At 59.5% G+C, this 113,545-nt stretch carries 104 protein-coding genes and 1 pseudogene; 68 read left to right on the top strand and 37 right to left on the bottom strand.

Annotated elements, in window-relative coordinates; genetic code table 11:
* Positions 1 to 27: 27 nt before the first annotated feature.
* The 3 genes from ydcS to J1D76_RS16645 form a co-directional block, all read right to left on the bottom strand.
* Entirely contained in the window at positions 28 to 1,179 is a 1,152-nt protein-coding gene (gene ydcS, locus J1D76_RS16655) for a putative ABC transporter substrate-binding protein YdcS (RefSeq protein ID WP_421139328.1), read from the bottom strand.
* Between the two features lie 84 nt (positions 1,180 to 1,263).
* Positions 1,264 to 2,751 carry a gamma-aminobutyraldehyde dehydrogenase gene (locus J1D76_RS16650; RefSeq protein WP_421139327.1) on the bottom strand — a complete coding sequence of 496 codons (1,488 nt, stop codon included), beginning with the start codon at positions 2,749 to 2,751 and terminating at the stop codon, positions 1,264 to 1,266.
* Between the two features lie 103 nt (positions 2,752 to 2,854).
* Positions 2,855 to 3,769 carry a LysR family transcriptional regulator gene (locus J1D76_RS16645; RefSeq protein ID WP_421139326.1) on the bottom strand — a complete coding sequence of 305 codons (915 nt, stop codon included), beginning with the start codon at positions 3,767 to 3,769 and terminating at the stop codon, positions 2,855 to 2,857.
* A gap of 811 nt (positions 3,770 to 4,580) precedes the next feature.
* Here J1D76_RS16645 and J1D76_RS16640 point away from each other — a divergent pair.
* The 7 genes from J1D76_RS16640 to J1D76_RS16610 are packed head-to-tail and all read left to right on the top strand — an operon-like array spanning position 4,581 to position 13,014.
* A complete protein-coding gene (locus J1D76_RS16640) occupies positions 4,581 to 6,203 on the top strand; it encodes a methyl-accepting chemotaxis protein (RefSeq protein ID WP_421139325.1) in 1,623 nt (540 codons plus the stop codon).
* The gene (locus tag J1D76_RS16635; RefSeq protein WP_421139324.1) at positions 6,203 to 6,739 is read left to right on the top strand and encodes a chemotaxis protein CheW; all 537 of its coding nucleotides are present in this window, start codon (positions 6,203 to 6,205) and stop codon (positions 6,737 to 6,739) included. The genes J1D76_RS16640 and J1D76_RS16635 overlap by 1 nt, the downstream gene beginning before the upstream one ends.
* Positions 6,736 to 8,007 (top strand): CheR family methyltransferase, encoded by a 1,272-nt coding sequence (locus tag J1D76_RS16630; protein ID WP_421139322.1) that lies wholly within the window; start codon positions 6,736 to 6,738, stop codon positions 8,005 to 8,007. The genes J1D76_RS16635 and J1D76_RS16630 overlap by 4 nt, the downstream gene beginning before the upstream one ends.
* Complete coding sequence (locus J1D76_RS16625; protein ID WP_421139321.1) at positions 8,004 to 8,681, top strand: chemotaxis protein CheW; 678 nt, start codon at positions 8,004 to 8,006, stop codon at positions 8,679 to 8,681. The genes J1D76_RS16630 and J1D76_RS16625 overlap by 4 nt, the downstream gene beginning before the upstream one ends.
* Entirely contained in the window at positions 8,678 to 10,957 is a 2,280-nt protein-coding gene (locus J1D76_RS16620; protein ID WP_421139320.1) for a hybrid sensor histidine kinase/response regulator, read from the top strand. The genes J1D76_RS16625 and J1D76_RS16620 overlap by 4 nt, the downstream gene beginning before the upstream one ends.
* Positions 10,954 to 11,964 carry a chemotaxis response regulator protein-glutamate methylesterase gene (locus J1D76_RS16615; RefSeq protein ID WP_421139319.1) on the top strand — a complete coding sequence of 337 codons (1,011 nt, stop codon included), beginning with the start codon at positions 10,954 to 10,956 and terminating at the stop codon, positions 11,962 to 11,964. Before J1D76_RS16620 ends, J1D76_RS16615 begins: the two co-directional genes overlap by 4 nt.
* A gap of 48 nt (positions 11,965 to 12,012) precedes the next feature.
* Entirely contained in the window at positions 12,013 to 13,014 is a 1,002-nt protein-coding gene (locus J1D76_RS16610; RefSeq protein WP_421139318.1) for a diguanylate cyclase domain-containing protein, read from the top strand.
* A 286-nt stretch (positions 13,015 to 13,300) separates the two neighbouring features.
* Here the strand turns inward: J1D76_RS16610 and J1D76_RS16605 are convergent, their stop codons facing one another.
* The 5 genes from J1D76_RS16605 to J1D76_RS16585 are packed head-to-tail and all read right to left on the bottom strand — an operon-like array spanning position 13,301 to position 16,671.
* The gene (locus tag J1D76_RS16605; RefSeq protein ID WP_421139317.1) at positions 13,301 to 13,465 is read right to left on the bottom strand and encodes a rubredoxin; all 165 of its coding nucleotides are present in this window, start codon (positions 13,463 to 13,465) and stop codon (positions 13,301 to 13,303) included.
* Between the two features lie 19 nt (positions 13,466 to 13,484).
* The gene (locus J1D76_RS16600; RefSeq protein ID WP_421139316.1) at positions 13,485 to 13,841 is read right to left on the bottom strand and encodes a hypothetical protein; all 357 of its coding nucleotides are present in this window, start codon (positions 13,839 to 13,841) and stop codon (positions 13,485 to 13,487) included.
* A gap of 2 nt (positions 13,842 to 13,843) precedes the next feature.
* Entirely contained in the window at positions 13,844 to 14,551 is a 708-nt protein-coding gene (locus tag J1D76_RS16595) for a hypothetical protein (RefSeq protein WP_421139315.1), read from the bottom strand.
* 21 nt (positions 14,552 to 14,572) lie between these two features.
* Complete coding sequence (locus tag J1D76_RS16590; protein ID WP_421139313.1) at positions 14,573 to 15,307, bottom strand: ferritin-like domain-containing protein; 735 nt, start codon at positions 15,305 to 15,307, stop codon at positions 14,573 to 14,575.
* Between the two features lie 23 nt (positions 15,308 to 15,330).
* Complete coding sequence (locus J1D76_RS16585) at positions 15,331 to 16,671, bottom strand: saccharopine dehydrogenase C-terminal domain-containing protein (RefSeq protein ID WP_421139312.1); 1,341 nt, start codon at positions 16,669 to 16,671, stop codon at positions 15,331 to 15,333.
* Positions 16,672 to 17,501: 830 nt separating this feature from the next.
* Between J1D76_RS16585 and prfB the strand changes: the two genes are divergently transcribed.
* From prfB to J1D76_RS16550, 7 genes are all read left to right on the top strand, one after another.
* A protein-coding gene (prfB, locus tag J1D76_RS16580; protein ID WP_109790603.1) for a peptide chain release factor 2 occupies positions 17,502 to 18,597 on the top strand; the annotation gives its coding sequence in 2 pieces (ribosomal slippage) (positions 17,502 to 17,573 and positions 17,575 to 18,597; 1,095 coding nt in all).
* 95 nt (positions 18,598 to 18,692) lie between these two features.
* Positions 18,693 to 20,195, top strand: coding sequence for a lysine--tRNA ligase (gene lysS / locus J1D76_RS16575; RefSeq protein ID WP_421139311.1), 1,503 nt, complete (start codon positions 18,693 to 18,695; stop codon positions 20,193 to 20,195).
* 98 nt (positions 20,196 to 20,293) lie between these two features.
* Positions 20,294 to 21,010 (top strand): TetR/AcrR family transcriptional regulator, encoded by a 717-nt coding sequence (locus J1D76_RS16570; protein ID WP_421139310.1) that lies wholly within the window; start codon positions 20,294 to 20,296, stop codon positions 21,008 to 21,010.
* Positions 21,011 to 21,151: 141 nt separating this feature from the next.
* Positions 21,152 to 21,706 (top strand): hypothetical protein, encoded by a 555-nt coding sequence (locus J1D76_RS16565; protein ID WP_421139309.1) that lies wholly within the window; start codon positions 21,152 to 21,154, stop codon positions 21,704 to 21,706.
* Positions 21,707 to 21,734: 28 nt separating this feature from the next.
* Positions 21,735 to 23,012 (top strand): flavohemoglobin expression-modulating QEGLA motif protein, encoded by a 1,278-nt coding sequence (locus tag J1D76_RS16560; protein WP_421139308.1) that lies wholly within the window; start codon positions 21,735 to 21,737, stop codon positions 23,010 to 23,012.
* Positions 23,013 to 23,158: 146 nt separating this feature from the next.
* Positions 23,159 to 24,073, top strand: coding sequence for an alpha/beta hydrolase (locus J1D76_RS16555; protein ID WP_421139307.1), 915 nt, complete (start codon positions 23,159 to 23,161; stop codon positions 24,071 to 24,073).
* Positions 24,070 to 24,399 carry a hypothetical protein gene (locus tag J1D76_RS16550; RefSeq protein WP_421139306.1) on the top strand — a complete coding sequence of 110 codons (330 nt, stop codon included), beginning with the start codon at positions 24,070 to 24,072 and terminating at the stop codon, positions 24,397 to 24,399. The genes J1D76_RS16555 and J1D76_RS16550 overlap by 4 nt, the downstream gene beginning before the upstream one ends.
* Positions 24,400 to 24,531: 132 nt before the next feature.
* Here the strand turns inward: J1D76_RS16550 and J1D76_RS16545 are convergent, their stop codons facing one another.
* From J1D76_RS16545 to J1D76_RS16535, 3 genes are all read right to left on the bottom strand, one after another.
* Positions 24,532 to 25,329 carry an OmpA family protein gene (locus J1D76_RS16545; RefSeq protein ID WP_421139305.1) on the bottom strand — a complete coding sequence of 266 codons (798 nt, stop codon included), beginning with the start codon at positions 25,327 to 25,329 and terminating at the stop codon, positions 24,532 to 24,534.
* Between the two features lie 51 nt (positions 25,330 to 25,380).
* Positions 25,381 to 25,794, bottom strand: coding sequence for a DUF4398 domain-containing protein (locus tag J1D76_RS16540; RefSeq protein ID WP_421139304.1), 414 nt, complete (start codon positions 25,792 to 25,794; stop codon positions 25,381 to 25,383).
* 308 nt (positions 25,795 to 26,102) lie between these two features.
* Entirely contained in the window at positions 26,103 to 26,447 is a 345-nt protein-coding gene (locus J1D76_RS16535; RefSeq protein ID WP_421139303.1) for a pilin assembly protein, read from the bottom strand.
* A gap of 202 nt (positions 26,448 to 26,649) precedes the next feature.
* Here J1D76_RS16535 and ppc point away from each other — a divergent pair, with 202 nt between their 5' ends.
* The 6 genes from ppc (at position 26,650) to J1D76_RS16505 (ending at position 33,305) form a co-directional block, all read left to right on the top strand.
* Positions 26,650 to 29,280 carry a phosphoenolpyruvate carboxylase gene (gene ppc / locus J1D76_RS16530; RefSeq protein ID WP_421139302.1) on the top strand — a complete coding sequence of 877 codons (2,631 nt, stop codon included), beginning with the start codon at positions 26,650 to 26,652 and terminating at the stop codon, positions 29,278 to 29,280.
* Positions 29,281 to 29,567: 287 nt separating this feature from the next.
* Positions 29,568 to 30,215 (top strand): adenylate kinase, encoded by a 648-nt coding sequence (adk, locus tag J1D76_RS16525; RefSeq protein WP_421139301.1) that lies wholly within the window; start codon positions 29,568 to 29,570, stop codon positions 30,213 to 30,215.
* Positions 30,216 to 30,308: 93 nt separating this feature from the next.
* Positions 30,309 to 30,983, top strand: a complete 675-nt coding sequence (gene tsaB, locus J1D76_RS16520) for a tRNA (adenosine(37)-N6)-threonylcarbamoyltransferase complex dimerization subunit type 1 TsaB (protein WP_421139300.1) — start codon at positions 30,309 to 30,311, stop codon at positions 30,981 to 30,983.
* A gap of 300 nt (positions 30,984 to 31,283) precedes the next feature.
* Positions 31,284 to 31,589, top strand: coding sequence for a hypothetical protein (locus J1D76_RS16515; protein ID WP_421139299.1), 306 nt, complete (start codon positions 31,284 to 31,286; stop codon positions 31,587 to 31,589).
* On the top strand, positions 31,589 to 32,449 hold the full coding sequence (locus tag J1D76_RS16510; RefSeq protein ID WP_421139298.1) for a DUF72 domain-containing protein: 861 nt from the start codon (positions 31,589 to 31,591) through the stop codon (positions 32,447 to 32,449). The genes J1D76_RS16515 and J1D76_RS16510 overlap by 1 nt, the downstream gene beginning before the upstream one ends.
* A gap of 34 nt (positions 32,450 to 32,483) precedes the next feature.
* Positions 32,484 to 33,305, top strand: coding sequence for an isocitrate lyase/PEP mutase family protein (locus J1D76_RS16505; protein WP_421139297.1), 822 nt, complete (start codon positions 32,484 to 32,486; stop codon positions 33,303 to 33,305).
* 3 nt (positions 33,306 to 33,308) lie between these two features.
* Here J1D76_RS16505 and J1D76_RS16500 read toward each other — a convergent pair whose 3' ends face one another.
* Positions 33,309 to 33,929, bottom strand: a complete 621-nt coding sequence (locus tag J1D76_RS16500; RefSeq protein ID WP_421139296.1) for an energy transducer TonB — start codon at positions 33,927 to 33,929, stop codon at positions 33,309 to 33,311.
* A 92-nt stretch (positions 33,930 to 34,021) separates the two neighbouring features.
* Between J1D76_RS16500 and J1D76_RS16495 the strand changes: the two genes are divergently transcribed.
* On the top strand, positions 34,022 to 34,804 hold the full coding sequence (locus J1D76_RS16495) for a class I SAM-dependent methyltransferase (RefSeq protein WP_421139295.1): 783 nt from the start codon (positions 34,022 to 34,024) through the stop codon (positions 34,802 to 34,804).
* A 120-nt stretch (positions 34,805 to 34,924) separates the two neighbouring features.
* On the opposite strand, the gene J1D76_RS16490 is transcribed toward J1D76_RS16495, so the two are convergent.
* The gene (locus J1D76_RS16490) at positions 34,925 to 35,563 is read right to left on the bottom strand and encodes a TetR/AcrR family transcriptional regulator (RefSeq protein ID WP_421139294.1); all 639 of its coding nucleotides are present in this window, start codon (positions 35,561 to 35,563) and stop codon (positions 34,925 to 34,927) included.
* A gap of 93 nt (positions 35,564 to 35,656) precedes the next feature.
* Here J1D76_RS16490 and J1D76_RS16485 point away from each other — a divergent pair, with 93 nt between their 5' ends.
* The 3 genes and pseudogenes from J1D76_RS16485 to J1D76_RS16475 all read left to right on the top strand — a co-directional run.
* On the top strand, positions 35,657 to 36,757 hold the full coding sequence (locus J1D76_RS16485; protein WP_421139293.1) for an efflux RND transporter periplasmic adaptor subunit: 1,101 nt from the start codon (positions 35,657 to 35,659) through the stop codon (positions 36,755 to 36,757).
* 6 nt (positions 36,758 to 36,763) lie between these two features.
* Positions 36,764 to 39,829 (top strand): efflux RND transporter permease subunit, encoded by a 3,066-nt coding sequence (locus tag J1D76_RS16480; RefSeq protein ID WP_421139292.1) that lies wholly within the window; start codon positions 36,764 to 36,766, stop codon positions 39,827 to 39,829.
* A 666-nt stretch (positions 39,830 to 40,495) separates the two neighbouring features.
* A pseudogene (locus J1D76_RS16475) lies at positions 40,496 to 40,935 on the top strand (Fic family protein); the annotation flags it as partial.
* Positions 40,936 to 41,025: 90 nt separating this feature from the next.
* On the opposite strand, the gene J1D76_RS16470 reads toward J1D76_RS16475, so the two are convergent.
* From J1D76_RS16470 to plsB, 4 genes are all read right to left on the bottom strand, one after another.
* The gene (locus J1D76_RS16470) at positions 41,026 to 41,715 is read right to left on the bottom strand and encodes a DUF4197 domain-containing protein (protein ID WP_421139291.1); all 690 of its coding nucleotides are present in this window, start codon (positions 41,713 to 41,715) and stop codon (positions 41,026 to 41,028) included.
* A gap of 27 nt (positions 41,716 to 41,742) precedes the next feature.
* On the bottom strand, positions 41,743 to 42,141 hold the full coding sequence (locus J1D76_RS16465; protein WP_421139290.1) for a YbaY family lipoprotein: 399 nt from the start codon (positions 42,139 to 42,141) through the stop codon (positions 41,743 to 41,745).
* A gap of 240 nt (positions 42,142 to 42,381) precedes the next feature.
* Positions 42,382 to 42,726 carry a hypothetical protein gene (locus tag J1D76_RS16460; RefSeq protein ID WP_421139288.1) on the bottom strand — a complete coding sequence of 115 codons (345 nt, stop codon included), beginning with the start codon at positions 42,724 to 42,726 and terminating at the stop codon, positions 42,382 to 42,384.
* A 115-nt stretch (positions 42,727 to 42,841) separates the two neighbouring features.
* Positions 42,842 to 45,337, bottom strand: coding sequence for a glycerol-3-phosphate 1-O-acyltransferase PlsB (gene plsB / locus J1D76_RS16455; RefSeq protein ID WP_421139287.1), 2,496 nt, complete (start codon positions 45,335 to 45,337; stop codon positions 42,842 to 42,844).
* Between the two features lie 235 nt (positions 45,338 to 45,572).
* On the opposite strand from plsB, the gene J1D76_RS16450 reads away from it, so the two are divergent.
* Positions 45,573 to 45,782 carry a cold shock domain-containing protein gene (locus J1D76_RS16450; RefSeq protein WP_007940478.1) on the top strand — a complete coding sequence of 70 codons (210 nt, stop codon included), beginning with the start codon at positions 45,573 to 45,575 and terminating at the stop codon, positions 45,780 to 45,782.
* A 106-nt stretch (positions 45,783 to 45,888) separates the two neighbouring features.
* Here the strand turns inward: J1D76_RS16450 and J1D76_RS16445 are convergent, their stop codons facing one another.
* The 4 genes from J1D76_RS16445 to J1D76_RS16430 form a co-directional block, all read right to left on the bottom strand.
* Entirely contained in the window at positions 45,889 to 46,266 is a 378-nt protein-coding gene (locus J1D76_RS16445) for a hypothetical protein (protein ID WP_103394411.1), read from the bottom strand.
* A gap of 76 nt (positions 46,267 to 46,342) precedes the next feature.
* The gene (locus tag J1D76_RS16440) at positions 46,343 to 47,152 is read right to left on the bottom strand and encodes a putative RNA methyltransferase (RefSeq protein WP_421139286.1); all 810 of its coding nucleotides are present in this window, start codon (positions 47,150 to 47,152) and stop codon (positions 46,343 to 46,345) included.
* Positions 47,152 to 48,303, bottom strand: coding sequence for a succinyl-diaminopimelate desuccinylase (gene dapE / locus J1D76_RS16435; protein ID WP_421139285.1), 1,152 nt, complete (start codon positions 48,301 to 48,303; stop codon positions 47,152 to 47,154). The genes J1D76_RS16440 and dapE overlap by 1 nt, the downstream gene beginning before the upstream one ends.
* Positions 48,304 to 48,539: 236 nt before the next feature.
* On the bottom strand, positions 48,540 to 51,131 hold the full coding sequence (locus tag J1D76_RS16430) for a glycosyltransferase (protein ID WP_421139284.1): 2,592 nt from the start codon (positions 51,129 to 51,131) through the stop codon (positions 48,540 to 48,542).
* Between the two features lie 262 nt (positions 51,132 to 51,393).
* On the opposite strand from J1D76_RS16430, the gene tcdA reads away from it, so the two are divergent.
* Positions 51,394 to 52,212 carry a tRNA cyclic N6-threonylcarbamoyladenosine(37) synthase TcdA gene (gene tcdA / locus J1D76_RS16425; protein ID WP_046041104.1) on the top strand — a complete coding sequence of 273 codons (819 nt, stop codon included), beginning with the start codon at positions 51,394 to 51,396 and terminating at the stop codon, positions 52,210 to 52,212.
* Between the two features lie 103 nt (positions 52,213 to 52,315).
* Here the strand turns inward: tcdA and J1D76_RS16420 are convergent, their stop codons facing one another.
* From J1D76_RS16420 to J1D76_RS16405, 4 genes are all read right to left on the bottom strand, one after another.
* Positions 52,316 to 52,720, bottom strand: a complete 405-nt coding sequence (locus J1D76_RS16420) for a SufE family protein (RefSeq protein WP_421139283.1) — start codon at positions 52,718 to 52,720, stop codon at positions 52,316 to 52,318.
* A complete protein-coding gene (locus J1D76_RS16415; RefSeq protein ID WP_421139282.1) occupies positions 52,717 to 53,922 on the bottom strand; it encodes an aminotransferase class V-fold PLP-dependent enzyme in 1,206 nt (401 codons plus the stop codon). The genes J1D76_RS16420 and J1D76_RS16415 overlap by 4 nt, the downstream gene beginning before the upstream one ends.
* An 80-nt stretch (positions 53,923 to 54,002) precedes the next feature.
* On the bottom strand, positions 54,003 to 55,037 hold the full coding sequence (dapD, locus tag J1D76_RS16410; RefSeq protein WP_421139281.1) for a 2,3,4,5-tetrahydropyridine-2,6-dicarboxylate N-succinyltransferase: 1,035 nt from the start codon (positions 55,035 to 55,037) through the stop codon (positions 54,003 to 54,005).
* Between the two features lie 32 nt (positions 55,038 to 55,069).
* Positions 55,070 to 55,432 (bottom strand): ArsC family reductase, encoded by a 363-nt coding sequence (locus J1D76_RS16405; RefSeq protein WP_421139280.1) that lies wholly within the window; start codon positions 55,430 to 55,432, stop codon positions 55,070 to 55,072.
* Positions 55,433 to 55,713: 281 nt separating this feature from the next.
* Between J1D76_RS16405 and J1D76_RS16400 the strand changes: the two genes are divergently transcribed.
* A complete protein-coding gene (locus tag J1D76_RS16400) occupies positions 55,714 to 57,345 on the top strand; it encodes a Na+/H+ antiporter (RefSeq protein ID WP_421139279.1) in 1,632 nt (543 codons plus the stop codon).
* A 1-nt stretch (position 57,346) separates the two neighbouring features.
* On the opposite strand, the gene J1D76_RS16395 is transcribed toward J1D76_RS16400, so the two are convergent.
* From J1D76_RS16395 to map, 4 genes are all read right to left on the bottom strand, one after another.
* Positions 57,347 to 58,102 (bottom strand): M12 family metallopeptidase, encoded by a 756-nt coding sequence (locus J1D76_RS16395; RefSeq protein ID WP_421139278.1) that lies wholly within the window; start codon positions 58,100 to 58,102, stop codon positions 57,347 to 57,349.
* Positions 58,103 to 58,350: 248 nt separating this feature from the next.
* Positions 58,351 to 59,550, bottom strand: a complete 1,200-nt coding sequence (gene dapC, locus J1D76_RS16390) for a succinyldiaminopimelate transaminase (RefSeq protein WP_421139277.1) — start codon at positions 59,548 to 59,550, stop codon at positions 58,351 to 58,353.
* A 179-nt stretch (positions 59,551 to 59,729) separates the two neighbouring features.
* Positions 59,730 to 62,432 (bottom strand): [protein-PII] uridylyltransferase, encoded by a 2,703-nt coding sequence (locus J1D76_RS16385; RefSeq protein ID WP_421139276.1) that lies wholly within the window; start codon positions 62,430 to 62,432, stop codon positions 59,730 to 59,732.
* A 35-nt stretch (positions 62,433 to 62,467) separates the two neighbouring features.
* Positions 62,468 to 63,250: a type I methionyl aminopeptidase gene (gene map / locus J1D76_RS16380; protein ID WP_421139275.1), complete on the bottom strand. Its 783-nt coding sequence runs from the start codon at positions 63,248 to 63,250 to the stop codon at positions 62,468 to 62,470.
* Between the two features lie 371 nt (positions 63,251 to 63,621).
* Between map and rpsB the strand changes: the two genes are divergently transcribed.
* The 23 genes from rpsB to ispD all read left to right on the top strand — a co-directional run bounded on the left by rpsB (position 63,622) and on the right by ispD (position 89,757).
* A complete protein-coding gene (rpsB, locus tag J1D76_RS16375; protein ID WP_007978390.1) occupies positions 63,622 to 64,359 on the top strand; it encodes a 30S ribosomal protein S2 in 738 nt (245 codons plus the stop codon).
* 190 nt (positions 64,360 to 64,549) lie between these two features.
* Positions 64,550 to 65,413, top strand: coding sequence for a translation elongation factor Ts (tsf, locus tag J1D76_RS16370; RefSeq protein WP_150718421.1), 864 nt, complete (start codon positions 64,550 to 64,552; stop codon positions 65,411 to 65,413).
* A gap of 208 nt (positions 65,414 to 65,621) precedes the next feature.
* Complete coding sequence (pyrH, locus tag J1D76_RS16365) at positions 65,622 to 66,365, top strand: UMP kinase (RefSeq protein ID WP_003222124.1); 744 nt, start codon at positions 65,622 to 65,624, stop codon at positions 66,363 to 66,365.
* Positions 66,362 to 66,919: a ribosome recycling factor gene (gene frr, locus J1D76_RS16360; RefSeq protein ID WP_045060130.1), complete on the top strand. Its 558-nt coding sequence runs from the start codon at positions 66,362 to 66,364 to the stop codon at positions 66,917 to 66,919. The genes pyrH and frr overlap by 4 nt, the downstream gene beginning before the upstream one ends.
* 13 nt (positions 66,920 to 66,932) lie before the next feature.
* Positions 66,933 to 67,688, top strand: a complete 756-nt coding sequence (gene uppS / locus J1D76_RS16355; RefSeq protein WP_421139274.1) for a polyprenyl diphosphate synthase — start codon at positions 66,933 to 66,935, stop codon at positions 67,686 to 67,688.
* Positions 67,688 to 68,494: a phosphatidate cytidylyltransferase gene (locus J1D76_RS16350; protein WP_421139273.1), complete on the top strand. Its 807-nt coding sequence runs from the start codon at positions 67,688 to 67,690 to the stop codon at positions 68,492 to 68,494. Before uppS ends, J1D76_RS16350 begins: the two co-directional genes overlap by 1 nt.
* Positions 68,491 to 69,681, top strand: a complete 1,191-nt coding sequence (ispC, locus tag J1D76_RS16345; RefSeq protein WP_421139272.1) for a 1-deoxy-D-xylulose-5-phosphate reductoisomerase — start codon at positions 68,491 to 68,493, stop codon at positions 69,679 to 69,681. The genes J1D76_RS16350 and ispC overlap by 4 nt, the downstream gene beginning before the upstream one ends.
* Before the next feature lie 53 nt (positions 69,682 to 69,734).
* Positions 69,735 to 71,087 (top strand): sigma E protease regulator RseP, encoded by a 1,353-nt coding sequence (gene rseP / locus J1D76_RS16340; RefSeq protein WP_421139270.1) that lies wholly within the window; start codon positions 69,735 to 69,737, stop codon positions 71,085 to 71,087.
* A gap of 74 nt (positions 71,088 to 71,161) precedes the next feature.
* Positions 71,162 to 73,537 carry an outer membrane protein assembly factor BamA gene (gene bamA / locus J1D76_RS16335; RefSeq protein WP_421139269.1) on the top strand — a complete coding sequence of 792 codons (2,376 nt, stop codon included), beginning with the start codon at positions 71,162 to 71,164 and terminating at the stop codon, positions 73,535 to 73,537.
* A gap of 45 nt (positions 73,538 to 73,582) precedes the next feature.
* Complete coding sequence (locus tag J1D76_RS16330; protein WP_060541035.1) at positions 73,583 to 74,086, top strand: OmpH family outer membrane protein; 504 nt, start codon at positions 73,583 to 73,585, stop codon at positions 74,084 to 74,086.
* Positions 74,087 to 74,089: 3 nt separating this feature from the next.
* On the top strand, positions 74,090 to 75,145 hold the full coding sequence (gene lpxD / locus J1D76_RS16325) for a UDP-3-O-(3-hydroxymyristoyl)glucosamine N-acyltransferase (RefSeq protein WP_421139268.1): 1,056 nt from the start codon (positions 74,090 to 74,092) through the stop codon (positions 75,143 to 75,145).
* Between the two features lie 108 nt (positions 75,146 to 75,253).
* A complete protein-coding gene (gene fabZ / locus J1D76_RS16320; RefSeq protein WP_128607522.1) occupies positions 75,254 to 75,694 on the top strand; it encodes a 3-hydroxyacyl-ACP dehydratase FabZ in 441 nt (146 codons plus the stop codon).
* Positions 75,691 to 76,467, top strand: coding sequence for an acyl-ACP--UDP-N-acetylglucosamine O-acyltransferase (gene lpxA / locus J1D76_RS16315; protein WP_421139267.1), 777 nt, complete (start codon positions 75,691 to 75,693; stop codon positions 76,465 to 76,467). The genes fabZ and lpxA overlap by 4 nt, the downstream gene beginning before the upstream one ends.
* A 2-nt stretch (positions 76,468 to 76,469) precedes the next feature.
* A complete protein-coding gene (gene lpxB / locus J1D76_RS16310; RefSeq protein WP_421139266.1) occupies positions 76,470 to 77,600 on the top strand; it encodes a lipid-A-disaccharide synthase in 1,131 nt (376 codons plus the stop codon).
* 11 nt (positions 77,601 to 77,611) lie between these two features.
* The gene (gene rnhB / locus J1D76_RS16305; protein ID WP_421139360.1) at positions 77,612 to 78,238 is read left to right on the top strand and encodes a ribonuclease HII; all 627 of its coding nucleotides are present in this window, start codon (positions 77,612 to 77,614) and stop codon (positions 78,236 to 78,238) included.
* Positions 78,239 to 78,315: 77 nt separating this feature from the next.
* The gene (dnaE, locus tag J1D76_RS16300) at positions 78,316 to 81,837 is read left to right on the top strand and encodes a DNA polymerase III subunit alpha (protein ID WP_421139265.1); all 3,522 of its coding nucleotides are present in this window, start codon (positions 78,316 to 78,318) and stop codon (positions 81,835 to 81,837) included.
* A 139-nt stretch (positions 81,838 to 81,976) separates the two neighbouring features.
* Positions 81,977 to 82,924 carry an acetyl-CoA carboxylase carboxyltransferase subunit alpha gene (locus J1D76_RS16295; protein ID WP_421139264.1) on the top strand — a complete coding sequence of 316 codons (948 nt, stop codon included), beginning with the start codon at positions 81,977 to 81,979 and terminating at the stop codon, positions 82,922 to 82,924.
* 133 nt (positions 82,925 to 83,057) lie between these two features.
* Positions 83,058 to 84,386, top strand: a complete 1,329-nt coding sequence (gene tilS, locus J1D76_RS16290) for a tRNA lysidine(34) synthetase TilS (RefSeq protein ID WP_421139263.1) — start codon at positions 83,058 to 83,060, stop codon at positions 84,384 to 84,386.
* 274 nt (positions 84,387 to 84,660) lie between these two features.
* Positions 84,661 to 86,292, top strand: a complete 1,632-nt coding sequence (locus J1D76_RS16285; protein WP_416128083.1) for a CTP synthase — start codon at positions 84,661 to 84,663, stop codon at positions 86,290 to 86,292.
* 5 nt (positions 86,293 to 86,297) lie between these two features.
* On the top strand, positions 86,298 to 87,143 hold the full coding sequence (gene kdsA, locus J1D76_RS16280) for a 3-deoxy-8-phosphooctulonate synthase (protein WP_421139262.1): 846 nt from the start codon (positions 86,298 to 86,300) through the stop codon (positions 87,141 to 87,143).
* 172 nt (positions 87,144 to 87,315) lie between these two features.
* Positions 87,316 to 88,605 (top strand): phosphopyruvate hydratase, encoded by a 1,290-nt coding sequence (eno, locus tag J1D76_RS16275; protein WP_421139261.1) that lies wholly within the window; start codon positions 87,316 to 87,318, stop codon positions 88,603 to 88,605.
* A gap of 169 nt (positions 88,606 to 88,774) precedes the next feature.
* The gene (gene ftsB, locus J1D76_RS16270) at positions 88,775 to 89,053 is read left to right on the top strand and encodes a cell division protein FtsB (protein ID WP_116582999.1); all 279 of its coding nucleotides are present in this window, start codon (positions 88,775 to 88,777) and stop codon (positions 89,051 to 89,053) included.
* On the top strand, positions 89,050 to 89,757 hold the full coding sequence (gene ispD / locus J1D76_RS16265) for a 2-C-methyl-D-erythritol 4-phosphate cytidylyltransferase (RefSeq protein WP_421139260.1): 708 nt from the start codon (positions 89,050 to 89,052) through the stop codon (positions 89,755 to 89,757). Before ftsB ends, ispD begins: the two co-directional genes overlap by 4 nt.
* A gap of 137 nt (positions 89,758 to 89,894) precedes the next feature.
* Here the strand turns inward: ispD and J1D76_RS16260 are convergent, their stop codons facing one another.
* A complete protein-coding gene (locus J1D76_RS16260; RefSeq protein WP_421139259.1) occupies positions 89,895 to 90,791 on the bottom strand; it encodes a LysR substrate-binding domain-containing protein in 897 nt (298 codons plus the stop codon).
* Positions 90,792 to 90,896: 105 nt separating this feature from the next.
* Between J1D76_RS16260 and J1D76_RS16255 the strand changes: the two genes are divergently transcribed.
* The 8 genes from J1D76_RS16255 (at position 90,897) to rpoS (ending at position 98,031) form a co-directional block, all read left to right on the top strand.
* Positions 90,897 to 92,009, top strand: a complete 1,113-nt coding sequence (locus tag J1D76_RS16255; protein ID WP_421139258.1) for an S-(hydroxymethyl)glutathione dehydrogenase/class III alcohol dehydrogenase — start codon at positions 90,897 to 90,899, stop codon at positions 92,007 to 92,009.
* A gap of 8 nt (positions 92,010 to 92,017) precedes the next feature.
* Complete coding sequence (gene fghA / locus J1D76_RS16250) at positions 92,018 to 92,863, top strand: S-formylglutathione hydrolase (protein ID WP_421139257.1); 846 nt, start codon at positions 92,018 to 92,020, stop codon at positions 92,861 to 92,863.
* Positions 92,864 to 92,906: 43 nt separating this feature from the next.
* A complete protein-coding gene (gene ispF, locus J1D76_RS16245) occupies positions 92,907 to 93,380 on the top strand; it encodes a 2-C-methyl-D-erythritol 2,4-cyclodiphosphate synthase (RefSeq protein WP_421139256.1) in 474 nt (157 codons plus the stop codon).
* Positions 93,377 to 94,435, top strand: coding sequence for a tRNA pseudouridine(13) synthase TruD (truD, locus tag J1D76_RS16240; protein WP_421139255.1), 1,059 nt, complete (start codon positions 93,377 to 93,379; stop codon positions 94,433 to 94,435). The genes ispF and truD overlap by 4 nt, the downstream gene beginning before the upstream one ends.
* On the top strand, positions 94,423 to 95,172 hold the full coding sequence (gene surE, locus J1D76_RS16235) for a 5'/3'-nucleotidase SurE (RefSeq protein ID WP_421139254.1): 750 nt from the start codon (positions 94,423 to 94,425) through the stop codon (positions 95,170 to 95,172). Before truD ends, surE begins: the two co-directional genes overlap by 13 nt.
* A 41-nt stretch (positions 95,173 to 95,213) precedes the next feature.
* The gene (locus J1D76_RS16230) at positions 95,214 to 95,849 is read left to right on the top strand and encodes a protein-L-isoaspartate(D-aspartate) O-methyltransferase (protein WP_177323274.1); all 636 of its coding nucleotides are present in this window, start codon (positions 95,214 to 95,216) and stop codon (positions 95,847 to 95,849) included.
* A gap of 211 nt (positions 95,850 to 96,060) precedes the next feature.
* Positions 96,061 to 96,918, top strand: coding sequence for a peptidoglycan DD-metalloendopeptidase family protein (locus tag J1D76_RS16225; protein ID WP_421139253.1), 858 nt, complete (start codon positions 96,061 to 96,063; stop codon positions 96,916 to 96,918).
* A 105-nt stretch (positions 96,919 to 97,023) separates the two neighbouring features.
* Complete coding sequence (rpoS, locus tag J1D76_RS16220; RefSeq protein WP_421139252.1) at positions 97,024 to 98,031, top strand: RNA polymerase sigma factor RpoS; 1,008 nt, start codon at positions 97,024 to 97,026, stop codon at positions 98,029 to 98,031.
* A 471-nt stretch (positions 98,032 to 98,502) separates the two neighbouring features.
* Here rpoS and fdxA read toward each other — a convergent pair whose 3' ends face one another.
* A complete protein-coding gene (gene fdxA / locus J1D76_RS16215) occupies positions 98,503 to 98,841 on the bottom strand; it encodes a ferredoxin FdxA (RefSeq protein WP_421139251.1) in 339 nt (112 codons plus the stop codon).
* Between the two features lie 142 nt (positions 98,842 to 98,983).
* Positions 98,984 to 101,563, bottom strand: a complete 2,580-nt coding sequence (mutS, locus tag J1D76_RS16210; protein WP_421139250.1) for a DNA mismatch repair protein MutS — start codon at positions 101,561 to 101,563, stop codon at positions 98,984 to 98,986.
* A gap of 193 nt (positions 101,564 to 101,756) precedes the next feature.
* Between mutS and J1D76_RS16205 the strand changes: the two genes are divergently transcribed.
* The 5 genes from J1D76_RS16205 to recX all read left to right on the top strand — a co-directional run bounded on the left by J1D76_RS16205 (position 101,757) and on the right by recX (position 105,241).
* A complete protein-coding gene (locus J1D76_RS16205) occupies positions 101,757 to 102,491 on the top strand; it encodes a LexA family transcriptional regulator (protein WP_421139358.1) in 735 nt (244 codons plus the stop codon).
* A gap of 173 nt (positions 102,492 to 102,664) precedes the next feature.
* A complete protein-coding gene (locus tag J1D76_RS16200) occupies positions 102,665 to 103,006 on the top strand; it encodes a phage holin family protein (RefSeq protein ID WP_421139249.1) in 342 nt (113 codons plus the stop codon).
* Positions 103,007 to 103,122: 116 nt separating this feature from the next.
* The gene (locus J1D76_RS16195; protein ID WP_421139248.1) at positions 103,123 to 103,623 is read left to right on the top strand and encodes a CinA family protein; all 501 of its coding nucleotides are present in this window, start codon (positions 103,123 to 103,125) and stop codon (positions 103,621 to 103,623) included.
* An 83-nt stretch (positions 103,624 to 103,706) separates the two neighbouring features.
* Positions 103,707 to 104,765, top strand: coding sequence for a recombinase RecA (gene recA, locus J1D76_RS16190; protein WP_046041172.1), 1,059 nt, complete (start codon positions 103,707 to 103,709; stop codon positions 104,763 to 104,765).
* An 8-nt stretch (positions 104,766 to 104,773) separates the two neighbouring features.
* Positions 104,774 to 105,241, top strand: coding sequence for a recombination regulator RecX (recX, locus tag J1D76_RS16185; RefSeq protein ID WP_421139247.1), 468 nt, complete (start codon positions 104,774 to 104,776; stop codon positions 105,239 to 105,241).
* A gap of 45 nt (positions 105,242 to 105,286) precedes the next feature.
* Here the strand turns inward: recX and J1D76_RS16180 are convergent, their stop codons facing one another.
* A complete protein-coding gene (locus tag J1D76_RS16180; RefSeq protein WP_421139246.1) occupies positions 105,287 to 106,405 on the bottom strand; it encodes a TIGR00730 family Rossman fold protein in 1,119 nt (372 codons plus the stop codon).
* Positions 106,406 to 106,886: 481 nt separating this feature from the next.
* On the opposite strand from J1D76_RS16180, the gene J1D76_RS16175 reads away from it, so the two are divergent.
* Entirely contained in the window at positions 106,887 to 107,081 is a 195-nt protein-coding gene (locus J1D76_RS16175) for a hypothetical protein (RefSeq protein ID WP_421139245.1), read from the top strand.
* On the opposite strand, the gene J1D76_RS16170 is transcribed toward J1D76_RS16175, so the two are convergent.
* Positions 107,082 to 107,504, bottom strand: a complete 423-nt coding sequence (locus J1D76_RS16170; protein ID WP_421139244.1) for a quorum-sensing-regulated virulence factor family protein — start codon at positions 107,502 to 107,504, stop codon at positions 107,082 to 107,084.
* A 187-nt stretch (positions 107,505 to 107,691) separates the two neighbouring features.
* Between J1D76_RS16170 and J1D76_RS16165 the strand changes: the two genes are divergently transcribed.
* From J1D76_RS16165 to J1D76_RS16155, 3 genes are all read left to right on the top strand, one after another.
* Positions 107,692 to 108,450, top strand: a complete 759-nt coding sequence (locus J1D76_RS16165) for a tRNA-uridine aminocarboxypropyltransferase (RefSeq protein ID WP_421139243.1) — start codon at positions 107,692 to 107,694, stop codon at positions 108,448 to 108,450.
* Positions 108,451 to 108,667: 217 nt separating this feature from the next.
* Complete coding sequence (erdR, locus tag J1D76_RS16160; protein ID WP_421139242.1) at positions 108,668 to 109,318, top strand: response regulator transcription factor ErdR; 651 nt, start codon at positions 108,668 to 108,670, stop codon at positions 109,316 to 109,318.
* 76 nt (positions 109,319 to 109,394) lie between these two features.
* Positions 109,395 to 109,757: a diacylglycerol kinase gene (locus J1D76_RS16155; RefSeq protein WP_008010143.1), complete on the top strand. Its 363-nt coding sequence runs from the start codon at positions 109,395 to 109,397 to the stop codon at positions 109,755 to 109,757.
* Here the strand turns inward: J1D76_RS16155 and J1D76_RS16150 are convergent.
* Positions 109,754 to 110,680, bottom strand: coding sequence for a LysR family transcriptional regulator (locus tag J1D76_RS16150; protein ID WP_421139241.1), 927 nt, complete (start codon positions 110,678 to 110,680; stop codon positions 109,754 to 109,756). The two genes, J1D76_RS16155 and J1D76_RS16150, sit on opposite strands and share 4 nt — an antisense overlap.
* A 145-nt stretch (positions 110,681 to 110,825) precedes the next feature.
* Here J1D76_RS16150 and fpr point away from each other — a divergent pair, with 145 nt between their 5' ends.
* Entirely contained in the window at positions 110,826 to 111,605 is a 780-nt protein-coding gene (fpr, locus tag J1D76_RS16145; RefSeq protein ID WP_003443014.1) for a ferredoxin-NADP reductase, read from the top strand.
* Between the two features lie 172 nt (positions 111,606 to 111,777).
* On the opposite strand, the gene tsaA is transcribed toward fpr, so the two are convergent.
* Both tsaA and J1D76_RS16135 read right to left on the bottom strand, forming a co-directional pair.
* Positions 111,778 to 112,473: a tRNA (N6-threonylcarbamoyladenosine(37)-N6)-methyltransferase TrmO gene (gene tsaA, locus J1D76_RS16140; RefSeq protein ID WP_421139357.1), complete on the bottom strand. Its 696-nt coding sequence runs from the start codon at positions 112,471 to 112,473 to the stop codon at positions 111,778 to 111,780.
* 165 nt (positions 112,474 to 112,638) lie between these two features.
* The gene (locus tag J1D76_RS16135; RefSeq protein WP_421139240.1) at positions 112,639 to 113,409 is read right to left on the bottom strand and encodes an SDR family oxidoreductase; all 771 of its coding nucleotides are present in this window, start codon (positions 113,407 to 113,409) and stop codon (positions 112,639 to 112,641) included.
* Between the last annotated feature and the right edge of the window lie 136 nt (positions 113,410 to 113,545).

Below are 113,545 nucleotides of genomic sequence, written 5' to 3'. Positions count from 1 at the left end.
CGATAAGGTCCGAAGGACCTTCAGGCGTTAACGGCCGCCCATGATCGCGATGTAGTCCTGGGTCCAGCGGCTGTACGGCACGAACTTGCCGCCTTCAGCCTGCGGGGTTTTCCAGAAGGCGATCTTGTCGAACTGGTCGAAACCATTGGTCTTGCAGCCTTCGGCGCCGAGCAGTTCGCTCTCTTTGCACGCCGCTGGAACTGCTGGCAACGAGCCAAACCACGCCGCTACGTCACCCTGGACTTTCGGTTGCAGCGACCAGTCCATCCACTTGTAGGCGCAGTTCGGGTGCTTGGCCTCGGCGTGCATCATGGTGGTGTCGGCCCAGCCGGTGGCGCCTTCTTTCGGAATGGTCGAGGCGATCGGCTGTTTCTCGTTCATCAGGCCGTTGACCTGATACGGCCAGGCACCGGACGCGACCACGCCTTCGTTCTTGAAGTCGCTCATTTGCACGGTGGTGTCATGCCAGTAGCGGTGGATCAGCGGCTGTTGGGCACGCAGCAAATCGAGCACGGCCTTGTACTGGGCTTCGGTCAGTTCATACGGGTTCTGGATGCCCAGTTCCGGCTTGGTCGACTTCAGGTACAGCGCGGCGTCGGCGATGTAGATCGGGCCGTCATAGGCCTGCACGCGACCCTTGTTCGACTTGCCATCGGGCAGGTCCTGCGGATCGAACACCACGTTCCAGCTGGTGGGTGCGGTCTTGAATACGTTGGTGTTGTACATCAACACGTTCGGGCCCCACTGGTACGGGGTGCCGTAGGTCTGCTTGTTGACCACGTACCACGGTGCATCCTTGAGGCGCGGGTCGATGTTTTTCCAGTTCGGGATCAACGCGGTGTTGATCGGTTGCACACGCTTGCCGACGATCAGGCGCAGGGACGCGTCGCCCGATGCGGTGACCAGATCGTAACCACCCTTGGCCATCAGGCTGACCATTTCATCGGAGGTGGCGGCGGTCTTGACGTTGACCTTGCAGCCGGTTTCCTTCTCGAAACCGGTCACCCAGTCGTAGGCCTTGTCGCTCTCGCCACGTTCGATGTAGCCAGGCCAGGCCACAATGTCCAGTTGTCCTTCGCCCGCCCCGACAGTTTTGAGCGGCTCGGCGGCCTGGACGGCGGCGCTGGCCAGCAGCGCGGTGGTGATTGCACTGAGCAGTGCGGTCTTGTGCACGAACATGGGAATTCCCTCTTCTTTAATTATGGTCGGGGCAGTCGTTTGAACGGGGTGAAGCGTGCCGTTGGTGGCTTGTTATTAGCGTAGTCAGAGATGTTCGCCGTGGCGGGCCATGATGTGCCGCACCACGCTGTAGTCCTGAAGCGAATCGCTGGAGAGGTCTTTGCCGTAGCCCGAACGCTTGAGGCCGCCATGGGGCATTTCGCTGACCAGCATGAAATGGCTGTTGATCCAGGTGCAGCCGTACTGCAAGCGCGCCGCGACCTGCATCGCCTTGTCGAGGTTCTGGGTCCAGACCGACGACGCCAGGCCGTATTCCGAATCGTTGGCCCAGTCCACGGCTTGCGCCAGTTCATCGAAACGGGTCACGGTGACCACCGGGCCGAACACTTCGCGCTGGACGATCTCGTCGCTTTGCTTGCAACCGGCGAGCAGGGTCGGCTGGTAATAGAAGCCGGCGCCGGAATGTACGGCTGCACCCGTCACTCGTTCGATGTGCGGTTGGCCGAGGGCACGTTCGACGAAACTGGCTACACGGTCGCGCTGGCGGGTGCTGATCAATGGGCCGATTTCATTGTCGGCGTCACGTTTGCCAGCGAAGCGCAGGCTGCTGACGGCCGCGCCGAGTTCGGCTACCAAACGATCATGAATCCCGGCCTGGGCATAGATGCGGCACGCGGCGGTGCAGTCCTGGCCGGCGTTGTAATAGCCGTAGGTGCGCACGCCTTCGACCACGGCCTGGATGTCGGCATCGTTGCAGACGATCACCGGGGCCTTGCCGCCGAGTTCGAGGTGGGTACGCTTGAGGGTTTTCGAGGCGGCTTGCAGGATCTTCTGGCCGGTGACGATATCGCCGGTCAGCGACACCATGCGGATCTTCGGGTGGCTGACGAGATGGCTGCCGACACCTTCGCCACCCCCGCAAACAATGTTGATCACGCCGCGCGGCAATATCTCGGCCAGCGCTGGCGCCAGGGCCAGGATCGACAGCGGCGTGTGTTCCGACGGTTTGAACACCAGAGTGTTGCCGGCGGCGAGGGCCGGGGCGATTTTCCACGCGGCCATCATGATCGGGTAGTTCCACGGTGCAATCGACGCGACCACGCCAATTGGATCGCGACGGACCATGCTGGTGTAGCCCGGCAGGTATTCACCGCTGAGCTGGCCGGTCTGGCAACGCACGGCGCCGGCGAAGAAACGGAACACGTCGATCGTCGCACTCAGGTCGTCCTGACGGGCCAGGTGCAACGGCTTGCCGCAGTTCATGGATTCGAGGCGGGCGAGCAGGTCGGCGTTTTTTTCGATGGCGTTGGCGATGTCCAGCAACAGGTTCGAGCGTTGCTGTGGCGTGGTGCGTGACCAACCGGCAAAGGCCCGGTGGGCGGCGAGAATGGCGGCTTCGACTTGCTCGGTGCTGGCTTCGGCGATCTGCGTGATCACTTCGCCGGTGGCCGGGTTGAGAATCGGCTCGACGCAGCCTTGACCGGCGACTAATTCACCATCAATCAATAATGCGGTGAACAACGGGGTGTGCGCGCCAGCCATTTTTCGGGTTCTCTTTTCTTGTATGGCCATGGTGTTCCCAATTGATGTGGGCCTGGCCGTCTTATATAGATGGAACAAGACTAGTTCGCAGGCCCGAGGACGACAAATACTAAATACTGAAGGTAGCGTTCGATTAAATAGATGGCTTGCGTCCGCCGTGAGGTTGCTCGCGAGCGACCGTCAGGAATGGGTCTACCAGCGCTGGCCGCGCCGTGCCGCGACGCCAGGCCAGGCCTACGTCGAGGGTCTGGCTGAGGTCGGCAATCGGCCGCGCTTCGATGATGTCGCCTTCCAGCGACCAGGGGCGGTAGGTCATGTCCGGCTGGATCGACACGCCCAAACCCGCCGCCACCAGGCTTCGTACCGCTTCAGTCGAGGCGGTGCGCAGGGTGATGCGCGGTTGCAGCGAGGCGGCGGACCACATGCGTTGGGCGTTGCGGTCCATCTCGTCGACGTTCAGTTGAATCAACGGCTCGCGGGCCACGTCGGCGAGGTTGATGCTGTCGTGTTCCAGCAACGGATGTTGGGCTGGCAGCCATAGCCGGTGCGGCGAGTGGGTCAACACTTCAGTCTGCAAGGCATGACGGTCTTCGAGGTTGGACAGGATCAGCACGCCGACATCGATCTCGCCGCTGACCAGCAAATGCTCGATGTACGGGCGTTCGTCTTCCATCACGCGGATTTCCACGTTGGGGTAGGCGCGCTGGAAGCGGGTGAGCAAATCCGCCAGGTAGTAACCGGCTACCAGGCTGGTCACGCCGACGATCAACTGGCCGGCAACTTGGTCGGTGCTCTGTTGCAGGCTGCGCTTGGCGTTGTCCACCGTCGCCAGGATCAAGTGCGCCTGTCGCAGGAATTGATGGCCCTGGTGGGTCAGGGTCATGCCCTTGGCGTGGCGGCTGAACAGGCTGACACCGATTTCCTCTTCCAGTTGCTGGATCGCCAGGGTCAGTGTCGACTGGGAAATGAACGCGGTTTGCGCGGCGGACGAGATCGAACCGGTCTCGGCCACGGCGATGAAATGGCGGATCTGACGCAGGGTCATCATGGGATAGCACCCGGTGGGCTGTTTTTATCGATTGGCGAGAGTGTATATCTTTTTTTCCGATAGGCAGCGGCCAGACACCACAGGCCCTTGTAGACGCTGGCTTGCCAGCGAAGGCGTCCGTCCAGTCAGCCCTCAGTTGGCTGATCCACCGCTTTCGCCGGCAAGCCGGCTCCTACAGGTCTTTCGCCAGCCCCGGGATCTGCGAACAACGCAGCCCTTGTAGGCGCTGGCTTGCCAGCGAAGGCGTCCGTCCCGTCAGTCCTCGGCTGTCTGACCCGACGCTTTCGCCGGCAAGCCGGCTCCTACAGGTCTTTCGCCAGGCTTGGGATCTGCGAGCAACACAGGCCCTTGTAGGCGCTGGCTTGCCAGCGAAGGCGTCCGTCCCGTCAGCACTCAGTTGGCTGGCCCACCGCTTTCGCCGGCAAGCCGGTTCCTACAGGTTTCTGGCCAGGCTCGGGATCTGCGAGCAACACAGGCCCTTGTAGGCGCTGGCTTGCCAGCGAAGGCGTCCGTCCCGTCACTACTTTGTTGCCTGACCCACCGCTTTCGCCGGCAAGCCGGCTCCTACAGGTCTTTCGCCAGCCCCGGGATCTGCGAACAACGCAGCCCTTGTAGGAGCTGGCTTGCCAGCGAAGGCGACCGTCCCGCCACTACTTTGTTGCCTGACCCGACGCTTTCGCCGGCAAGCCGGTTCCTACAGGTTTCTGGCCAGGCTCGGGATCTGCGAACAACGCGCTGAAAGCGTCTTATAAATGAAACACCGCCCTCGGCTATACTCCCCGCATTTGCCATCAGGCCTCGAGGATCGACTGTGAAGAACTGGACGTTGCGCCAACGCATATTGGCGAGCTTTGCGGTGATTATCGCCATCATGTTGCTGATGGTGGTCCTCTCTTACTCGCGGTTGCTGAAGATCGAAGAAAGCGAGGCCAGCGTTCGCGACGACGCGTTGCCGGGCGTCTACTACAGCTCGATGATTCGCAGCGCCTGGGTCGATGCATTCCTGCAAACCCAGGAAATGCTCGGCTTGAAGCAGGGGCAAGGCATCAGCAGCGAAGACGCGGCGGACTTCAAGACGTTTGAAGCGCGCCTGCTCGAACAGATGAACAACTACCGCAACACCATCACCACCGATGAAGACAAGGTCGAGTTTGCCGCTTTCGAACAAAAGCACGAAGCGTTCAACAAGATTCTGGCGGCTGTGCTCGATCTGCACAGTCGCAACCAGGGAGCGGAGGCCATCAAGTTGTTCAACGAGCAACTGACGCCGGCCTGGACCGCCGGGCGCATGAAGCTCAACGACATCATCCGCGAAAACAAGGCGGTGGCTGACCACGACATCGCCGCCATCGACGACGCGGTGCTCGCCGCGAAAATCAGCATGGGCATTTCCCTGCTGGTGGCCGTGCTGGCCGCGGGCCTCTGCGGCCTGCTGCTGATGCGCGCGATCATGGCGCCGATGAACCGCATCGTGAAGATTCTCGAAATCATGCGCACCGGCGACCTCAGCGGACGCCTGAACCTGGAGCGCAAGGACGAATTTGGCGCAGTGGAAACCGGGTTCAACGACATGATGACCGAGCTCACGTCCCTGGTGTCTCAGGCCCAGCGTTCGTCGGTGCAGGTGACCACCTCGGTGACCGAGATCGCCGCCACTTCCAAGCAACAACAGGCCACCGCCACCGAAACCGCCGCCACCACCACGGAAATCGGCGCGACCTCCCGCGAGATCGCGGCCACGTCCCGGGACCTGGTGCGCACCATGACCGAGGTCTCCACCGCCGCCGACCAGGCTTCCGTGGCCGCCGGCTCCGGGCAACAGGGCCTGGCGCGCATGGAAGAAACCATGCACTCGGTAATGGGCGCGGCCGATCTGGTCAACGCCAAACTGTCGATCCTCAACGAGAAGGCCGGCAATATCAACCAGGTGGTGGTGACCATCGTCAAGGTCGCCGACCAGACCAACCTGTTGTCGCTCAACGCCGCCATCGAGGCCGAGAAGGCCGGGGAATACGGACGCGGTTTTGCCGTGGTCGCCACCGAAGTGCGGCGCCTGGCAGACCAGACGGCGGTGGCCACCTACGACATCGAGCAGATGGTGCGCGAGATCCAGTCGGCGGTATCGGCCGGGGTCATGGGCATGGACAAGTTCTCCGAAGAAGTGCGGCGCGGCATGTCCGAGGTGCAGCAGGTTGGCGAGCAGTTGTCGCAGATCATCCACCAAGTACAGGCGCTGGCGCCGCGGGTGTTGATGGTCAACGAAGGCATGCAGGCCCAGGCCACCGGGGCCGAGCAAATCAATCACGCGCTGGTGCAGTTGGGGGATGCCAGCAGCCAGACGGTCGAGTCCTTGCGCCAGGCCAGTTTCGCCATCGATGAGCTGAGCCAGGTGGCCGTCGGGCTGCGCAGCGGCGTTTCGCGATTCAAAGTCTGATGAGCGAAATCACCGTCAAGCGCGCCGCCGTGAAGCAGTCATTGCACGCGTTGTTTCTGGTGTTCCGCATCGGCAGCGAGCGCTACGCCCTGCAAGCCATCGAGGTGGCGGAAGTGCTGCCGCGCCTGCCGTTGAAGCCCATCGCCCATGCGCCCGCCTGGGTCGCCGGGGTATTGGCCCATCGCGGTGTCGTGGTGCCGGTGATCGACGTGAGTGCGCTGACCTTTGGCACGCCGGCGCAGGCCCGTACCAGCACGCGACTGGTGCTGGTCAGCTATCGCCCGCAGCCTACGGCCGAAACACAACTGCTCGGGCTGATCCTGGAACAGGCGACTGACACCTTGCGTTGCGATCCGGCGGATTTCCAGCCCTATGGCCTGGACAATCGCCAGACGCCGTACCTGGGCCCGGTACGCAAGGACGAGCAGGGCTTGCTGCAATGGTTGCGGGTCAGCGATCTGCTGGACGATCAGGTGCGCGCCTTGCTGTTCCCTTCGCCGCCTCGGGATCCTTCGCTGCTTGAGGTACGACCATGAACAGCGACCAGCGTTTTTTCGACTTTCTAAAAGAGCGTATCGGACTCGACGTGACCTCCGTAGGCCAGGCGCTCATCGAGCGAGCGGTGCGCCAGCGCACCATCCAGTCGCAAGCCGCGACGGTCGATGAGTACTGGCGAACATTGCAAGTCTCGCGGGACGAACAACAGGCCTTGATCGAAGCGGTGATCGTTCCGGAAACCTGGTTTTTCCGCTACCCGGAATCCTTCGCCACCCTGGCGAAACTGGCGAGCAAGCGCCTGGCCGAGATCAACAACCTGCGTGCCCTGCGGATTCTCAGCCTGCCGTGTTCCACCGGCGAGGAACCGTACTCCATCGCCATGGCACTGCTCGATGCCGGGCTCAAGCCGCACCAGTTCAAGGTCGAGGGCATGGACGTCAGCCCGCTGTCGGTGGAAAAGGCCAGGCGTGGTCGTTACGGCAAAAATTCTTTTCGCGGCGATGACATCGGCTACCGCGACCGTCATTTCACTGCCGAAGGCGAGGGCTATCGCCTGAACCCGCGTGTGCAGGAGCAGGTGCGCTTGCAGGTCGGCAATCTGCTGGATCCGGCCTTGTTGGCGGGCGAGCCAGCGTTTGATTTCGTGTTTTGTCGCAACCTGCTGATCTATTTCGACCAGCCGACCCAGAAGCAAGTCTTTGAAGTGCTCAAGCAGCTGACCCACATGGACGGCGTGCTGTTTATCGGCCCGGCGGAGGGCAGTCTGCTGGGGCGTTTGGGAATGCGCTCGATCGGTATTGCGCAGTCCTTTGCCTTCAGCCGCCAGGGCACACCGGACCCCGAACCTTTTCCGGCCTTCATGGCGCCGCCGTTGCCGGTGCCACAACCGCTGCGCGCGCCGACGCCGACACCCGTGCGCGGCCAGCCGTTTAGCCGCGTTGCGCCGGTACAACCGCTGCGCGAAATGCCGGCGTCCGATGCTGCCGGGCTATTGGCGAACATCGCCACGCTGGCGGACGAAGGCAAGAGCGCCGAGGCACGGGTGGTGTGTGAGCGTTATTTGCGCACTCATGAGCCGGTAGCCCAGGTCTTCTATTGGCTGGGATTGCTCAGCGATGTGGCCGGCAATGCCCTGGAAGCCCAGGCGTATTACCGCAAGGCGTTGTACCTCGAACCGCAACATCCCGAGGCGTTGATGCACCTGGCCGCGTTGCTGCAGGCCCAGGGCGACGTGGCGGGAGCCAGACGATTGCAGGAGCGCGCCGCCCGCAGCGGGCGCGCCGCTGACAGTGAGCGTAAACGATGATCGCCGACACCTTTAGCGTCAGCCGGGATGCCCAGGCCATCGACGATTGCTGGAACCGCATCGGTATCCATGGCGACAAGACCTGCCCGTTGCTGGTCGAGCATATTCATTGCCGCAATTGCGCGGTGTACTCGGCGGCCGCCACGCGTTTGCTCGATCGCTATGCCTTGCAGCAGGAAGATCGCGGGCCAGCGTCGGTAGCCGTCGACAGCGATGTGAAAACCCGTTCGCTGTTGATGTTCCGGTTGGGCGAGGAATGGCTGGGGCTGGCGACTCGCAGTCTGGTCGAAGTGGCGCCATTGCAGGCGATTCACTCCTTGCCGCACCAGCGCTCCCGAGCCTTGCTGGGCGTGGCGAATGTGCGCGGTGCGCTGGTCGCCTGCCTGTCGCTGGTGGAGTTGCTGGGGCTCGACGCTACCGGCAACGTGGCCACTGGTGCGCGGGTCATGCCGCGCATGCTGATCATCGCCGCCGACGGTGGTCCGGTGGTGGTGCCGGTCGATGAAGTCGACGGGATCCATGCCATCGACGAACGCATCCTCGATGCCGCGTCTCGCTCGGGCAGCCAGGCCAGCGCCAAGTACACCCGTGGCGTGTTGCAATTCAAAGGTCGCAGCCTGCGTTGGCTGGATGAAGAACAGCTGTTGTCCGCCGTGACCCGGAGCCTCACATGACCCCCGAGCAAATGCGCGACGCTTCTTTGCTGGAGCTGTTCAGCCTGGAAGCCGAGGCCCAGACCCAGGTCTTGAGTACCGGCTTGCTGGCGCTTGAGCGTGACCCGACCCTGGCCGATCAACTGGAATCGTGCATGCGTGCCGCGCACTCGCTCAAAGGGGCAGCGCGGATCGTTGGCGTGGATGCCGGGGTCAGCGTTGCCCATGTGATGGAAGATTGCCTGGTCAGCGCCCAGGAAGGTCGCCTGTCGCTGCGCCGCGAGCACATCGATGCGTTGCTGCAAGGCACCGATTTGCTGATGCGCATTGCCACGCCGAACCATGCGCCGGGGACTGCGGAGATCGACGTCTACGGGGCATTGATGGCGCGCTTGCTGGACCCGACGACTGCGCTGGCGGCGACGGCCGAACCGGTGATGGCCGAGCTTCAGCTAGAGGCCCCCGCACCCAAGGTCGAGCCACCGGCACCTGCCGTCGAACCGTCCCCCACACCAGCCCCGCGCAAGACCAAGCGCACCACTGAGAACGGCGAGCGTGTGCTGCGCGTCACCGCTGAACGCCTGAACAGCCTGCTCGATCTGTCGAGCAAGTCACTGGTGGAAACCCAGCGGCTCAAACCGCACCTGGCGACCATGCAACGGCTCAAGCGTATGCAGAACAACAGCCTGCGCGCCCTGGAGAATCTCAACGTTCACCTCAAGGATCACGCCTTGAGCCTGGAGGCCCAGGAAGCCCTTGAGGATGCGCGGCGGTTGCTGGCGCAGTCCCAGCAACTGCTGGTCGAAAAGAACGCCGAACTCGATGAGTTCGCCTGGCAGGCCAGCCAGCGGGCGCAGGTGTTGTACGACACGGCGCTGGCCTGTCGCATGCGGCCGTTTGCCGACGTGCTGACCGGGCAAGTGCGGATGGTCCGGGATCTGGGGCGCGACCTGGGCAAGCAGGTGCGCCTGGAAATCGAAGGCGAGAAAACCCAGGTCGATCGCGACGTGCTGGAAAAACTCGAAGCGCCGCTGACTCATCTGTTGCGCAATGCGGTCGACCACGGCATCGAAACCCCGGAGCAACGCGTGTTGGTCGGCAAGTCGGCGGAAGGCTTGATTCGCCTGCGCGCGTCCCATCAGGCCGGTTTGCTGGTACTTGAGTTGAGCGATGACGGTAATGGCATAGACCTGGAAAAGGTCCGGCGCAGCATCGTCGAGCGAAATCTGTCACCCGCGCAAACGGCGGCACAGTTGAGTGAAGAGGAGTTGCTGACGTTCCTGTTCCTGCCCGGTTTCAGCCTGCGCGACACCGTCACCGAAGTGTCCGGTCGCGGGGTCGGCCTGGACGCGGTACAGCACATGGTGCGGCAGTTGCGCGGTGCGGTGGTGCTGGAGCAAACGGTGGGCGAGGGCAGTCGTTTCCATCTTGAAGTGCCCTTGACCTTGTCGGTGGTGCGCAGCCTGGTGGTGGAAGTCGGCGACGAAGCCTATGCCTTTCCGCTGGCGCACATCGAGCGCATGTGTGATCTGGAGCCTGAGGACATCGTACAGGTCGAAGGTCGCCAGCATTTCTGGCACGAAGGCCGGCATGTCGGGTTGGTGGCAGCCAGCCAGTTGTTGCAGCGTCCGGCCAGCCAGGGCAGCGAGCAAACCCTGAAGGTGGTGGTGATCCGCGAGCGCGATGCGATCTACGGCGTGGCGGTCGAGCGGTTTATCGGCGAGCGCACGCTGGTGGTGTTGCCACTGGATGAACGTCTGGGCAAGGTGCAGGATATTTCCGCCGGGGCCTTGCTCGATGACGGAAGCGTGGTGCTGATCGTCGATGTCGAAGACATGCTGCGTTCAGTGGAAAAATTGCTCAACACCGGGCGCCTGGAGCGCATTGCCCGCCACAGCAGTCAGGTGGTTGAGGCGGTGCGCAAACGAATTCTGGTGGTGGACGATTCCCTCACTGTGCGAGAGTTGCAGCGCAAGCTATTGCTCAATCGCGGCTACGACGTGGCGGTTGCGGTGGATGGCATGGATGGCTGGAACGCGCTGCGTTCGGAGGATTTCGATCTGCTGATCACCGACATTGATATGCCGCGCATGGACGGCATCGAACTGGTCACGCTGCTGCGTCGGGACAATCGCCTGCAATCGCTGCCGGTGATGGTGGTCTCCTACAAGGACCGTGAAGAGGACCGGCGCCGTGGACTGGACGCCGGGGCCGACTATTATCTAGCCAAGGCGAGTTTTCATGACGATGCCTTGCTCGATGCTGTGGTCGAGCTCATTGGAGGGGCGCGGGCATGAGGATCGCAATCGTCAACGACATGCCTATGGCCGTGGAGGCCTTGCGCCGTGCCCTGTCCTTTGAGCCTGCGCACCAGGTGATCTGGGTCGCGGTCAATGGTGCCGAAGCCGTGCGCCAGTGCGCGCTGGACACCCCGGACCTGATCCTGATGGATCTGATCATGCCGGTGATGGATGGCGTCGAGGCCACGCGGCGGATCATGGCCGAAACCCCGTGCGCCATCGTTATCGTCACCGTGGATCGCCAACAGAACGTGCACCGGGTGTTCGAGGCCATGGGCCACGGCGCGCTGGACGTGGTCGACACCCCGGCGGTCGGTGCCGGCAATGCCCAGGAAGCGGCCGCGCCGCTGTTGCGCAAGATCATGAACATTGGCTGGCTGGTGGGCGAGAAGAGCAATCGGCTGCGCTCGGCGCCCGGCCCGTCGCGCAGCCAGGGTTCACGCCAGAGCCTGATCGCCATCGGCTCGTCTGCCGGTGGCCCGGCGGCACTGGAAACGCTGCTGAAAGGGCTGCCGCAGAATTTTTCGCCGGCCATCGTGCTGGTGCAGCACGTTGACCAGGTGTTTGCCGCCGGCATGGCCGAATGGCTCGCCAGTGCCAGCGGCCTCCACGTGCGCCTGGCCGAGGAAGGCGAGCCACCGCAAAGCGGCACGGTACTGCTGGCCGGCACCAATCACCATATTCGCTTGCTGAAAAACGGCACGCTGGCCTACACCGCCGAGCCGGTCAACGAAATCTACCGGCCCTCCATCGATGTGTTCTTCGAGAGTGTGGCCAGGTACTGGAGCGGTGATGCCGTAGGGGTTTTGCTCACCGGTATGGGGCGTGATGGCGCCCAGGGGCTTAAACTCATGCGCCAACAGGGTTACCTGACCATCGCACAAGACCAGGGCAGCAGCGCGGTGTACGGCATGCCGAAAGCGGCCGCGGCCATCGACGCTGCCGTGGAGATTCGCCCGCTCGACAAGATAGCACCACGATTGCTGGAGATTTTCGCTAAATGAGCACGCTTTCCCGCATTCCTGGCCCAGGCAGTACTCAGGTGACCGCACATGAATGAATTACAGCTCGAAGACTTCAAGACCGACGAAAACGCCGCCATGGTGTTGCTGGTCGATGATCAGGCGATGATCGGCGAAGCCGTGCGTCGCGGCCTGGCGAACGAAGAGAACATCGATTTCCACTTCTGCGCCGACCCGCACCAGGCCATCGCCCATGCGGTGCGCATCAAGCCGACGGTGATCCTTCAAGACCTGGTGATGCCGGGGCTGGACGGCCTGAGCCTGGTGCGCGATTACCGCAATCACCCGGCGACCAAGGACATTCCGATCATCGTCCTGTCGACCAAGGAAGACCCGCTGATCAAGAGCGCGGCGTTCGCGGCCGGGGCCAACGATTACCTGGTCAAGCTGCCGGACAACATCGAGCTGGTGGCCCGTATCCGCTATCACTCGCGCTCCTACATGACCTTGCTGCAACGAGATGCGGCGTACCGCGCGTTGCGGGTCAGCCAGCAACAGTTGCTCGACACCAACCTGGTGCTGCAACGGCTGATGAACTCCGATGGCCTGACCGGGCTGTCGAACCGTCGCCACTTCGACGAATACATGGAGCTGGAATGGCGCCGTTCGTTGCGTGAGCAAAGCCAGTTGTCGCTGCTGATGATCGATGTGGATTATTTCAAGGCCTACAACGACAGCTTCGGTCACCTGGAAGGCGACGAAGCCCTGCGCAAGGTCGCCGCCGCGATCAAGGAAGCCAGCGCCCGCCCTTCGGACCTGCCGGCCCGCTACGGCGGTGAAGAGTTTGCCCTGGTGCTGCCCAACACCTCGCCCGGCGGCGCGCGACTGGTGGCCGAGAAGCTACGCCAGACGGTGGCGGCCTTGAAAATCCCCCACAGCTCGCCAAACGAAGGCTCGAGCCTGACCATCAGCATCGGTCTGTCGACCACCATCCCGAAAGCCGGCAGCCATTGCCGCGAGCTAATCTCGGCGGCGGACAAGGGGCTGTATTCGGCGAAGAACAATGGGCGTAATCAGGTGGGGGTGGCGTGACGGTACAACGCTCCGTAGCGTTGTAGCCGCTGCGGAGCCCGCGAGGCTGCGTCCGAAGACGAAGCCCTCGCAAACCCTGTGCTTGGAGTTGACTAAAGAGGCCTGTTGCATAAGGTTGCGAGAGTTTTTGTACGGGTAGTCGCTCAATACACTTAATTATTGTTATTTAAGAATGCTGGCGGGTTTGCTTTCGACGCTGGAAAAAATCGTGTCAGCTTTTGATAAAGGCTTAGGAGGGCAGCGTCCCGTTCAATAAAAGTGAAAGGGAACGCCGCAATATGTGTTCTTACTCAAAATCTTCTTTTGGCATCTGACAATCTGGGCATAACCAGCCTTCGGGCAGATCGTTCCAAGGGGTGCCAGCTGGTATTCCATTCTCATGATCACCCAGAGCGGGATCATACTCATAGCCGCAAACAGTGCAGCGCATTATTTTTTCTTTGCTTAACATGACACTTCCTGGGGATGGATTAAAGTGTGACAGTGGCGATCAAGCCAGTTGCTCCTAAGATGAAGCCAATTAGAGCACCTCTTTCCGGTAATTCCTTTAGCATTGCGTATATCACAATTGGTTCAAGAATCAGAAGGAGTGTCAGCGATGCGACGGTAACTACCCATATGTTGCCAGTTGCTTGATATCCAAGCCAGTACGCGAAAATTAGACTGATGCCAGCAATGCTGATAAGTATTATAGGTTTTACAAAAACAAACGGGGTTTCCAATGAGCGATCAGGAAGCTTGGAGGCGTACACTTCGCTGTAAATTGTTAGTATTTCGCCGAAGATCATAAGTATTAAGGAGGCTGCCACGTAGTAGTGATTTTTCATTTTTAACCTTTGGATAGTATGGATAAAATGTCAACTACTACGGGAGTTCCCAGTTCGCTTGGGCTGAGCAGGAAGTGAGGGCCGTCGTGATCAAAAAAAAATGTGTTTTGATAGGGCGTGTTTTCGAGTTTGGCGATGCTGTGAAGTATGTCTTCGGCTTTGTGTAGATTTGAAGAATGTTTGTGTTTTAGTATTTTTATTGCATTTCCAAAGTGTATGGCCTCGTCCGCAATCAGATTTTTAATCCAAGTGTTGAAATTTTCGTGCCCGAACTCATTGTAAAATGTGTCTTTTTTATATGTTTTGACTGATGTATATTCATCGTAAGCCAATAGAAGTAAGAGGTTGAATTCGCTTGAAAGCATTTCCTGCAGTTGATCAAAATTCCCGTTTCTTGTTTTTAGTTGATCTATCAGTTCTTCCTCGGTTGAGCCAAATAGAAGGCGAATAAGCTCAAAAAAACCGTCGGAATGATTTTTTTCATCTGCAAACCATAGGTCGAGATACTGGACGAAGTATGGCGAGAATTTTGCTCTCCGTTGGTGTAAGTTATGATAAAGATTGATGGCGTCATACTCCGAAAATAAGTCTGCCATAAAAAATTCTTTGTATCTTAAGTCAATTCCAGGGTTTGTCCATTCGCTAACAGATATTTCATTGAAAAGTGCTCTTGAGCTCCAGTGTCTTTTCGTTAGGAAAGATGGATTCATTTTTTTATCCTGTAGTCCGGTTTATGCATTTATTTTTTTTATGATGGTGGGGATTATGAAGTCTATAATTTCTTGTTTTTGAATAGGGAAGTCTGGCGTGTTGTGGTCCAGAACAAATGTTCCAGAGTAGTTTGGTTTCTCGAAGTCTATAGCGAAAATTTCTTCCAGGATAAAAGCGGTTTCATTAATCCTCTCGGGGAATAATTTTTTGGCTTTTTCGATAAAAGAGAAGAAGTGATTGATTTCATCTTTTTTTGTTTTTCTGATCCAGTTCGAAAGCTGTGGAGATTCGAATTTATCGTACTTCACTATGCTGCGGTGATAAACGTGTGTGGTAATAATTTCGTCGTAGGCCAGCATGATGAGAAGTTTAAATGTGTCATCAGTTATTGGGTTGATTGCACTGAAGTCTGGGTTTCTAACTTCAGCCTCCAGAGTAACTTGGTCAAGGGGGATGCCTGTGAATGATGAATAGATCAGAGCAAAACCATAAGCATGGTCAATTTCGTCCCTGAGCCAAGGGTTTAGTACTCCCACTAGTGACGGAAAGTAAGTCGGGTATTTGGTCTTTAAATGCCAATAAAGTCGCCGTGCATCGTACTCAGTAATTATTGAGTCGAATAATATTTCCTTCCATTCAGTGCGCTCGATATTGCTTAATTTTGTATCAGGGAATCGGAAGTTAGCCAGCACCACGGCAGCATCCGGGGTCGAACGTGGGGTGATTCTGGGTTCTGTTGTTCTTGTTGTGATCATGGTGGTTGACTTCCATTGGTTTATCAGTTTTTTTGGAGAACCCTAAAATTATGAAATTGTAGAGTATCGCTACAGTTTGGGCGCCAGTCAGTTTCTTGGATAATTATTGGCTGCCAGTACGGCTCTACGAAGTCGTAGATGTATTCCCAGTCTAGACTTTCGGATTCTAGAACCCCGGATTCTGAATTTTGCTCGGCCCACTTCATGCCGGCAATGATGCTTGATGTGACCTGTAGGCTCGTCGCATTGTTGTGTTTTGCCATTTTTCTTGCCTTGCCTATTGAAAGATTAGAACCGAGCCAAAGTGATTTGTGTTTTTTGCTGATCAGGAAAATGCCGAGTTCGTCGATGCCGGAAACTATATCGTCTTTCATTACTTCCTTTGATTCGATCTGATCTTCACTCCCGCTGCAAAGTAAATGCATTGAATCTACCGCTTGGTCGCAAGGATGATATGCGTAGTATACGGTTGGTCGATATTTGGGTGCTGATGGGGTATCTGAAGTTAAGTATTCGGAGATTGATAGCGATTCATTATGTGTTAGTAGATATGCGTTAAATTCTAAATAATTGGGAGACCAGCTTTTTACGATGACATTTCGGCCTTGTTCAATCAGTTCGAGTGAGTATCCGTTATTCTTGGCGTTCAGTGGAGCGTCTACTTCGTGAGATCCCCAGCCCAGTTCCGCCGGTTGCAAGCACTCTGTAATCAGTCCGTCCACAGACCACGTGCAGATAAAGCTTTTTGGTGCGCGCTTTTTGGAGGAAATTTGTGTGTCTCGTTCTGATATTTGTATGACCTGTAATTCTAGGCGCTCTGATAGTTTGGCCCACTCAGGTTGTGTTGTTGGTTGCTCATGTATTCCATTTCTGAGTGCCATTTCAAGTATTGCTTTTTTTAGCAGTATAGATATAAAGCCAGGATTTGCTCCGTGCCCAACAATTGCTGTTGTTGTGCTGCTCTGGGTTTGCGCATATTGCTTCAGGTTTTCCCTTAGAGAGTAATTGCTTTTTAAGTTTTTGCTTTGGTTTGCGTAGTCCCAAGGCTCTATGCATGTGTCCAAATACAGTGTGTTGAATCGCTGGGTTAGACCTATCAGAGCTAAGCTGGAAACAGAAACCGCCAGATTTAAGAGGAAGCTGCTGTCACTTAATAGCGGTGACAAAACACTGTGGAAGTTATTTTTGGTTATCAGCTTTTCATTTAATGTTGCGGAATACTCACTCGCGATATTTTTTCGAGTTGCGTCGACTTCTTTGTCGAAAATGATGATTTCTGAATCGTAATTTTCTGAAAGTAGCGGTAGCAAAGCCTGGGCTATACTTCCAAAGCCTACGATTATTATTCTGTCGATTTTTTTCATGGTAGTCCTTTAGTTAGTGGGCTTAAATTGACTTGTCCATGTTTTGCGTTAGTGCTGTAGCTTGCTCAGGTTTCTGAGGGTTAAGGTTTTCGGTGGTGTAAGTGATTTTTAGTAATTTTTTGTGTTGCATAGTTATAGGGAAGGCAGATGCATTGCGCAATTGCCAATTAAGTAGGACTGGTCCGGTATTTTTGAAGTTGTTTTCCTACAGATCGGTCGAGGTCTTAATCTTGTTGTTGATTAGTACTCTGAGAGATGTTTAAGACATCATTCTCAAGAGCGAGTTGGTTTTAGCCATGGCAGTTGCGCGAGCCATACAATCGCGCTGCGGTGCTATCGTGCAAACCGGTTGGTCGCAGGTCCAACAGGCCATCAGAGCCAAACCGTCGGCGGACTACTCGGTCGTGAATGCCGGTGTGCATGGAAAGCCCCGCAACCAAGCCCTTGAACTGGCGTCACCAGGCATCTGCATCAACTCCGTGACCCCGGCCATGGTTGTCCAAGGCACCATCCTGGAGTCGAATCGGTCAAGGACGTTGCTGACCTTTAACCTTTTCCATCAACTGCGGCGTAACGGTCAGCCGGCTAAGTAGCTCAGACCATTGCGTTTCTGGTATCGAATCGGCCTTCGGGGATCACCAGTACTGTGCTGGCAGTCGACAGCGGCGTCACTGAAAGACGTGAGCTGGGTGATGGTAGCGTCCATGGTTAGTGCGAGGCCGAAGTAACAGAAACCATTCGCCGGTAAACCCGCCATGCGGGCTGCCGGGGCCGCTTGATTACGGTATACTCGCCGGCTTTCAAAAGTTCGCCAACGAGTGCTGCCCGTCATGGAAATCAACCCGATCCTGAACACCATCAAGGACCTGTCCGAGCGCTCCGAAACTATTCGGGGGTATCTTTGACTACGATCAAAAGCATGAGCGTCTGACCGAAGTCAATCGCGAGCTTGAAGATCCGAGTGTCTGGAACAAACCTGAATACGCCCAGGAGCTGGGCCGTGAGCGCGCTGCGCTGGCGCAGATCGTCGATACCCTCGACGAACTGAACACCGGTCTGGCCGATTGCCGCGACCTGCTGGACATGGCCGTCGAAGAAAACGACGAAGGCGCAGTGGGCGATGTCGTCGCCGAGCTGGCCCGTCTCGAGGAAAGCCTGGCCAAGCTGGAATTCCGCCGCATGTTCAGCCATGAAATGGACCCGAACAACGCGTACCTGGACATCCAGGCCGGTTCCGGCGGCACCGAAGCCCAGGACTGGGCCAACATCCTGCTGCGCATGTACCTGCGCTGGGCCGACAAACGCGGTTTCGACGCGACCATCATGGAACTGTCCGCCGGTGAAGTCGCCGGGATCAAGGGCGCGACCGTGCACATCAAGGGCGAATACGCCTTTGGCTGGTTGCGCACCGAGATCGGCGTGCACCGCCTGGTGCGCAAGAGCCCTTTCGACTCCGGCAACCGTCGCCACACCTCGTTCTCGGCGGTGTTCGTCTCGCCAGAGATCGATGACAAGGTGGAAATCGAAATCAACCCGGCAGACCTACGGATCGACACCTATCGTTCCTCCGGTGCCGGTGGTCAGCACGTAAACACCACCGACTCGGCCGTACGTATCACCCACGTACCGACCAACACCGTGGTCAGCTGCCAGAACGAACGTTCCCAGCACGCCAACAAGGACACCGCCATGAAAATGTTGCGGGCCAAGTTGTACGAGCAGGAAATGCAGAAACGCAACGCGGCGTCCCAGGCGCTGGAAGACACCAAGTCCGATATCGGCTGGGGTCATCAGATCCGCTCTTATGTACTCGATGCCTCGCGCATCAAGGATCTGCGCACTAACATCGAACGCAGTGACTGCGACAAGGTGCTCGATGGCGACATCGACGAATACCTGGAAGCGAGCCTTAAATCGGGCCTGTAAGACACTGACAACCCGCGATCCCCTGTAGGAGCCGGCTTGCCGGCGATCCCCGGCCGCAGGCCGGGGACAACGAACCAGATGGAATATTTAAAGACATGAGCGACCAAGAACTCGACCCGCAAGCCCTGCAACAGGAAGAAAACTCCCTGATCGCCCTGCGCAAGGAAAAGCTTGCTGCCGAGCGCGCCAAGGGCAATGCCTTTCCGAACGACTTCCGCCGCGACAACTACTGCGATGTTTTGCAGAAACAGTACGCGGACAAGACCAAGGAAGAGCTGGCAGAGGCTGCAATCCCGGTCAAGGTTGCCGGTCGCATCATGCTCAACCGTGGCTCGTTCATGGTGATCCAGGACATGACCGGTCGCATCCAGGTCTACGTCAACCGCAAGACCCTGTCTGAAGAAACCCTGGCCGCGGTGAAAACCTGGGACATGGGCGACATCATTGCCGCCGAAGGCACCCTGGCCCGTTCCGGCAAGGGCGACCTGTACGTCGAAATGACCAACGTGCGCCTGCTGACCAAGTCCTTGCGCCCGCTGCCGGACAAACACCACGGCCTGACCGACACCGAACAGCGCTATCGCCAGCGCTACGTTGACCTGATCGTCAACGAAGACGTGCGCCAGACTTTCCGCGTACGTTCGCAAGTCATCGCCCACATCCGCAGCTTCCTGATGAAGCGTGACTTCCTGGAAGTGGAAACGCCGATGCTGCAGACCATCCCGGGCGGCGCGGCAGCCAAGCCGTTCGAGACTCACCACAACGCCTTGGACATGGGCATGTTCCTGCGTATCGCGCCGGAGCTGTACCTCAAGCGCCTGGTGGTGGGTGGCTTCGAGAAAGTGTTCGAGATCAACCGCAACTTCCGTAACGAAGGCGTCTCGACTCGTCATAACCCAGAATTCACCATGTTGGAGTTCTACCAGGCCTACGCCGACTACGAAGACAACATGGACCTGACCGAAGAGCTGTTCCGCGAACTGGCTCAGCTGGTGCTGGGGACTACCGACGTGCCGTACGGCGACAAGGTGTTCCACTTCGGCGAGCCATTCGTGCGTCTGTCGGTGTTCGACTCGATCCTCAGGTACAACCCTGAGCTGACCGCTGACGACTTGAACGACATCGACAAGGCTCGCGCCATCGCCAAGAAAGCCGGCGCCAAGGTGCTGGGCTTCGAAGGCCTGGGCAAGTTGCAGGTGATGATTTTCGAAGAGCTGGTCGAGCACAAGCTGGAACAGCCGCACTTCATTACCCAGTACCCGTTCGAAGTGTCGCCGCTGGCCCGTCGCAACGATGACAACCCAAACGTCACGGACCGTTTCGAGCTGTTCATCGGTGGTCGTGAAATCGCCAATGCCTACTCCGAGTTGAACGATGCGGAAGACCAGGCCGAGCGTTTCATGGCGCAAGTGGCCGACAAGGACGCCGGCGACGACGAAGCCATGCACTACGACGCCGACTTCGTGCGTGCGCTGGAGTACGGCATGCCGCCAACGGCGGGTGAAGGCATCGGTATCGACCGTCTGGTGATGCTGCTGACCAACTCCCCGTCGATCCGCGACGTGATCCTGTTCCCGCACATGCGGCCGCAAGGTTAAGTGTTTCAAATAAAAAGCCGCCTTCGAGGCGGCTTTTTATTGCCTGTCTGGTACAAACGTATCAACTTGTAACTTTCATCTGAGAGGAAATACCTGTCGTGATTCGTGCAATGGCTCAAGAAGGTGCAGCGGGTGTCGCCACTGCGGTCGCTGAAAGCGTTCAGTACCAGGGTCGCAAGGCCAGCCGACAGGGCAGTGAACAGCGTCGACAGGACATTCTCGATGCCGCGATGCGCATCGTCGTGCGCGATGGCGTGCGCGCCGTACGGCACCGGGCAGTGGCCGCCGAGGCGCAAGTGCCGTTGTCGGCGACCACTTACTATTTCAAGGATATCGATGACCTGCTCACCGATACCTTCGCCCAATACGTGGAACGCAGTGCGGCCTACATGGGCAAACTGTGGGTGAACAACGAAGGCCTGCTGCGCGAGATGATCGCCAGCGGTGATGGCAGCCCGCAGGCGCGCTCGAAACTGGCCGATGATATTGCGCGGCTGATGACCGATTACGTTCACCGGCAACTGGTCAATCGCCGTGAGCACTTGATGGCCGAGCAGGCGTTCCGCCAGGAAGCCTTGCTCAATCCACGCTTGGCGCAGCTGGTGCGCTCGCACCAGCAGATCCTGTTGCAGGGCTCTTGCCAGCTGTTCCAGGTGCTGGGTTCACGCGAGCCGCATCAGGATGCCAAGGTGTTGACGGCGATTATCGGCCGGATGGAATATCAGGGGCTGCTCAACGATGCCGAACCTGCGGCCGAAGAGGAAATGCTCGGCATCCTGACGCGCTATATGCATTTGGTGCTGGCGTCGGTGTAGTTTTTGCCGACGCATACCTTGTAGGAGTGAGCCTGCTCGCGATGGCGGTCTGACAGTCAATTACTCACTTGTCTGACATACCGTCATCGCGAGCAGGCTCGCTCCTACAGGTCAGCAATGTGTGTTCAAAGGGAGTGTTGAATGAAAGCCTGGCGTGTCGTTGTGATCGCCTTGTCGTTCCTGCTGCTCAGTGGCTGCCTGGTGACCTTCAAGGAACCGCTGCCAGAAAGCGAACCCGCGCCCAAGGGATTGCTCGGGAAATGGACCAGCACCAATGCCTGGGGTGAGCCGCTCAACCTTGAGTTGACCCGTATCGGCGACAACCGCTATCAGGCCGTCAGCTATTACCGCGCCCGATCCAAAGAGCGCGAAGCCTATCCGTTTACCCTGTCGCACCATGGCAGCCGCTGGTACCTGTCGGCGAAAGTGCCGGCGCAATTCGGCGGGCATTTCACCATTGGCGGGTTTGAACTGACCGACAAGCATGAGTTGGTGGTCTACAACCTCGACCTCGACCAGATCAACCAGGCCATCAAGCAAAAAGCCCTGAACGGTGAAAGCTTCCAGACCAACGACGGCGAAGGCGTATTGATCGACAACAACATGGATCAAGTCGCTGCCTACCTCGACGACCCGGCCAATTCCGATGTGTTCGTCGAAGCCGTGCGCTACCAACGCCAGGCCAAAGCCAAATAACCCAACACGTTTTCTACAGGAGTTTCGCGTGGACGATTATCAACAGTCGATACGCATTTTGTCCGACCGCATCGTGCTGGCGCAGACACCGATTCGCGTGCTTGATGCGGTCAAATGGGATGACAACATCCGCAAGGGCTTCCTCAAGGCCAAGGGTAAGGAACTGCCGGCGGTGGACCGCGACTATTACCTCAACCGGCCATTGGCGTTCGATTCCAGCAAAGTGAAGCTGGAGTTCCAGAACATCGAGCGTGACATCACTCGCCAGCTCGGCCAGTTCAACCCGGTCGGCCAGATCATGCGCCGCATGTGCAAGGAATACCGCATGGTGGTGCGCATGCTCGAAGCGCGCGGCACCGAGGATTTCGGCCTGATTTCCCAGGAGTTGTACGGCGCCGCGTCCGACGCGTTCCATGCCGGCGACCCGACGTTGTCCGACCTGGGCATGATGTTGTCGGAATACCTGAACAACATCGACGGCCGTGGTGACCTGAAAGATGAACCGAAAACGCTGACCGCCAAGGATGCGGTCGAGATGCTCCAGCATCGCTTGAACAAGGTGTTTGGCGAAGCCGAGGAAACCATCCGGGTGTTCGAGTCCGACGGGATCGTCGCCGACGCGGCGGCCGGTGCCGACTACATCAAGATCCGCTCCGACGCGATGTTCAACCAGCGTGATGTGCGCGCCCTGGAAGTTCACGAAGGGCTGGTGCACGTCGGCACCACGCTCAACGGCCTGAACCAGCCGATCTGCACCTTCCTCGCCAAGGGCCCGCCCTCGTCGACCGTGACCCAGGAAGGCCTGGCGATCCTGATGGAAATCATCACCTTCGCCTCGTACCCGAGCCGCCTGCGCAAACTCACCAACCGCACCCGCGCCATTCACATGGTCGAGGAGGGCGCGGACTTCCTGCAGGTGTTCGAGTTCTTCCGCGAGCAAGGTTTCGAAATGCCCGAGAGCTACAGCAACGCCAGTCGCGTTTTCCGCGGCTCGGTGCCGACAGGTCTGCCATTTACCAAAGACTTGTCCTACCTCAAGGGCTTCATCATGATTTACAACTACATTCAACTGGCCGTGCGCAAGGGCAAGCTGGAGCAGATACCGCTGTTGTTCTGCGGCAAGACCACGCTGGAAGACATGCGCACCTTGCGTCAGTTGGTGGATGAAGGTTTGGTGGTGCCGCCCAAATACCTGCCGGAACAGTTCCGCGACATGAACGCGTTGTCGGCGTGGATGTGCTTCTCCAACTTCCTCAACCACCTGAGCCTGGACCGGATCGAGGCGGATTACTCCAACATCCTGTAAGCCAGGTGGATCCCCGGTAGGAGCTGGCTTGCCAGCGAAGGCGTAGCGTCAGGCAACGCTGTGGTGAGAGTTAGACCGCATTCGCTGGCAAGCCAGCTCCTACAAGGGAATGCATTTCCATGCCATTTTTTGCGAGGTTTCAACGGATGAGAATCCTCGGCATCGTCTGCCTTCTCCTGGCCTTGAACGGTTGCAGCTCGCTGCTGTTTTACCCTGAACCCGGCCAGATGTTCACCCCGGATAAGGCCGGGCTCGAATACCGCACCGTCACCCTGACCACCGCCGATGGCCTCAAGTTGAACGCCTGGTGGTTGCCGGCCAAGCAAGGTGTCGAGGTCAAGGGCACGGTGTTGCACTTGCACGGCAACGGCGGAAACCTGCCGATGCACCTCGGCGGCAGCTACTGGTTGCCGAAAGAGGGTTACCAAGTGTTGCTGGTCGATTACCGCGGTTATGGCCTGTCCGAAGGTGAACCGAGCCTGCCGGCGATCTACCAGGACATCGATGCCGCCTTCGCCTGGCTGGACCAGGCGCCGGAGGCCAAGGGCAAGCCGCTGGTCCTGCTAGGCCAAAGCCTCGGTGGCTCGATGGCCGTGCATTACCTGGGGTTGCACCCGGATCGGCAGAAACAACTCAAGGCATTTGTGCTCGACGGCGTCCCCGCCAGTTACCGCAGCGTGGGCCAGTTTGCCCTGAGTCAATCGTGGATGACCTGGCCGTTGCAGGTGCCGTTATCGTGGCTGGTGCCCGATGGCGACAGCGCGATCAACGCCATCGCGCAAATCAAATATGTACCCAAACTGCTCTATCACAGCATCGACGACCCGATCGTGCCTCTTTCCAACGGCATCCGCTTGTATCAAGCTGCGCCGCCGCCGCGGGTGCTGCAACTGACCCGCGGTGGTCATGTGCAGACGTTCGCCGACCCGGTCTGGCGCAAGGTCATGCTGCGTTATCTCGATGATCCGCAGCATTTCAACGGCCTGCGCCGCCTGGGTGAAATCCCCAACTACCCTGCACCCCCGAATTCAGAAGATGAACCACCAGAGAGTCCGCAATGAGTGAAGAACGTAACGCCATCCCGCTGATCATCACCGGTATCTGCAGCATCCTCGGCACCGTCGGTGCCCTGTGGTGGTACGGCTACCTGCACTTCGCCAAGCCTGAGGATGCGTTGCTGCTCAACGAATTCACCATGCTCAAGACCGTGCCGGGTGAAGACTACAAAGTCTCCCTGGAACCGGCCGCGCAAGTGGCGCAGTGCATCGATGGCGTGCTGGTGCTGTTCGACACCGAACAGAAAGGCCTGACCGGCGTATTGGTCGACAGCAAGAAAAAAGCCGTGCGCTGCATGGGCCAGGACACGCCGCAGAAGCTGGAGCCGTAACCTTTCGGTCTTACAAAACCAATGTAGGAGCGAGCCTGCTCGCGAAAGCGGTCTGACAGGCAGTTGCTCAGTTGCCTGACACACCGTCATCGCGAGCGGGCTCGCTCCTACAGGGTTCGCTGCAATGGCGACTTATTGTGAATTAACACTCACAGCCGAACGCGGAATCACCGGCTGATTGTCATTGGAAATGGTCACTTCCACCCGGCGGTTCATCGCCCGGCCCGACGTGCTGGCGTTATCCGCCACCGGGTACTCCTTGCCGTAACCCTGCGCCACGATCCGCGCCGGATCGACCCCCATCTTCACCAGCGCTGCTCGTACCGAATCCGCACGACGTTCCGACAGCGACTGATTATGCGTTGTGGTGCCGGTGCTGTCGGTATAACCCTCGACAATCACTTTGCGGTCAGGGTTTTCCTGAAGGTAATGCGCCAACTTGTTGATGTTCACCAGGCCGGTGGATTTCAGCTCGGCCTTGTCGGTGGCGAACAGTACATCGCCAAAGGTCACCAGCGTGCCGCGATCAGTCTGCTTGGCGTTGAGGCTGTTTTGCAGCTGTTTGATCTGCTGGTCACGGGCATCCAGCCGCGCCTGGGCCCGTTGCGCCGAGGCGTTTTTCAGGTTGGCTTCAGCGGTGCGCAGGGCGATGGTTTGCTTGGCCACTTCGATGCGCTGGTTGGTCAGGTAGGCGAGTTGGTCAACCTTGGCCGCGTCCTGTTTGTCCCGGTAGGCCTGGTCGGTCTTGTCCAGGTAGTCGCTGGCCTCCTTGGTTTCCAGGGCCGCGACCTTGCTGGCCTGCGGGTTGGCTTGCAGGCCGGCGTAGTTGGTGCGGGCCTGTTCCAGGTTGGCATTGGGCGGTGTCGAGCAGGCGGCCAACGCAACGCTGGCTGCCAGCAGGGCAGGGATCATCAGATGTGTGCGTTTCATGATTTAGTCCTTTGAGTTCAGTCGAATAGAAAAATGCGAGGTGCCGCGCCGTTACTGAACGGTGCGTTGGCTTTCCTGACGCAGTTCCTGAACGCCTTGCTGCGAATCCTTCAGGGTCTGTTCGGCCTTCATCGCCTGAGCCTTGCGTTCGGCCACGCGAGCGTCCCACTCGGCTTGTTCGGCGAGCAGCCGTGCCTGGTCGTACTGTTTGTCGTGCATGGCGATTTCGGCTTGTTTGAATTTGTCTTGGGCGGTCTTCATTTCCACGGCGGCGAACTCAGTGCCGCCCGCGCTGACGGCGTCATTGACGGCCGATTGGGTCACGGCGTATTGCTCGGTGGGTGCTTTACCCGCGCAGCCAGCCAACATCAGGCTGCTGCCGAGAACCAGCGCTGCCAGCTTGAGGCCGCGAAAATGGGTCAGCGAGGGTGTGCCAGTTTCGATGTTCATGGTCTTCAACTCCATTGGGCCTGCTCCTGAAAAAAACGTCGAAATCCATCCTGGGCAAGGAGCCTTAACTGTCATTTGCGAGGTGTTTCGAGACGCTCGTCCCAGGCATGGTTACTGGGGTTGACCGAGGTCTTTTTTTGAAAGTTCAGAGAAATTAGCGGGCTATCGAAAAAACCGGTTCGAAGGGGCAGGGCTCTAAGACGGGGATTTACGCCTCGCAAGGCGCGATGCCGGACCTTTTGCAGGCCCGGAGCACCCTGGTTTTTAAAGTGAAAAAAGGTCCCTGTAGGAGCGAGCCTGCTCCCACAGGGTGCACCGCAAACTCAGTGCTTGCGTTTGTCGTCAGGCACGGACAAATCGTGCAAATGCCGACGTGACAGCGCCAGAAAGCGCGGCGTCGGCCCAACGTCCTCGTACAGCGGATCGCCTTCCTCGTCGGTGGCGACCACGGTCGAACCCTTGACGTACGGGAAGCTCCTTTCGAGTTCTTCCAGCGCAGCGCCGATCAGGTCGCCGAGCAGTTCTTCGGGATGCCGCTTGGGGTACATCTCGACAATGGCGGCCAGCCGCGCGGCAGACTCCACGTCCAGATGAATCGAGTAGCCGGTGTCGGTCAGGCGACCCTTGGCGTTTTCTTCCCAGTGATGGGCAAGCTCGCGGATTTTCATAAAGACCTCATGGCTCGCCTGCTCGTGGCAGGCAGGGTGAGTGTCCGGCCAGGTGCCGGCAGCAGCCGTTGTACGGCTTACGTTCAGACTAGCTTTAACGCTCAAGGTTTAAAGTCCCTTCGTCGTCTGGCTTGTAAGAACCGGTCTGGGGCGGCACTCTCTAGGTTCTTAGCCGCCCGGATTTTTTGCTGGAGACCTGCTGATGACCGATATTGATGCACGCCTGCGCGAGGACGTTCACCTGTTGGGCGAGCTATTGGGCAACACCATTCGTGAGCAATATGGCGACGGTTTTCTCGACAAGATCGAGCAGATCCGCAAGGGTGCCAAGGCCGACCGCCGCGGCTCGATGGACGCTGAGCTCAGTGCCAGCCTCAACCAGCTCAGCGAAGACGAATTGCTCCCGGTGGCGCGAGCGTTCAACCAGTTTCTCAACCTGGCCAACATCGCCGAGCAGTACCAGTTGATTCACCGTCGCGAAGAGTCCCAGCAGGCACCGTTTGAAAATCGGGTGTTGCCGGAGTTGCTCGCGCGCTTGCGTGCCGAAGGTCATGGCGCCGAAGCCCTGGCCCGGCAACTGGGACGACTGGAAATTGAACTGGTCCTGACCGCGCACCCGACCGAAGTTGCACGCCGCACGCTGATCCAGAAGTACGACGCCATTGCCGCACAACTGGCGGCCCTGGATCACCGCGACCTGACCAGCGCCGAGCGCGAGCGCATCACGATCACCTTGCAGCGCCTGATCGCCGAGGCCTGGCACACCGAAGAAATCCGCCGCACGCGCCCGACACCGGTGGACGAGGCCAAATGGGGTTTTGCGGTGATCGAGCATTCGCTGTGGCAAGCGATTCCCAATTATCTGCGCAAGGCCGACCAGGCCCTGCACGCCGCCACCGACCTGCGCTTGCCACTGGAAGCGGCGCCGATTCGTTTCGCCTCGTGGATGGGCGGCGACCGTGACGGCAACCCCAACGTGACCGCCGCGGTCACCCGCGAGGTGCTGTTGTTGGCGCGCTGGATGGCGGCCGACCTGTACCTGCGCGATGTCGATCATTTAGCGGCCGAGCTGTCGATGCAGCAGGCCAGCGATGAGTTGAAAGCCAAGGCCGGCGACAGCGCCGAACCTTACCGGGCGGTGCTCAAGCAACTGCGTGAGCGCCTGCGGGCCACGCGCAATTGGGCCCACGCCGCACTGTCGACGCCGACGCCGGCTCCCGCCGATGTCCTGCAAGACAATCGTGAACTGCTCGACCCGCTGGAGTTGTGCTACCACTCGCTACACGACTGCGGCATGGGCGTGATCGCCGACGGGCCATTGCTCGACTGCCTGCGTCGGGCGGTGACGTTCGGCCTGTTCCTGGTGCGTCTGGATGTGCGCCAGGACTCGTCGCGGCACACGGCGGCAATGACCGAAATCACCGACTACCTGGGCCTCGGTCGTTACGAGGACTGGAGCGAAGAGGAACGCATCGCCTTCCTGATGCGCGAACAGAACAACCGGCGGCCCTTGCTGCCGGCCTACTTCAAGCCTTCTGCCGACACCGCCGAAGTGCTGGCAACCTGTCGGGAAATCGCGGCCGCGCCGGCAGCGTCCCTCGGCTCGTATGTGATTTCCATGGCCGGTGCTGCCTCGGATGTGCTGGCGGTACAACTGCTGCTCAAGGAATCCGGCGTACTGCGGCCGATGCACGTGGTGCCGCTGTTCGAAACCCTGGCCGACCTCGACAACGCCGGCCCTGTGATCGAGAAGTTACTGCTGTTGCCGGGTTATCGCGCGCGCCTGCAAGGGTCGCAAGAAGTGATGATCGGTTACTCCGACTCGGCCAAGGACGCCGGCACCACGGCGGCGGCCTGGGCGCAGTACCGAGCGCAGGAGCGGTTGGTGGACATCTGCCGCGAACAACAAGTGGAACTGCTGTTGTTCCACGGTCGTGGCGGCACTGTTGGGCGAGGCGGCGGCCCTGCCCACGCGGCGATCCTGTCGCAGCCACCGGGTTCGGTGGCGGGGCATTTCCGCACCACCGAACAAGGCGAAATGATTCGATTCAAATTCGGTCTGCCGGACATCGCCGAGCAAAACCTCAATCTGTACCTGGCGGCAGTGCTTGAAGCGACCGTGCTGCCGCCACCGCCTCCTACGCCCGAGTGGCGCCACTTGATGGATGAATTGGCGGCGGACGGCGTCAGCGCTTACCGCGCCGTGGTGCGGGAAAATCCGCAGTTCGTGGAGTATTTCCGCGAGTCGACGCCGGAGCAGGAACTGGGGCGTTTGCCCTTGGGCAGTCGTCCAGCCAAGCGCCGGGCCGGAGGGATTGAAAGCCTGCGGGCGATTCCATGGATCTTTGGTTGGACCCAGACGCGCCTGATGTTGCCGGCCTGGCTGGGCTGGGAAGCGGCGCTGAGCAAGGCGCTGGCCCGTGGCGAAGGTGAACTGCTGGGGCAGATGCGTGAGCAGTGGCCGTTCTTTCGCACCCGCATCGACATGCTGGAAATGGTCCTGGCCAAGGCCGATGCCGATATTGCGCAGTCCTACGATGAACGCCTGGTGGCGCCGAATCTGTTGCCGTTGGGCGCGCACTTACGCGACCTATTGTCGCAGGCATGCACCATTGTCCTGGGCCTGACCGGTCAATCCCAGCTACTGGCACATAGCCCAGCGACCCTTGAATTCATCCGCTTGCGCAACACCTACCTCGACCCGCTTCATCTATTGCAGGCCGAATTGCTGGCGCGCTCGCGCCAACAGGACGTGGCGCAGGGCAGCCCGGTAGAACAGGCCTTGCTGGTGTCTGTGGCCGGGATTGCCGCCGGTTTGCGTAACACCGGCTAGGGTTTTTGCCGTGGGGCCGGCATCCGGAAGGTGCAGTGGATGCCGGCACAAAGCGGCCTTGAAAGTGCTGCCAAGCGACAGTTAATGATGGGGTTGCGACTTGGGAAACTGCGCGCAATGGTCGCAGGAGGCGGCGGTTTCTCCGACTTTTGGCGTCTTGTGTGGGCGCAGCCTGCTGTGTATCTTGATCAGCCTTTGGCCGTTTGGGCGGTCACGACCCTATTTTGAGATTGGCCCCATGAGGCGAATCTGACGTTATCTATATAAAAAAATTGAGGAGCACATCGATGCGCGTCATTCTGCTGGGAGCTCCCGGGGCCGGTAAAGGTACTCAGGCTAAGTTCATCACCGAAAAATTCGGCATTCCGCAAATCTCCACCGGCGACATGCTGCGTGCCGCGGTAAAGGCTGGCACCGAACTGGGCATCAAGGCCAAGAGCATCATGGATGCCGGCGGCCTGGTGTCCGATGACCTGATCATCGCACTGGTCAAGGACCGCATCGCCCAGGCTGACTGCGCCAACGGTTTCCTGTTCGACGGTTTCCCGCGCACCATTCCCCAGGCTGAAGCCCTGGTGACCGCTGGCGTCGAGCTCGATGCCGTGGTTGAAATCGCTGTTGAAGATGAAGAGATCGTCCAGCGTATCGCCGGTCGCCGTGTTCACGAGGCCAGCGGCCGCGTTTACCACATCGTCTACAACCCGCCGAAAATCGCCGGCAAGGACGACATCACCGGCGAAGCGCTGGTGCAGCGCAAGGACGACACCGAAGAAACCGTGCGTCATCGCCTGTCGGTCTACCACTCGCAGACCAAGCCGCTGGTGGATTTCTATCAGAAGCTGTCGACTGCCAATGGCAAGCCAAAGTACAGCCACATCGAAGGTGTTGGTTCGGTAGAAGCGATCACCACCAAGGTGCTGGCCGCGCTGAGCTGAAAAACCTGATTCGCTGCATCATCCACGGCCCGCTTGCGGGCCGTAGTTGTTTATACTGACGCACTTTTTTTGATCTCTCTTACGGACACATCGATGAGCACCTTGCTGGCCCTGGACACCGCGACCGAAGCTTGCTCCGTTGCCTTGCTGCATGACGGCAAGGTCACGAGCCATTACGAGGTGATCCCGCGTCTGCATGCGCAGAAGCTGTTGCCGATGATCCAGCAATTGCTCGCCAATGCCGGCACCACGCTGCAAGCGGTCGATGCCATCGCGTTCGGCCGTGGTCCGGGCGCCTTTACCGGTGTGCGCATTGCCATCGGTGTGGTGCAAGGTTTGGCCTTTGCCCTGGAGCGCCCGGTGTTGCCGGTGTCCAACCTCGCGGTATTGGCACAACGTGCGTACCGCGAACACGGCGCCAGCCAGGTGGCAGCGGCCATCGATGCGCGCATGGACGAGGTGTATTGGGGTTGCTACCGCGAAACGGCCGGTGAGATGCGCCTGGTGGGGGCCGAGGCGGTGTTGCCGCCGGAGTCTGCTGCATTGCCGGCCGATGCCAGCGGCGACTGGTTCGGCGCGGGCACCGGTTGGGGCTATGGCGAGCGCATCGCCGTCAACCTGAGCGGCCAGGACGCGGGCATGTTGCCCCACGCCGAAGACTTGCTGACGCTGGCGCGATTTGCCTGGGCGCGCGGTGAGGCGATCGTGGCCGATGAGGCGCAGCCGGTGTATTTGCGCGATAAAGTGGCGACGCCCAAGGCACGTTGATCCTCAGGCTGAGTGGCTTTTTGTGGCGAGGGGGCCTGCCCCCGTTGCACTGCGCAGCAGTGCCAAAACACCTGAAATCCGATTTACCGGAGAGAACGCATCAGCTGACCTGCGACTGCTACGCAGCCGAACGGGGGCAAGCCCCCTCGCCACAGGTCGCATTCCAGTTGTCGCCAATCGTCAGTTTCTAACCCCAGCTTTTAAACCTTTTGCCTTTTATGTGTTCTAGTTATCACTCGGCGGTTTGCGAAGTGGGTTATGCGCCACTAAACTGCCATCACTGATTCCGAGCATGCACGTATGCGTATAGACGGCGTTTCCTCTCAGTCCTACCCCATCAAGCGCAAACCACGCAAAGGCCGTGTGGTGGAAGACGACGCCATTGATATCGACGGCGAATTGGAATTCCCGACGCAAGAGCAACTGGCCGCCCGTGCCGCCAAAGCCTCTGCGCAAAAACTCAGCAACCTGCCCGCCCGCCAGCAAGACATGCTCTACCATCGCGCCATGAGCAAAAGCGTGGCCACCGCCCTGGCCAGCTACCTCAGTACAGCCGGGTTCGTTGACTGGGACACCGACGTGCTGGGTCTCGACCTGTACATCTGATGTGGCTGCCGTATTACCTCGGTTGCCCGTCCTGGAGCGAAAACGCCTGGCGTGATTACCTGTATCCGCCACACGCCAGGCCCGCCGATTTTCTCGATCTATATTCCCAAGTGTTCAATGCCGTGGAAGGCAATACGACCTTCTACGCGAGCCCGGCTGCCAGCACCGTGCAGCGTTGGGCCGACACCATGCCCGAACACTTTCGCTTCACCGCTAAATTCCCTGGCGAGGTCAGCCATGGCGGTGACCTGCGTGAGCAACTGACGGCCGCTGAGACGTTCACCCAATTACTCAGCCCCCTCGGCGAGCGCGTGTCGCCTCTCTGGTTGCAGCTGTCGAAAAGCTTCACGCCGCAACGCCTGCCCGAACTCGCCGGGTTCATCGATGCCTTGCAGCGGCCGTTGGCCGTGGAAGTGCGGCATGGCGATTTTTTCGCCAAGGGCGACAGCGAGCGAATGCTCAACCGGCTGCTGCTGGATCGCGGCGTCGAACGCATCTGCCTCGATCCCCGTGCGCTGTTCAGTTGTACGTCGACCGAGCCCTCGGTGCTTCACGCCCAATCGAAGAAACCCCGCGTGCCACCGCGTCCGGCGGCGTTCACCCAATTTCCTCAGGTACGTTTTATCGGTCATCCAGTGCTTGAGGCCAACGATACGTTCCTGCAACCGTGGGTCGAAAAAATCGCCCTGTGGATCGAAGAGGGCCGCACGCCCTATATCTTCCTGCACACCGCCGACAACCTGCTGGCAGCGAAACTGGCGCAACGTTTTCACGCCAGGCTGATGCTGCGTTTACCTGGCTTGCCGGCGCTGCCTGAGCTATACAGAGAACCCGCCGCCGAGCAACTTGGCCTGCTCTGAAGCGGATTCTTTCCCCCGTTCAGGAGCCTGCCCAATGGATGCGCAAACCCTTCGAGCCCAGGCGTTCAAAGCCCTGCATGAACGCGACGGCGCTTTTGTGATTCCCAACCCGTGGGATGCCGGCTCGGCGAGAATGCTCGCCAGCCTCGGCTTCGAGGCATTGGCGACCACCAGTGCCGGTTATGCCTTTTCCCAAGGGCGGGCCGATGGTGGATTGGACCTCGACGATACCCTGATGAACGTTCAGGCAATTGTCGCCGCTACTGACCTGCCCGTGGCCGTCGACCTGGAAAATGGCTTTGCCGACAACCCGGTCGATTGTGCGAAAAGCATTTTGCGCGCGGCAGAGGCCGGTGCCGTCGGTGGCTCGATTGAAGACGCCACCGGCCGCGAAGAAAGCCCGATCTACTGCTTCGAACACGCCGTGGCGCGCATCGAGACTTGTGTGGCGGCGGCTCGCAGTTTGCCGTTTCCCTTCACCCTGACTGCGCGTGCGGAAAACTTCCTGCACGGCAATCCCGACCTGGCCGACACTGTCCGCCGCTTGCAGGCGTTCGCCGAGGCTGGCGCCGACGTGCTTTACGCACCGGGCCTGCGCAGCGCCGAGGAGGTCTTGGCGGTGGTGCGTGCCGTGGCGCCGAAACCGGTGAATGTGTTGATGTCGGGCGGGCTGAAGCTGACGGTGGCGCAGTTGAGTGAGATGGGCGTCAAACGCATCAGCGTCGGTTCGGCGCTGGCATTGGCGGCGTATGGCGAGTTCTTGCGCGCGGCTGAGGAAATCCAGACGTCAGGCACGTTCGGCTTCACGTCGCGGTCGATGCCGTACCAGAAGGCCAATCAGTTCTTCAAAGGCTGAGGATCAGGCGGCGATACGCAGGTTTTGCAGGATGATCGGGCGTGCCCAGCCATTGTCGAAATCGAGCTGTTTCTGCTGCTCGACCAGTTCTTCTGGCGAGAACGGCGGGAACGGCTTGTCGAGCAGGTCGAGTTCGAATTCGGCAATCGGCAGGTGCAGTGGACGTGGTTGCGGGGCGGGGCCGGCTTCGTACACCGGTTGGCCGGTGTTGAGCACGATCGGGCGTACCCAGCCGCTTTCGAAATCTTGCTGCTTTTGCTGGGCGACGATTTCGTCTGCCGGGAATGGTGGACGTGGCTTGTCGGCCAGGTCCATGTCAAATTCGGCGATCGGCAGGAACAGCGGCTCGGGCGGGCGGACCTGGGTTTCGGTCACATCGCATTGACGCTGGGACACGATGTGCTCCAGCAGCTCGCTGCCGACGGTTGGCTCCACCGGGCTGTCGAGATCGACCGGCGGGAAATTCAGCGATTCAGGCAGCACATCACCCGACTGATCGGCCAGCGCACGGGCAAAGAAATCTTGCCAGATGTGGCTGACACCGCTCAGTGCCTGGGTGTTTCGCAGGTTGTAATTGCCGTAGGGCGATATAAAACCTGTGATTGTGGGTTGAATGTCTGACATTTCTCTCGGTCGACGCTCAGCTCTGGCAAAATGCTCGATAGTTTTGTTATCGGCCGTTTTTGCCGATCATTAATTTTTTGAGCGTGTTTCCGATGATTGATCAACCTGCGGCCTGCCGAATCCATGTCCAGGCCCTCGACGCGGCGTTCGAACCGCAAGCCGAGCAATGGGCCGAGCGCCTGGGTTTGCCGATGCAAATGGCGGACGGTGAATTTGCCTTGCAGGTGGGTGACCAGGGTTTGCAGCTGCAACAACTGGGGCCGGATGCCCCGGGGCCGGTGCGGGTGGACTTTGTCGAGGGTGGCGCGGCGCATCGCCGGTTGTACGGCGGCGGCAGCGGGCAGATGATCGCCAAGGCCGTGGGTGTCGCGCAGGGCGTGCGTCCCCGCGTACTGGATGCTACGGCGGGGCTGGGCAAGGATGCGTTCGTGCTGGCCAGCCTCGGTTGCGAAATGAGCCTGATCGAGCGCCAGCCATTGATTGGCGCGTTGCTGGAGGATGGCCTGGCGCGAGGTGCGGAAGATTTCGACGTCGCGCCGATCGTGGCCCGCATGCGCTTGCTCAAGGGCAACTCGATCGAGGTCATGCGCAATTGGGAGGGTGAACCGCCGCAGGTGATCTACCTGGACCCGATGTTCCCGCACCGTGAGAAAACCGCGCTGGTGAAGAAGGAAATGCGCCTGTTCCGGCCGCTGGTGGGCGATGACCCGGATGCACCGGCATTGCTCGAAGCCGCCTTGGCCCTGGCCAGCCACCGGGTGGTGGTCAAGCGCCCGCGCAAGGCACCGTGTATCGACGGGCCGAAGCCGAGCCATGCGCTGGATGGCAAGTCCAGTCGGTATGACATCTACCCGAAGAAGGCGCTCAAGCCTTAAGAGCGGGGCGCCTGCTTCGCTGGCAAGCCAGCTCCAACAGGTTATATGTAGCACCTCGGACCTTGTAGGAGCTGGCTTGCCAGCGAAGGCGCCAGATCAGGCACCCTCAATCCATCAGGCTCACTCAGGCCGATAAGCCCGCATAAACAACCCCACCACTTCCCGCACATGGCTCTCCGCCTCTTCACCCACCGGCGGTTCACCGCAGCCATACAGCAAACGAAAATTCCCCGCGCCCTTGAGCAGGCAGAAGAAGTGCTCGGCGGCGTTGTGCGGCTTGTCGATGCGCAGCACGCCGGTTTCGTCGATGCGGCTCAACAGCCGTTCCATGCCATGCAACATGCGCTGCGGCCCGGCTTCGAAGAAGATCTGCGACAGCTTCGGGTCCTGGCTGCCCAGGGTCATCATCAAGCGGTGCAGGTTCACTGATTCATCACTGTTGATCAGATGATGAAAACCGCGGGCGATGTTCAGCAACACGGTTTCCACCTCGACACCCTCCGGCAGCTCGAAGAACAGCGGCGGCAATTGCTCCTCGCACTTGGCCACCACGGCAGCGGAGAACAGCGTCTCCTTGTCATTGAAGTGGCTGTAGACCGTGAGCTTCGACACACCGGCCTCGGACGCGACGGCATCCATGCTGGTGTTGGCATAACCCTTACTCAAAAACAGCCCTTTGGCTGCATCGAGAATGGCCTGGCGCTTGACCAGATCCTTCGGACGGCCTGGGCCATTGGGTGCTGAAAGATTGTTCGACATATTCGTTTTTATTACTGGACTGGTGAGTTTGCTATTAATAACATACTGCTCAGTATAATTATTCAAAGCACCATTGGCGAAAGGTCCTTCACCATGTTCCGTTATGCCTTGCCCCTCGCGTTGCCAGTCACCCTGGCTTTTTTATTGTCCGCGTGTGGTGCCGAGGAGGTGCCGTCGGTCACCGTGCGTCCGGCCATGGTCGTTCAGCCAGAGCCTTCGGCGCAGGCGATGGAGAGCTATCCGGGGGAGGTTCGTGCGCGCTACGAACCGGATCTGGCGTTCCGCATCAGCGGCAAAGTCAGCCGACGACTGGTCGAGGAAGGTCAGCGGGTCAAGGCCGATCAGCCCCTGGCGGAACTCGATCCCCAGGACGTGCGCCTGCAACTGGAGGCTACCCGCGCCCAGGTTGCCGCCGCCGAAGCGAACCTGAACCTGGTGCGTTCCGAGCGTGATCGCTACAAGACCCTGATGGAGCGGCAACTGGTCAGCCGTTCGCAATACGACAACGCCGAAAACCTCTATCGCTCCGGCGAAGCCCGCCTCCAGCAAATCAAAGCCGAATTCAACGTCTCCAATAACCAGGCCAGTTATGCCGTGTTGCGTGCGCCGCAGGACGGTGTCGTGGCCAAGCGCTTGGTGGAAGTCGGGCAAGTGGTCGCCGCCGGGCAGACCGTGTTCACGCTCGCTACCGATGGCGAGCGTGAAGTCTTGATCAGCCTGCCGGAGCAGAATTTCGGTCGCTTCAAGGTCGATGAACCGGTCTCGGTTGAACTCTGGACCCAACCCGATCAGCGCTTTGCCGGGCGGATTCGCGAACTGTCGCCCTCAGCCGATCCGAAATCGCGGACCTTTGCAGCGCGCATCGCCTTCAGTGCCGGCAAGGTTCCCGTCGAACTGGGCCAGAGTGCGCGCGTGTTCGTACAGGCTGCCGACGTCGTGCCCTTGTCGGTTCCACTGTCGGCCCTGACCGCGGAAAACGGCGTGACCTACGTCTGGGTCGTCAGCGCCAACAACACCTTGAAGAAAACCCCGGTGCGCGTCGGTGCCTTTGGCGAGAAGACCGTGCCGGTGCTCGAAGGGCTCAACGCCAGCGACTGGGTGGTGGCTGCCGGCGTCCATGTGCTGATTGAAGGGCAGCAGGTGCGCCCGGTGGATCGCTCCAATCGCGTGGTCAATCTGGCGGACAAGGAGTAAGCCCCGATGCGCTTCAACGTTTCTGAATGGGCGCTGCGTAATCGCCAGATCGTCCTGTTCCTGATGCTATTGCTGGCCATCGTCGGCGCCATTTCCTACACCAAGCTCGGCCAAAGTGAAGACCCGCCGTTCACCTTCAAGGCCATGGTGATTCGCACCAACTGGCCGGGAGCGACCGCCCAGGAAGTCTCGCGCCAGGTCACCGAGCGCATTGAAAAGAAGTTGATGGAAACCGGCGAGTACGAGCGTGTCGTATCGTTCTCCCGCCCCGGCGAATCACAGGTGACCTTCATCGCCCGCGATTCGCTGCACTCCGATGAAATCCCCGACCTCTGGTATCAGGTGCGCAAGAAGGTCGCCGACATTCGCCAGACCCTGCCGCCTGGGATTCAGGGGCCGTTCTTCAATGATGAATTCGGCACTACCTTCGGCAATATCTACGCCCTGACCGGCGAGGGTTTCGACTACGCGGTGCTCAAGGATTACGCCGACCGCATCCAGATCCAGCTGCAACGGGTCAAGGACGTGGGCAAGGTCGAGCTGCTCGGTTTGCAGGACGAAAAAATCTGGATCGAACTCTCCAACGTCAAACTCGCGACACTTGGCTTGCCGCTGGCAGCGGTGCAGCAGGCGCTTGAAGAACAGAACGCTGTGTCCACGGCGGGTTTCTTCGAAACCAGCAGCGAGCGCTTGCAGCTTCGGGTCTCCGGGAATTTTCAGACGGTCGAGGAGATCAGGAACTTCCCGATCCGCGTGGGTGACCGCACGTTCCGTATCTCTGACGTCGCCAACGTACGTCGTGGTTTCAACGATCCGCCGGCGCCGCGCATGCGTTTTATGGGCGAAGACGCTCTCGGCCTGGCGGTGGCGATGAGGGACGGTGGTGACATTCTGGTGTTGGGCAAGGCGCTGGAGGGCGAGTTCGACCGCATCCAGAAAAACCTCCCGGCCGGCATGCAGTTGCGCAAGGTTTCCGATCAGCCGGCAGCGGTGAAAACCGGGGTTGGCGAGTTCGTGCAGGTGCTGGTGGAGGCGCTGGCCATCGTGTTGCTGGTGAGCTTCTTTTCCCTCGGCGTGCGCACCGGCATGGTGGTGGCGCTGGCGATTCCGCTGGTGTTGGCGATGACCTTCGCCACCATGTATTACCTGGGTATCGGCCTGCACAAGATTTCCCTCGGCGCGCTGGTGTTGGCGCTGGGTCTGCTGGTGGACGACGCGATCATCGCCGTGGAAATGATGGCGATCAAAATGGAGCAGGGCTTCGACCGGATCAAAGCGGCCAGCTATGCCTGGACCAGCACCGCGTTCCCGATGCTCACCGGCACGCTGATTACCGCCGCCGGTTTCCTGCCGATTGCCACGGCGCAGTCGAGTACCGGTGAATACACACGATCGATCTTCGAGGTGGTCACCATCGCATTGCTGGCTTCATGGGTGGCCGCCGTGGTGTTTGTGCCGTACCTGGGGGAGAAGCTCCTGCCGGACCTGGCAAAAATCCACGCTGCCAAACACGGCGCCGGTCAACCCGACCCGTACGGCACGCCGTTCTATCAGCGCGTGCGGCGTTTGGTGCAGTGGTGTGTGCACTGGCGCAAAACCGTTATTGCCCTGACCGTGTTGTTGTTCATCGGCTCCATCGTGCTGTTCAAGTTTGTGCCGCAGCAGTTCTTCCCGGCTTCGGGACGAATGGAATTGATGGTCGACCTGAAGCTGGCCGAAGGCGCATCGCTGAGCAACACCGCCGAGGAGGTCAAGCGCTTTGAAGCGCTACTCAAGGACAAGGCCGGGATCGACAATTACGTGGCCTACGTCGGCACCGGTTCACCGCGTTTTTACCTGCCGCTGGATCAGCAATTGCCGGCGGCGAGCTTCGCCCAAATTGTGGTGTTGGCGAAAACCATCGAGGATCGCGAAACCCTGCGCACCTGGTTGATCGCCACCCTGAACGAGCAGTTCCCGGCCCTGCGCTCGCGGGTCACCCGCCTGGAAAACGGCCCGCCCGTGGGCTACCCGGTGCAGTTCCGGGTGACCGGTGAACACATCGAGGAAGTCCGAGCGCTGGCCCGCAAGGTGGCGGCCAAGGTTCGCGAGAATCCGCATGTGGTCAACGTGCACCTGGATTGGGAAGAACCGAGCAAAGTGGTTTACCTGAACATCGATCAGGACCGCGCGCGGGCGCTGGGCGTGAGCACGGCAAACCTGTCGAAGTTCCTGCAAAGCTCTCTGTCCGGTTCTAGCGTGAGCCAATACCGCGAAGACAACGAGTTGATCGAGATCCTGTTGCGCGGCACCTTGCATGAGCGCACTGAGCTGTCGTTGCTGCCGAGCCTGGCGGTGCCGACCGATAACGGTCGCAGCGTCGCGCTGTCGCAGATCGCGACCCTGGAGTACGGCTTCGAAGAGGGCATCATCTGGCACCGTAACCGTCTGCCCAACGTGACGGTTCGCGCCGATATCTATGACAAGCAGCAACCGGCGACGCTGGTTCAGCAAATCCTGCCGACCCTTGATCCGATCCGGGCTGAATTGCCGGATGGTTACCTGCTGGAGGTCGGCGGCACGGTGGAGGACTCTACGCGGGGGCAGAACTCGGTGAAGGCCGGCGTGCCGTTGTTCATTGTGGTGGTGCTGACCTTGTTGATGTTGCAACTGCGCAGTTTTTCGCGCACGGCGATGGTGTTTTTGACGGCACCGTTGGGGCTGATCGGGGTGACACTGTTTTTGTTGGTGTTCCGTCAGCCGTTCGGGTTTGTCGCGATGCTGGGGACGATCGCGTTGTCGGGGATGATCATGCGTAACTCGGTGATTCTGGTGGATCAGATCGAGCAGGACATCCGGGCCGGGTTGAAGCCGTGGCAGGCGATTATCGAGGCGACGGTGCGGCGGTTCCGGCCGATTGTGTTGACGGCGCTGGCGGCTGTTCTGGCGATGATTCCGTTGTCACGCAGTGTGTTCTTTGGGCCGATGGCGGTGGCGATCATGGGGGGGTTGATTGTGGCTACGGCGTTGACACTGCTGTTTTTGCCTGCCCTTTATGCTGCCTGGTTTCGGGTTCGCGAAGAGTCGGTTTGACCTTGGCGGCCTTCGGGCCGACCAGGTTCTTGGGTGGCTGTGTACATATCCATTGCGGCGGTAACGGCGGCTTTTGGTTCCGCTCTTACAGCGGGTCACTTTTGGCAAACGCCCCAAAAGTAACCAAAAGGTCTCGCCCCGAGCGTCCGGCCCCTCGCTGGGGCTCGGCGTTCCTTCGCTCCGGTATTCATCCGGGGGCATTGCCCTCCGGTCGGCTTCGCTTCGACCTCCATGCAATGTGTTCGACTGCGTCGAACGGCGCTGCGCGCCAGTCCCCGGATGAACACCTCCACTCAGCCTCCCGAGGGGGGCGGGTGGATCAAGATCAAGGGCTGCAGGCGAGCTAACGCTCGGCCTGATGAGTGGTTAAAAGCGAAGGCGGCCTGACAGCCGACCCGATTCTTCAAATGCACACAGTCCCTTGTAGGAGCTGGCTTGCCAGCGAAAGCGGCCTGCCAGCCAACCCGATTCTTCAAATGCACACAGTCCCCTGTAGGAGCTGGCTTGCCAGCGAAAGCGGCCTGCCAGCCAACCAATCTCACGAACCTGCACATACCAGCAGGCCTCCATTGTTCCTACATCAATCTCGGCCCCGTCTGATATTGAGCCTAAAAACCGTTGGTGCTGTACTCAAAGCCCGGTTTCACCCATGTTTGAGACAGCACCATGACAAACCCACCCACATTGAGAGGACGGTCCGATCCAGTGTTTGATCGGCTGTAGCGGTCTCCTCACAAGGAACGCCTTTCGCAATACCTCGCTTTGCTCAAGCCTTTGGGCGATCAGGGGCGTTATCTGCCATTCGATTCATTGCGCTACCGCTGAGCGCCCGGTCTGGATTCGAACCTGTGCTGGGCCTTGGTCAAGAAAGCGCGGGCGGCACAGTATTCGAACCTTTTGCTTTTGGGTGGACGCCGCAAGCGCAAAAAGCCATTTCCGTGGTAGATCGCCAGGCGACAACCGCAGTGCTGGAGTACATGACCGGCCAGATTGGCGAGCGCGCTCATTTCAGCTATTTGCTCAATGACCTGATCGAAGACCAGGCCATCAGCAGCAGCCACACTCAATGGACTGGTCGCGTTGAAGCTGTTCGAGAAGCGCAAGATGGGGCGCGAATGGGTGTTCTTTCTAAGGCCCGTTTCGGCAGCCTGAACCTCGTGGAAGCAAGACTGCTCCCACAGGTTTTGTGTTGCAGCCTAGAGCGTACCAAACACCTTCTTCGCCAAACGGGTCGCCGCAGCCGCCGGGTTCTGGCGCAGGGTTTCTTCCTGTTTGCCGATCATCTCGAACAAGCCATTCAACGCCTGCTCGGTGACGTAGTTCTCGACGTTGGCATTCTTCGCATCGATAACACCCATGGTCGCTGCCTGTCCGGCGAATGAGTTGTACTGCTGGGCCAGGCCAACCTTGTCGGTGGCTTGCTTGACGATCGGCAGGAACCTGGTGCGGATCTGTTCGCGGCTGGTCTTGTTGAGGTATTGGGTGGCCGAGTCGTTGCCGCCACTGAGGATGCCCTTGGCATCTTCCACGGTCATTTTCTTCACGGCATCGACGAGGATAGGCTGGGCCTGGGTCACCGCGGTTTCCGCCGCTTTGTTCATGCTGGCTTCCAGTTCGTCGACCTGATCGCCCATGCCGAACTGTTTCATTTTGCTGGCGACCTTGCCCAGCTTGCCCGGCAGTCCGATTTTCACCTCGGGGTTGTTGCTGAAACCGCCTGGCGTGCCGAGTTGTTTCACGGCCAGTTGCGCGCCTTGGGTCAATGCATCCTTGAGTCCGCCAGTGGCGTCTTTCTGCGACAGGTCGCTGAGGGATAGTGCCAGAGCGCTGGCAGAGATCATCAAGCCTGCGCACAGGCCGGCGAAGCGGAGGGTAGGGCGAAACATGGAAACTTCCTTATGCGAAAAAGACACTCAGCGCGCCGGGTCGACACGGACCTTCAGCGGCTGTGGATCGGTGCCGTCCAGGCGTACGGCGTGATTCTCGGTGGTAATGAACATCAGTTTGCCGTCGACTTCGATGCGCGCGCTGACCGAGTAACGGTGGTTGGGCTCTACCTTCAGGGGGTCATAGCTAAGATGGAAGGCCAGTGGCACCTGTCCCTTGACCGGGCCGCGCTGCTCGTTGATGACTTTCGCCGGCGCATCGGCCAATGAAATGTCTTGCAGGCTGACGCTCAGCACCGCGGTTGGCGGCAGGGCGATGCGTTGCAGGTAGAAGACTTCGCCATTGAGGCTGGCGGTAGGGGCTTGTTGCATGGATTGGCAAGCGCTCAGTAAAGCGGTTAGACCAAGCAGGGAGAGTTTTTTCATAAGGCGGATCCTTGTCATTGGCGCCCGAAGCGGACAGGCGCCAACGACAATTTAGCGGATTTCGCCGGCAATATCCCCTTGGCAATTTTTGCATCCTACCCAGGAGTGGATTCGCCAATGATTCGAGCGAGTATCAAACGATTTACTGAGCGAGTTGTTTAGGGTTCTTGTCGTTGATGGGGTGTAGACGTCGATACATGAAATGTCTTGGTAGTTGTTTACTATTTCAATGTTTTTTAGTTAAACAATGAATACAGGTTTTAGGTAGATGTCTTCGTGATGACGGCTGCCATATTGGAAATCAATTGCGAGAAGCTCATCTGCCTTGGCAAGAAGCGTCCCGTCGGGAAGAAAAACTTCTGCAATAACTCGATATGTTTCGACTGGGCTTTCACCGGAGTCGCGCTCAACAGCAAACTCAAATTCCCACCACTTATGATTCAGTGAGTTTTCTGCGTGTGTATGGATGAGTATGGATTTGTTGTCACTGAGGTGTTTGTAAAGACTGGTCTTTGTGGTGTAGTCCGATTGTATGCCGTACGGGGTTTTGCTGAAGAGAACCATTCCGGAAATGTACTTGTTCATCTAATTATCCTTTTAGTTGAGCCTGAAACAGGCATCCAGGATGCTAACTGAACATTGAGGTCTGGTTTTCGCAGAAATACTTCCTTGTATTTCTGCCTGGTAAGTTAAGTTGTTTTTATGTGCTCGGCGGATTGCGCTCGGCCGCGCTTTCATTGCCGTGTAACGCTACCTGACGAATCGACAAACGAATCTCTGCCGGCAACACCCGCTTGGCCGCGCCTTCGGCCAATTCACCGAGCAACTCGTGGTAGCTCAGCTTGCCCGCTTCATCGCGCTTGAGCACGTCGAGGTCGAGCAGGGTCTGGATGAAGTGACGGAACAGGCTCTTGTCGAAGAACTCCGGGGCGTTCAGGCCGTGCAGGATCGACAGGCGCTGGGCCATGACCGTGCACAGGTCTTCCAGCTCTTCGGCGCTGATGTTGTTCTGGCCGCTGTTGAGCAGCAGGGACACGGTCATGTAGAAGCGTTGCAGGGTCTGGGCGATGCTCTTCGACAGCAGTGTCAGCAGCACGAAATGCCGCGAACTTGGCGCCGGGCGCAGGTACACGTCGTTTTCGAAACGCAGCAGGCCTTGCTCGACGAAGGCTTCCAGCCATTGGTCGACCACCCCGTCCAGCTCCTCCAGCGACCAGCGGATGAACAGCTCCGCTTGCAGGTACGGGTACAGGGCGCGGGTGTAGCGCAGGATCTGCTCGCGATTCATCCGCGAGGCGCTCTGGAAGAAGCTCGCCAGCAACGCCGGCAGGGCGAAGATGTGCAACACGTTGTTGCGGTAGTAGGTCATCAGGACGGCGTTTTGCTCGTCCAGGTACAGGATTTTGCCCAGCGCATCGCTCTGTTCGGACAGCAGGTCCATGTCCTTCACGTGTTCGATCAGCGCGCGGCCGTCACCTTCGGGCAGGGTGGTGTGCGGCGAGTACGGGACCTTGCGCAGCAGCGCCAGGTACAGGTCCAGCACCCGCGCCATGGCGCGATCATCCAGGGCCAGGCGGCTGGTGGACAGCAGCGCCAGCGCAACGAGGTTCACCGGGTTGATCGCTGCCGCTTCGTTCAGATGCCGGGCGACTTTTTCGCCGAGACGGTTGGTGGTTTCGTTGAGCCAGGCCGGTCTGAATTGCGGACCAAGTTCCTGTTTGCGCCAGTCCGGCTGTTCGCTGTCGAGGAATTGCGCCAGTTTGATCGGCTCGCCGAAGTTCACCGCGACCTGGCCGAAGCGCTGCTTGAGTGCGCCGATGACTTTGAATATGTCGAAGATCGATTCTTTTTTCTTCGCCGCGCCGCGCAGTTCGCCGAGGTAGGTCCGGCCTTCCAGCACACGCTCGTAACCGATATAGACCGGCACAAACACGATGGGCATGCGCGACGAGCGCAGGAAGCTGCGCAGGGTGATCGCCAGCATCCCGGTCTTCGGTTGCAGCATGCGCCCGGTGCGTGAACGGCCGCCTTCGACGAAATACTCCACCGGGAAACCCTTGGTGAACAGGGTATGCAGGTATTCGTTGAACACCGAGGTGTAGAGCGGGTTGCCCTTGAATGTACGGCGCATGAAGAACGCACCGCCGCGCCGCAGCAGGCCGCCGATCACCGGCATGTTCAGGTTGATGCCGGCGGCGATGTGCGGCGGGGTCAGGCCGTTGCGAAACAACAGGTAGGACAGCAGCAGGTAGTCGATGTGGCTGCGGTGGCACGGCACGTAGATCACTTCATGACCCTGGGCGACCTTCTGCACGCCTTCGATGTGGTTGACCTTGATGCCGTCGTAGATCTTGTTCCAGAACCAGCTCAGCACCACTTCCATGAAGCGGATTGCCGTATAGGTATAGTCCGAGGCGATTTCGTTGCCGTAGCGCAACGCCTGAGCCTTGGCTTTCTCCGGGGAAATATTCTCGCGTTCGGCTTCGTCGAGGATCGCTTGCTTGACCATCGGCTGGTTCAGCAGGCCTTTTACAAGATTGCGCCGGTGGGAAATGTCCGGCCCTATCACCGCGGCTTTCAGGTTGCGAAAGTGCACCCGCAGGATGCGCTGGGCCATGCGCACGGTGCGCTCGTGGCCCTTGTTGTGGTCGATCAGTTCGCGCAGATGAATGGGGGCGGAGAACTGCACGCGGGTCTTGCGCCCCAGCACGATCACGCTCAACAACCGGCGCAAACGCCCGGTCACCGCCCAGCTGTCGGCGAACAAGAGTTTCCACGGGCTGTTTTCGCTGTCCGGCGACTGGCCCCAGAACACGCTGACCGGAATGATCTGCGCGTCTTCGGCGGCGTTTTGGCTCAGGGCGCTGACCAGACGGGTCAAGGACGGCGGTGCGCCGCGCTTGTCCTGGCGGCCGAGCCAGTCCGGGTCCGGCGTCAGGTAGAAGAACGCGGCAGGCTCCAGCAGGTTGCCCACCGATACTGGCAGCACCGGGCGCGGCAGGCCGGCCTTGCTGCATTCGGTGTCGACCACGGCGAGGTCGGTCAGCGACGGGTTTTGCAGGACGTAGAACACCGGACGACTGCGGTCGAGGTCAAGGGTGAACGACGACTGGTTGATCGTCTCCGAGCGGACCCAGAGGTACAACAGTCGGCGCAAGGTGCCAAACACAAGACGGCGGAACGGGGAGCGGGTCATACGGCTTCTGCGTGAGTGAGTAAACCGAGCATTTGCTCGGGAGGCCGACAGTGTGCCGGATTCACCGAAAATCGGCAAAAAAGCAGGCAAGTAAACTCAGTTGAGAGTTTTAACGACTGACTTATACTCGGCGCTCTGTCGCCGTTGCCCTCATGGGACCGGTCTGCGCAGGCTGACGTTTCCCGAGGCTTTCCTGCGAAAAGCCCGATCAATAATAAAAAGGGAGTATGAACAAATGGCAACACGCGAAACCGGTAATGTGAAGTGGTTCAACGACGCCAAGGGTTATGGCTTCATTCAGCGTCAGGATGGGGTGGACGTGTTCGTGCACTACCGCGCGATCCGCGGCGAAGGGCACCGCTCGCTGACCGAAGGCCAGCAGGTTGAGTATGCGGTGGTCGAGGGGCAGAAGGGCTTGCAGGCCGAAGACGTCGTCGGATTGTAAGAGGGCCTTGTAGGAGCTGGCTTGCCAGCGAAGGCGGAGTCTCAGGCACACCGCGCTGTGATGATCGCCAGCAAGCCGGCTCCTACAGGTTTAAGTTGTTCGCGGATTACGCGGTTTTCCAGGTGATCTCTTCTTCACCGTCGGCGCTGATGCGAATCCAGCGATCCGCCGTTTCCTCGCCTTCTTCCTCGACCCAGCTACCCGGTGCGCAGCGCACTTCGACGTTCAGCGCGGCAAACGCGGCGCGGGCGCAGGCGATGTCGTCGTCCCATGGGGTCTGGTCGCTTTCCAGGTACAGGCTGTTCCATTTGCCCACGGCTTTGGGCAGCCAGGTCACCGGTACGTTGCCGGCCTTGCATTTGTAGGTCTGGCCTTTCTGGACCCAATCGGTGCACGGGCCCAATGCTGCGCCGAGCCAGGCCGAGACGGCCTTGTGGTCGACGTCGGCGTCTTTCAGGTAAATCTCGATATCCGGTTGGCGCATGGATGTCCTCACTGCGGGTCTGAAAAATCCATTCGCGGATTTAGCCGGTCCCGGGCTCTCGCCCGACACCAAAAGTTTATTGAACAACGAAATAATCGTAGCGCATTGATACGGTGGTCTCGAACGGCTCGGCCTGCTCGATCACCGCTGCACGGCGCTCGGCACTGGCACGCCAGCCGTGGGGCGTCATCGCCAGCAGGTTGGCGCGGTCTTGCGGCTTGTCCAGCGTCAGCTTGAACGTCAGCGTCTCGCTGTGCGCCAGCGCCATGCCTTCTGGCACCAGGTCCAGATGCTTGTCGTCAATGTACTCGCGCACTTCGTCGTACAGCCGCTCACGCAGCTCCATCAGGTGGCCGCTGGTCGGGCCGACTTTCATCAGGCCGCCGCCGACACTCAACAGGCGTTTGGCTTCGTCCCAGTCCAGCGGGCTGAAGACGCTCGCCAGGAACTGGCAGCTGGCGGACGCCAACGGCACCCGCGCCATGCTGGCGATCAACCAGGTCAGGTGCGGGTCGCGTTTGCAGGCGCGTTTGACCGCTTCTTTGGAGATATCCAGCGCGTAGCCTTCGGCATTCGGCAAAGCTTGGGCGATTTGCGCGGTGTAGTAACCCTCGCCACAGCCGATGTCGAGCCAGCGCTGCGGCGCATAACTGGCGGCCAGTTCCGCCAGGCGCTTGGCCACGGGCGCGTAATGGCCGGCGTTCAAGAAGTCGCGGCGAGCCTCGACCATCGCCTGGTTATCCCCAGGGTCGCGGCTGTTCTTGTGCTGCACCGGCAGCAGGTTCAGGTAACCCTGGCGCGCACGGTCGAAACGATGCCCGGCGGGGCAGGCCACGCCGTTGTCCACCGCACTCAGCGGTTCACTGCAAATCGGACACGCGAGCATCAGGCGAGCAACTTGATCAGGGTCTGGTAGTAGATTTCGGTCAGCACGTCGAGGTCGGCTGCCAGCACGCGTTCGTTGACCTGGTGGATGGTCGCGTTGACCGGGCCCAGTTCAACCACTTGCGTGCCCATGGTCGCGATGAAGCGGCCATCGGAGGTGCCACCGCTGGTGGACGCCTTGGTGTCACGGCCGGTAATGTCCTTGATGCTCGACGACACGGCGTCCAGCAACGCGCCCGGTTCGGTCAGGAACGGCAGGCCGGACAGCGCCCAATCGACGTGCCAGTCCAGGCCGTGCTTGTCGAGGATGTCGGCGACGCGTTTTTGCAAGCCTTCGACGGTCGACTCGGTGGAGAAACGGAAGTTGAACACCGCCACCAGGTCACCCGGGATCACGTTGGTCGCACCGGTGCCGGAGTTGACGTTGGAGATCTGGAAACTGGTCGGCGGGAAGAAATCGTTGCCGTGGTCCCAATGCTCGGCGGCCAGTTCAGCCAGGGCCGGGGCGGCGAGGTGGATCGGGTTCTTCGCCAGGTGCGGATAGGCCACGTGGCCTTGAATACCACGCACGGTCAGCTTGGCACCGAGGGAGCCGCGACGGCCGTTCTTGACCACGTCGCCGACCAGGGTGGTGCTCGACGGTTCGCCGACGATGCACCAGTCCATGCGCTCCTTGCGCGCAACCAAGCGCTCGACCACAGCCTTGGTGCCGTGGTGCGCCGGGCCTTCTTCGTCGCTGGTGATCAGGAACGCGACCTTGCCCTTGTGGTTCGGGTAGTCGGCGACAAAGCGCTCGGAAGCGACCGTCATGGCGGCCAGGCTGCCCTTCATGTCGGCAGCGCCACGGCCGCAGAGCATGCCGTGCTCGTCGATCAGTGCGTTGAACGGTTCGATCTGCCAAGCCGCGACCGGGCCGGTCGGCACCACATCGGTATGACCGGCGAAGCACAGCACCGGGCCGTCGTCCTGGCCGTGAGTGGCCCAGAAGTTATCCACATCTTCGATGCGCATCGGCTCCAGGGTAAAACCGGCATCGCCCAGGCGCTGCATCATCTGCTTCTGGCAATCTGCATCGACCGGCGTCACGGATGGACGGCGGATCAGATCGATGGCGAGCTGGAGGGTCGGCGAAAGGTCGGCGTGGGCCGTCATGGAAAACTCCGGAAATCATGAATGTGGGCGCGGACTACTGTAGGAGCAAGCTTGCTCGCGATAGCGGTGTATCAGCCAACATAAACATTGATTGTTACACCGCAATCGCGGGCAAGCCCGCTCCCACAGGTATTGGGGTCGGTTGGCAAACCGTACTCCGCCAAGCCCTGCAAAATGGCGGTTATCTTAAAGCAAAACGGCGACCATTGGCCGCCGTTTAGTGCATCGGTAAAGATTTAGACCGCAGGTGCCGCTTCAGGCTCGGCAGCAGGTTTTGGCAGCGACGACAGGAACGCCATGATCAGCGCCGCCAGGTACGGCAAGGACTGCACCAGCAGCATGGTCACCCAGAAGCGCATGTCGTTGCTCGGCATGCCGTTCACCAGGAAGATCCCCAGCGCCGCGCTCCACAGCAGCAGCATGATGAACATCTCTTCCCGCGCTTCCGAGATCGCCACCCAGAAGCCGTGGTTGTCGGCGTTTTTCGGCGTGCGGAAGAACGGAATGCTGCTGGTGAAAAAGCCGTACAGCACCGCTTTGGCGATGGTGTGGGACAACGCCAGACCGGCCAGCGCTGCGCAGAACGCGTCCTTCAAATTCACGCCAACCGCACGACGGTAGAGGAAAATGATCTTGGCGACCTTGAACACGAACAGCGCCAGTGGCGGGATCGCGAAAATCAGCAGCGGCGGATCGACCCGTTGCGGCACGATGATCATCGCCGCCGACCACAACAGCGCGCCGACGGTGAAGAAGATGTTCATGCCGTCCGCCACCCATGGCAACCAGCCCGCGAGGAAGTGGTAACGCTGGCCGCGGGTCAGCTCGGTGTCCTTGCCGCGCAGCAGGCTGGCGGTGTGACGCTTGATGATCTGGATCGCACCGTAGGCCCAGCGAAAACGCTGTTTCTTGAAGTCGATGAAGGTATCGGGCATCAGGCCCTTGCCGTAGCTGGTGTGGTAATACGCCGCCGACAAGCCTTTCTCGAACACCCGCAGGCCAAGCTCGGCGTCTTCACAGATGCACCAGTCGGCCCAGCCCAGTTCTTCGAGCACCGAGCGGCGGGTCATGGTCATGGTGCCGTGCTGGATGATCGCGTCACGGTCGTTACGGGTGACCATGCCGATGTGGAAGAAGCCTTTGTACTCCGCGTAGCAAAGCTTCTTGAAGGTGCTTTCGTTCTGATCGCGGTAGTCCTGCGGCGACTGCACCACGGCGATTTTCGGGTCGGCGAAATGCGGCACCATGTGTTTGAGCCAGTTGCGGTCGACGCAGTAGTCCGAGTCGATCACCGCGATGACTTCGGCATCCTTGGCGGTGTGCGGAATCAGGTAGTTCAGCGCGCCGCCCTTGAAACCGGCCAGTGGTGCGACGTGGAAGAATTTGAAGCGCGGCCCGAGGGTCGCGCAGTAGTCGCGCACCGGCTCCCAGACCGCCGGGTCCTTGGTGTTGTTGTCGATGATCAGGACTTCGAAGTCCGGATAGTCGAGGTTGGCCAGGGCGTTGAGGGTCTGTTTGACCATCTCCGGCGGCTCGTTGTAGCAAGGCACGTGAATCGACACTTTCGGGCGGTAGCTCGAATCGCCCTCGACCGGCAGGAACTCGCGGCGGCGCTTGTGCACCCACACCGCCTCGGCCAGTTCATGGGCTTCGGTCAGCAACACGATAAACACCCCGAGCGCACCGAGGGCGAGCAAGAAGCCCACCGTCAGGCTGAACCAGGTGCTGTATTGCTGGCTGTAGTCGTAGCCGATCCACACCAGCACCGAACCGCACAGGAACGCAATGAAGGTCAGGAAGGTCCGGCCACGCTGGCGCAGGGCCGAGCCGTCGATCATCAGCAGGGTCAGCGACAACAGCGCCAACACCACTGAACCAATGGCCAACACCCGCCATTGCGGAATCGCCACCACCGGGCCTTCGAAGTTGAATTTCTGTTGGCGGGCAGCGTTGAACACGCCCCAGTAGGCGCCCACGGAACCTTCGTCGCTGGCCTTCCACGGCTGGTCAAATGCTTCGATCACGAAGTAGTTGAAGCCCTGGCGGTTGAGCTTGTTGACCAGGTTGCGCAGGTAGATTGCCTGGTCGGCCGGCGACGCATCGGCGCCACCGCGCATGCGGCCGTTGCTCGGCCAGCCCACTTCGGACAGCAGCAGCGGCTTTTTCGGGAACATTTTTTTCAGGTCGCGGGCACGGTCCAGAACGAACTGCTGTGCCTTGTCCACAGGGATAAATTCCCAATACGGGAGGACGTGCGCGGCGATCAGGTCGACGTGCTTGGCCAGTTCCGGGTGTTCTTCCCAGACGTGCCACTGCTCGGACGTGGTCACCGGCACCTTCACGGCGGCGCGAACACGGTCGAGTATCACGCTCAGGTCGGCAGCGGTGATTTCCTTGCGGAAAATCGCTTCGTTACCGACCACCACACGCACCACGCTACGCGAGGTGTTGGCCAGCTCAATGGCACGCTGGATTTCCCGCTCGTTGCGTTCCTGGTCCGGGCTGATCCAGATCCCCAAGGTCACGCGCAGGCCGAACTCTTCAGCGAGTTTCGGGATGTCTTGCAGGCTGCCATCGACCGAGTAGATGCGGATGTTGTCCGTCAGCTTGCTCATGATCTCCAGGTCGCGACGCATTTCATCGTCGGTCGGGTACTGGTCTTTCTGCGGGAACTGGCCCTGCTGGAATGGCGAGTACGAGAAACCGGAGATCTGTTCCGGCCAGTTGGGGGCGGTGACCGGGCGGTTGATCAGCGCCCAGAAGCCGGTAAACAAGGCTGCAATGGCGAGCACCACGACCAGGTTGAGTCCAAATTTACGCGATGACATAGCTATTTCGGGTTCCAAAGGCTGTGGAACGGGGAACGGTCGGCGGCCGCAAAGGGGCGCGCATCCTACACCGGCGGTTCTCTGACCGTACAGCAGACAGGGAAATGCCGGACGTTGGGCAATCCAAGTTGCGTTAAGTTCTTTCGTTAGAGCTTGTAGGGCGAATCTTTGTTCGATGGGGTTTATTGGAAGAAATCCGTTTGTAGCGCAATGATGCTCTTGGTCGCCGACGGCCCTATAATGCGCGCCGGTTTTTGAGGTATTGGTCATGAGTACAGAAGATCCGCGGTTTGCCGGTATCGCCCGCTTGTATGGCATCGAAGGCCTTGAGCGCCTGAAGGCGGCCCACGTGGCGATCGTCGGCGTCGGTGGCGTTGGCTCCTGGGCGGCGGAAGCCATGGCCCGTTGTGGCGTGGGCGAAATTTCGTTGTTCGACCTGGACGACGTCTGCGTCAGCAACGCCAACCGCCAGTTGCACGCGCTGGACAGCACCGTGGGCAAGCCCAAGGTCGAGGTGATGGCCGAGCGCCTGCGCGGGATCAACCCCGATTGCACGGTGCATGCGGTGCCGGACTTCGTCACCCGCGACACCATGGCCGAGTACATTACGCCAAACATCGACTGCGTGATCGACTGCATCGACAGCGTCAACGCCAAGGCTGCTCTGATCGCCTGGTGCAAGCGTCGCAAGATCCAGATCATCACTACTGGCGGCGCGGGCGGGCAGATTGACCCGACATTGATCCAGGTCTGCGACCTTAATCGCACGTTCAATGATCCATTGGCTTCGAAGGTGCGCTCGACCTTGCGCCGCGACTACGGCTTCTCACGCACGGTGACCCGTCATTACAGCGTGCCGTGCGTGTTTTCCACCGAACAACTGCGCTACCCGAAACCGGATGGCAGCATTTGCCTGCAGAAAAGTTTTGTCGGTGATGGCGTGAAGCTCGACTGCGCCGGCGGGTTTGGCGCGGTGATGATGGTGACGGCGACCTTCGGCATGGTCGCGGCGACCAAGGCCGTGGATAAAATCGTCGCGGGTGTGCGGCGGCCGGCGGAGCGGGTCAAACCGCAGGTCTGATCTGTAAGGTTGATGGCCCCATCGCGAGCAGGCTCGCTCCCACATTGGAATGCGTTCCCCTGTAGGAGCGAGCCTGCTCGCGATGGGCTGCGAAGCAGCCCCTTTATTGAGCCAACTCCCGCATTCGCTGAAGCACCGCATTCAAACCATTACTGCGCGACTGCGACAACTGCCGCCCCAGCCCTAACTGATTGAACCAGTCCGGCAAATCCACCTGCTGCAACTCAGTCGCCGACAACCCGTTGACTCGCGCCAGCAACAACGCCACCAAGCCGCGAATCAATCGCGCATCGCTGTTGGCGTTGAACTGCCAATGACCATCGCGCAATTCACCCACCAACCACACCTGGCTTTCGCAGCCGTGCACCCGGTTGGCTTCAATTTTTTGCGCATCACTCAAGGCCTGCAGGCGCTCGCCCCATTGCATCAACAGGCGTGCGCGTTGCTCCCAACCCGCGGCGTTTTGAAAGACGTCCAGCGCTGTCACGGCATCGGCAGGCAGGTTCATCGCAACAACTCCAGCGCCTGGTCCAGGGCGGCAAAGAACCGCTCCAGGTCCTCGGAGTCGTTGTACAGCGCCAACGACACCCGAATCGCCCCGGCCAGTTCGAAGCGCTTGAGCAGCGGCATCGCGCAGTGATGGCCGGCCCGCACCGCGATCCCTTGCTCGGTCAGCAAATGCGCGAGATCGGCGTTATGCACCCCCTCGACGATAAAACTGGCCAACGCCACTTGCGGCTTGCCGAGCAGGCGAACGCCGATGCGTGTTTCAAGCCCATTGAGCAAACAGGCATGCAGCGCCGCTTCATGGGAGGACACGGCGTCCTGGTCGAGCCCGGCAAGGTAGTCCAGCGTCGCGCCGAGGCCAATTACGCTGGCAATCGGCGGCGTCCCGGCTTCAAGCCCCAGCGGTGCGGGTCGAAAGCGTGCGTCGTGATAATTGGCGTCGAGCACCATTTCACCGCCGAATTGCCACGGGTTCAGTTGTTGTAGCGCGGCATGGCGTGCGAACAGCACGCCGAGGCCGTCCGGGCCGTAGAGCTTATGGCTGGAAAACGCATAGAAGTCGCAACCCAGCGCTTGCACGTCGTGGCGTCCGTGGACCACGCCCTGGGCGCCGTCGATCACGGTCAGTGCGCCGTGCGCCTTGGCCATTGCCAGCAATGGCGGCAGCGGCTGCCAAGCGCCTATCACGTTGGACAACTGGCTGACCGCCAACAGGCGCGTGCGTGGCCCGATCAGGTCTGCGGCGGTTGCCAGGTCGATCACGCCGTCGGCATCCAGCGGCAGGATCACCAGTTTCAGGTCGCGACGCTGCGCCAGTTGCTGCCACGGCAGCAGGTTGGCGTGATGCTCCAGGGCGCTGATGACAATCTCGTCGCCCGGATTGAAAAGATGCTCCAGGCCATAGGCCAGGAGGTTCAGCGCGGAGGTCGCACCATGGGTGAAGATGATTTGCCCGCAGTCTCCCACATTGAGCCATTGCGCGACTTTGCGGCGGCTGTCTTCGAACGCTTGGGTGGCGTGGGCGCCGGGCAAGTGTTGCGCGCGATGCACATTGGCCGCGCCATTGGCGTAGTAATGCGCCAGGGCATCGAGCAGGGCTTGGGGTTTTTGCGTGGTGGCGGCGTTGTCCAGATAGGTCTGGTCTTGCCGTTGCAGGGCGGCGATGGCCGGAAAGTCGGCACGCCAGGGGGAGAGAATCATCATGCTATCGGGCCCTGGTGAGGGTACGCCGTACCCCTGTAGGAGCGAGCTTGCTCGCTCCTACACAGGTGGTCGTGCGGCGCTTAGTTGTGAGCGTGCAGCGCTTCGTTCAACTCGATGGCCGATTTGTGGGTTTTGCATTCCACGGCACCGGTCTCGGAGTTGCGACGGAACAGCAGGTCAGTCTGGCCGGCCAGTTCACGGGCCTTGACCACTTTGACCAGGTTGTTGTTCTCGTCCAGCAGCGCGACCTTGGTACCGGCGGTCACGTACAGGCCCGACTCGACGGTGTTGCGGTCGCCCAAGGGGATACCGATACCGGCGTTGGCGCCAATCAGGCAGCCTTCGCCCACCTTGATCACGATGTTGCCGCCACCCGACAGGGTGCCCATGGTCGAGCAGCCGCCGCCCAGGTCCGAACCCTTGCCGACGAACACGCCAGCGGAGACGCGGCCTTCGATCATGCCCGGGCCTTCGGTACCGGCGTTGAAGTTGATAAAGCCTTCGTGCATCACGGTGGTGCCTTCGCCGACATAAGCGCCCAGACGCAGACGTGCAGCATCTGCGATACGCACGCCGGCCGGGACCACGTAGTCGGTCATTTTCGGGAATTTGTCCACCGAGAACACTTCCAGCAATTCGCCGCGCAGGCGCGCCTCGAGTTGCAGCTCGGCCAATTCGCTCAGGTCGACCGCGCCCTGGCTGGTCCACGCCACATTTGGCAGCAACGGGAAAATCCCGGCCAGGTTCAGGCCGTGTGGCTTGACCAGGCGATGGCTCAACAGGTGCAGCTTGAGGTAGGCCTCAGGGGTCGACGACAGCTGGGTGTCTTCGGCCAGCAGGGTAGCGACCAGCGGCTTGTGGCTTTCGGCCAGGCGGGTCAGCAGCGCAGCCTGGGCAGCGTCGACGCCCTTGAGCGCTTCGGCCAATTGCGAAGCCTGGGCGGTCGTGAAGGTGATGGCCTGATTGCCCTCGGTGTAGCCCAGGATCGGAGCGATGGCGGCGACGACCTCAGACGATGGCTTGAGCACCGGAGCGGCGTAGAACACTTCCAGCCAGGTGCCTTGACGGTTTTGAGTGCCGACGCCGAAGGCCAGGCTGAACAGGGTAGTAGACATGTTGATACCTCTAACAAAATGGAACGGGCTGCTTACTTGAGCGCGGCCGCGTAGATATCTGGCTTGAAGCCAATCAGGGTTCGGTCACCGAGATCGAGCACCGGGCGCTTGATCATCGAGGGTTGTGCGAGCATCAGTTCGATGGCTTTCGACTGGTCGAGATCGGCTTTGCGTTCGTCTTCGAGTTTGCGAAAGGTCGTGCCTGCACGGTTCAACACCACTTCCCAGCCGTGCTCGTTGCACCATTGGGTCAGGTGTTCACGGTCGATACCGACCGCTTTGTAGTCATGGAAGTCATAGCTGACAGCGTGTTCATCGAGCCAGGTGCGCGCCTTTTTCATGGTGTCGCAGGCTTTGATGCCGAAAAGGTGCAACGTTTTGCTTGAAGCGGTCAAGGAATTGCCCCCTTTGCAGGTGCTGGATATAAAAGGTGACGGATTATGCCATGACCGGACGGTTTCGCGGTGCCTGAGGTCGATTTCCAACTGCAAAACCTGTAGGCGCCAGCCTGCTGGCGATAGCGTCAGATCAGTCGACATCTGTATCGAATTTGCCGCTGCCATCGCCAGCAGGCTGGCTCCTACAAGGAGGGTGCGACATAGGTACAACGGTCAGACGCATCCTAAGCGGCTAATATGGCAGTTCAACGCTGTCGATTGTCTGAGATTTCCGCTTTATGCAAACCGCCTACACCGTCTTGATCCTGTTGATGCTGGTTGGCGTTTCGCGCCTGATCGGGCGGGTGATCCCTTTGCCGTTGCCACTGGTGCAAATCGCCGCCGGGGCCTTGCTGGCTTGGCCGACGCTGGGTTTGCATGTGGCTTTGGATCCGGAGCTGTTCCTGTTTCTGTTCCTGCCGCCGCTGTTGTTCTCCGACGGCTGGCGCATGCCCAAGCGGGAGTTCTGGCACCTGCGCGGCCCGATCCTGACGCTTGCGGTCGGCTTGGTGCTGTTCACGGTGGTGGGTGCGGGCTATTTCATTCATTGGCTACTACCGAGTGTGCCGCTACCGGTGGCGTTTGCCTTGGGGGCCGTGCTGTCGCCGACGGATGCTGTGGCGGTGTCGGCCATCGCCCGCAATCGGCTGCCCACGCCGTTGATGCACATCCTGCAGGGCGAGGCGCTGATGAACGACGCCTCGGGCCTGGTGACGTTCAAGTTCGCGCTGGTGGCGGCGGTGACCGGCGTGTTCTCCCTGGCCAATGCCAGCCTGGCGTTCGTGCTGGTCGCATTGGGTGGTCTGGCCGTCGGGGTTGCCCTGAGCTGGCTGGTGGGTCGTCTGCGGGCGTGGATGATCGCGCGGGGCTGGGATGATCCGGCGACACACGTGGTATTCATGTTGTTGCTGCCGTTTGCGGCCTATGTGCTGGCCGAGCGCATCGAAGTGTCCGGCATCCTGTCGGCGGTGGCGGCGGGGATGATGCAGAGCTGGCTCGACCTGTTGCCGCGCCAAACCAACACGCGTTTGCTCAATCGCAGCGTCTGGTCACTGCTGGAGTTCGCCTTCAACGGCTTGATCTTCCTGCTGTTGGGGTTGCAGTTGCCGGACATCGTCAAGGCGGTGGCCAGCCACGAAACCTCGCTCTGGCCAACGCTGCTGTATCGCGGGCTGGATGTGGTGGCGATTTTCCTGGTATTGCTGGCCTTGCGCTTCGTCTGGGTGCAGAGCATCTGGCGCTTGTCGGTGTTGCTGCGGCGCTTACGCGGCAAAGGTGAAGTGACCCGCGTACCGACCGCGCGATCCTGTTGGTTGCTGACCGTCGGCGGTGTGCGCGGGGCCGTGACACTGGCAGGTGTGATGTCGGTGCCGATGCTCATGGGCGCCAGCGCGTTTCCCGAGCGTGACTTGCTGATCTTTATTGCCGCAGGCGTCATTCTGCTGTCGTTGATTGCGGCCTGCATCGCGCTGCCCTTGCTGCTGCGGGGCATCGAAGCCAGCCCCGACGACAAGCGGCGCAGCGAAGTGCGAGACGCCTGGCGCAAGACCGCCGAAGCGGCGATTCATGCCCTCGAGACGGAAGAGGTCAACCCACAAGATGCTGCCCAGTCCGCGTTGGCTGCCGAGCTCAAGGCGCGGATCATGTCCGAGTACCGGCATCAGTTGGAGGTGTTCAACGATTCTGCCGAAGCCCAGGCCCTGGCCTTTCAGATGGATTTGCTGGAGCGACGCTTGCGTTTGAAGGCGCTGCGGGCGCAGCGCCTGGAGTTGTACAGCCTCAGTCGTCATCACCAGATTGGTGATGACGTGTTGCGTGAGGTGTTGGGGGAACTGGATTTGAGTGAGGCCAAGCTGGGTCAGATCAAGTAACTCAAGACGATTGGTTTTGTGGGATTGGAGGATAAACCTGGGTCATGAAAGCCTTGTCCTGTTCACTGAGTACCAGGTTCAAGTCAATCTTGAAGTCGCCCTCGGTCCAATCCTGACGGACGCGATAGTGCATGATCGACAATGGATCGTAGGGCGAGTAGTTGACCTCGCTGGCGTCGAGACGATTGAAGTAGCGGTTGTCAACGACGCTTCGTGCATAATCGCCTTCTTCAGCATCCTCATCTACGTCATGGGCCGCATAGACTGCTTGTTTGTTCCACGGGATATTGGCTTGTGGATGCAAGTGTTCATGTTCGGCGCCTAAGGCATGTCCAAATTCGTGCATGACGTTGGCAGCAAAAAACTGAGGCATATTCAAGTCTGGTGACAGTGCCATGGTCGGGCCTTCTTCCACTAACAGGGCGTTGGTGCCGATATAAGAAAAATATACACCTGGCTCGCTGGCAATTCGGATATCTCCTTGTTCACCCTCAACGAAATTGAACGTCACACTTATATGTGGCAGCCAATGGCGGGCAGCAGCCTTGACGGCATCCTTGAAGGCTTGATCGCCACTTAAAAAGGCAATGCGCAACGTACGACCCGGAGCCCAGAAGTTTGTGTGCTTGAGAACTGCCCGCTTTTTTCGGCTCGATGCCGAAGCATGGCCGTTCATTGGGTTCTCGGTGATAGCCACTTCGTACGACGCATTGATGTCGGCTGGTTGTATTACAGTGCAGGTTTTATTGGCATTCATAAATAACTATCCATGTTATTGGTGTTTTGTAGTGTGTTGGGTAGTCAAGTTATTGAATATTTTTTACGGGGTAAAGTTTGGTGGTTCAGGAATGTGTTGCTGGTTTTGTTTTGTTTTTTTCGTCAACTAAAGATCGAAATTAACAAACGAAATCGAGACTGAAAGTTGTGGTGGGTGTGCGGCAGCTGCAACAAGCAACTTGAATCGAAAATTTCCGTGCCAGATTGCCTGGCACGGGAGTTGAGGTATTACTTTTGACGAGAAATAAAATCGCGCATACGTTCGGCAGCCTCAACGCACTCCGCCAGCGGCGCAACCAATGCCATGCGCACGCGTCCGGCGCCCGGGTTGGTTCCATCCACGTCTCGCGACAGATAAGAGCCCGGCACCACGGTTACATGTTCCTGCTCGAACAGGTCGCGGCAGAAGGCAGCGTCGTCACCGGCCACATTCGGCCACAGGTAGAAGCTGCCATCCGGGCGCTGCACGTCCATAACCGGGCTGAGGATCTCAAGTATCGCATCGAACTTCTCGCGGTAGAGTGCACGGTTTGCGCGTACATGCACTTCGTCATTCCACGCGGCAACGCTGGCCAGTTGGGTTTGAACCGGCATCGCGCAGCCGTGGTAGGTGCGATAGAGCAGGAAGCCCTTGAGGATGTCTGCGTCGCCGGCGACAAACCCCGAGCGCAGGCCTGGCAGGTTTGAGCGCTTGGACAGGCTGTGGAACACCACGCAACGCTTGAAGTCCTTGCGACCCAGTTCCGCGCAGGCGCTGAGCAGGCCGGGGGGCGGGGTTTGTTCGTCGAAGTACAATTCGCTGTAGCACTCGTCCGCGGCGATCACGAAGTCGTATTCATCGGCCAGGGCGATCAGCTTTTTCAGGGTTTCCAGCGGGATCAAGGCACCGGTCGGGTTGCCCGGCGAGCACAGGAACAAGATCTGGCAGCGTTTCCAGATGTCCGGCGAGACGGCGTCGAAATCCGGATTGAAACCGTTTTCGTCCAGGCACGGCAGGTAATGCGGCTTGGCTCCGGCAAGGAACGCGGCGCCTTCATAGATCTGATAGAACGGGTTCGGGCTGACCACCAGCGCGTCGTCGCCGCGGTTGACCACGGTCTGGGTGAAGGCGAACAGCGCTTCGCGGGTGCCGTTGACCGGCAGCACGTTGCGCGCCGGGTCGATCCAGCCTTTGGGAACATCAAAGCGACGCTCGCACCAGGCCGCGATGGCTTCGCGCAACTCCGGGATGCCGAGGGTGGTCGGGTACACCGCCATTTTTTCCAGATTGCTGGCCAGCGCCTCGGCGACAAAGCTTGGCGAGCGGTGTTTCGGCTCGCCGATGGACAGCGCGATCGGGCGCTTGTCCGGGTTCGGCGTCACGCTGCCGAGCAGGGCGCGGAGTTTCTCGAACGGGTAGGGCTGGAGCTGGGACAGAGCGTTGTTCATCGATGTGTCTCGTTCGGTGTAGTAGCGGGCAAACCCGGTGCCTGTAGGAGCTGACTTGCCAGCGATGGCCATCAACGAAAACGCATGCTTACAGGGTAAGCGTGGGGCCCTTGATTTCTTCGCTGGCAAGCCAGCTCCTACAAAGGGCAGGCTCGCCCCCCAGAGAGGGGATGGTCAATTCAGATGCTGATGCGCGACAACTTGATATCGGGTTCCTGGTTCACGCTCAACTGCTCGACGATTGCATCCTGTAACCGGGTGCACAGTTGCGGGTCGGACAGCGGTTGATTGTTGGCGTCGGTGATGAAGAACACGTCTTCCACGCGCTCGCCCAGCGTGGCGATCTTGGCGTTTTGCAGCGACAGGTCGAACTCCAGGAAAATCGTGCCGATCCGCGCCAACAGGCCCGGGCGGTCGGGCGCCGTCAGTTCCAGCACGGTCACCGGGCGCTGGGCGTCGTTGTGGATTGTCACCTGTGGCGCAAAGGCGAAATGCTTGAGCTGGCGCGGCACCCGGCGCTGGATGATGGTCGGATAGTCATCCGGGTTGCGCAGGGCTTCGGTCAGGCCGTCGCGGATCTGTTTGACCCGCGCCGGGTTATCGCCAATCGAGTCGCCGTCGGTATCGAGCACGATGTAGGTGTCGAGGGTGAACTGGCTGCTGGAGGTGATGACCCGGGCGTCGTGAATGTTCAGGTTGAGCTGGTCCATCGCGGCCACGGTCACGGCGAAGAAGTCGTGCTGGTCGGGCGCATAGATGAAGATCTGCGTACCGCCTTCGAACTCGCGCTGGGTGGTTTCCTTGATCAGCACCAGTGGCCCGCCGTCGGCCGGTTGCTGCAGGATCGCATCACTGTGCCAGGCGACGTCGCCGGCGGTGTGACGCAGGAAGTAGTCGTCTCCCAACTGCGCCCACAACTGCTCGACGTCGTCTGGGTCGGTACCGCCGCGCACCAGGATGTCCAGGGCGGCGCTCTGGGTCTGGCGGATCTGCTCCTCGCGATCCACCGGGTTTTCCAGGCCGCGACGCAGGGCACGCTTGGTCTCGGTATAGAGCTGGCGCAGCAGGCTGGCGCGCCAGGAGTTCCACAGGGTTGGGTTGGTGGCGTTGATGTCGGAGACAGTCAGCACATACAAGTAGTCGAGACGTGTTTCGTCGCCGACGATCTGGGCGAAGTCGTGGATGACTTGCGGATCGGACAGGTCCTTGCGCTGGGCGGTGGTCGACATCACCAGGTGGTTCTGCACCAGCCACACGATCAGGCGGCTGTCCCATGCGGGCAGTTGATGGCGCTGGCAGAAGGCCTCGGCATCCACCGCGCCGATGTCCGAGTGATCGCCGTGGCGGCCCTTGCCGATGTCATGGTACAGGCCGGCCATGTAGATCAGTTCGGGCTTGGGCAGCTTGCCCATGGTCTTGCTGGCCAGCGGGAATTTTTCCGACACCTGCGTGTATTGCAGCTTACGCAGGTGTTTGATCAGGTTCAGGGTGTGGGCGTCGACCGTATAGATGTGGAACAGGTCGTGTTGCATCTGCCCGACGATAAAACCGAATTCGGGCAGATAGCGCCCGAGAATGCCGTAGCGGTTCATCCGCCGCAGGTTGCGGTGGATGCCGATCTTGCACTTGAACAATTCGATAAACAGGCTGGTGTTGCGAATGTCGTTGCGAAACTCATCGTCGATCAGGTGACGGTGTTCGCGCAGCAGGCGAATGGTGTCGGCGCGCACGCCCTTGATCTCGGGCTGTTGGGCCATCAGCACGAAGATTTCGAGCATGGCGAACGGGGTACGGCGAAAGACGTTGTCGTTGCGAGCCTCGATGTAGCCATCATGTAACTGGAAGCGCGAGTTGATCGGCTGCGGCGGCGCTTCGTCTTCCGGCGCGAGGATGACTTCCTCGAAGTGCTGGATGATCAGGTCGCTGAGCTGGGCGATGCTCATCACCACCCGGTAATACTGCTGCATGAAGTTTTCGATGGCTTGCTTGGCGTCATCGCCCTTGAAGCCCAGCAACCCGGCGATGGTGCGCTGGTGGTCGAACAGCAAGCGGTCCTCGGAGCGCCCGGCAAGCATGTGCAGGGCATAACGAACTTTCCACAAAAATTCCTGGGAAGAGGCGAGCAGGGCGTTTTCGCTCTCGACCAGGAAACCTTCGCCGGCCAGTGCTCGCAAGTTCAGGGTGCCGTACTCGCGACGGGCTACCCACAAAATCGTCTGGATATCCCGCAGGCCGCCGGGCGAGCCCTTGACGTTGGGTTCCAGGTTGTATTCGGTGTCGTTGTACTTGTGGTGGCGGGCCTTTTGCTCGGCGCGCTTGGCCAGGAAGAACTCCTTGCTCGGCCACATGTGTGCGGTGCTGGTGACGTCCAGCATGCGCTGGCGCAAATGCTCGGGGCCGGCGATGGTGCGGCTTTCCATCAGGTTGGTGACGACGGTGAGGTCGGCGCGGGCCTCGACGGCGCACTCGTCGACCGAGCGAACGCTCTGGCCGACTTCCAGGCCGATGTCCCACAACAGCGTCAGAAAACGCTCGATGGAATCGCGGAAAACTTCGTGATCGGCACTGTCCAGCAGGATTAGCAGGTCGATGTCGGAATAAGGGTGCAGTTCCCCTCGACCGTAGCCGCCGACCGCGACCAGTGCGATGTCGGCGTCTTCGCTCCAGTTGAACTGGTCCCAGGCCTTTTGCAGGATGTTATCGACGAACCAGGCGCGGTCCTCGATCAGCCGACGAATGTCGCGGCCGTTGCGAAAGCGCGTATCGAGCACCTCGCGAGCCTGGCGGATCGCCTTCTTGAAGGCCGCGATCGGGCTTGCCTTCAGAGCCAGTTCAGCCTGGAACTGGCCTCGGTCGAAGAGTTCGGGATCCACCTGCGGCATCGATTGGCTTTCCTTTCTATAGGCGAGTGTCGGGATCAGGCCGAAATGCGAGGGATGGTGTCATCGCTGCGCAGGGTGAAGATCTCGTAACCGGTATCGGTCACCAGCAGGGTGTGTTCCCACTGTGCCGAGAGCTTGCGGTCCTTGGTGATCGCGGTCCAGCCGTCGCCCAGTACCTTGGTGTCGGCACGGCCCTGGTTGATCATCGGTTCGATGGTGAAAGTCATGCCAGCCTTGAGCTCCATGCCGGTGCCGGCGCGGCCGTAGTGCAGGATCTGCGGCTCTTCGTGGAAGACCTTGCCGATGCCGTGGCCGCAGAACTCGCGAACCACCGAGAAACCGTTCTTTTCCGCGTGCTTCTGGATGATTTCGCCGATGTCACCCAGGCGGCAGCCGGGCTTGACGATTTCAATCGCCTTGTACATGCATTCCTGGGTCACTTGCGACAGGCGCTCGGCCCAGACCGGCACGCTGCCGACGTGGAACATGCGGCTGGTGTCGCCGTGGTAGCCGTCCTTGATGACGGTGACGTCGATGTTTAGCGTATCGCCATCTTTCAATGGCTTGTCGTTCGGGATGCCATGGCAGACCACGTGGTTGATCGAGGTGCAGATCGACTTCGGGTAGCCCTTGTAGTTGAGCGGGGCAGGGATGGCTTGCTGCTCGTTGACGATGTAGTCGTGGCAGATCTGGTTCAACTGATCGGTGGTCACGCCCGGCTTGACATGTTCGGCAATCATTTCCAGCACATCGGCGGCCAGTTTGCCGGCGATACGCATCTTGGCGATATCCTCGGGGGTTTTGAGGGTGACGGTCATACAGGCTCTCTCTGCGCTCGGCGGCGCTTACTGAACGGAAAGGGCGGTGCGCGATCGATCTTCGCGGCCCTGAAAAATGCGATTCTACCAGACGATCAGCGCAAATCTGCGCCTGAGTGCATCGCTTCTCTCTATAGAATGGTGCATTCTTGGCGGATTCCAAGGGATGGCGTCAGGCGTGCGTCAGGATTTCAGAATCCGGGTTCCGTTTTGCCCGGCCTTGTGGTATAAAATGCGCCGCTTTCCGGGGATGTCCCGAAAAGCCTAAATCCACACACGTGTCGACACGATGACCTGGGTGCCTTCAGCTGATGCTGCTGGTTGGTCATTGGGATACGTGGAGGCCAAACCCGACTTATTAAGGAACTATCATGTCCCAAGTCAACATGCGCGATATGCTGAAGGCCGGTGTGCACTTCGGTCACCAGACCCGTTACTGGAACCCGAAAATGGGCAAGTACATTTTCGGCGCGCGTAACAAGATCCACATCATCAACCTTGAAAAAACCCTGCCAATGTTCAACGAAGCTCTGACTTTCGTAGAGCGTCTGGCCCAGGGCAAAAACAAGATTCTGTTCGTCGGCACCAAGCGTTCCGCTGGCAAGATCGTTGCTGAAGAAGCAGCACGTTGCGGTTCGCCGTACGTCGATCACCGCTGGTTGGGCGGCATGCTGACCAACTTCAAAACCATCCGTGCTTCCATCAAGCGTCTGCGTGACCTTGAAGTGCAAGCCGAAGACGGTACTTTCGCCAAGCTGACCAAGAAAGAAGCGCTGATGCGCACTCGTGACCTGGAAAAGCTGGATCGTTCCCTGGGTGGTATCAAGGACATGGGCGGTCTGCCAGACGCTCTGTTCGTTATCGACGTTGATCACGAGCGCATCGCGATCACCGAAGCCAACAAGCTGGGCATCCCGGTCATCGGCGTAGTCGATACCAACAGCAGCCCGGAAGGCGTTGACTACATCATCCCAGGCAACGATGACGCAATCCGCGCTATCCAGCTGTACATGGGTTCGATGGCTGACGCTGTTATCCGCGGTCGCAACAACGTTGCCGGCGGCACCGAAGTTTTCGTTGAAGAAGCTCCGGTAGCAGCAGCTGAGTAACTGACGCCTTGGCGTTGACTCAGTAAGCAAAAAGGGGGCTTGGCCCCCTTTTTGCCACCTCGAAAACCATTTGTCGGCGCCCACTGTTCAATCTGTAACGTGCGGCAGCTAACAAGGGTGATTCGGGAAGAATTGATCGCCCGTTCGATCGGGTGGAATGGTTGAAAACCTATCCAAGAGGAATTTTAAAATGGCAGCAATTACTGCAGCGTTGGTCAAAGAACTGCGCGAGCGTACCGGCGAAGGCATGATGGATTGCAAGAAAGCCCTGGAAAAGGCTGGCGGCGACATCGAGAAAGCCATTGATGACATGCGAGCTTCGGGCGCCATCAAGGCTGCCAAGAAAGCCGGCAACGTTGCCGCTGAAGGCGCAATCGCCATCAAGGCTGACGACAAGGCAGCCGTGCTGCTGGAAGTCAACTCGCAGACCGACTTCCTGGCCCTGCAAGACGACTTCAAGAACTTCGTTGCTGCCAGCGTAGAAAAAGCTTTCGACGAAAAACTGACCGACGCAGCTCCGCTGATCGCCGCTCAGGAATCGGCTCGTGAAGCACTGGTTGCCAAAGTAGGCGAGAACGTCAACATCCGTCGCCTGGTACGCGTAGAGGGCGACGTTGTCGGCACCTACCTGCACGGTAACAAGATCGGTGTTGCTGTTGTTCTCAAGGGCGGCGATGTTCAGCTGGCCAAAGAGATCGCCATGCACGTGGCGGCAAGCAACCCTGAATTCCTGCTGCCATCGCAGGTTTCGCCAGAAGCCATCGAGCGCGAGAAGGGCGTTTTCCTGACCCTGAACGAAGACAAGATGAAAGGCAAGCCAGCTGAAATCGTCGAGAAGATGATTGCTGGTCGCATCACCAAGTTCCTGGCTGAAGCCAGCCTGGTTGAGCAAGCTTTCGTGATGAACCCGGAAATCACCGTGGGTGCCCTGGCCAAGAAAGCCGGCGCTGAAATCGTTTCCTTCACCTACTTCAAGGTCGGCGAAGGCATCGAGAAGCCAGTGGACAACTTCGCTGAAGAAGTTGCTGCCCAGCTGGCTGCCGCCAAGCAATAAGACGGTTTTCAACTGTCGCCCGGAAGAGGCTGCCCGCTCACGCGCGCAGCCTCTTTTCAGATGGGGCACCAATTTTTATTGGTTTCCGTTTGGAACTGGCTTACAAAGCCATGTTCCGATGGCGCTGAAGCAGCGCCAAGCTAGAGTGAACGCCAGCTGAAAACAGCTCGCAAAGAATTTTTAAAATACGCCGCAGGAGAGATTCGCAATGGCTCAGCAGGGCAGTGGTTATCAGGCTCGCTATAAACGCATTCTACTCAAGCTTAGCGGCGAGGCCCTGATGGGCTCGGAAGAGTTCGGGATCGACCCGAAAGTTCTGGATCGCATGGCGCTGGAAGTTGGCCAACTGGTCGGCATCGGTGTTCAGGTCGGTCTGGTTATCGGCGGTGGCAACCTGTTTCGCGGTGAAGCGCTGAGCAAGGCTGGCATGGATCGGGTCACCGGCGACCACATGGGCATGCTGGCCACTGTGATGAACGCCCTGGCCATGCGCGACGCCCTCGAGCGCGCCAATATCTCGGCCATCGTGATGTCCGCTATTTCCATGGTTGGCGTGACCGATCACTATGATCGTCGCAAGGCCATGCGTCACCTGAACTCCAAGGACGTGGTGATCTTTGCGGCCGGTACTGGCAACCCGTTCTTTACGACGGATTCGGCAGCCTGCCTGCGTGCAATCGAAATCGATGCCGACGTCGTGCTCAAGGCGACCAAGGTCGATGGCGTCTACACCGCTGACCCGTTCAAAGACCCGCATGCCGAGAAGTTCGATCATCTGACCTACGATGAAGTGCTGGATCGCAAGCTGGGTGTGATGGATCTGACGGCCATTTGCCTGTGCCGCGACCACAAGATGCCGCTACGCGTATTTAACATGAACAAGCCCGGCGCCCTGCTGAACATCGTGCATGGCGGCGCTGAAGGAACCCTGATCGAGGAAGGCCAACAATGATCAACGAAATCAAGAAAGACGCTCAAGCGCGCATGCAGAAATCCCTGGAGTCTCTGTCCCATGCATTTGGTCAGATTCGTACCGGCAAGGCGCACCCAAGCATTCTCGGTAGTGTGATGGTTCCTTACTACGGCACTGACACTCCATTGAGTGGCGTTGCCAACGTGACTGTGAAAGATTCCCGGACCCTGCAAGTCGTCGCGTTCGAGCGCAACATGCTCGCTGCCGTTGACAAGGCGATCCAGAGTGCCGGCCTGAACCTCAACCCGACCAACCTGGGCGAGTTGCTGCTGATCTCCATGCCTGCCCTGACTGAAGAAACCCGCAAGGGCTTTACCAAGCAGGCGCGCAGCGCCGCTGAAGATGCTCGTGTTGCCGTGCGCAACATTCGTCGCGACGCCCTCGGCGACCTTAAGAAGCTGGTCAAAGACAAGGAAATCAGCGAAGACGAAGAGCGTCGTGCTGCTGCCGATATCCAAAAGCTGACCGACAAGGCTGAGGCTGACATTGATGCGGCCACCAAGCAGAAAGAAGCCGACCTGATGGCCGTATAAGGGTCGCGTTTTCATGGAAAAGACCAAGCAGACTGCACCGTCCGCGGTGCCGCGCCATGTCGCGATCATCATGGATGGTAACAATCGCTGGGCGAAAAAACGCTTTATGCCGGGTGTCGCCGGGCATAAAGCGGGCGTGGATGCGGTACGTGCGGTCATTGAAGTCTGTGCCGAAGCCAAGGTTGAAGTGTTGACCCTGTTCGCCTTTTCCAGTGAAAACTGGCAGCGTCCGGCCGATGAAGTCAGCGCCTTGATGGACCTGTTCTTCAAGGCGTTGCGTCGCGAGGCCAAGCGCCTCAACGACAACAACATCAGCTTGCGCATCATTGGCGACCGTTCGCGATTCCATCCGGAGTTGCAAACCGCCATGCGTGAAGCTGAAGCCATGACGGCCGGCGCCAATCGCTTCATCCTGCAAATCGCGGCCAACTATGGCGGCCAGTGGGATATCGCGCAGGCCGCACAGCGCCTGGCGCGTGAAGTCCAGGCCGGGCATTTGCGTCCCGAAGACATCACGCCCGATCTGTTGCAGACCTGCCTGGCCACGGGCGACCTGCCGCTGCCTGACCTGTGCATCCGCACCGGGGGCGAGCACCGCATCAGCAACTTCCTTCTTTGGCAGCTGGCGTATGCCGAGCTGTACTTCTCCGACCTGTTCTGGCCGGACTTCAAACACGATGCCATGCGCAATGCGCTGGCCGATTTCGCTTCGCGCCAGCGCCGCTTCGGTAAAACGAGCGAGCAGGTCGAGGCTGGAGCCCGGGTTTAATGCTTAAACAACGAATCATCACTGCACTGATCCTGCTACCGATTGCTCTGTGCGGGTTTTTCCTGCTTGAAGGTTCCGGTTTTGCGCTGTTCATCGGGCTGGTGGTCACCTTGGGTGCCTGGGAGTGGGCGCGTCTGGCGGGCTTCACATCCCAGTCGATCCGTGTGGGCTATGCCGCCATCGTCGCGTTGATGCTGTTTGTCATGTATGTCCTGCCAGGACTGGCGCCCTGGGTGCTGGGCGCCTCGGTGCTCTGGTGGGCCGTGGCAACCTATCTGGTGCTGACCTACCCGCGCAGCAGCGAACACTGGTCCAGCGCGGCGTGCAAAATGGTCATTGGCTTGCTGATTCTGCTGCCGGCCTGGCAAGGCCTTGTCCAAATCAAGCAGGAGCCGTTGGGCAACTGGCTGATCATGGCTGTCATGGTGCTGGTCTGGGGGGCTGACATCGGCGCGTACTTTTCCGGGAGGGCCTTCGGCAAGCGCAAGCTCGCACCGCAAGTCAGCCCCGGCAAAAGCTGGGAAGGCGTGTATGGCGGGCTGGCGCTCAGCCTGGTCATGACGGCGATTGTCGGTGTTTCCCGCGGCTGGACGTTCGGCCAGTTGCTGATGGGGCTGATCGGTGCTGCGCTGATCGTGTTCATCTCGGTGGTGGGTGACCTCACCGAAAGCATGTTCAAGCGCCAATCCGGGATCAAGGACAGCAGCAACCTGCTGCCGGGTCATGGCGGTGTGCTGGACCGTATCGATAGCCTGACAGCGGCGATTCCGGTGTTTGCGGTATTGCTGTGGATGGCGGCTCCATGAGTCGCCCGCAACGGATTACCGTCCTGGGGGCGACCGGCTCGATTGGCCTGAGTACGCTCGACGTCATCGCTCGCCACCCTGATCGCTACCAGGTCTTTGCCTTGAGCGGCTTCACTCGCGTGCGCGAATTGCTGGGGCTGTGCGTGCGTCATGTCCCGCAATTTGCCGTGGTGCCCGAAGTGGCGGTGGCCCGCACGCTACAGGACGATTTGCGTGCAGCCGGCCTGTCGACCCGTGTGCTGGTGGGGGAAGAAGGCTTGTGCCAAGTGGCTTCCGATCCGGAAGTCGACACAGTCATGGCTGCCATCGTTGGTGCGGCGGGGTTGCGCCCGACACTGGCGGCGGTCGAGGCCGGCAAGAAGATTCTCCTGGCAAACAAAGAAGCGCTGGTCATGTCCGGCGCGCTGTTTATGCAGGCGGTGCGCAAGAGTGGTTCGGTGCTGTTGCCAATCGACAGCGAGCACAATGCGATTTTCCAGTGCATGCCGCTGGATTACGCCCGTGGTCTCGAGGCGGTGGGTGTACGTCGGATTTTACTGACGGCTTCTGGTGGTCCGTTCCGACAGACACCCTTGGCCGAACTGGCGCATGTTTCACCTGACCAGGCGTGTGCACATCCGAACTGGTCCATGGGGCGAAAAATCTCCGTCGATTCGGCGAGCATGATGAACAAGGGGCTTGAGTTGATTGAAGCCTGCTGGCTGTTCGATGCCAAGCCATCCCAGGTCGAGGTGGTGATTCACCCACAAAGCGTGATTCACTCGCTGGTCGACTATGTCGATGGTTCTGTCCTGGCGCAGTTGGGCAATCCGGACATGCGCACGCCCATCGCCAATGCCCTGGCCTGGCCGGAGCGGATTGATTCGGGAGTCGCACCGCTGGACCTGTTTGCCATTGCGCGCCTGGACTTCCAGGCGCCCGATGAAGAGCGCTTCCCGTGCCTGCGTCTGGCTCGCCAGGCCGCCGAGGCAGGTGATAGCGCGCCGGCAATGCTCAATGCGGCGAATGAAGTAGCGGTGGCGGCATTTCTCGACGAGCGGGTTCGTTACCCGGAAATCGCGAGTATCATCGAGGAAGTATTGAATCTCGAGCCTGTAGTGGCAGTCGGTGACCTGGAGTCGGTATTCACGGCAGACGCGAAGGCGCGCTTGCTGGCCGAACAATGGTTGAGTCGACACGGGCGGTAAACGCTGTGCAGAGTTCACCCGCGCAGCAGCGGATCGGAATGCGGAGAAAGTAGATGAGCGCGCTCTATATGATTGTCGGCACCCTGGTCGCTCTGGGTGTGCTGGTTACCTTCCACGAGTTCGGCCATTTCTGGGTCGCGCGTCGCTGTGGGGTCAAAGTGCTGCGCTTCTCCGTAGGCTTCGGCATGCCGTTGCTGCGCTGGCACGACAAAAAGGGTACTGAATTCGTCGTCGCCGCCATCCCGTTGGGTGGCTACGTCAAGATGCTCGATGAGCGCGAGGGTGAAGTACCCCTTGATCAGCTCGATCAGTCCTTCAATCGCAAAACCGTTCGTCAGCGCATTGCCATTGTCGCGGCCGGGCCGATTGCCAACTTCCTGCTGGCCCTGGTGTTCTTCTGGGTCCTGGCCATGCTCGGCAGCCAGCAGGTGCGTCCGGTCATCGGGGCTGTCGAGTCTGGCAGCGTTGCGGCCCAGGCAGGCTTGAGCCCAGGCCAGGAAATCGTCGCCATCGATGGTGAGGCAACGACCGGCTGGGCCGCGGTGAACCTGCAACTGGTTCGTCGCCTGGGTGAAAGCGGTTCGTTACAGATCATGGTTCGCGAACAAGGCTCTACGGCTGACTCGCCTCGTGAACTTGCGCTGGACAAGTGGCTCAAAGGGGCTGACGAGCCTGATCCGATTCGCTCGTTGGGCATTCGTCCCTGGCGTCCGGCCTTGCCGCCGGTGCTGGCCGAACTCGATCCGAAGGGCCCGGCGCAAGCTGCCGGCCTGAAGACCGGTGATCGCTTGCTGGCCCTCGATGGCCGCGGGCTGGACGACTGGCAGCAGGTCGTCGATAACGTTCGTATGCATCCTGATACCAAAATCATGCTGCGGGTCGAGCGTGACGGTGCTCAAATCGACGTCCCGGTGACCCTGGCTGCACGCGGCGAGAGCAAGTCGCCGAGTGGTTACCTGGGGGCCGGGGTGAAGGCTGTCGATTGGCCGCCGGAGATGGTCCGCGAGATCCGCTACGGGCCATTGGCCGCAATTGGCGAGGGGGCTCGACGCACCTGGACCATGAGTGTGCTGACCCTCGATTCACTGAAGAAAATGTTGTTCGGCGAGCTCTCGGTAAAAAACTTGAGTGGACCGATAACCATTGCTAAAGTGGCGGGCGCTTCGGCCCAGTCGGGTGTTGCTGATTTCCTGAATTTCCTTGCTTATCTGAGTATTAGCCTGGGAGTTCTGAATTTGTTGCCCATCCCGGTACTGGATGGGGGGCATTTGTTGTTTTATCTGATCGAGTGGGCGCGTGGTCGTCCCTTGTCGGATCGGGTGCAAGGTTGGGGGATACAGATCGGTATCAGTTTGGTGGTCGGGGTGATGTTGCTTGCTCTGGTCAATGATCTGGGTCGACTGTAACGCTTCGCTGAATTGCGAATCTGCCGCATTTTGCGGCAGTTTGTTTATTGCCAGTTGGAATAAGAAAGGACTTCATGAAACGTCTGCTGCTAACTGCGGTTCTCACCGTATTGATGATCGCCGAAGTTCACGCCGAGTCCTTCACTATCTCTGATATTCGCGTCAATGGCCTCCAGCGGGTCTCCGCGGGTAGCGTCTTTGGTGCTTTGCCGTTGAACGTCGGTGAACAGGCGGATGATCGTCGCCTGGTGGAATCCACTCGTGCGTTGTTCAAAACCGGTTTCTTTCAAGATATCCAGCTGGGCCGCGATGGCAACGTCCTGGTCATCACGGTAGTCGAGCGTCCATCGGTCGCCAGTATCGAGATCGAAGGCAACAAGGCGATCTCTACCGAAGACCTGATGAAGGGCCTCAAGCAATCCGGTCTGGCCGAAGGCGAGATCTTCCAGCGTGCGACCCTCGAAGGCGTACGTAACGAACTGCAGCGCCAGTACGTCGCCCAGGGTCGCTACTCGGCTACCGTCGACACCGAAGTGGTGCCGCAGCCGCGTAACCGCGTCGGCCTGAAGGTCAACATCAACGAAGGCACCGTTGCCGCTATCCAGCACATCAACGTGGTGGGCAACACGGTCTTCCCCGATGAAGACCTGATCGACCTGTTCGAACTCAAGACCACCAACTGGTTGTCGTTCTTCAAGAACGACGACAAGTACGCCCGTGAAAAACTGTCCGGTGACCTGGAGCGCCTGCGTTCCTACTACCTGGACCGTGGCTATATCAACATGGATATCGCTTCGACCCAGGTGTCCATCACCCCGGACAAGAAGCACGTCTATATCACCGTCAACGTCAACGAAGGCGAGAAGTACACCGTTCGTGACGTCAAGCTCAGCGGTGACCTGAAAGTCCCTGAAGACCAGGTCAAGTCCCTGTTGCTGGTGCAGAAAGGCCAGGTGTTCTCGCGCAAACTGATGACCACCACCTCCGAATTGATCACCCGTCGCCTGGGTAACGAAGGCTATACCTTCGCCAACGTCAACGGCGTGCCTCAGCCGCATGATGAAGATCACACCGTAGACATCCTGTTCGCCGTTGACCCGGGCAAGCGCGCCTACGTGAACCGCATCAACTTCCGTGGCAACACCAAGTCCGAAGACGAAGTGCTGCGTCGTGAAATGCGCCAGATGGAAGGCGGCTGGGCTTCGACCTACCTGATCGACCAGTCCAAGACCCGTCTGGAACGCCTGGGCTTCTTCAAGGAAGCCAACGTCGAGACCCCGGCTGTACCGGGCGTTGATGACCAGGTAGACGTCAACTACAGCGTTGAAGAACAAGCTTCCGGTTCGATTACCGCCAGTATTGGTTTCGCCCAGAGCGCCGGTCTTATCCTTGGTGGTTCGATCACCCAGAACAACTTCCTGGGTACCGGTAACAAGGTCAGCATCGGCCTGACCAAAAGTGATTACCAGACACGATACAACTTCGGTTTTGTAGACCCCTACTGGACTGCCGATGGTGTGAGCCTGGGTTACAACGCCTTCTATCGCACCACCGACTACAAAGACCTCGACGTCAATGTGGCGAGCTATGCGGTAGACAGCTATGGTGCGGGCGTCAGCGTCGGCTATCCAATCAGCGAAACATCGCGCCTGACCTTCGGCCTGACCGCGCAGCAGGACAAGATCAAGACCGGCATTTACACCGTTGACGAGATTTTCGACTTCGTTAACAAGGAAGGCGATCAGTACCTGAACTTCAAGGCTTCGGCCGGCTGGTCCGAGTCCACCCTGAACAAGGGCGTGCTTGCCACCCGAGGTCATTCCCAAAGCCTGGTGCTGGAATCCACGGTTCCAGGCAGCGACCTCTCGTTCTTCAAGCTCGACTATCGCGGTCAGGTGTTCCAGCCATTGTCCGAGAACTATACCGTGCGCCTGCACACCGAGTTGGGTTATGGCGATGGCTACGGTTCGACCGACGGTTTGCCTTTCTATGAAAACTACTATGCTGGTGGTTTCAACTCGGTTCGTGGCTTCAAGGACAGCACCCTGGGTCCTCGCAGTACGCCAAGTACCGGCAAGAACCCTGGTACCCAGTTTGACCCGGACCAGGACCCACTGCCGTTCGGTGGTAACGTCCTGATCCAGGGTGGTGCGGAATTGTTGTTCCCTCTGCCTTTCGTCAAGGACCAGCGTTCCTTGCGCACTTCGGTATTCTGGGACGTGGGTAACGTGTTCGATTCATCGTGCCCGAGCACCACCAACGCCGATGGTACGAAATCCAGCACCAAGTGCGACGACATCAGCTTCAGCAACATGGCCAGTTCCGTCGGCGTGGGTGTGACCTGGGTCACCGCGTTGGGCCCTCTGAGTTTTGCGTTGGCCATGCCAGTCAAGAAACCGGATAACGCTGAGACTCAAGTGTTCCAATTTTCCCTCGGCCAGACGTTCTAAGCGTCTGACCCAAGATAACGACAATGAATTTTGTAGGAGTGCATCGTGCGTAAGTTGACTCAATTGGTTCTCCTGGCCAGCGTACTGGTCGCTGGTCCGGCATTTGCCGACATGAAAATCGCTGTTCTGAATTATCAGATGGCCCTGTTGGAATCCGACGCAGCCAAGAAGTACGCTGTCGATGCCGAGAAAAAGTTCGGTCCTCAGCTGACCAAGCTCAAGACGCTGGAAAGCAGCGCCAAGGGTATTCAGGATCGCCTGGTAGCGGGTGGCGACAAGATGCAGCAGGGCGAGCGTGAGCGCCTGGAGCTGGAATTCAAGCAAAAGGCCCGTGACTTCCAGTTCCAGTCCAAGGAACTGAACGAAGCCAAAGCCGTTGCCGACCGTGAAATGCTCAAGCAGCTCAAGCCGAAACTGGACAGCGCTGTGGAAGAAGTCATCAAGAAAGGTGCTTTTGACTTGGTCTTCGAGCGTGGCGCAGTGATTGATGTCAAGCCTCAATATGACATCACTCGCCAGGTTATCGAGCGCATGAATCAGCTGAAGTAATCCATGACCGTGACCATTAAGCTCGGCCAGTTGGCCGAGTTCCTCGGCGCCACGCTACGTGGCGACCCCGAGAAAGCAATTACTGGGCTAGCCACCTTGCAGGAGGCTGGCCCAGCTCAGTTGAGCTTTCTCGCAAATCCCCAATACCGCAAATTCCTGGCAGGCAGTCAGGCCGCAGCCCTGTTGTTGAAGGCTGCTGACGCCGAAGGCCATGACGGTGATGTGTTGGTGGTGCCTGATCCGTACGCCGCCTATGCGCGTATTTCCCATCTGTTCGATCCCAAGCCCAAGGCAGCTGCCGGCATTCATCCGACGGCGGTGATCGCGGTGGACGCGGTGGTCGATCCGGCGGCGAGTATCGGTGCGTTCGCGGTGATCGAAAGCGGGGCGCAGGTGGCTGCCGGTACGACCGTCGGCGCACATTGCTTCATCGGCGCGCGCAGCGTGGTGGGCGAGGGTGGCTGGCTCGCTCCACGGGTGACGCTCTATCACGACGTGCGGGTGGGCAAGCGGGTAGTCATCCAGTCCGGTGCTGTACTGGGCGGCGAAGGCTTCGGTTTTGCCAACGAGAAAGGTATCTGGCAGAAGATCGCCCAGATCGGCGGCGTGTTGATCGGCGATGATGTTGAAATCGGCGTGAACACGGCTATTGATCGCGGTGCGTTGGCCGATACCATCATCGGCAACGGCGTGAAGCTCGACAACCAGATCCAGATTGCCCACAACGTCCAGGTTGGTGACCACACCGCCATGGCGGCTTGCGTGGGGATTTCCGGCAGCACCAAGATCGGCAAGCATTGCATGCTCGCCGGTGGCGTGGGGTTGGTGGGACACATCGAAATCTGTGACAACGTTTTCCTCACCGGCATGACCATGGTGACCCACTCGATTACCGAGCCGGGTGCCTACTCCTCCGGAACGGCCATGCAGCCGGCAGCCGAGTGGCGCAAAAGCGCGGCACGCATTCGTCAACTCGATGACATCGCGCGGCGTCTGCGCCAGCTGGAAAAGCAGGTAGGGGAAGTGACCCCTGGCGGTAATGCTTCATCAGATGGCTGATACCATTTCCATATCAAGTGCGCGCAGCCGCTAGACTGCGTCCCTGATTTGCTAGTGGAGCGTGCGCCAGTCGCGCGCCCCCAATCTTTACATAGGCTTCCCCCCGAAATGATGGACATCAACGAGATTCGCGAATACCTGCCTCACCGTTACCCGTTCCTGCTGGTAGACCGGGTAGTGGAGCTGGACGTTGAAGGCAAGCGCATTCGTGCCTACAAGAATGTCAGCATCAACGAGCCGTTCTTCAATGGTCACTTCCCTGCGCATCCGATCATGCCGGGCGTATTGATCATCGAGGCAATGGCTCAGGCTGCCGGGATCCTTGGTTTCAAAATGCTCGACGTGAAACCGGCCGACGGCACCCTCTATTACTTCGTCGGGTCCGACAAGCTGCGCTTCCGCCAGCCTGTATTGCCAGGCGACCAGTTGATCCTGGAAGCCAAGTTCCTCAGCTGCAAACGCCAGATATGGAAATTCGAATGCCAGGCTTCGGTCGATGGCAAGCCTGTGTGCTCGGCTGAAATCATCTGCGCGGAACGCAAGCTATGAGTTTGATTGACCCTCGAGCAATCATCGACCCGACAGCCGTTCTGGCTGACGGCGTCGAGGTCGGCCCGTGGTCGATCGTCGGCGCAGGTGTGGAAATCGACGAGGGAACAGTCATCGGGCCGCACGTCATCCTCAAGGGACCGACCCGAATCGGTAAGCACAATCGCATCTACCAGTTTTCCTCGGTCGGTGAAGACACGCCCGACCTGAAATACAAGGGCGAGGAAACCCGCCTGGTGATCGGTGATCACAACGTCATCCGTGAAGGCGTGACGATTCACCGTGGCACCATCCAGGACCGTTCGGAAACGACCCTGGGCGATCACAACCTGATCATGGCCTATGCCCACATCGGCCACGACAGCGTCATCGGCAACCATTGCATCCTGGTCAACAACACCGCGTTGGCGGGCCATGTGCATGTGGAGGACTGGGCGATCCTGTCCGGCTTCACCCTGGTGCATCAGTATTGCCACATCGGCGCCCACAGCTTTTCCGGCATGGGCACGGCGATCGGCAAGGATGTCCCGGCATACGTCACGGTGTTCGGCAACCCGGCCGAAGCCCGCAGCATGAACTTCGAAGGCATGCGCCGTCGTGGTTTCAGCGAAGACGCGATCCACGCGCTGCGTCGCGCCTACAAGGTGGTCTACCGCCAGGGCCTGACCGTTGAACAGGCGCTCGCCGAACTGGCCGAGTCGTCGGCCCAGTATCCGGAAGTGGCGATGTTTCGCGACTCCATCCAGTCTTCGACTCGCGGCATTACCCGCTAACCATGGCCAATCTGCGTATTGCACTGGTGGCGGGAGAGGCTTCCGGTGACATTCTGGGCGCGGGTCTCATGCGTGCGCTCAAGGCTCGTCACCCGGCTGTCGAGTTCATCGGCGTCGGTGGTCCGTTGATGCAGGCAGAAGGCCTGGTCTCGTACTTCCCGATGGAGCGCCTGTCGGTGATGGGACTGGTGGAAGTCCTGGGTCGTCTGCGTGAGTTGCTGGCACGGCGCAAGAAACTGGTCGCCGACCTGATCGCCGCCAAGCCGGATGCGTTCATCGGCATCGATGCGCCGGACTTCAACCTCAATATCGAACTCAAGCTGCGTGAGGCCGGGATCAAGACCGTGCACTACGTCAGCCCGTCGGTCTGGGCCTGGCGGCAGAAGCGTGTGTTGAAGATTCGCGAAGGCTGCGACCTGATGCTCACGCTGTTCCCGTTCGAGGCCAAATTCTACGAAGAAAAAGGCGTGCCGGTGCGGTTTGTCGGCCACACCCTGGCCGATGCCATTCCCCTGCAAGCCGATCGCGCCGCGGCGCGGGCCGAGCTCGGCTTGCCTGACGGGCCGCTGGTGGCATTGATGCCTGGCAGCCGCGGCGGTGAAGTCGGCCGGCTCGGTGCATTGTTTCTTGACACTGCCCAGCGCCTGCGAGCCATGCGCCCGGGGGTGCGGTTTGTCATGCCGTGCGCCAGTCCCCAGCGCCGGACCCAGATCGAAGCCTTGCTGGCCGGTCGCGACCTGCCGTTGACCTTGCTCGATGGCAAGTCCCATCTGGCGCTTGCCGCGTGCGATGCGGTGTTGATTGCCTCCGGCACTGCAACGCTCGAAGCGCTGCTGTACAAGCGGCCGATGGTGGTCGCCTACCGTCTGGCGCCGCTGACGTTCTGGATTCTCAAGCGCATGGTGAAAAGCCCGTACATTTCGCTGCCGAACCTGTTGGCCCAGCGCCTGTTGGTGCCTGAGTTGCTGCAGGACGATGCGACGGTCGAAGCGCTGGCCCAGACCTTATCCCCACTGATCGAAGGTGGCGAAGAACAGACCCGTGGCTTCGATCAAATTCACCGGACCTTGCGTCTGGATGCCTCGAACCAGGCGGCGGATGCCGTGCTGAACCTGATCGGCCAAGTACAATGAGTAAAACAAGCATGCAGATGGGGCTGGATTTCACCTTGGTCGCCGAAGTCGAAGAGTTGGTTGCCGGTGTCGATGAAGTCGGTCGCGGCCCGCTGTGTGGCGCGGTGGTGACAGCCGCGGTGATCCTCGATCCGAATCGCCCGATCCTGGGGCTGAACGACTCGAAGAAACTCACCGAAGCCCGGCGCGAAAAGCTCTACGATGAAATTTGCGAGAAAGCCCTGAGCTGGTGCATCGCTCGCGCCGAAGTCGAAGAAATCGACGAGCTGAATATCCTGCACGCGACGATGCTGGCCATGCAGCGCGCGATCGCCGGGCTGCACATCCAGCCGAAACTGGCGATGATCGACGGTAACCGCTGCCCGAAACTGCCCATGCGCTCCGAGGCAGTGGTGAAGGGCGATAGCAAGGTTCCAGCCATCGCCGCGGCATCGATCCTGGCCAAGGTCAGTCGCGACCGGGAAATGGCTGCATTCGAATTGATCTACCCGGGTTACGGCATCGGCGGTCATAAAGGCTACCCGACCCCCGTTCATCTGGAAGCGCTGGTGCGTCTGGGGCCGACCCCGATTCACCGGCGCTCGTTTGCCCCGGTGCGTCTGGCGTATGAGGCGCTGGAGTGCGCCGTAGAGAGTTAGTCGCAAGGCTGATTTTTTTTGCCAAGGCCCGGTACAATCCGGGCCTTGTTGTTTTTACGTTCTCAGACAGGATCACTATGCCGGCTTCATTCGTTCACCTACGCCTGCACACTGAATACTCCCTGGTCGACGGTCTGGTGCGGATCAAACCGCTGGTCAAGACCCTGGTCGGCATGAACATGCCTGCCGTGGCGGTCACTGACCAGAACAACATGTGTTCCCTGGTCAAGTTCTATAAAAACGCCATGGGTGCCGGGATCAAGCCGATCTGCGGCGCCGACCTGTGGCTGTCGAACAAGGACCCGGACAACGCCCTGAGCCGGATCAGTCTGCTGGTGATGAACGCCGAAGGCTATCGCAACCTCACCGAGCTGATTTCCCGTGGCTTCATCGATGGTCAGCGCAACGGCGCGGTCATCATCGAGCGCGAATGGGTCGCTGAAGCCAATGCAGGCTTGATCATGCTGTCGGCCGCCAAAGAAGGCGAGATCGGCCAGGCCATGCTCAGCGGCAACCCGGCCGAGGCCGAAACCCTGGCGCGGGAATGGATGGACGTATTTCCGGATCGTTTCTACCTGGAAATCCAGCGCACCAACCGCCCAAACGATGAGGAGCAACTGCACGGCGCCGTCGCCCTGGCCGAGAAGCTCGGTGCGCCGCTGGTGGCGACCAACGACGTGCGCTTCATCAAGCAGGAAGACTTCGCTGCCCACGAAACCCGCGTTTGCATCGGAGAGGGCCGCGCCCTCGACGATCCGCGGCGTTCGAAGAATTACAGCGACCAGCAGTACCTCAAAAGCGCCGAGGAAATGGCCGAACTGTTCAGCGACATTCCTGAAGCGCTGGAAAACACTGTCGAGATCGCCAAGCGCTGCAACATCGAAGTGAAGTTGGGCACGCACTTCCTGCCCAACTTCCCGATCCCCGATGGCATGACCATCGACGAATACTTTCGCAAAGTCTCGTTCGACGGTCTGGAGGAGCGGCTGGCCGTTCTGCTGCCCAAGGACAGCACCGAAGACTACGAGGCCAAGCGCCAGGTCTATGTCGATCGGCTGAATTTCGAGCTGGATATCATCATCCAGATGGGCTTCCCCGGTTACTTCCTGATCGTGATGGACTTTATCCAGTGGGCCAAGAGCAACGGCGTGCCGGTAGGCCCCGGTCGTGGGTCGGGTGCCGGGTCGCTGGTGGCCTACGTGCAGAAGATCACCGACCTTGATCCGCTGGAATACGACCTGCTGTTCGAACGTTTCCTCAACCCGGAACGGGTTTCCATGCCCGACTTCGACGTCGACTTCTGCATGGACGGTCGTGACCGGGTGATCGACTACGTGGCCGAGAAGTACGGCCGCAACGCCGTGAGCCAGATCATCACCTTCGGTTCCATGGCCGCCAAGGCTGTGGTCCGCGACGTGGCGCGGGTGCAGGGCAAGTCCTATGGCCTGGCCGATCGCCTGTCGAAGATGATTCCGTTCGAAGTCGGCATGACCCTGGAGAAAGCCTACGAGCAGGAAGAGATCCTGCGCGATTTCATCAAGGTCGATGAAGAGGCCGCGGAAATATGGGAGATGGCGCGCAAGCTCGAAGGCGTTGTGCGTAACGTCGGCAAGCACGCCGGTGGCGTGGTCATCGCGCCAACCAAGCTGACCGACTTTTCGCCGATCTATTGCGACGAGGCCGGTGACGGTCTGGTAACCCAGTTCGACAAGGATGACGTTGAAGCCGCCGGCCTGGTGAAGTTCGACTTCCTTGGTCTGCGGACCCTGACGATCATCGACTGGGCGCTGAAGACCATCAACCGCGACCGCGCCAAGGTCAACGAGCCACCGCTGGATATCGCGTTCATCCCGCTGGACGACAAGCCGACCTACACCCTGCTGCAAAAAGCCGAAACCACGGCGGTGTTCCAGCTTGAATCGCGCGGCATGAAAGAGCTGATCAAAAAGCTCAAGCCCGACTGCCTGGAAGACTTGATCGCACTGGTGGCATTGTTCCGTCCAGGTCCGCTGCAATCGGGCATGGTGGACGACTTCATCAACCGCAAGCACGGTCGCGCCGAACTGGCGTACCCGCACTCGGACTATCAGTACGAGGGCCTCAAGCCGGTACTGGCTCCGACTTACGGCATCATCCTGTACCAGGAACAGGTGATGCAGATTGCCCAGGTCATGGCCGGCTACACCCTCGGTGGTGCGGACATGCTGCGTCGCGCCATGGGTAAGAAAAAGCCTGAGGAAATGGCCAAGCAGCGCGGCGGTTTCATTGAAGGTTGCGCCACCAACAATATCGACGCGGACCTGGCCGGGAACATCTTCGACCTGGTAGAAAAATTCGCCGGCTACGGCTTCAACAAATCCCACTCCGCGGCCTATGGCCTGGTGTCGTACCAGACCGCGTGGCTTAAGGCGCACTACCCGGCGCCGTTCATGGCCGCGGTACTCTCGGCGGATATGCACAACACCGACAAGGTCGTGACCTTGATCGAAGAAGTGCGGACCATGAAGCTGCGTCTCGACGCGCCGGACGTGAATGCCTCCGAATTCAAGTTCACGGTGAACGACGAAGGCCGGATCATCTACGGCCTGGGTGCGATCAAGGGCGTGGGCGAGGGGCCGGTCGAAGCCATTACCGAAGCGCGTCTGGACGGGCCGTTCAAGGATTTGTTCGACTTCTGTGCCCGGGTTGACCTCAAGCGCATCAACAAGCGCACCCTCGACGGCTTGATCCGCAGCGGCGCGCTGGATCGCCTCGGACCGTATTTCCACGACGAGCAGAAAGCCTATCAAGCCAACATCGACCGTAACCGGGCGGTATTGCTGACCGCCATGGAAGAAGCGATCAAGGCCGCCGAACAGACCGCACGCACCCATGACAGCGGCCATGCAGACCTGTTTGGCGGGCTGTTCATTGAAGAGGACGCCGACGTCTATGCCAACCATCGCAAGGCCAAGGAACTGACCCTCAAGGAACGCCTGAAAGGTGAGAAAGACACCCTCGGCCTGTACCTGACCGGTCACCCGATCGACGAATACGAAGGTGAAATCCGTCGCTTCGCCCGCCAGCGCATCATCGACCTGAAACCGGCGCGCGATACCCAGACCGTTGCCGGGATGATCATCGCCTTGCGGGTGATGAAGAACAAAAAGGGCGACAAGATGGGCTTCATCACCCTCGACGACCGCTCCGGGCGAATCGAGGCTTCACTGTTTTCCGAGTCGTTCCATGCAGCGCAGTCGCTGTTGCAGACCGACGCGATGGTGGTGGTCGAAGGTGAAGTCAGCAACGACGACTTCTCCGGTGGCCTGAAATTGCGGGTCAAGCGGGTGATGAGCATGGAAGACGCGCGCACCAACCTGGCCGAAAGCCTGCGCCTGAAGCTGCACGCCAAGGACCTCAAGGGCGATCAGCTACGCTGGCTGGGTGAATTGCTGAAGCGTCATCGCGGTGCATGCCCGATCACCATGGACTACACCAGCCCCGATGCGAAGGCCATGTTGCAGTTCGGCGAAGGCTGGCGGATCGATCCGGCGGATACGTTGATTCAAGCCCTGCGTGACCAGTTCGGGCGAGACAACGTCTTCCTCCAATACCGTTGACCGGCAAGTGATATCAGAACGCCTGCCCGCAACCTGAATTTTTAATCTCGACCTCAACGCGCCTGTCCCTTAAGGTAGGGCGCGAATAGACAACCGGCCGGCCCAAGAACCCTTGGGACTCGACCCAAGACGGACGCCTATGAACCCGAATTTTCTAGATTTCGAACAGCCGATCGCCGACCTGCAAGCCAAGATCGAAGAGTTGCGCTTGGTCGGTAATGACAATTCGCTGAATATCGGCGATGAGATCTCCCGCCTGCAGGACAAGAGCAAAACGCTGACCGAAGACATTTTCGGCAAGCTGACCAGCTGGCAGATCGCACGCCTGGCACGTCACCCGAAACGTCCCTACACCCTGGACTACATCGAGCACATCTTCACCGAGTTCGACGAGTTGCACGGTGACCGTCACTTCTCCGACGACGCGGCCATCGTGGGCGGCATTGCCCGTCTGGACGACCAGCCGGTGATGATCATCGGTCACCAGAAGGGCCGTGAAGTGCGCGAGAAGGTTCGCCGCAACTTCGGCATGCCGCGTCCGGAAGGCTACCGCAAGGCGTGCCGCCTGATGGAAATGGCCGAACGCTTCAAAATGCCGATCCTGACCTTCATCGATACCCCGGGCGCCTACCCTGGCATCGACGCTGAAGAGCGCAACCAGAGCGAAGCGATTGCCTGGAACCTGCGTGTCATGGCTCGCCTGAAAACCCCAATCATCGCCACCGTGATCGGTGAGGGGGGGTCCGGTGGTGCTTTGGCAATCGGTGTCTGTGACCAGTTGAACATGCTGCAATACTCGACCTACGCGGTGATCTCGCCTGAAGGTTGCGCGTCGATCCTGTGGAAAACCGCCGAGAAAGCACCGGATGCAGCCGAAGCGATGGGCATCACTGCCGAACGCCTCAAGGGGCTGGGCATCGTGGACAAGGTGATTGGCGAGCCATTGGGCGGCGCGCACCGCGACCCGGCCGCTGCCGCCGCGTCGATCCGCGCCGAGCTGAGCTCGCAACTGGCGATGCTGAAGAAGTTCGACAACGAAGCGCTGTTGAAGCGCCGTTACGATCGACTGATGAGCTACGGCCTCTAAGTCGACCGCGTAACACCGATGTAGGGGTGAGCCTGCTCGCGATGAGGGCGTAACATTCAACAGATGTGTTGGTTGTTACACCGCTATCGCGAGCAGGCTCACTCCTACATTTGTTTGGGGCAAAGAGATAGATATGGGGCAGTCCATGATTGATTTGCCGACCCGGTTTTTGCTGAACCTGAAACCGTGGCGCAATGCCGCGACCTGGCACATCGCGTTCTCCGGTGGCCTCGATTCCACCGTCCTGCTGCACCTTCTGGCAACACTCTCCAAAACCGAATCCCTGCCAGCGCTTAGCGCCATCCATGTCCATCATGGCCTTCAAGCTGTGGCCGATGCGTGGCCGGAACATTGTCGTTCTGAATGCGCTGCGCTGAGCGTGCCGCTGCAAGTGCTTCGCGTGCAGGTACAACCGGGTGCCAGCCTTGAACGTGCTGCCCGGGATGCGCGTTATCAGGCCTTCAGTGAAACCGTACAGGCCAACGAAGTGCTGCTGACAGCCCAGCACCGTGACGATCAGGCGGAAACCTTGTTGTTTCGATTGTTGCGAGGAGCGGGCGTGCGCGGGTTGTCCGCAATGCCGGGTGAGCGCCCGTTGGGCAAGGGGCATCTGCTGCGGCCATTGCTGGATGTCTCGCGGGCCGAACTGGTGGCTTATGCCTGTGCGCAAGGCCTGAACTGGATCGAAGATCCCTCGAACCAGGATCATCAGTACTCACGCAATTACCTGCGCCATCAAGTGTTCCCGACATTGACCGAACGCTGGCCGCAAGCCGTGGCGACCATGGTTCGCAGTGCAGCGCATTTGAGTGAGGCGCAGGGGCTTTTGGGCGATTTGGCGCAGATTGACCTGGCCAGTGTCGGTACTGCCAGTGAGTTCGACTGGCTAGGGCTGCCCTCGCTTGAGTTGGCATCATTTGCGCAACTCTCCAGCGCCCGGCAACGCAATGCCTTGAGTCACTGGCTCGAACCACTGACTCGTCTGCCAGACACGGACCATTGGTCGGGTTGGGAGAGTTTGCGCGACGCCACCGGCGACGCCTCTCCGATCTGGCGGCTGGCCGATGGCGAGTTGCACCGTTCGGGCGGGCGGATCTGGTGGCTGTCCGGCCATTGGCTGCGCCCTTTGCCTCCCGTCGGAACATGGCTGGACCCCGCTTTGCCGCTGGCACTGCCGGACAACGGCCTGCTGTCCTTCAGCGGAGCAATCCCCGATGGCCCGTTGCAGATCCGCTATCGTGAAGGGGGCGAGGTCATGGCTTTGCCTGGTAGGGGTCATCGGGACCTGAAACGTTTGCTCAATGAAAGCGGTGTACCGTCGTTCGTGCGCGGCAGATTGCCGCTGCTCTACAGAGACGGGCAATTGCTGGCTGTGGCCAACCTCAAGGGCCTCGACGGCGGGGCGATTGGCGACTGGCATTTACATTGGCAGCCACAGAACGAAGATCAAGGTTTGAGCTGAAAGGGGCTTTCCGGTAGACTACGCTCCCTTCTTGATACAACTTCTGTGGATTCGCCTGAATTGCAGGAGTTGCCGATTACCAAGCAGTCTTTGCTGGGCGATTCCAAAAAATGTGTAGCGAGCAACGTACTGGCGTTTCATCTGCCGGTCTGTCCCAACGCGGCGGTTTTTTTGAAAGGTGCACTGTGATTAATGCAGGTGATCGGGGGCTTCGGCCTTCCTTCGCTTTCCCCGGCGGCTCGGACCGCTTTAACGCAGACTTCTAGGGTTTTTCATGACGCGCTACATATTCGTCACGGGCGGTGTTGTTTCTTCTTTGGGGAAAGGCATTGCATCGGCATCATTGGCGGCCATCCTGGAGGCGCGGGGACTTAAGGTCACCATGCTGAAGCTGGACCCGTACATCAACGTCGACCCGGGCACCATGAGCCCGTTCCAGCACGGTGAAGTGTTCGTCACCCACGACGGCGCCGAGACCGACCTGGACCTGGGCCACTACGAGCGGTTCATCCGCACGACCATGACCCAGAACAACAACTTCACCACCGGCCGTGTCTACGAACACGTCCTGCGCAAAGAGCGCCGTGGTGACTACCTGGGTGCAACCATCCAGGTGATTCCGCACATCACCGACGAAATCAAGCGCCGCATCATCAAGGGTGCAGGTGACGCTGACGTGGCGATGGTCGAGATCGGTGGCACGGTGGGTGACATCGAGTCGCAACCGTTCCTCGAAGCCATTCGCCAACTGCGTTTCGAAGTCGGCGCCAAGCGCGCGATGCTGATGCACCTGACGCTGGTGCCCTACATCGCCACCGCGGGCGAGACCAAAACCAAGCCAACCCAGCACTCGGTCAAGGAACTGCGCTCCATCGGCCTGCAACCTGACGTGCTGGTGTGCCGCTCCGACCATCCGATCGATGTGTCTTCGCGTCGCAAGATCGCGCAATTCACCAACGTTGAAGAACGTGCGGTGATCGCGCTGGAAGACGCCGACACCATCTACAAGATCCCGGGCATCCTGCACTCCCAGGGCCTGGACGATTTCGTCGTCGAGCGTTTTGGCCTGCAATGCGGCGGTGCCGACCTCTCCGAATGGGAAGCGGTGGTTGACGCCAAGCTCAACCCGGAGCACGAAGTCACCATCGCCATGGTCGGCAAGTACATGGAGTTGCTGGACGCCTACAAGTCGCTGATTGAAGCGATGAGTCACGCCGGCATCAGCAACCGCACCAAGGTCAACCTGCGCTATATCGATTCCGAAGACATCGAGAACCAGGGCACTGCGCTGCTCGAAGGCGTCGATGCGATCCTGGTACCGGGCGGCTTCGGTCTGCGTGGCGTGGAAGGCAAGATCACTGCGGTTCAATACGCTCGCGAAAACAAGGTTCCATACCTGGGTATCTGCCTGGGCATGCAAGTGGCGGTCATCGAGTTCGCTCGTAACGTCATGGGCTGGAAAGACGCCAACTCCACCGAGTTCGATCGTGCCAGCGGTCACCCGGTCGTGGGCCTGATCACCGAGTGGGAAGATGCCACCGGCGCTGTCGAAACCCGTACCGAAACCTCCGACCTGGGTGGCACCATGCGCCTGGGCGCGCAGGATTGCCTGTTGGAGCCGGGTTCCCTGGTCCACGGTTGCTACGGCAAGGACGTGATTGTCGAGCGTCACCGTCATCGCTACGAAGTGAACAACAACCTGCTGCCGCAAATCATCGAAGCCGGCCTGAAAATCTCCGGTCGTTCCGGTGATGGCGCGCTGGTCGAAGTGGTTGAAGCACCGGATCACCCATGGTTCGTCGCTTGCCAGTTCCACCCTGAGTTCACCTCGACGCCTCGCGACGGTCACCCGTTGTTCAGCGGTTTTGTTAAAGCAGCTTTGGCTCAACACCAGAAGAAGGCGTGACCCCGATGGCGCAGAAAATCATCCGTGTAGGCGATATCGAGATTGCCAACGACAAGCCAATGGTGCTGTTCGGCGGCATGAATGTGCTCGAAAGCCGTGACATGGCAATGCAGGTCTGCGAAGAGTACGTAAAGGTGACCGAAAAGCTCGGTATCCCTTACGTGTTCAAGGCCAGCTTCGACAAGGCCAACCGTTCTTCCGTGACCTCCTACCGTGGCCCGGGCCTGGAAGAAGGCATGCGGATTTTCCAGGACATCAAGCAAGCCTTCGGCGTGCCGATCATCACCGACGTCCACGAGCCTGAGCAGGCGGCGGTCGTGGCTGAAGTCTGCGACATCATCCAGTTGCCAGCCTTCCTGTCGCGCCAGACCGACCTCGTGGTCGCGATGGCCAAGACTGGCGCCGTGATCAACATCAAGAAAGCCCAATTCCTGGCGCCGCACGAGATGAAACACATCCTGAGCAAGTGCGTGGAAGCGGGTAACGACCAGTTGATCCTGTGCGAGCGTGGTTCGAGCTTCGGCTACAACAACCTGGTCGTCGACATGCTTGGCTTCGGCATCATGAAGCAGTTCGAATACCCGGTATTCTTCGACGTGACCCACGCGCTGCAAATGCCTGGCGGTCGTTCGGATTCCGCCGGCGGTCGTCGCGCCCAGGTCACTGACCTGGCGAAGGCCGGCATGAGCCAGTCGCTGGCCGGCCTGTTCCTGGAAGCCCACCCGGATCCGGACAACGCCAAATGCGACGGTCCTTGCGCCCTGCGCCTGGACAAACTGGAGCCATTCCTGGCCCAGCTCAAAGCCCTGGACGAACTGGTGAAGAGTTTTCCGACGGTAGAAACCGCGTAATCCTCAATTCTTCCTGTAGGCGCTGGCTTGCCAGCGAAGAGGCCCTGGAATCTTTCAGAGATTTCAAGGCCGCCTTCGCTGGCAAGCCAGCTCCTACAAAAAGCAATATGACGCACAGGTTATAATTCGAGCGGTACCAAGCGTTTTCGTCAACTTTGGAGTGTTCACAACAATGGCTAAAATCGTCGACATCAAAGGTCGTGAAGTTCTCGACTCCCGTGGCAACCCCACCGTGGAAGCGGACGTGCTTCTCGACAACGGCATCATCGGCAGTGCTTGCGCGCCGTCCGGTGCTTCCACTGGCTCGCGTGAAGCGCTCGAGCTGCGTGATGGCGACAAGAGCCGTTACCTGGGCAAGGGCGTTTTGAAGGCCGTCGCCAACATCAACGGTCCGATCCGTGACCTGTTGAAAGGCATGGACCCAAGCGAGCAGAAAGCCCTCGACCTGGCGATGATCAAGCTCGACGGTACCGAAAACAAAGGCTCCCTGGGCGCCAACGCGATCCTCGCCGTTTCCCTGGCTGCGGCCAAGGCAGCAGCACAGGACCAGGACCTGCCGCTGTACGCTCACATCGCCAACCTGAACGGCACCCCGGGTGTCTACTCGATGCCGGTTCCGATGATGAACATCATCAACGGTGGCGAGCACGCCGATAACAACGTCGACATCCAGGAATTCATGGTTCAGCCAGTAGGCGCCAAGTCTTTCTCGGAAGGTCTGCGCATGGGCACCGAGATTTTCCATCACCTCAAAGCCGTGCTGAAGGCCCGTGGCCTGAGCACTGCCGTCGGTGACGAAGGTGGTTTCGCGCCGAACCTGGCGTCCAACGAAGATGCACTGAAAGTGATCTCCGAAGCCGTGGCCAACGCTGGCTACAAGCTGGGCACCGACGTGACCCTGGCGCTGGACTGCGCGGCCAGCGAATTCTACGAAGACGGCAAGTACAACCTGTCCGGCGAAGGCCAGGTGTTCACCGCTGAAGGTTTCGCTGACTACCTCAAGGGCCTGACCGAGCGTTACCCGATCATCTCCATCGAAGATGGCCTGGACGAGTCCGACTGGGCTGGCTGGAAAATCCTCACCGACAAGATCGGCGAGAAGACCCAACTGGTAGGCGACGACCTGTTCGTAACCAACACCAAGATCCTGAAAGAAGGCATCGACAAGAAGATCGCCAACTCGATCCTGATCAAGTTCAACCAGATCGGCACCCTGACTGAAACCCTGGAAGCCATCCAGATGGCCAAGGCCGCTGGTTACACTGCCGTGATCTCGCACCGCTCCGGCGAAACCGAAGATTCGACCATTGCCGACCTGGCCGTGGGCACCTCGGCTGGCCAGATCAAGACCGGTTCCCTGTGCCGTTCCGACCGCGTTTCCAAGTACAACCAACTGCTGCGTATCGAAGAGCAGTTGAATGGCAAAGCCAAGTACAACGGTCGTGCCGAGTTCCGCGGCTGATTGTTAAATGGTAAAAAGACAGCGGATTGTGTCGGAAAAATCGCTACAGCGACGTTTTTGCCACTAATCTGATGCCTTATAAGCACAAGCCTGGATTTTCCAGGCTTCGTGCTATCAGAAGCTTCATGTTTGGCACGGCTGTCTTTTTTCACTGGATACCTGATATTCGATGCGCAGTCCCAATTGGTTATTCCTCATTCTGCTTTTGTTGCTGGCTGGCTTGCAGTACCGCCTGTGGGTGGGAAATGGCAGCCTGGCGCAAGTGGCCGAGTTGACTCAGCAGATCGCGGATCAGCAAGCGGAGAACCAGACGTTGCTGGAGCGCAACCGGGTGATGGACGCCGAAGTCAGTGAGTTGAAAAAGGGCATGGAGACCGTTGAAGAGCGGGCTCGCCATGAGTTGGGCATGGTCAAGGACGGTGAAACCCTTTACCAATTAGCACAATGAACCCGACGCTACCGGCCTTCTGGGCCGTGATTCCTGCCGCGGGCGTCGGTGCCCGTATGGCCGCGGACCGTCCCAAGCAATACTTGCAACTGGGTGGGCGCACTATTCTCGAACACAGCCTTGGCTGTTTCCTTGGTCATCCATGCCTCAAGGGTCTGGTGGTCAGTCTTGCGGTTGATGACCCCTATTGGCCGAACCTTTCGTGTGCTGGCGATCCGCGCATTCAACGTGTTGAAGGCGCAGACGAGCGCTCCGGGTCGGTGCTCAACGCGTTGCTGCATTTGCACGGACAGGGCGCCGATGATGAGGACTGGGTGCTGGTTCACGACGCCGCACGGCCGAACCTCAGCCGCGACGATCTAGACAAGCTGCTGGCCGAGCTGGCTGACGATCCTGTCGGCGGACTGCTGGCGGTTCCGGCGCGGGATACGCTCAAGCGAGTCGACAAGCACGGTCGTGTGGTCGAGACCGTGGATCGCAGTGTGATTTGGCAGGCCTACACGCCGCAGATGTTTCGCCTTGGGGCATTGCATCGCGCGTTGGCCGACAGCCTGGTGGCCGATGCCGTTATTACCGACGAAGCCTCGGCGATGGAGTGGGCCGGTTTGGCACCACGCGTGATTGAAGGGCGATCCGATAATCTCAAGGTGACGCGTCCTGAGGATCTGGAGTGGTTGAGGCAGCGTTGGGCCAATCGTCGCTGACAGGCGCGGCGTCTGTCAGATTGTCTTCGCGAGCAAGCTCGCTCCTACAGGATTTGCACCCGGCCTTGTAGGAGCAGGCTTGCCCGCGAAGGCGACAGCCCGGTCAACCCACATTTATTGCTCATACTGCTAATTCACTAGCCCCGATATTCCGGCCGTTCAGCCAATCCCTCCTTCAAGTAATCCACCAACTTGCGCACCTTCGGCGATAAATGTCGCTGCTGCGGATACAGCGCCCAAACCGCCGTATTGGGGGGCTGGTTGGCCTCCAGCAGCGAAATCAGTGCGCCGCTTTTCAAGTGTTCCAGCACGTAGTAATCCGGCAGTTGGCACAACCCCATGCCCTGTAATGCCGCATCCAACACGGCTTGCCCGCTGTTGCAACGCCAGTTTCCCTGCACCCGTTGGGAAAATTCCCGCCCGTTCTGTTCCAGCTGCCACTGGTCAGAGCTGCCAATGAGGCAGTTGTGGCGACTGAGTTCCGACAGACTGTGCGGTCGACCGTAGCGTTCAACGTAGGAAGGGGAGGCGCAGAGGAACATGCGTCGCGGCGCGAGGCGTATGGCGACCAGTCTTGAGTCCTGCAAGCGGCCAAGGCGAATGGCCAGGTCCAGGCCGTCGTGCACTAGGTCGAGTTGCCGGTTGGTGAGTTCGATATCAATGCGCAGCTGCGGGAACAACCCCATGAAGCGTGTAACCAACGGCACAATGAATCGCTCGCCATAGGCCACTGCGCAGGTCATGCGCAGCATGCCTTTGGGTTCGCTGGTCAGGTCGCCGACCGCTCGCAGCGCTTCTTCGCGACCGTCCTGCAGTCGCTGGCAATGTTGCAAAAAGGTCTGCCCGGCCTCGGTCAGCGTTACCCGGCGGGTGCTGCGATAGAGCAAGCGTGTCTGTAAACGCTCTTCCAGGCGTACGATCTGGCGACTGACATGCGATGAAGAAACGCCGAGGCGTTCGGCAGCTGCCGTGAACTGGCTGCATTCGGCGACGGCGACGAATTCGTCGATGCCTTCCCAGCGTTTTTCAGACATTGGGATTATCCCTGTGCGGCAATAATATTTTGCATTTGCCCGGATTATTCACCGTCTGGCGCTGTATTACACTCCCTGTCTCGTTTTATTCAATGGAGAGTCACCATGATCAAGTCGCGCGCCGCTGTTGCCTTCGAGGCCAAGAAACCTCTGGAGATCGTTGAAGTCGATGTCGCCATGCCCAGGGCCGGCGAAGTCCTGCTGCGCGTGGTGGCCTCTGGTGTCTGCCATACCGATGCCTACACCTTGTCCGGTGCTGACCCGGAAGGGATCTTCCCGTCGATTCTCGGTCACGAAGGCGGTGCCATCGTCGAAGCCATTGGCGAGGGTGTGACCTCGGTTGCCGTCGGCGACCATGTGATCCCGCTGTACACCCCGGAATGCCGGCAGTGCAAATTCTGCCTGTCGGGCAAGACCAATCTCTGCCAGGCGATTCGCGCGACCCAGGGCAAAGGCTTGATGCCGGATGGCACCTCGCGTTTTTCCTACAAGGGCGAAGCGATTTTCCACTACATGGGCACTTCCACGTTTTCCGAGTACACCGTGCTGCCGGAAATCTCCGTGGCGAAGATCGCCAAGGAAGCGCCACTGGAAAAAGTCTGCCTGCTCGGCTGCGGTGTCACCACCGGCATCGGCGCGGTGCTCAATACGGCCAAGGTGAAATCGGGTGACACCGTGGCCATTTTTGGCCTCGGCGGCATCGGCCTGTCGGCTGTCATTGGCGCTGTCAAAGCCAAGGCTGCACGGATCATTGCCATCGACATCAACCCGGCGAAATTCGAGATCGCCAAGCAGTTGGGTGCAACCGACTGCGTGAACCCGAAAGACTTCGATCGTCCGATCCAGGAAGTCATCGTCGACATGACCGATGGCGGCGTGGACTTTTCCTTCGAGTGCATCGGCAATGTGCAACTGATGCGTGCCGCGCTGGAATGCTGCCACAAGGGCTGGGGCGAGTCGGTCATCATCGGTGTGGCCGGTGCCGGCCAGGAAATCGCGACCCGTCCGTTCCAACTGGTTACCGGTCGCGTCTGGCGCGGTTCGGCGTTCGGTGGCGTGCGTGGCCGTACCGAGTTGCCGAGCTACGTGGAAATGGCCGAGACCGGTGAAATCCCGCTGGATACCTTCATCACCCACACCATGGGCCTGGAAGATATCAACAAGGCGTTTGACCTGATGCATGAAGGAAAAAGCATCCGCTCCGTCATCCATTTCTGAGGTCCGTCATGAGCCTGGAAAACATCTCCTGCCAGAAAAGCTTCGGCGGCTGGCACAAGCGCTATCGCCATCGCTCGGACATGCTCGGTTGCGACATGGTGTTTGCCGTCTACTTGCCGCCACAAGCGGAGCAGGGTGGCAAGCTGCCGGTGTTGTACTGGTTGTCCGGCCTGACCTGTACTGACGAAAACTTCATGCAAAAGGCCGGTGCCATGCGCATGGCGGCCGAACTGGGGTTGATCATCGTCGCGCCGGACACCAGCCCGCGGGGTCCGGATGTTCCGGGCGATCCGGATGGCGCCTGGGACTTCGGCCTCGGCGCCGGGTTTTATCTGAATGCCACGCAGGAACCGTGGTCGCGCCACTATCGGATGCATGACTATGTCGTGCAGGAATTGCCGACATTGGTCGAAGCGCATTTCCCTGCGTCCGACAAACGCGGCATCAGTGGCCACTCCATGGGCGGCCACGGCGCGCTGGTGTGCGCACTGCGCAATCCGGGGCGTTATCGCTCGGTGTCGGCGTTCTCGCCCATCAACAATCCGATGGATTGCCCGTGGGGGCAGAAAGCTTTCTCCCGCTATCTGGGAGAGGACCGTTCGAAATGGCGCGAGTGGGATGCCTGTGCATTGATTGCCGAGGCTGATGAAAAACTGCCGTTGCTGGTCGACCAAGGGGATCGCGATGATTTCCTTGCCAACCAGCTCAAGCCAGAAGCCTTGCAACAGGCGGCCAAACTTGCTGGGCACCCGCTGACCTTGCGTCTGCAACCGGGCTATGACCACAGCTATTTCTTCATTGCCAGTTTCATCGATGAGCACTTGCGGCATCACGCGCATGCTCTGGTTGGTTAATGCAGGTAGAATCACGCCCTGACAAAAATCGGGGCGTTTTTTTATGCGTATTGGCCACGGCTACGATGTGCACCGTTTCGCTGAAGGCGATTTCATCACTCTGGGCGGCGTGCGTATTGCGCACAGCTTCGGGTTGCTTGCGCACTCTGACGGTGACGTCCTTTTGCACGCCTTGAGCGATGCCTTGCTCGGCGCTGCGGCGTTGGGCGATATCGGCAAACATTTCCCGGACACCGATCCACAATTCAAGGGCGCCGACAGCCGTGCGCTGTTGCGCCATGTCGTCGCACTGATCCATGCCAAGGGCTGGAAAGTCGGCAACGTCGATAACACCATCGTCGCCCAAGCGCCGAAAATGGCCCCGCATATCGAATCGATGCGCGCGCTGATTGCCGCGGATCTTCAAGTTGAGTTGGATCAAGTGAACGTAAAAGCTACCACCACCGAAAAGCTCGGTTTTGTCGGGCGCGAAGAAGGCATCGCCGTGCACGCCGTTGCCTTGTTGCTGCGCGCATGAACGAACTGCAATTGCTTGGCCCGCGGGCTTATGGTGAGGCCCTCGGCACAGCTGTATTGAAAGCCATCGCCGAAGATTTCCAGGTCGACGAAGTCCTCGACATTCCTTTGAGCGGCGAAGGTGAACACCTGTGGATCTGGGTGGAAAAGCGCGGCTTGAATACTGAGGAAGCCGCGCGGCGAATTGCCAAGGCGGCGGGTGTGCCCTTGCGTACCGTCAGCTATGCCGGGCTCAAGGATCGCCAGGCGCTGACTCGCCAGTGGTTCAGCGTGCAGCTGCCAGGCAAGGCCGACCCTGATTTATCGGCGGCAGAAAACGATACCCTGAAGATTCTCAAGACCGCTCGCCACAAACGCAAACTGCAGCGTGGCGCGCACTCGGCCAATGGCTTCACGTTGCGCCTGACCCAGTTCAACGGCGACAAGGCCGCCATTGAGGCGCGTCTGCAACTGATCGCCCAGCACGGCATTCCCAATTATTTTGGCGCCCAGCGTTTCGGCCATGATGGCGGCAACGTCGTCGATGCGCGCGCCTGGGCTGCGCGCAAGGCGTTGCCGGAACAACGCAACGTGCGCTCGCGACTGCTTTCCACGGCGCGCAGTTTTCTGTTCAATCAGGTATTGGCCGCCCGCGTTGCCGATGGCACCTGGCAGCGTGCCCAGGTCGGCGATCTGCTGGCGTTCACTGACAGCCGCAGTTTTTTTCCGGCAGGCGAGGCTGAATGCAGCGATCCGCGCCTGGCGATTCTCGATCTGCACCCGACAGGTCCGCAGTGGGGTGAAGGTGACTCGCCGGCCACTGGCGCAGTCCATGAACTGGAGCAGGCCGTCGCCGCAGGCGAAGTGGATCTGCGTGACTGGTTGATTAGCGCCGGAATGAGCCACGAACGTCGCATCCTGCGACTGCCCATTGCAGGGTTGACGTGGCATTATCCCGAACCTGACATTCTGCAATTGGAATTCGTCCTGCCGGCCGGATGCTTCGCCACCGTATTGGTACGCGAACTCGTTGATCTGGTGCCGGTGGGGCAGACGGACAGCCCATGCGTATTCTGATTTCAAACGACGATGGGGTAACCGCACCCGGTCTCGCCGCGCTTTATGCTGCGCTGGCGGATTATGCCGAGTGCGTGGTTATCGCCCCGGACCAGGACAAAAGCGGCGCCAGCAGCTCGCTGACGCTCGACCGTCCGTTGCACCCGCAAACCTTGGCCAATGGCTTTATCAGCATCAATGGCACCCCCACAGATTGCGTGCACCTGGGCCTCAATGGCTTGCTGGAGCGCGAAGCGGACATGGTGGTTTCCGGTATCAACCTGGGGGCCAACCTGGGAGACGATGTCTTGTATTCCGGCACGGTGGCGGCGGCACTTGAGGGGCGCTTCCTGAAGCATCCTTCGTTTGCCTTTTCGCTGGTCTCACGCCAGGTCGAGAACCTTCCTGCCGCTGCGCATTTTGCGCGCAAACTGGTCGAAGCCCACGCTGACCTGGACCTGCCCCCACGCACGGTGCTGAACGTGAACATCCCCAATTTGCCGCTGGACCGGATCCGCGGTATCCAGTTAACACGCCTGGGCCATCGCGCCCGGGCCGCGGCACCGATGAAAGTCGTGGATCCGCGCGGTAAGGCCGGTTACTGGATCGCCGCGGCCGGGGACGCCGAGGACGGTGGCCCGGGTACCGATTTCCACGCGGTGATGCAGGGCTATGTTTCGATTACGCCGCTGCAACTGGATCGCACGTTCAATGATGCCTTCAGAAGTCTGGACGGCTGGCTGGAGGGGCTTCGCTGATGGGGCGCGAACAAGACGATATGCTGCGTCGCGGCATTGGCATGACCTCCCAGCGAACCCGGGAGCGTCTGATCCAGCGCCTGTACGAAGAAGGCATTTCCAACGCCAGGGTGCTGGAGGTCATTCGCCGCACCCCGCGTCACCTGTTCGTCGACGAAGCGCTGGCGCACCGTGCCTACGAAGACACGGCGCTGCCGATCGGCAACAACCAGACCATTTCCCAGCCTTATATGGTGGCGCGCATGAGCGAGTTGCTGCTGGAGGCCGGGCCCCTCGACAAGGTGCTGGAGATCGGCACCGGGTCGGGCTACCAGACCGCAGTGTTGTCGCAGCTGGTCGAGCGGGTGTTCTCGGTCGAGCGCATCAAGGTCCTCCAGGATCGGGCAAAGGAACGCCTGGTCGAATTGAACCTGCGCAATGTGGTGTTCCGCTGGGGTGATGGCTGGGAAGGCTGGCCGGCACTGGCGCCGTACAACGGGATAATCGTCACCGCGGTGGCGACCGATGTACCCCAGGCGTTGCTAGACCAGTTGGCGCCGGGCGGGCGCATGGTGATCCCGGTCGGATCCGGCGAAGTACAGCAATTGATGCTGATCATCCGCGAGGAACACGGTTTTTCCAGGCATGTCCTGGGGGCTGTACGCTTCGTGCCATTGCTCAATGGGCCGTTGGCCTGAGCATTTGTTTCGGCGCGCTGAATTCTCTTCGATTGCCTTTGTCTTACAGCGGCGTCGATCGGTTCAACGGGTTTCAACGTCTGGCAGCAAACGTGTGCGCGAAAGCCATTGGCCACATTAAAGGTAAAGCGTGCACGGCCCGTTATACTTGCGACAGTTCATGCCGGACTCCGGTATTTCACATTTTCAGCCACCACAAAGGGAGCGGCGGGTGAGTCTCACAGTCATTGCGCAGCGTATGGGTACAACGAGCTTTCAGCGCCTGGTGACTGGCCTTGTCTTGAGCACCTTGCTGGTCGGTTGTTCCAGCAACAAATCCAGTGATGTCCGTGTCGTCGATCGTAATAATGCCGCGCCGCAGCGTCCGGTCGTGACCACCGGACAATACGTCGTGCGCCCCAAGGACACCCTGTTCTCCATCGCCTTCCGTTACGGCTGGGACTACAAGGCCCTCGCGGCACGCAACAACATTGCGGCGCCCTACACCATCCACCCGGGTCAGACGATTCGCTTCGATGGTCGTACCGATTCAACGTCCACGGCGGTGGTCAGTTCCTCCAGTTCATCACCGTCGTCGTCGAGTAAAACCACGGTCATCCGGCGTTCGGCGAACGGTACGACCACCACTTCCACGACGGTTGTACCGTCCGTCGCCAGCAAGCCGGCACCCGCTCCATTGCCGCCTCCAGGCCCAGCCCCGACCGGCTGGGGATGGCCATCTAATGGCATTCTGATTGGAAAATTCTCTTCAAACGGTAGTTTGAATAAAGGAATTGATATCGCCGGGGATTTGGGACAGCCTGTTTTAGCTGCGTCTGATGGGACGGTGGTATACGCCGGGAGTGGCTTAAGGGGCTACGGCGAATTAGTGATCATCAAACACAGCGAAACCTACGTCAGTGCCTACGGACACAACCGCAGGCTGTTGGTTCGGGAGGGGCAGCAGGTCAAGGTCGGACAGACAATTGCCGAAATGGGGTCAACGGGTACAGACCGGGTGAAACTGCATTTTGAGATTCGCCGCCAGGGTAAACCCGTAGATCCGCTGCAATTCCTGCCACGTCGTTGATTGCTTACCAGCCTGTTCCGTCGCGTAGAGGGGACAGGCTCCAGCGTTGCCAAGGATAAAGGCGTCGCTTGAGCTTGAGGTCGAACTCACCAAAGGACTATAACAATGGCTCTCAGTAAAGAAGTGCCGGAGTTTGACATCGACGATGAGGTTCTCCTGATGGAGAGCAGCATCGATACGGATTCGATGTCGAATGATGAAGGGGCGGCTCCACCTTCCGTTCGTGCCAAATCCAAACACTCCGCAGCGTTGAAGCAACACAAGTACATTGACTACACGCGGGCGCTCGATGCCACGCAGTTGTACCTCAACGAAATTGGTTTCTCCCCCCTGCTTTCACCCGAAGAAGAAGTTCATTTTGCGCGCCTGTCGCAAAGTGGCGATCCGGCGGGGCGCAAGCGCATGATTGAAAGCAACCTGCGGCTGGTGGTGAAAATCGCCCGGCGCTACGTCAATCGCGGGCTGTCGCTGCTGGACCTGATCGAAGAGGGCAACCTCGGTTTGATCCGGGCGGTGGAGAAGTTCGATCCGGAACGCGGTTTCCGCTTTTCGACCTACGCGACCTGGTGGATTCGCCAAACCATCGAACGCGCAATCATGAATCAGACCCGTACCATCCGGTTGCCGATTCATGTGGTCAAGGAGCTGAACGTGTACCTGCGGGCCGCGCGGGAGCTGACACAAAAACTCGACCATGAACCCTCACCCGAAGAAATCGCCAACCTGCTGGAAAAACCGGTGGGAGAAGTCAAGCGCATGCTCGGCCTCAACGAGCGGGTCTCTTCGGTCGACGTCTCGCTGGGTCCGGATTCGGATAAAACCCTGCTGGACACCCTGACTGACGATCGCCCCACCGATCCATGCGAACTGTTGCAGGACGACGACCTGTCGCAGAGCATCGATCAATGGCTTTCGGAGCTGACCGACAAGCAACGCGAGGTGGTTGTACGCCGCTTCGGCCTACGCGGTCATGAAAGCAGCACACTTGAAGACGTCGGCCTGGAAATTGGCCTGACCCGGGAACGGGTCAGGCAGATTCAGGTGGAAGGCTTGAAGCGGCTGCGCGAGATCCTGGAAAAAAATGGTCTGTCGAGTGAGTCGCTGTTCCAATAAGGCACTTGCTGCGATGGCATAAAAGACCCCGACTGGCTCGGGGTTTTTTTATGCCCGAGATTTGAAGGTAACTGCTCGGGATTTCGGTTTCGTGTTGTAAGCCTGGGCTTACTCTTGCGTAGGTGTTCGTTATTTTTACACCTTGGCAGTCACCGATATTGCATGCGTTATGTTTCTAACAGGATGATTTTAAATATTATTTTTTTGATCGTGGCGGAGTATGACAGCCAGGCGTAGCGCCGATGGGCGATTGATCGCCACGGGGAAACCTCTAGTATCCAGGTTGTGTCGACGGACAGACACGTCCTTCAAGGATGAGGGAAAGGGAACTCGCAGGACGCGATTCATCAGGATGATGAAAAGGAATACAGGGAATAGGGAAAAAATGTGGGCGGGTCAAACCGCCCCTTTTTTTGCCTGCAAAAAAGCAAAAAGGCCCTTGTGGGGCCTTTTTTTGGAACGCGGGGGTGATCAGCGTTCGAGGTCTTTGAGCTTGCTGCCTACAGATTTGTTGATGGCGCGATCAAACTCTTCTGCATCAGGCAACGATTCTTTCTTCTCAGTGATGTTGGGCCAGATATCGGCCAACTCTGCGTTCAGCTCGATGAAGTTCTCCATGCCGGCCGGAACCTCATCTTCGGAGAAGATAGCCAAAGCAGGGCATTCAGGTTCGCACAGCGCGCAATCGATGCACTCATCCGGGTGAATCACCAGGAAGTTCGGGCCTTCGTAAAAGCAGTCCACCGGACAGACTTCTACGCAGTCGGTGTACTTGCACTTGATGCAGTTGTCGGTGACGACGAAGGTCATTTCTAATTTTCTCCTCAGGCGCGGCTTGCTGCGCCCCTTCTCGTAGGGGTCGCCAGGTTTGGGAGCGATAGTCTGCAGGCCAGGCTAAAAGCCTGCAGCATCCCAAACCGCGCGAGATTCTAACAGCTTGCAAGCCGCTGCGTTAGATCCGTGTCTTTAGTGTATAGAGCATTTCGAGAGCACGACGTGGAGTCATATCGTCCAGATCGAGTTTTGCCAGTTCATCCAGCACCGGGTGCGGCAGGCTGGCAAACAGATCGCTCTGCATCGGCGCCGCCGGTTTGCCCTTGGCAGGTGCGGGCACCTCATGGGGCAGGGCGGTGTCTTCCAGACGGCTCAAATGCTCGCGAGCACGGGTGATGACTTCACTCGGGACACCGGCGAGCTGTGCAACGGCCAAGCCGTAACTCTGGCTGGCTGGGCCGGGCAGCACGTGGTGCAGGAACACGATGCGCTCGTTGTGCTCAGTGGCATTGAGGTGCACGTTGGCCACCAGTGGCTGGGCTTCCGGCAGCACGGTCAGCTCAAAGTAGTGGGTGGCGAACAGGGTGTAGGCCCGCAGGTGCGCCAGGCGTTCGGCGGCGGCCCATGCCAGGGACAGGCCGTCGAAGGTGCTGGTGCCACGCCCCACTTCGTCCATCAGCACCAGGCTGCGCTCGGTGGCGTTGTGCAGAATGTTCGCGGTTTCGCTCATTTCCACCATGAACGTCGAGCGCCCGCCGGCCAGGTCATCGCTGGAGCCAATCCGGGTGAAGATTCGGTCGACCAGCGACAGTTCGCAACTGGCTGCCGGTACGAAGCTGCCGATGTGGGCCAGCAGCACGATCAGTGCGGTTTGACGCATGTAGGTGGATTTACCGCCCATGTTCGGGCCGGTGATCACCAGCATGCGGGTGTTGTCGTCCAGGCTCAGGTCGTTGGCCACGAACGGCGTGGTCAGCACTTGTTCGACCACCGGGTGGCGCCCCTGGCTGATGCGCATGCACGGCTCGCTGACGAAGCGCGGGCAGTTCAGGTCGAGGTTCAGTGCACGTTCGGCCAGGTTGCTCAATACGTCCAGCTCGGCCAGGGCGCCGGCAGTATCCTGCAGCGGCGGCAACCGGTCGATCAGGTCTTCGAGCAACGCCTCGTACAGCATCTTCTCGCGGGCCAGGGCACGGCTCTTGGCGGATAATGCCTTGTCTTCGAAAGCCTTGAGTTCCGGGGTAATGAAACGCTCGGCGCCCTTGAGCGTCTGCCGACGAATGTAGTCAGCCGGTGCCGACTCTGCTTGTTTGCTCGGCAGTTCGATGAAGTAACCGTGAATGCGGTTGTAACCGACCTTCAGGTGAGACAGGCCGGTGCGGGCTTTTTCCCGGGCTTCGAGGTCGATCAGGAATTGCCCGGCGTTTTCGCTGAGCGACTGAAGTTCGTCGAGTTCGCTGTCGTATCCGGTCTTCAACACACCACCGTCGCGGATCACCGCAGGCGGGTTGTCGATAATGGCTTTTTCCAGGAGTGCCGCCAGGTCCGGATAGGTGCTGGTGATGGTGGCCAGTTGCTGGAGGTGCGGGGCTTCGAGCTCGGTCATTGCCACTTGCAGCTCGGGCAGGGCGCCGAGGGCGTCACGCAAGCGTGCGAGGTCTCGCGGGCGGGCGTTGCGCAGGCCGATCCGCGCGAGAATGCGCTCGATGTCACCGATTTCCTTGAGTTGCGGTTGCAGCTTCTCGAAGCGGTAACGGTCAAGCAGGCACGTGATCGAGCTCTGGCGTGCGAGCAATACTGTCAAATCACGCAGCGGGCGATTCAGCCAACGGGTCAGCAGACGGCTGCCCATGGCGGTCTGGCAGCGATCGACCACCGATTGCAGGGTGTTGTCGCGACCGCCGGCCAGGTTGGTGTCGAGTTCCAGGTTACGACGGCTGGCGCCATCGAGTACCACGGTATCGTCCAGGCGTTCATGGCGCAGGCTGCGCAAATGCGGCAGGGCAGTGCGCTGGGTTTCCTTGGCGTAGGCCAGCAAGCAACCGGCAGCGCCGATGGCCAGGGTCAGGTTTTCACAGCCAAAGCCCTTGAGGTCCTGGGTGGAAAATTGTTGGCACAGGCTCTTGAGCGCCGAGTCACGCTCGAAATCCCACGGCGCACGGCGACGCACGCCACGGCGTTTTTCTGCCGGCAAGTCCTTGGGCCAGTCATCCGGTATCAGCAGCTCCACCGGGTTGACCCGCTCGAGTTCCGCCAGCAGGTTTTCCCAGCCCTTGATTTCCAGCACGCTGAAGTTGCCGCTGGTGATGTCTAGCACCGCCAGGCCAAACAGGCGCTCATCGCCCAGGACTGCGGCAATCAGGTTGTCGCGACGTTCATCGAGCAGCGCTTCGTCACTCACCGTCCCCGGCGTGATAATGCGCACGACCTGGCGCTCCACCGGCCCCTTGCTCGTGGCCGGGTCGCCGACCTGCTCGCAGATCACCACCGACTCGCCGAGCTTCACCAGTTTCGCCAGGTAACCCTCGGCGGCATGGTAGGGAATCCCGCACATCGGAATCGCCTGTCCGGCCGACTGCCCACGGGCGGTCAGGGTGATGTCCAGCAACTTGGCTGCCTTCTTCGCATCTTCGTAGAAGATCTCGTAGAAGTCGCCCATGCGGTAGAACATCAGCTGGTCCGGATGCTGGTTTTTCAGGCGCCAGTACTGCTGCATCATCGGCGTGTGGGAGGACAGGTCGGAAACGGCTTTATTCATCGGATTGTCAGGAAACTCGTTGAAAGAGGTGGGGCAAAAGCGAGGCAACTGCCGGGCTTTTCCGCGATGGGCGCAAGGTTACCATGGGCGGTCGGCCGGACGCAGGCATCGCGGTCGGATGACCGGTTTTGGCAGGCGAAAATATGCAGGTTGGCATTTGTTTTCTTCGAAAATAACCAGCACTATGCGTGTTATGCAAAAACGCAACGTGTCGACTGTCTTAAAAGCACTGCTCGATCAGCACGGGATCTCCCCCACGGAGCTACACCGTCGCACCGGCGTGCCTCAATCCACGCTCTCGCGGATTCTCAGCGGGAAAATCGTCGATCCTTCGGATAAGCATATTTCGAAGATTGCCGATTATTTCGCCCTGAGTACCGACCAATTGCGTGGCCGTGCGGACGTGGCACCGGTGGCCCATGCCGGGCGAGCGCCTGTGCATTCTGAGCTCAAGGACATCAGCTTGTGGGACGACGACACGCCGGTCGACGATGACGAGGTGTCCGTTCCCTTTCTTCGCGAGGTGGAATTGGCCGCCGGATCAGGAAGATTCGTCATTGAGGAGAGCGAGCGCGCTAGCCTGCGCTTCGGCAAGCGAAGCCTGCGCCACAATGGCGTGCAGTTCGACCAGGCCAAATGCGTGACCGTACGTGGCAACAGCATGTTGCCGGTGCTGCGCGATGGCGCCACGGTCGGCGTGAATGCCGGCAAATGCGGTATTGGCGATATCGTTGACGGCGACCTTTATGCGATCAATCACAACGGTCAATTGCGGGTAAAGCAGTTGTATCGCCTGCCCACCGGGATTCGCTTGCGCAGCTTTAACCGAGACGAGCATCCGGATGAGGACTACACCTTTCAGGAAGTCCAGGAGGAGCCGATTGTCATCCTTGGACATGTCTTCTGGTGGGGTATGTACGCACGCTGATAACGCATGTGTTCCGATAAAAACCGCTCCTGCAGCGGTTTTTTTTCGCCCGCTGAAACGTCGGATTGTCTTTTTTCGATGCGTTAACGCATTGACTGAATATGCATTGATGCATAACCTGTTTGCCTACTTATTCAATACGCGGTGTGACCGCCTGCGCAAGGAGGCCTGAAATGACTGCCGAGCAATATGCATTGCTGGACATGCCTCTCTGGCTGCTCATCATCCTGCCGGTGCTCGGGGGTATTAGCGGTGAAATGTGGCGTGCCGACAAAGAGGGTATTCGTGGCTGGCCCCTTGTTCGACGCGTGGGCGTGCGGTCGGGCTCCAGCATGCTATGCGGTGCGTCAGCCATCATGCTGCTGCACGCGGCTGATGTTTCCGTTTGGGCCGCTTGTGCAGGGGGCTGCCTGACGGCGATGGCCGGGACAGATGTGGTGTTAGGGCTGTATGAGCGCTGGGCAGCCAAGCGCATGGGCATCCGTCAGGGCCGGTCCGGCGACGTAGACGATTGAGCCCCCGACAGACCTTCTCCAGAGCCTCTGTTCTTTACATTTTGATCGATCCTGCAACTTGCAAGTGCGGTCTGCTCGTGTACGGTTAACCCATCCCGCCCCATCAGGAGATGACCGTGAAAGTAATCACCCAACTCGCCGCTGACCTTGGCAGGCAATTGCAGTTTCTCAATGCCCATGTTTCCACGGCCGAGTCCTGTACCGGAGGCGGGATTGCCGAGGCGATCACTCGTATTCCGGGCAGTTCGGCTTGGTTCGAGGCCGGTTATGTCACTTACTCCAATCTGCAGAAGAACCTGCAACTGGACGTCCCGGTAGAATTGTTCACCACGGTGGGCGCGGTCAGTCGCGAGGTCGTCGAGGCGATGGCCAGGGGCGCACAGGAAAAAAGCCGCGCATATTTTTCCGTGGCAGTCAGCGGCGTGGCGGGGCCGGACGGTGGTTCGCCGAGCAAGCCCGTGGGCACGGTATGGTTGGCCTGGGGCGTGGGCGAGCGAGTCTTCAGCGAGGTGGAGCATTTCGTCGGTGATCGCGATGAGGTCCGCCGACAAACGGTGAAGGCCGCGCTAGAGGGGCTGCTGCGGTATGCCGCGGCAGAAATCTCAAATCAGGGGTAGGCGATCCGGAATCGCTGTGGAATAATACTGGCTACTTATACAGGTGTTGGCCGTCAGGCCTTATTGATTACGTGAGGACTTTAATGGACGACAACAAGAAGAAAGCCTTGGCTGCGGCCCTGGGTCAGATCGAACGTCAATTCGGCAAGGGTGCCGTAATGCGTATGGGCGATCAGGACCGTCAGGCGATCCCGGCCATCTCCACTGGCTCTCTGGGTCTGGACATTGCGCTCGGCATCGGCGGTCTGCCAAAAGGCCGTATTGTTGAAATCTACGGTCCTGAATCCTCCGGTAAAACTACGCTGACCTTGTCGGTGATCGCCCAGGCTCAAAAAGCCGGCGCGACCTGCGCATTCGTCGATGCCGAACACGCCCTCGACCCTGAGTACGCCGGCAAGCTGGGCGTCAACGTCGACGACCTGCTGGTTTCCCAGCCGGACACCGGCGAGCAGGCCCTGGAAATCACCGACATGCTGGTGCGTTCCAATGCGGTTGACGTGATCATCGTCGACTCCGTGGCCGCCCTGGTGCCAAAGGCAGAAATCGAAGGCGAAATGGGCGACATGCACGTCGGCCTGCAAGCCCGCTTGATGTCCCAGGCGCTGCGTAAAATCACCGGTAACATCAAGAACGCCAACTGCCTGGTGATCTTCATCAACCAGATCCGTATGAAAATCGGCGTGATGTTCGGTAGCCCGGAGACCACCACCGGTGGTAACGCACTGAAGTTCTACGCATCGGTTCGTCTGGACATCCGTCGCACTGGCGCGGTGAAAGAAGGTGACGAAGTCGTCGGTAGCGAAACCCGCGTCAAGGTTGTGAAGAACAAAGTGGCTTCGCCGTTCCGTCAGGCCGAGTTCCAGATTCTTTACGGCAAGGGCATCTACCTCAACGGTGAGATGATCGACCTGGGTGTTCTGCACGGTTTCGTCGAGAAATCCGGTGCCTGGTATGCCTATGAAGGCACCAAGATCGGTCAGGGCAAGGCCAACTCGGCCAAGTTCCTGGCAGACAACCCGGAAGTCGCGGCAAAGCTGGAGAAGCAATTGCGTGACAAGCTGTTGTCCCCTTCGTCGGTAGCTGACGCTAAAGCTTCTGCGGTCAAAGAGACCGAAGACGACCTGGCTGACGCTGATATCTGATCGAAGTGATGACCGCCGTACTCGATACCCTCGTCGCGGTGCGGCGAACTGCAATGGACTTGCTCGCACGACGCGAGCACGGTCGTGTCGAGCTGACGCGTAAACTGCGTCAGCGCGGCGCCCTCCCTGACATGATCGAAACAGCACTCGACCGCTTGACGGAAGAGGGGCTGTTGTCCGAAGCCCGTTATCTCGAAAGTTTCGTTTCCTACCGTGCCCGTTCAGGCTATGGCCCTTTACGCATTCGTGAAGAGTTAGGTCAGCGTGGCCTACAGCGTAGCGATATTGAACTCGCCCTGCGTGAGAGTGGTGTCGACTGGCAGGCGCAACTGGCCGATACCTGGCGGCGTAAGTTCTCCGGGCAACTACCCGAAGATGCCAAGGAGCGTGCGAGGCAAGGCCGGTTCCTGGCGTATCGCGGATACTCCATGGAGATGATCAACCGCCTGTTCAGCGGTCGAGGGATGGACGATTGAACTGAAACGGCCCGCTATTTCGATAGCGGGCCGTTTTTTTATGCCTTACGTAACCTTTGTCGATTCTCGCGTGCGCTGTTGTGCCTGGGGTTTTGCTTGCGTCCAGTTTTCCGACAGGTTGATGTAGTCGACAAGCTCGCGCAGGCGCCCATGATTACGGGCGTTGAAGTTGAAGACCAACCGTGCCAGATGGCTGAACTCGACCTCGTCATGCTCTTCACTGCTGTAGGCGTGCTGGTGGAAGTGGTCGCTCAGGCACAGGTCGGCGAAAGCCTCCTGCATGTGTTCGAGTGCCTGGTCGGTGAGCGTGTGATTCATGCGAATCAGGAACTGATGCTTGAGCCAGCGACTGGAGTGGAAGTTGCTATAGAACTGGTTGATGTGCTCAACCGCGTCTTCAACGTTGTAGACCAAGGTCACCAGCTTCATGTCGGTCGGCAGGATGTAATGGTTTTCCTCCAATTGCTGGTGGATGAAATCCAGCGCGCCCTGCCAGAACTTGCCGCCCGGCGTGTCGAGTAGTACCACGGGCACCAATGGGCTCTTGCCGGTCTGGATCAGGGTCAATACTTCCAGTGCTTCATCCAGCGTGCCGAAGCCGCCTGGACACAGGACCAGCGCGTCGGCTTCCTTGACGAAGAACAGCTTGCGGGTGAAGAAGAAATGGAAGGGCAGCAGGTTGGTCGTGCCGTTGACGGTGGGATTGGCATGCTGTTCGAAGGGCAGGGTGATGTTGAAGCCCAGGCTGTGGGCCAACCCGGCGCCCTCGTGAGCGGCGGCCATGATGCCGCCGCCAGCACCGGTGATGACCATCAGGTCCGAGCGCGCCAGTGCGGCGCCAAGCTCCCGGGCCATGCTGTAGAGCGGATGCTCCATGGGCGTGCGGGCCGAGCCGAATACCGTGACTTTGCGCCGTCCCTTGAATTGTTCCAGTACGCGGAACGCCTGTTCCAGTTCGCGCAGGGCCTGCAGGGTGATCTTGGCGTTCCAGCGGTTATGGTCATCCTGGGCCATGCGTAGCACGGTCAGGATCATATCGCGGTAGATCGGGATGTTGGGGCTATTGGGTGAAATCAGTTTGAGTTGTTCTTCGACCTTGCTGATGAGGTCGTGGCCGCTTGCTTCAAAATGACGGCTCAAGAGGTCATTCGGTTGGTAAGGCATTCAACTTCTCCTTCTGCACAGAACCCTCGGCCCGACATCGCAGGTCGGTGCCACGACACTTCATGTATCGCTGTCTGCCCAAGCCCATGCCTGGGCGATCTTCTTGACTCGATAGGCATCGGGTCAACTTAACAGGCTCTGTTTTTCCCTTGGATGAAAGAAACGTTCGCATCACTCGACATGCCACGGGCCGTCCCTTCCAGCCCAGAAAAAGTCAACGTGGATGGATTGAAATCTAGACCTTAACGGTCAATTGCGCTGCATTGATCATTGCGCCACAAAGTCTTTCCTGGCAACCGCTTATTGACGGTTTGCAAGGTGGTTTCACCGCTCGTCTGAACGTACGCCGCTGTCGCGTCACTCTGATTTACTAAGTAACAGGTGACACACGGCAACTTCGCGTCAAGGGCAAGGCGCACGGTATAAGCGTTTTAAGGATTTATCGCTCAGACAAGAGCGAAGTGCAGGGAGGCGGGAAACCATGGCCAGAGTCGTTCTGGAGATCGATACGCAGCTGTATCGATTGCTGAAATCTTCAGCCGAGGCCAATCATTTGAGCCTCGAAGAGGAGTGCTGCCGGCGATTGCGTGGCGGTGAACGCCGTTCGCATTACTTGCAGGCACTGTTGGCGGAATTGCGCGCCGAAGATGAACAGCGGCGCGCCACTTTCCGTTGATCACTTTTTCTTCTTGGCCGGCTGCAGGCAATCCGATTCCTGGAAGCTGGCGGAGCCCACCGGACGGTTGGTCTTCACCTCGGTGAAGTCGTAACGCATGATAGCGCCCTTGGCCATCAACTTGCGAAACCCTTCGTTGCGGCAGACAGAAGCGCCCAACTGGAAGTACACGGCTTTAGGGTCGGAACGCATCTTATCGGCGTGGCTGCTTTGCACGCTCAAATGATTGATCAGTTGATTACCTTCAACGGTGTAGCCCTGATCGAGAATGTCTTCGTTGATAGCCCGTGGAGTGCCGACGCTGCTTTGTGCGGCGACGTTTTGCAGCATTTTGTTCAGTTCCGTGTCTTTCAGGGACGCGGCCTGAGCGTTGAGGGACGACGCCAGCAAAATGACCGCGGTAGGAACGATAAGGCGCAGCATGAAACTCTCCTGGTTCAGTGATGGGGGTTGGACCCGTCACGTGACTGTGCGTTCAGTGGCGGCGAATTATAGGGGAGGCGGGCTGGACGGTACAGGCTTGCGCCGGGCGCTCTGGTAAACTGCCGGCACTTTCTGCCTATCGAGTGTTTTTCGTGTCGATTTACCTTTCCTGCCGGCGTTGCCCGCGATGAGCCATGCCTCCCCGCGATTTGCCTTGAATGCCGTAGCCCGCTTGCGCGACCAGCGTGAAGACGACGGTATCAAGCCGATCCAGGCCCGCGGCTGGCGTGCTGCGCGTTGCCGCGATTGCCGGGTGATCGAGAGCCACTGCCTGTGCGCATGGCGCCCGCAAGTCGAGACCCGGTCCGGCGTGTGCCTGATCATGACCAACAAGGAAGTATTCAAACCGAGCAATACCGGTTGGTTGATCGCCGATGTGGTGCCAGACAACCATGCTTTTATCTGGTCCCGTACCGAGGTCGATCCGAAATTGCTGGCCTTGTTGTCGGACCCGCAATGGCAGCCATACCTGGTGTTTCCGGGTGAGTACGTCGAGCCAGAACGGGTGACCAACAGCGTGGGTGTCGATGGCAGCAAGCGCCCGCTGTTCATCCTGCTGGATGCGACCTGGACTGAAGCGCGGAAAATATTTCGCAAGAGTCCGTATTTTGACCGTTTGCCGATCCTCAGCCTGCTGCCCGAGAAACTCTCGCGCTATCGGTTGCGCCGCTCGACCCGCAGCGAGCACCTGTGCACGGCGGAGGTGGCGGCGCTGTGCCTCGACCTGGCGGGCGATGTTGCCGCCGCCTCGGCGCTGGACGCCTACTTTGACGTGTTCAGCCAGCATTACCTGGACGCCAAGCATCAACTGGACATGAACGTGTCGACTCCTGCGCACGCCGAGTTGATGCCCTATGTCCAGCCGGGCACCGCGTTGACGGACTGATTGTCGCCCATACTGCAATAAAGTGTACCCGGCCTGCTGCTTGACCACCCCGGCTTCGCTGGGCATGCTTGGCGCCGGTCAGGGTGCGGGCCGAATGGGTAACGCCATTTTTGCGTTGAACGTGCCTTGTCAGTGCAGCTGCGTGGCTGTGCCTCGAGTTGTTTTGGAGAGGCCCGAATGCAGTGGGCGTCCCATGAAAAACAGGATCATTTGAAAAATGGCCACATACGAAATCCTGATTGCCGATGACCACCCGCTTTTTCGCAGCGCCTTGCATCAAGCATTGACCCTTGGCCTTGGCCCGGATGTGCGTCTGGTGGAAGTGGCGAGCATCGCCGAACTGGAAACCCGCCTGACTGAAAAGTCCGATTGGGATCTGGTTCTGCTGGACCTGAACATGCCAGGGGCCTATGGTTTTTCCGGGCTTGTCCTGCTGCGTGGCCAGTACCCGCAGATTCCGGTGGTCATGGTCTCGGCCCAGGAAGAACCGACCATTATGGTCAAGTCGCGTGAATTCGGCGCCAGTGGCTTCATTCCCAAGTCCAGCGACCTGAGTGTGATCCAGAAGGCCGTTCGTGCGGTGCTCGATGGCGACGTGTTCTGGCCGCCTCAGGCCTTCGAAGCGGTCAGCGTTTCTGACGAGGCCAAGGCGGCCAGCGAAGGCCTTGCCAGCCTGACGCCGCAGCAGTTCAGGGTGCTGACCATGGTCTGCGAAGGGCTGCTGAACAAGCAGATCGCCTACGAGCTGAGCGTTTCCGAGGCAACGATCAAAGCGCACGTCACGGCGATTTTCCGTAAACTGAACGTGCGGACCCGGACCCAGGCCGCGCTGCTCTTGCAACAACTTGAGTCAATTTCCAGCCATTGAAGGCTGGCAACTTCACGCTTTTTTGACTTTGGTTGAACTAGCTTTCCCACTTCTTTTTTTGTCAGTTGCCCACTCTATGTCACCTTTCAAAGGCCAGACCGGCCTGAAACGTATCCTCAATGCCTCCGGTTATTCGCTGGACGGCCTGCGCGCAGCCTTCACCGGTGAAGCGGCTTTTCGCCAACTGGTGTTGCTCAATGTCATCCTGATTCCACTGTCGTTCTTCCTGAACGTCAGCCGGGTCGAGCAAGCGTTGCTGATCGCTGTGTGCCTGCTGGCATTGATCGTCGAGCTGCTCAACTCGGCCGTGGAAGCGGCCATCGACCGCATTTCCCTTGAGCTGCACCCGCTGTCGAAGAATGCCAAGGACATGGGCAGCGCCGCCCAGTTCGTGGCTTTGAGCATGATTGCCCTGGTATGGGCGGTGATCCTGCTTTAAGCGATGGCCGGCAGGACGATCTCGTCGCTGCGCTGAACCCCGGCGGTGAAGGCGCGGCACAGTTCGAGGAATTCGCGCATCGCCGAGGTCTGGTATTTCTGTTTATGCCAGATGAAGTAGAACTGTCGCGCCAGGTCCAGATCCGGCGTTTCGACAGGCACCAGGCTGCCGCGGCGGAACGCGTCGCGCAAAGCCAGCCTGGAGATACAGCCAATCCCCAAACCTGACTCCACCGCGCGTTTGATCGCTTCGGTGTGTTCCAGCTCCAGGCGGATGTTCAACGACGTGCGGTGATGACGCATCGCCTGATCGAAGGTCAGGCGGGTGCCCGAGCCTTGTTCGCGCAAGATCCAGGCTTCGTGGCTCAACTCCTCCATGGTCGCTGTGCCGCGTTTGGCCAGTGGGTGTTGCGGGGCGCAAAACACCACCAGCTCGTCTTCGACCCAGCTCTGCACTTCGATGTCCGGGTGGCTGCAATCGCCTTCGATTAGACCCAGATCAATTTCATAGTGCGCCACTTGTTGCACGATATTGGCAGTGTTCTGCACGTGCAATTTGACCTGGCTCTCGGGATGGCGCTGCATGAAGCCGCCGATCAGCAGGGTGGCCAGGTAATTGCCGATGGTCAGGGTCGCGCCCACCGCCAGCGAGCCGAAGCCGGACTTGCCGTTGAGCAGGTCTTCGATTTCCTTGGCCTGGTCCAGCAAGGCCACTGCTTGGGGCAGCAGCTGTTTGCCGAGGGCGTTGAGGCTCAGCCGTTTGCCGGCGCGGTCGAACAGCTGGCAGCTGCACTGGCGCTCAAGCTCGGTGATCGAGGTGCTCGCCGCCGACTGCGAGAGGTTGAGCAGGCCCGCGGCACGGGATACGCTTTCCTGCTGGGCGACGGCGACGAAGACTTGAAGTTGACGTAGAGTAAATCGCATATCGATATAACCGATAACCCTTATCTTAATAATCCATTTAACAGATATTGTCTCTGCCTTTAGAATGCGTTGCAATTGCGCAGAGCTGGCTTTTTTGCAGAGCACACCGAAGACGCGCAGACAAATCTCCAGGAGTCCCACGTACATGAGCAACATGAACCACGAGCGTGTCCTCAGTGTTCATCACTGGAACGACACTCTGTTCAGCTTCAAGTGCACCCGCGACCCGGGCCTGCGCTTCGAGAACGGTCAGTTCGTGATGATCGGCCTGCAACAGCCCAACGGCCGCCCGCTTATGCGCGCTTACTCGATTGCCAGCCCGAATTGGGAAGAGCACCTCGAGTTCTTCAGCATCAAGGTACCCGATGGTCCGCTGACTTCGCAGTTGCAGCACCTGAAGGAAGGCGACGAGATCATCATCAGCAAGAAGCCTACCGGCACGCTGGTGCTGGATGACTTGAAGCCTGGCAAACACTTGTACCTGCTCAGCACCGGTACCGGTCTGGCGCCGTTCATGAGCGTTATCCAGGACCCGGAAACCTACGAGCGTTTCGAAAAAGTGATCCTGTGCCACGGCGTGCGCTACGTCAATGAAGTCGCCTACCGCGAGTTCATCACCGAGCACCTGCCGCAGAACGAGTTCTTCGGCGAAGCTCTGCGTGACAAGCTGATCTACTACCCGACTGTGACCCGCGAGCCGTTCGAGAACGAAGGTCGCCTGACCGACCTGATGCGCAGCGGCAAGTTGTTCAGCGACATCGGCCTGCCACCGATCAACCCGCAGGACGACCGCGCCATGCTGTGCGGCAGCCCGAGCATGCTGGACGAGACCAGCGAAGTGTTGAACAGCTTCGGCCTGAAGGTTTCGCCGCGGATGCGCGAGCCGGGTGATTACCTGATCGAGCGTGCATTCGTCGAGAAGTGACCGCAGGTCACGTGTGGGAACGAGCTTGCTCGCGAAGGTCGTCAACGAAAACGCGTGCTTGCCTGATAAACGCGGTGTTTTCGAGTTCTTCGCTGGCAAGCCAGCTCCTACAGGGTGCCGTGTAGCACAAGGAAAGCCCGCGTGATTGACGCGGGCTTTTTTGTTGCCGGGTTTATGTGACCGGAATCACTTCCAGCACCCGAATCAACTCGGGCGCCGGATAATGCCAACGCACGTCCAGATCCCAGAACTGCGCGCCGTATTCGCGCTCGGGTGCAGGCATTTGGTAAGCCGGGCGTGGATCCTGCGCAAGACATTGCTCGATCAACTCCACCAACGGCTCTTCAAGACGCTGTGCATGCCCGTGAGCCTGTTGCAGTGCTGCGTCCGTCCACTGCACGGGAATCAGCTGAGGCGCGGCACTGGCGATGTTGTTGGAGGCCGAGTCGATGATGTCGGCGTAGGGCACGTAGGGTTTGATGTCGAGAACCGGTGTGCCATCCAGCAAATCGATGCCGGAGATCCACAAGCGATTGGCCTCGACCTTGTCCAGCTTGACCACCGACTGCCCGATGCCATTGGGGCGGTGGGTGGCGCGGGTGGCGAACACGCCCATGGACTTGTTGCCGCCCAAGCGTGGAGGGCGGACCTTCAGGCGAGGCTGTTCTTCCAGGGCCTGGTGGAACAGGAACAGCAGCCACACATGGCTGACCTGCTCGAGGCCTTGCACGGCGTCGCCTTGATCGAACGGTGCCACCAGTTCCAGCACGCCACGGGCGGCGGGGGCCAGTTGTGGCTGACGTGGAATGGCGAACTTCTCCTTGAAACAGGAGCGCACGAAGCCGATGGGGGAAACGCTGTAGGTCATGGTTGGCGGTCGAGACGGGATTAAGGCGGGCATGATAACCCGATCGGTCTTTATTCAGTTGTGCCTGTACCGGCCTCTTCGCGGGCAAGCCCGCTCCCACAGGATTTGTGTGCGCTCAAGAATCTGTGGGAGCGCGGCTTGCCCGCGATGGCCTCACCGCCGATCTCAGAGACTGAATCCACCATCCAGCGGAATGATATTCCCGGTCATGTAGGCCCCGGCGGTGCTCGCCAGGCTGATCGCCAATGCCGCCATCTCTTCCTCGCGACCCCAGCGCTTCATCGGGATCACCGCCGTATCCCGCGCCAAGGCCTCTTCATCATTGCCAATGTGCTGGGTCATCTTGCTCGGAAAGCGTCCCGGCGCGATGACATTGACGTTGATGTGCTGGCTCACCAACTCCCGCGCCAGAATCCGCGACAGCTGATGCAGCGCCGCCTTGCTCGGCCCGTAGGCGTAGGCCTGTTCGCCGAAGGAGGAAATCCCGGCCACCGAACCGATGTTGATGATCCTTGCCGGATTGGCTTCGGAGCCGGCCTTGCGCAGCAACGGCAGGAACTGCTGGATGCAGTTGAACACCGACGTCACGTTGAGCTGCATGACTTTTTCCCAGCCCTTGACCGGATAGCTCTCCAACGGCGCGCCCCAGGTGGTGCCGGCGTTGTTCACCAGAATATCCAGTTGCGGGATCTGTTCGCCCAGGCGCGTGGCCAGTTGCAAAACGCCTTCTTCGGTGGCGAGGTTGGCGGCCATGGCGTGGCAGCGTCCTAGCGCTCCGAGTTCTTCAGCGGTTTGCTGGCAGGCTTCGGCGTCGCGGGCGCAGACGTAGACCGTGGCGCCGGCCTCGACATAGGCCTTGGCGATCATCTTGCCGATACCGCGGGTGCCGCCGGTCACCAGGGCAGTGCGGCCTTGCAGGGAAAAATAGGGATGCATGGCGAATCCTTCAGAGCTGAGGGTCACTACACCCTAGTCGTCAGCCGCGGTCAGCGGAGCCACTATTTTTGCGCGGAATGGGGATTCATATAGACACCTTTGTAGGAGCCGGCTTGCTGGCGATGGCGTTTTGAGG

The sequence above is a fragment of the Pseudomonas sp. NFX15 genome (genome assembly GCF_049132105.1).
Taxonomy (GTDB): Bacteria; Pseudomonadota; Gammaproteobacteria; order Pseudomonadales; family Pseudomonadaceae; genus Aquipseudomonas.
This window is presented reverse-complemented; position numbering and strand designations above follow the sequence as displayed.

Bases quoted from the DNA above. Each gene is read 5' to 3' on its own strand.
- ydcS (WP_421139328.1), bottom strand. From the start codon at position 1,179: ATGTTCGTGCACAAGACCGCACTGCTCAGTGCAATCACCACCGCGCTG.
- J1D76_RS16650 (WP_421139327.1), bottom strand. From the start codon at position 2,751: ATGGCCATACAAGAAAAGAGAACCCGAAAAATGGCTGGCGCGCACACC.
- J1D76_RS16645 (WP_421139326.1), bottom strand. From the start codon at position 3,769: ATGATGACCCTGCGTCAGATCCGCCATTTCATCGCCGTGGCCGAGACC.
- J1D76_RS16635 (WP_421139324.1), top strand. From the start codon at position 6,203: ATGAGCGAAATCACCGTCAAGCGCGCCGCCGTGAAGCAGTCATTGCAC.
- J1D76_RS16630 (WP_421139322.1), top strand. From the start codon at position 6,736: ATGAACAGCGACCAGCGTTTTTTCGACTTTCTAAAAGAGCGTATCGGA.
- J1D76_RS16625 (WP_421139321.1), top strand. From the start codon at position 8,004: ATGATCGCCGACACCTTTAGCGTCAGCCGGGATGCCCAGGCCATCGAC.
- J1D76_RS16620 (WP_421139320.1), top strand. From the start codon at position 8,678: ATGACCCCCGAGCAAATGCGCGACGCTTCTTTGCTGGAGCTGTTCAGC.
- J1D76_RS16615 (WP_421139319.1), top strand. From the start codon at position 10,954: ATGAGGATCGCAATCGTCAACGACATGCCTATGGCCGTGGAGGCCTTG.
- J1D76_RS16610 (WP_421139318.1), top strand. From the start codon at position 12,013: ATGAATGAATTACAGCTCGAAGACTTCAAGACCGACGAAAACGCCGCC.
- J1D76_RS16605 (WP_421139317.1), bottom strand. From the start codon at position 13,465: ATGTTAAGCAAAGAAAAAATAATGCGCTGCACTGTTTGCGGCTATGAG.
- J1D76_RS16600 (WP_421139316.1), bottom strand. From the start codon at position 13,841: ATGAAAAATCACTACTACGTGGCAGCCTCCTTAATACTTATGATCTTC.
- J1D76_RS16595 (WP_421139315.1), bottom strand. From the start codon at position 14,551: ATGAATCCATCTTTCCTAACGAAAAGACACTGGAGCTCAAGAGCACTT.
- J1D76_RS16590 (WP_421139313.1), bottom strand. From the start codon at position 15,307: ATGATCACAACAAGAACAACAGAACCCAGAATCACCCCACGTTCGACC.
- J1D76_RS16585 (WP_421139312.1), bottom strand. From the start codon at position 16,671: ATGAAAAAAATCGACAGAATAATAATCGTAGGCTTTGGAAGTATAGCC.
- lysS (WP_421139311.1), top strand. From the start codon at position 18,693: ATGAGCGACCAAGAACTCGACCCGCAAGCCCTGCAACAGGAAGAAAAC.
- J1D76_RS16565 (WP_421139309.1), top strand. From the start codon at position 21,152: ATGAAAGCCTGGCGTGTCGTTGTGATCGCCTTGTCGTTCCTGCTGCTC.
- J1D76_RS16555 (WP_421139307.1), top strand. From the start codon at position 23,159: ATGAGAATCCTCGGCATCGTCTGCCTTCTCCTGGCCTTGAACGGTTGC.
- J1D76_RS16550 (WP_421139306.1), top strand. From the start codon at position 24,070: ATGAGTGAAGAACGTAACGCCATCCCGCTGATCATCACCGGTATCTGC.
- J1D76_RS16545 (WP_421139305.1), bottom strand. From the start codon at position 25,329: ATGAAACGCACACATCTGATGATCCCTGCCCTGCTGGCAGCCAGCGTT.
- J1D76_RS16540 (WP_421139304.1), bottom strand. From the start codon at position 25,794: ATGGAGTTGAAGACCATGAACATCGAAACTGGCACACCCTCGCTGACC.
- J1D76_RS16535 (WP_421139303.1), bottom strand. From the start codon at position 26,447: ATGAAAATCCGCGAGCTTGCCCATCACTGGGAAGAAAACGCCAAGGGT.
- ppc (WP_421139302.1), top strand. From the start codon at position 26,650: ATGACCGATATTGATGCACGCCTGCGCGAGGACGTTCACCTGTTGGGC.
- adk (WP_421139301.1), top strand. From the start codon at position 29,568: ATGCGCGTCATTCTGCTGGGAGCTCCCGGGGCCGGTAAAGGTACTCAG.
- tsaB (WP_421139300.1), top strand. From the start codon at position 30,309: ATGAGCACCTTGCTGGCCCTGGACACCGCGACCGAAGCTTGCTCCGTT.
- J1D76_RS16515 (WP_421139299.1), top strand. From the start codon at position 31,284: ATGCGTATAGACGGCGTTTCCTCTCAGTCCTACCCCATCAAGCGCAAA.
- J1D76_RS16510 (WP_421139298.1), top strand. From the start codon at position 31,589: ATGTGGCTGCCGTATTACCTCGGTTGCCCGTCCTGGAGCGAAAACGCC.
- J1D76_RS16505 (WP_421139297.1), top strand. From the start codon at position 32,484: ATGGATGCGCAAACCCTTCGAGCCCAGGCGTTCAAAGCCCTGCATGAA.
- J1D76_RS16500 (WP_421139296.1), bottom strand. From the start codon at position 33,929: ATGTCAGACATTCAACCCACAATCACAGGTTTTATATCGCCCTACGGC.
- J1D76_RS16495 (WP_421139295.1), top strand. From the start codon at position 34,022: ATGATTGATCAACCTGCGGCCTGCCGAATCCATGTCCAGGCCCTCGAC.
- J1D76_RS16490 (WP_421139294.1), bottom strand. From the start codon at position 35,563: ATGTCGAACAATCTTTCAGCACCCAATGGCCCAGGCCGTCCGAAGGAT.
- J1D76_RS16485 (WP_421139293.1), top strand. From the start codon at position 35,657: ATGTTCCGTTATGCCTTGCCCCTCGCGTTGCCAGTCACCCTGGCTTTT.
- J1D76_RS16480 (WP_421139292.1), top strand. From the start codon at position 36,764: ATGCGCTTCAACGTTTCTGAATGGGCGCTGCGTAATCGCCAGATCGTC.
- J1D76_RS16470 (WP_421139291.1), bottom strand. From the start codon at position 41,715: ATGTTTCGCCCTACCCTCCGCTTCGCCGGCCTGTGCGCAGGCTTGATG.
- J1D76_RS16465 (WP_421139290.1), bottom strand. From the start codon at position 42,141: ATGAAAAAACTCTCCCTGCTTGGTCTAACCGCTTTACTGAGCGCTTGC.
- J1D76_RS16460 (WP_421139288.1), bottom strand. From the start codon at position 42,726: ATGAACAAGTACATTTCCGGAATGGTTCTCTTCAGCAAAACCCCGTAC.
- plsB (WP_421139287.1), bottom strand. From the start codon at position 45,337: ATGACCCGCTCCCCGTTCCGCCGTCTTGTGTTTGGCACCTTGCGCCGA.
- J1D76_RS16450 (WP_007940478.1), top strand. From the start codon at position 45,573: ATGGCAACACGCGAAACCGGTAATGTGAAGTGGTTCAACGACGCCAAG.
- J1D76_RS16445 (WP_103394411.1), bottom strand. From the start codon at position 46,266: ATGCGCCAACCGGATATCGAGATTTACCTGAAAGACGCCGACGTCGAC.
- J1D76_RS16440 (WP_421139286.1), bottom strand. From the start codon at position 47,152: ATGCTCGCGTGTCCGATTTGCAGTGAACCGCTGAGTGCGGTGGACAAC.
- dapE (WP_421139285.1), bottom strand. From the start codon at position 48,303: ATGACGGCCCACGCCGACCTTTCGCCGACCCTCCAGCTCGCCATCGAT.
- J1D76_RS16430 (WP_421139284.1), bottom strand. From the start codon at position 51,131: ATGTCATCGCGTAAATTTGGACTCAACCTGGTCGTGGTGCTCGCCATT.
- J1D76_RS16420 (WP_421139283.1), bottom strand. From the start codon at position 52,720: ATGAACCTGCCTGCCGATGCCGTGACAGCGCTGGACGTCTTTCAAAAC.
- J1D76_RS16415 (WP_421139282.1), bottom strand. From the start codon at position 53,922: ATGATGATTCTCTCCCCCTGGCGTGCCGACTTTCCGGCCATCGCCGCC.
- dapD (WP_421139281.1), bottom strand. From the start codon at position 55,037: ATGTCTACTACCCTGTTCAGCCTGGCCTTCGGCGTCGGCACTCAAAAC.
- J1D76_RS16400 (WP_421139279.1), top strand. From the start codon at position 55,714: ATGCAAACCGCCTACACCGTCTTGATCCTGTTGATGCTGGTTGGCGTT.
- J1D76_RS16395 (WP_421139278.1), bottom strand. From the start codon at position 58,102: ATGAATGCCAATAAAACCTGCACTGTAATACAACCAGCCGACATCAAT.
- dapC (WP_421139277.1), bottom strand. From the start codon at position 59,550: ATGAACAACGCTCTGTCCCAGCTCCAGCCCTACCCGTTCGAGAAACTC.
- J1D76_RS16385 (WP_421139276.1), bottom strand. From the start codon at position 62,432: ATGCCGCAGGTGGATCCCGAACTCTTCGACCGAGGCCAGTTCCAGGCT.
- map (WP_421139275.1), bottom strand. From the start codon at position 63,250: ATGACCGTCACCCTCAAAACCCCCGAGGATATCGCCAAGATGCGTATC.
- rpsB (WP_007978390.1), top strand. From the start codon at position 63,622: ATGTCCCAAGTCAACATGCGCGATATGCTGAAGGCCGGTGTGCACTTC.
- tsf (WP_150718421.1), top strand. From the start codon at position 64,550: ATGGCAGCAATTACTGCAGCGTTGGTCAAAGAACTGCGCGAGCGTACC.
- pyrH (WP_003222124.1), top strand. From the start codon at position 65,622: ATGGCTCAGCAGGGCAGTGGTTATCAGGCTCGCTATAAACGCATTCTA.
- frr (WP_045060130.1), top strand. From the start codon at position 66,362: ATGATCAACGAAATCAAGAAAGACGCTCAAGCGCGCATGCAGAAATCC.
- uppS (WP_421139274.1), top strand. From the start codon at position 66,933: ATGGAAAAGACCAAGCAGACTGCACCGTCCGCGGTGCCGCGCCATGTC.
- J1D76_RS16350 (WP_421139273.1), top strand. From the start codon at position 67,688: ATGCTTAAACAACGAATCATCACTGCACTGATCCTGCTACCGATTGCT.
- ispC (WP_421139272.1), top strand. From the start codon at position 68,491: ATGAGTCGCCCGCAACGGATTACCGTCCTGGGGGCGACCGGCTCGATT.
- rseP (WP_421139270.1), top strand. From the start codon at position 69,735: ATGAGCGCGCTCTATATGATTGTCGGCACCCTGGTCGCTCTGGGTGTG.
- bamA (WP_421139269.1), top strand. From the start codon at position 71,162: ATGAAACGTCTGCTGCTAACTGCGGTTCTCACCGTATTGATGATCGCC.
- lpxD (WP_421139268.1), top strand. From the start codon at position 74,090: ATGACCGTGACCATTAAGCTCGGCCAGTTGGCCGAGTTCCTCGGCGCC.
- fabZ (WP_128607522.1), top strand. From the start codon at position 75,254: ATGATGGACATCAACGAGATTCGCGAATACCTGCCTCACCGTTACCCG.
- lpxA (WP_421139267.1), top strand. From the start codon at position 75,691: ATGAGTTTGATTGACCCTCGAGCAATCATCGACCCGACAGCCGTTCTG.
- lpxB (WP_421139266.1), top strand. From the start codon at position 76,470: ATGGCCAATCTGCGTATTGCACTGGTGGCGGGAGAGGCTTCCGGTGAC.
- rnhB (WP_421139360.1), top strand. From the start codon at position 77,612: ATGCAGATGGGGCTGGATTTCACCTTGGTCGCCGAAGTCGAAGAGTTG.
- dnaE (WP_421139265.1), top strand. From the start codon at position 78,316: ATGCCGGCTTCATTCGTTCACCTACGCCTGCACACTGAATACTCCCTG.
- J1D76_RS16295 (WP_421139264.1), top strand. From the start codon at position 81,977: ATGAACCCGAATTTTCTAGATTTCGAACAGCCGATCGCCGACCTGCAA.
- tilS (WP_421139263.1), top strand. From the start codon at position 83,058: ATGGGGCAGTCCATGATTGATTTGCCGACCCGGTTTTTGCTGAACCTG.
- J1D76_RS16285 (WP_416128083.1), top strand. From the start codon at position 84,661: ATGACGCGCTACATATTCGTCACGGGCGGTGTTGTTTCTTCTTTGGGG.
- kdsA (WP_421139262.1), top strand. From the start codon at position 86,298: ATGGCGCAGAAAATCATCCGTGTAGGCGATATCGAGATTGCCAACGAC.
- eno (WP_421139261.1), top strand. From the start codon at position 87,316: ATGGCTAAAATCGTCGACATCAAAGGTCGTGAAGTTCTCGACTCCCGT.
- ftsB (WP_116582999.1), top strand. From the start codon at position 88,775: ATGCGCAGTCCCAATTGGTTATTCCTCATTCTGCTTTTGTTGCTGGCT.
- ispD (WP_421139260.1), top strand. From the start codon at position 89,050: ATGAACCCGACGCTACCGGCCTTCTGGGCCGTGATTCCTGCCGCGGGC.
- J1D76_RS16260 (WP_421139259.1), bottom strand. From the start codon at position 90,791: ATGTCTGAAAAACGCTGGGAAGGCATCGACGAATTCGTCGCCGTCGCC.
- J1D76_RS16255 (WP_421139258.1), top strand. From the start codon at position 90,897: ATGATCAAGTCGCGCGCCGCTGTTGCCTTCGAGGCCAAGAAACCTCTG.
- fghA (WP_421139257.1), top strand. From the start codon at position 92,018: ATGAGCCTGGAAAACATCTCCTGCCAGAAAAGCTTCGGCGGCTGGCAC.
- ispF (WP_421139256.1), top strand. From the start codon at position 92,907: ATGCGTATTGGCCACGGCTACGATGTGCACCGTTTCGCTGAAGGCGAT.
- truD (WP_421139255.1), top strand. From the start codon at position 93,377: ATGAACGAACTGCAATTGCTTGGCCCGCGGGCTTATGGTGAGGCCCTC.
- surE (WP_421139254.1), top strand. From the start codon at position 94,423: ATGCGTATTCTGATTTCAAACGACGATGGGGTAACCGCACCCGGTCTC.
- J1D76_RS16230 (WP_177323274.1), top strand. From the start codon at position 95,214: ATGACCTCCCAGCGAACCCGGGAGCGTCTGATCCAGCGCCTGTACGAA.
- rpoS (WP_421139252.1), top strand. From the start codon at position 97,024: ATGGCTCTCAGTAAAGAAGTGCCGGAGTTTGACATCGACGATGAGGTT.
- fdxA (WP_421139251.1), bottom strand. From the start codon at position 98,841: ATGACCTTCGTCGTCACCGACAACTGCATCAAGTGCAAGTACACCGAC.
- mutS (WP_421139250.1), bottom strand. From the start codon at position 101,563: ATGAATAAAGCCGTTTCCGACCTGTCCTCCCACACGCCGATGATGCAG.
- J1D76_RS16205 (WP_421139358.1), top strand. From the start codon at position 101,757: ATGCAAAAACGCAACGTGTCGACTGTCTTAAAAGCACTGCTCGATCAG.
- J1D76_RS16200 (WP_421139249.1), top strand. From the start codon at position 102,665: ATGACTGCCGAGCAATATGCATTGCTGGACATGCCTCTCTGGCTGCTC.
- recA (WP_046041172.1), top strand. From the start codon at position 103,707: ATGGACGACAACAAGAAGAAAGCCTTGGCTGCGGCCCTGGGTCAGATC.
- recX (WP_421139247.1), top strand. From the start codon at position 104,774: ATGACCGCCGTACTCGATACCCTCGTCGCGGTGCGGCGAACTGCAATG.
- J1D76_RS16180 (WP_421139246.1), bottom strand. From the start codon at position 106,405: ATGCCTTACCAACCGAATGACCTCTTGAGCCGTCATTTTGAAGCAAGC.
- J1D76_RS16175 (WP_421139245.1), top strand. From the start codon at position 106,887: ATGGCCAGAGTCGTTCTGGAGATCGATACGCAGCTGTATCGATTGCTG.
- J1D76_RS16170 (WP_421139244.1), bottom strand. From the start codon at position 107,504: ATGCTGCGCCTTATCGTTCCTACCGCGGTCATTTTGCTGGCGTCGTCC.
- J1D76_RS16165 (WP_421139243.1), top strand. From the start codon at position 107,692: ATGAGCCATGCCTCCCCGCGATTTGCCTTGAATGCCGTAGCCCGCTTG.
- erdR (WP_421139242.1), top strand. From the start codon at position 108,668: ATGGCCACATACGAAATCCTGATTGCCGATGACCACCCGCTTTTTCGC.
- J1D76_RS16155 (WP_008010143.1), top strand. From the start codon at position 109,395: ATGTCACCTTTCAAAGGCCAGACCGGCCTGAAACGTATCCTCAATGCC.
- J1D76_RS16150 (WP_421139241.1), bottom strand. From the start codon at position 110,680: ATGCGATTTACTCTACGTCAACTTCAAGTCTTCGTCGCCGTCGCCCAG.
- fpr (WP_003443014.1), top strand. From the start codon at position 110,826: ATGAGCAACATGAACCACGAGCGTGTCCTCAGTGTTCATCACTGGAAC.
- tsaA (WP_421139357.1), bottom strand. From the start codon at position 112,473: ATGACCTACAGCGTTTCCCCCATCGGCTTCGTGCGCTCCTGTTTCAAG.
- J1D76_RS16135 (WP_421139240.1), bottom strand. From the start codon at position 113,409: ATGCATCCCTATTTTTCCCTGCAAGGCCGCACTGCCCTGGTGACCGGC.